A 115,343-nucleotide genomic window follows, 5' to 3' on the forward strand; every position below is an offset into this window, starting at 1 on the left:
ACTAGTGCACCATCTATCGAGGTTAATAGGAGTTTTAATCCTTTTAAGGAAGAACAAAGCTCTAGGGCTGGTACATCTTCAACTAAACAAGTAACATTTAAGAAAGAATCTGCATCTAATTGGGAAAGTTTATATATTGGTTTGGAGTCTGGAAGTGAGAATGAACCGTCTGATTTTAGCGAAGTACAGTTTGAAAGTGAAGAAACAACAGCTTCAATGTTCGACAATGAGAACGACGTGGAGCAAGTGCACACAACCTATCAACTGCATAACAAATATATCGTAAGCACTATTAAATCTGGAATGTTGGTTTTAGATCAGCATCGTGCACATCAACGTGTTTTGTACGAAGACTTTCTGAAGAATATGACGATAAAGGAAACCGTAAGTCAGCAATTGTTATTTCCGTTGCAATTACATTTTTCGGTACAGGAGATACAAATACTAACTCAATTAAAAGAAGATCTGGAACATACAGGTTTTGTGTTTTCCAACGTTACAGAAGAGTCGGTAGAGATAACAGGAGTGCCTGTTAGCGTTCCCGAGAGTGAAGTTTCTATTATTTTGGAGCAACTAATAAGTGACGTTGAAAATGAAGTGCCCGATGCCCATTTTAGCGCCATGGATTTATTAGCAAAATCTATGGCCAAAAGTTTAGCCATAAAAACGGGACAAAGTTTACAAAAAGATGAACAAGAACATTTGGTAAATAAGCTCTTTGCTTGTAAAGAACCCAATGTGTCACCTACTAACAAGACAACATTCATTACTATGAGTGTAGATGAGTTAGATAAAAGATTTATTTAGAATATGATGCGAATTTCAGAAACCGTTAAACACCTTTTGATTATTAATGTAATCATGTTTGTTGGTACTGTAGCTATTGGAGAAGGGCGATTGTTTTACGAATGGTTCGCCATGTATTTTCCACAGAATGAAGCTTTTCAACCTTGGCAGATTATAACGCACATGTTTATGCATGGTGGTGTAATGCACTTGTTTTTTAATATGTTTGGTCTTTGGATGTTTGGAACACCTGTAGAACAAGTGTTAGGTTCTAAGCGATTTTTATTTATCTATTTCTCCGCGGGATTGGTTGCAGTAGCTTTTCAGTTGGGGTCGTATTATTTTCAGTACTTGCCAACCTTCGACTCATTATTGGCAACTGGATTAGATGGTGCCGAAATAAAGCAAATGCTATTCACAAACGAGATTATTCCCGGAACTACTCAAGCTCAGGTGTCTCTTTTACAAAATATATTTCCAATTTTTAATGCTTCTATGGTTGGTGCCTCTGGGTGTTTAATGGGAATTATGGCGGCCTTTGGTATGATGAACCCTAATGCTGAATTGATGATGGTTTTCTTGCCAATACCTATAAAAGCAAAATACTTTATACCTGGAATTATTTTAATCGATTTAATTTCAGGAATTAGAGGGCAGTCTATATTTGGGTACGGAAATGTAGCTCATTTTGCTCATGTTGGGGGAGCCGTAATCGGATTCTTAGTTATGTGGTATTGGAAAAAGAAACAATTTAACAGTAATCGTTGGTATTAATGACAACACTTGGTCAGGACATAAAAGATAAGCTAAACCGGCTTAATGTATTGGAGAAAATCATTGCGGTTAACGTTGTGATTTTTATAATTGAGTCTTTATTGAGGCTCAATTTACGTTGGTTTGTGTTACCTAGTGGCTTTTCCGATTTTTTATCTAAACCTTGGAGCATTGTTACCTACGCTTTTTTACATGGCGATATATTCCACATTTTGTTTAATATGTTATGGCTTTATTTTATTGCCCGTATAGTATTGAACCTTTATAGTCCTAAAATGGCAATGAATATTTACTTTCTTGGCGCTATTTGTGGCGGACTACTATTCATGTTGGGATATCAATTGTTTCCTGGTTTTTTTGGAGGAAAATCGACTTTGGTAGGTGCCTCGGCGGCTGTTCGTGCCTTATTGATTTTTATTTGTGCCTACATGCCCAATCAAGAGGTACGTCTTATCACTTTTAATATAAAGCTGTGGTATATTGCTGTAGCGATTGTAGTAATAGATTTTTTAGGTCTTTTTGGCGGTAATGCAGGAGGGCACTTAGCGCATTTAGGAGGTGTTTTGTTGGGTTATATCTATGCTAAGCAGTTAACCAAGGGTAATGATATAGGCAAGGGTTTTGAACGTACTATGGATACTTTTACAAGTATTTTTAAACCGTCTAAGAAAAGTCCGTTAAAAACGGTCCATAAAAAGAAAAGTAAGGTAGGCGGTTATTCGAAAACAGAATTTAGCGAGTTTAATAACCAAAAAAAGATTGATGTTATCTTAGATAAAATTAGCAAAAGTGGTTATGACAGTCTTACTGCCGAGGAAAAGGATTTTCTTTTTAGAGCGGGTAAGTAGACGGTTTTAGAAACTTCGGTCAATAGTCAAGTGGTCTTCTAATAATATGAAAGGATTAAGTTTTTTTAATAAGATTATTTATTTCGTTAATGTTATTGCCGCTTTAGCGCTTCTTTTTTCTTTTATTCTTCCTTATTTGCCCCCTAAGACTTTTGCTGTTTTATCGGTGCTTAACTTGGGTGTTTCGCTTCTCATTATTCTTAACATAATTTTTGCTCTATATTGGTTGGTACGATTAAAAAGGCAGTTCTTACTCTCATTTTTAATTTTATTTATAGGCTATGTAGCTTATGGTTCGCTGTATAAGTTCTCTTCTTCCAAAGCGATTGATAACGAAGGGAATTTTAAGGTGATGAACTACAATGTGAGACTTTTCAATGTATACGACTGGATTAAAGAGGATGGCCTAGAAACCAAAATAATAGATTTTATAAAGACCGAAGCACCCGATGTGTTGAGTGTTCAGGAATATCACCCACACGAAAACGTAGACTTATCATTTTTTAAATACAAATTCGAAAAGTTGTCTGGTAAAAGAACGAAATACGGACAAGCTATTTTCTCTAAGTTTCCCATAGTGAATTCGGGTTCTATAGAGTTCCCAAATACAGGTAATAATGCCATATTCGCCGACATTAAAAAAGGGACAGATACAATACGTGTGTATAATATTCATCTAGAATCTTTGCGTATTAATACCAATGTTGATAGTTTAAAAAAGGAAAATTCTGAACGCTTGTTAAAACGCATAGGTTCGACTTTTAAAATGCAGCAGTTCCAAATGGAGTTGTTCTTAATGCATAAAAACCAATGCAAACACAAGATGGTGGTTTGTGGTGATTTTAACAATACAGCGTTTTCTTATGTATACCGAAAAATAAAGGGTGACTTAATTGATACTTATTTAAAGGCGGGTACTGGCTTTGGAAAAACCCACGATTTTAAGTATTTCCCGATGCGGATAGATTTTATTTTTGCAGACGAGGCGTTTCAAGTTAATGGTTTTAAGGCATTCGATAAGCATTATTCTGATCACTTTCCAATAATGGCGACTTTAAGTTTAGAAGATTGATTACATAAAGGAGCAATCTACAACATCTGCTATAATATGAATGGTCAAGCCCAAACCAATCAGTCGGGTTTTCTTGGGGATTAGCAATATTAAATAAATCCCAATAGCATAGTAAGTGTGCAAGGGATGAAAGTTAATACTACACCTATTTGGGTTAAAAATGGGGTCTGCTAACAAGTGGTCTAAATCTATTAGCAAACCCAAAATCATAATTATATATGCTGTTTTCCATTGAGCTTTAAACCATATTAAGGCAACAAAAAGCGGTAATAAAAAGTGACAACCGTAATGTAAGATAGGCTGTAGCATTATAAAGACAAAGTTTGTGATTCTAAATAGTTAATGGCATTAGGACCTTCGTTAAAAAGTAAATCTAATATACTTAGGTTGCCAATAAACCCATGCTTGTTGCTAAAAACTTGTGTGTATTGTTCAAACTTTTGCGGCTGCTCTTTTTTTGCATTGACAAGATGTCTTAGGTCTAATTTGCCTTCAACCGTTTTTTCAAAAGTTTTGGAATTTGAAGTATTAACATCTAGTTGTAGACAACCGCAAACAACTTCAAAGCACTTCATGTTAAAATCTAATATGTATGTTTCTTCTGTGTGGAAAAGTGGATGTAATTCATCTTCGTAATATTCAAAAAAAGGGGATGTTCTGTAAGCCGATAATAAAGATTTCCAATGGTTTAACTGCCATTTTTCTTCATTAAAAATTTTGACGTCTTTGTACAAGAGTCTATTTTTTTGAGAATGAACAACGGGTACATTTAGTGTCTGTTTTCCGTTAGCCCCATAAATATAAGTCCGATTTCTATAGGTTTGTTTTACGAAATTGTCGGCCACTTCAAATACAATATTTTCCGCCTGAGACATTGCGACAAAATGCGCAATATTTGGGAAATAGGTTGGATGTATTACAATGTCCATTATTAGCGGTTGTTCCTGTTTAAGCAAAAACCTTACTTTAAGTTATTCTACGTGGCAGGAGATAAAATTAAGCATTAGCTTTTTTGCGCTTACGCCATTTGTTAAATCCAAGAGTAATTGCTAAAATAACGAGAAATGGAATGAAATATGAGGTGGCTTTACCAGTGCCGCCCACAGTAGTAAAGAATCGTTCCCATCTGGCATTAGGGAACCCATCCCAACTCATCCAAATAAATACAGGTTTACCCACTACGTGATCAAATGGCGCGAATCCCCAACCTCTTGCATCTATAGAGTTGTTTCGGTTGTCACCCATCATCCAGTAGTAGTTTTGTTTAAAGGTATATTGGTCTGTTACTTCACCGTTAATTAAAATCTGATTGCCTTTTACTTGTAATGTGTTGCGTTCGTATTCTGTTATTGCTCTTTTGTATAATGGGAGATTTTCAAGAGTAATATCTATTGTGTGACCTTTTCCGGGAATGTATAGTGGCCCAAAAAAGTCATAGTTCCAGTTGTAATCAGGATGATGAGGAAAAGTTCTTGAGTCTCGAGCTCCCTTTTCTCTCTTTATTTTTTTAATTGATTTAATATTGGAGTCGTTTTTTAGCTTATTGTAGGCTTCATCTGTGAGGTTTATTTCCATCCTTCCAGTTAAACCGAGACCATAACGACTAATAACCTGATTTAAGAATTCACTTGGATAAGCTTGTAGATATAAGTTCTCTGGGTCACCTTCTATAAGTTCTAATCTGAAGTTTTGCTGAATGAATTGGTCAACACGGTTACGCTTAATTTTGTAATATCGTGAATATTCGGTGCTTCCTAATCTTTTTATGAAGTTGTCATTGAGGTAGTTTACAGATTGCACTTCGGAAACGAACTGTAGTTTTGCTCTATCTGGTAAAACATTCTGTTTTCCATTAATATAAACGTAGCCATCTCTTATTTCTAAAGTATCCCCTGGCACACCAACACAGCGTTTTACGAGGTTGGTCTTTTTATCAATAGGTTTATAGTAATTCCTATCTGGAGTGAAATTATTCATATCCAAAAGCGTATCTGCAGGCTGATTAAACACGACAATATCGTTTCTTTCAATGTCTTCAAATCCAGGAATCCTTAGGTATGGTAACTGAAGTTTATTTAACCAAGAAGTTTCTCTTTTAGAAAAGTCATCATCAAACAAGTACGACTTCTTTTTTAGAACGGGAATCGTATCATGTACCATAGGGGCAGCTACCGTAGTCATGGGTACTCTTGCACCATAATGAAACTTACTAACAAATAAAAAGTCGCCTACCAATAACGATTTTTCTAAGGATGATGACGGAATGGTAAAAGGCTGCATAAAATATGTATGCACAATGGTTGCAGCTACTATGGCAAACAAAATAGAGCTGGTCCATTCTCCCGACGAGGATTTTGGATTAGTATCACGATTCTCGACATACTTTACATCGGCTACATAATTTAAATAGTAGATATAGAACCCTAAGGTAACAACTGCTAAAAATGTATCTATGTATTGGTTTTTACCAAAACTCCTGGCCGTTTCTACCCAAATGATAACAAACATGAATAGGTTGACAATGGGAAGAAATAAGAGTATTACCCACCACCAAGATTTAGGTCTATTAATTATTTTCGTTAAAACTACGGCGTTATAGACGGGGATAAAGGCTTCCCAGGCCTGGCGCCCCGCTTTGATATATAGTTTCCAAGTACCTAAACCATGAATTACTTGAATAACTAGAATGAATATAAACCATTGCGTTAACGTCATAACCTTAAAATTTAAATCGTTTTGTTTGTGCCTAATTTATTGGTATTGTTACACATTGCTGATAGTGTTAGCTAATATTTAACACATCTTTCATAGAAAATATACCCGTTTTACCATGAAGCCATTCTGCAGCAACTACTGCTCCAAGAGCAAAGCCTTGTCTGTTGTTTGCAACATGTTCTATGTTTATGGTGTCTACTTCGCTTGCATAATTTACAGAGTGTGTGCCAGGAACGTCCCCAATGCGTTTTGCAACGATGGGAATAGTCTTGTTATCGTTAGTTTTGTCCAACTCCCAGGCATTATAATTACTGTTGTTTTCTATAACACCTTCAGCTAAAGTAATTGCTGTACCACTAGGGGCATCTAATTTTTTTGTGTGGTGTATCTCTTCCATGGTTACATTGTACTCCTTTAAAGATCCCATCATTTTGGCCAAAGTTTTGTTAAGCTCAAAAAAGATATTGACGCCTAAGCTAAAGTTGGACGCGTAGATAAAACCACCTTTTTTTTCTTTACAAAGTTCAACAGCTTTATCATAATTGTCTAGCCAGCCTGTAGTTCCAGATACAACAGGTACACCATTGTTTAAACAGTTGGTAATATTGCCGTAAGCTGCAGAAGGTAAACTAAAATCTATGGCAACATCTGCAACAGTAATATCATAATCTTTATCGTCTTTATCGACGGTTAAAACAACTTCATGCCCACGATTAATTGCTATCTTTTCTATGGTTTGTCCCATACGTCCGTATCCTAATAAAGCAATTTTCATATCAATATTCTTTTTTAATAGTCCTTTTAAAAAGGGGTTTGTTATTGGTTAAACACCTCTAAGCGCTAAAATTTAAAATTTAATGTTAACCCAACATTGCTGTTGGCATTAAAATCGTTGAATTTATAATGTGGTGCCAAAGATAAGTTTTCATCTACATTATATTGTAATAAATGAGCATCAACATTGGCGTCTATAATATTTAGTGCGTAGAGGCCTATGGTTATTAATAATGACAGCTCCTTATTTCGTCTGTAAAACTTTTGAGCACGCTGTAGTCCATCTGTCGTAACTCTCTCTGAGATTACGTTGCCTTCCTCATCTAGATTAAGGAACTCATCATCAGAGAAACCGGCAAGGCGCCTTTTAAAGGCATCTCTGTATCTGTTGTATTGTTTGTTGTTATTGGTGTAGAAATAAACACCGGTTCCTAAGGCACCATAGACAATAGGGATTTTCCAATACTTTTTGTTGTAGGCTTGCCCTAAACCAGGTAATATGGCAGAATAGAATGCAGCTTTAGATGGCGATAATGGATTTATCGGTTCTCTTTCGATGATAGAGTCAACAACAATCTCTTTTGATATTCGTTTTCGCTTGGCTCTTTTTTCTTTTTCTTGAGAAAAGGAGGTAAAACAAAACAAAAGGGCAAGAATACTAACCGTTAAGAATTTATTTAGCACTCTGAATTAATTTTTTAATACGAATAAAGTCTTCTTCTGAGTGAAAAGGAATCGTGATTTTACCTTTTCCGTTTTTAGATACTTTAACGTCGATTTTATGTCCAAAGTATTCAGAAAACAGATTAACCCCTTTTTTGATGTATTTTGGTATGTCCTCATTCGTAGAACTACTTACAGAACTGCTTGGGTCATTGAGGTTTCTAATGAGGTTTTCGGTAGCCCTAACCGATAGTTCTTTTTCTAATACCTTTTCGTAAACATCAAGCTGTATGGTAGGGTCTTCAATGCTAATTAAGGCTCTTCCATGACCCATAGAAATAAAACCATCTCGCATTCCAGTTTGTACTATAGGGTCTAGTTTGAGTAAACGCAAATAGTTTGTTATGGTAGAGCGCTTTTTGCCTACACGTTCACTTAATTGTTCTTGGGTGAGGTTTATCTCATCTATTAAGCGTTGGTATGATAGCGCAATTTCAATAGGGTCTAAGTCTTGGCGCTGAATGTTTTCAACCAAGGCCATTTCCAAAGATTCTTGGTCGTTTGCAATTCTAACATAGGCGGGAACAGTTTCTAAACCAACCAACTTGGAGGCTCTAAAACGGCGTTCACCAGAGACCAACTGATATTTATTAAAATCTAGTTTTCTAACAGTTATGGGTTGGATAATCCCCAATTGCTTTATGGATGTTGCCAGCTCTTGTAAAGATTCTTCACTAAAATTACTTCTTGGTTGAAATGGATTGACTTCTATTAAATCTAAATCAAGTTCGATTATATTACCAATAACCTTATAGGCATCTTTATCCTGAACAGATTGAATGTTGTTTTCAGGGTCTTTTAAAAGCGCCGATAAACCTCTGCCTAGAGCCTGTTTTTTTTTCGCCTTTGCCATATTCTAGGAGTTTTTGTTAATGATTTCTCGTGCCAAACTTAAGTAATTGTTAGCACCTCTGCTACTGGCATCATATTTAATTATACTCTCGCCATAACTGGGTGCTTCACTAAGACGAATGTTTCTTTGAATAATCGTTTGAAACACCATGTCATTAAAGTGTTTTTGAACTTCTTCTACAACTTGATTAGATAAACGTAAGCGAGAATCGTACATGGTAAGCAATAACCCTTCTATGTCTAAATCTTCATTATGTATTTTTTGAACACTTTTAATGGTGTTTAATAGCTTGCCTAAACCTTCTAAAGCAAAATATTCACATTGAATAGGGATTATAACCGAATCTGCAGCTGTTAAAGCATTTAGTGTCAATAGGCCCAATGAGGGAGCACAATCTATTAGAATATAATCATAATCATCTTTGATGTCTTGCAATGCGCTTTTTAGCATGTATTCCCTAGATTCCTTATCTACAAGTTCAATTTCTATGGCTACAAGATCAATGTGCGCGGGGATTATATCTAGGTTGGGTGTTTCTGTTTCTAAAATAGCCTCTTTTGCAGGGTTAGAATGTTCTAGAAGTTGATAGGTGCCCACTTCTACAGATTCTACATCAACACCTATGCCTGAGGTAGCATTGGCCTGAGGGTCTGCATCTATCAAAAGTACTTTTTTTTCAAGAACGCCAAGCGATGCTGCTAAATTAATAGAGGTTGTTGTCTTTCCTACGCCCCCTTTTTGGTTAGCAATTGCAATGATTTTACCCATTAATTTTCAAGGTTTAAATAATGGTAAAAATACGATTATTTGTGAGGAATAAAAACCTTAATTGTTAACAGGGTTATGTATTTGAAAAATCCTTTATATGTTTTGATTTTTTGACCTTTTTAACATTTTTTTAGGTAACAAAAAAAGCTTAATTCGTACTTTTCAGAGAATAAATCTAAAAAACTATGAGAAAGACACATTTAATGTTTTACAGGCTCTGTTTTACACTAATCGCCTTATGCCTTTTTTCCAGTTCTTGGGCACAAATAAAAAAGACGGCCTCTGTAGAAGGTATTGACGAATACATGTTGGATAATGGACTAAAAGTTCTGTTGTTTCAGGATAATTCAGCACAAACCATTACGGTTAATATTACCTATAAAGTAGGATCTAGACACGAAGGTTATGGTGAAAAGGGAATGGCACATTTGCTAGAGCATATGGTGTTTAAAGGAACTCCAAACCACCCCGATATACCAAAGGAATTAACAGAACACGGTGCTAGACCCAATGGGACTACTTATTATGATAGAACCAATTATTATGAAACGTTTAATGCTACAGACGAAAATCTAGATTGGGCTTTAGATCTAGAGGCGGACCGAATGTTAAATTCTTTTATTTCAAATGAAGATTTACAATCTGAGTTTTCTGTTGTTCGTAATGAATTTGAGATAGGCGAAAATTCTTCGTCCAATGTTTTGAGGTTAAAGGTAATTAATACAGCTTATCTTTGGCATAACTATGGAATGGCAACCATAGGTAATCGTTCTGACATTGAGCGAGTTCCTATTGAAAATCTTCAGGCATTTTATAAAAAATATTACAGACCCGATAATGCAGTTTTAATGGTTACAGGTAAGTTCGAGACCGAGAAAACATTAAAGCTTATTGAGGATAAGTTTGGGAAACTAGAAAACCCTGTATCTCCTTTAAGGGATATACCAACAATTGAGCCGGCACAAGATGGAGAAAAGCGAATTACGCTTAGTCGGGTAGGAGATTTACAGTTGGTTTCAACCTTATACCATATTCCAGCTGGGTCTCATGAAGATTATGCAGCTATGTCAGTAGCAGAAGAGATATTAACCGATAATCCTTCTGGTAGATTGTACAAAGCTCTTATTGATGGAGAAAAAGCATCGAGTATGTATTCCTATGCTCCGTTTACAAAGGAGCCTTCTTTTATGTACATTAATGTAAATGTGCCTTCCGATAAATCTTTAGATGAAGCAGAAACTACAATGCTCAATCTTTTAGATGGTCTGAAAGATAACCCTGTAACCGAAGATGAGGTAAAACGCGCTAAAGCTAAGTTACTTAAGCAAAATGATCAGATTTTTAGAAACTCATCTTATCTAGGGACATATATAAGTGAGTTTATTGGTGCAGGTGATTGGCGCTTATCTTTTATTCAAAGAGATCGTATAGAAGAAATGACTGCGGAAAAAGTAAACAACGCTATTAAACGGTATTTAATTCCAACAAATAGAACGGTTGGAAAGTTTATACCGTCTAAACAGCCTATTCGTGTTGAAATTGAGCATACTTCAGGACTTGAAGAATTAGTAACTAATTATAAAGGTAAAGAGGGTTATGATACCGGTGAGGTTTTTGATGTTGCCTATGAAAATATTCAAAATAGATTAGAATCAGGCGTATTAAATAGTGTGCCAATTGAGTACGGTCTTATTGAGAAAAATAATAGAGGCGAATCAGTATCCTTATCATTTACCATAAGAAATGGAAATGTAGAAGATTTCATGAATAAAGGCAAAACAGCAACCTATGTTGCCCGCATGTTAAATAAAGGTACTACAAATAGAACTAGGCAAGATATTAAAGATAAGCTTAGTGAGATAAAATCATCGGTTAGTTTTAGTGGTTCTAATGGAAGGGTTACTGCAAAAATAAGCAGTACCAGAGAGCATCTTATGACAGCGTTAGAGCTAATGACCGATATGCTAAAAAACCCCGATTTTAATGCTGAGGAACTTAATAAACTAAAGACTCAAGATCTTGCTGGAATAGAGCAGAATAAAAGCCAGCCGCAATTTTTAGCTAGTAGAAAGTTAAGTCAGGTTAATCAAAAGTTTGAAAAAGGACATCCGTTATACAGCCCTACCATAGAAGAAGAAATTGAATATATCAATGCGGTAACTGTAGAAGATTTGAAATCTTACCATGAGGATTTTTATGGAATCTCCAATAGCGCAACCTTAGTAGCTATAGGTAATATAGATAAGGAAGCTCTAAAAGGATATTTCGAGAAAGAGTTTTCAGATTTTAGAGTGAAAAAACCATTCCAAGACATTAGCAATCCGTTTGTGAAAAATAAAATTGCAAATGAAAGTATAAAAACTCCTGATAAGAAAAATGCTATCAGTATAGGGTTATTGTCCTTTGAAGGTAGCCAAGAAGATGATGATTATGCTGCAATCCAAATTGCAACCTCTATTTTCGGTGGAGGTGTTTTAAAGTCCAGAATTACAACTAGGTTACGTCAAAATGATGGAATTAGCTATGCAGCTGGAGGTTATGCAAATATAGACGGAGATAAAAACGACAAGTCTTCTGGATTGATAGTTTATGCTATGTATGCTCCAGATAATGCCTCGAAAATTCAAAAAGGTTTTTCTGAGGAAATCGAACGTTTTATAAAAGATGGTATAACAGAGGAAGAGTTGAAAATAGCCGTTAACAGTTGGGTGCAAGGCCAAAGTGTTTCTAGGGCAAAAGACAATGAGTTGGCAAGTAAAATCAATAATAACCTATACTACAATCGCGATATGATGTTCCTTAAAGGCGTTGAGGATAAGGTGACTTCTTTAACAGTAGAAGACGTTAATAAAGTTATAAAGAAGTATTTTAAGACGTTCGATAACTGGACTGTAGTAAATGCTGGTGATTTTCAAGATGCTCCAGAGATTAGCGACGTAGAGAAAAAAATAGATTAATCCTTGTTTTATGAATACAAAAAACCCGAATATTAAATTCGGGTTTTTTATTTGTTTGTTGTTTTTGTTGTGCGCTCACTATCAGTATTTTCCTTTATGAAATCGCTATTGGTTAAATTATCGTTTACATCTCTTGTGTTAAGTATTTCAAGAGGTAAATTACAGTTAGGGCAGTTGCCTTCTTGGTTATATTTTTTTCCCGGTATACAATCTGTTAAGCAAATATAAACGAGTTCTCTTTCTATGGATTCCTCAGCTGATTCAGTTGTCGTGGGAGCACTTCGAGATTTATATAGATTGGGGATGATTAACATTATAATGGTAATCAACACAAGGAGAACAAAAGCGATAATAATTATTTTTTTCCTTTTCATCCTTGCCAACTTTTTAATCAATTAGTATTTCTAGAATCTTTATTGCGGCTTCACTAATTTTTGTTCCAGGCCCAAAAATAGCTATGGTTCCTGCATCAAAAAGAAATTGATAGTCTTGTTTTGGGATGACGCCGCCTACAACAACCATAATGTCGTCACGGCCGTATTGTTTTAATTCTTCTATAACTTGCGGAACCAGTGTTTTGTGACCAGCAGCTAAAGAAGACACACCTAAGATGTGTACGTCATTTTCAACAGCTTGTTTTGCCACCTCCTTAGGGGTCTGAAAGAGTGGAGCGATATCGACATCAAAACCTATATCTGCATAGCTGGTGGCGACCACTTTTGCGCCACGGTCATGACCATCTTGCCCCATTTTAGCAATCATTATGCGAGGGCGTCTACCGTCTTGTTCGGCAAAAATATCAGATAATTCTTGAGCTTTTTTAAATGATTCGTCGTCTTTCACAATCTTACTATAAACACCAGAGAACGTATTTGTTTGGGCTTTATAGCGTCCAAAAACTTGTTCTAGAGCATCGCTTATTTCTCCTAATGTGGCCCTTTCTCTTGCGGCTTCAATAGCTAAAGCTAATAAATTCTTATTCCCTTGCAAAAGAGAACCTTTAGAATTGTGCCACTCCTGTGCAACTTCAGTTAATTTTAAAAGTACTTTTTTTACATTTTCATTTTTCCTAGTAGCCTTAATCGTATTTAAACGCTCAATCTGTTGTGCTCTTACAATACGATTGTCTACTTCTAGAGTAGAGATAGGTGCTTCTTCTTCAAGTTTGTATTTGTTAACTCCAACAATGATGTCTTGTTCAGAATCTATTCTTGCTTGTTTTTTAGCAGCAGCCTCCTCTATTCTTGTTTTAGGAATACCCGATGTTATAGCCTTGGTCATGCCACCAAGACTTTCTATTTCCTCAATTAAAACCCAAGCCTTTTCGGCAATGGCATGTGTTAGCGATTCTATGTAATAACTCCCTGCCCAGGGATCTACAGTTTTGGTTATTTGGGTTTCTTCCTTAAGGTATATCTGTGTATTTCTTGCAATTCTAGCCGTAAAGTCTGTTGGCAGTGCAATAGCTTCGTCTAGCGCATTGGTATGCAGGCTTTGAGTACCGCCAAAAACTGCTGCGCAGGCCTCGATTGTAGTTCTGGCAACATTGTTGAAGGGGTCTTGTGCTGTTAAGCTCCATCCAGAAGTTTGACAATGAGTTCTTAGTGCTAGTGATTTGGGGTTTTTAGGATTGAATTGTTTTACGAGTTTAGCCCAAAGCATTCGAGCAGCTCGCATTTTAGCAATTTCCATGAAATGATTCATGCCTATACCCCAAAAAAACGATAGGCGAGGAGCAAAATCATCAATATCCAAACCAGCTTCGAGTCCTTTTCTCAAATATTCCAGACCATCGGCAAGCGTATATGCCAATTCAATGTCGCAAGTGGCTCCTGCCTCTTGCATATGGTATCCCGAAATACTGATACTGTTAAATTTTGGCATATGCTTACTCGTATATTCAAAAATATCAGAGATAATTTTCATTGATGGTGTAGGCGGATAGATATAAGTATTTCTCACCATAAATTCCTTAAGAATATCATTTTGAATAGTACCGGCTAGTTGATGGGTCTTAAAGCCTTGTTCTTCAGCAGCTACTATATAAAATGCCATAATTGGTAAAACAGCGCCATTCATGGTCATGGATACCGACATTTTATCTAGTGGTATTTTGTTGAAAAGTATTTTCATGTCTTCAACAGAATCGATAGCTACTCCGGCCTTTCCAACATCTCCAACAACGCGTTCATGATCACTGTCGTAACCACGATGCGTGGCTAAATCGAAAGCAACAGATAGCCCTTTTTGTCCAGCTTTAAGATTGCGTCTGTAAAAGGCATTACTTTCTTCAGCGGTTGAGAATCCCGCATACTGTCTAATAGTCCAGGGACGTCTAACATACATTGTGCTATATGGGCCGCGAAGGTAAGGCGGTATTCCTGCAACAAAATCGAGGTGCTCAAGATCTTCTATATCGTCATAGCTATAGGAGGATTTTAAGGGGATGCCCTCAGCGGTGATAAACGATTTTTCGCTTTCATTGCGAGAATCAGCTTGATCCGCGATTAACTTGATATGTTGAAGTTTTTTTCTCAATAGAATTAATTAATTGCCGTCTGTTGCTTGGACAGAATTATCAAAATTTATTTTCTGCATATCCATGTCGAATAACCTAGAGTAAAACAAATCAAAAGCAATGTATGTTGCTAAGTGTTTGTCGCTAAGCGCATTTCTATATTTAGAGCTAAGCGGGGAGCCAAAAAGTTTTGGACTCATACTATTGGTAGAAATAAGAGCGTTAAAAGTTGTTTTTAGGTTATTGTCCTTGATGTTTTTAGAGATGCATTCTATTAACGGGCTGCTATAGTTCAAGTGACTTTTAGTGTTCTCAGCATCCCATAAGGTATTGTCGTCTTTTAAAGCTTTAAAGATATTAAGAGTATGTTCGGAAATAACACTTTCGTAAGGCACTTTGCTATAAACGGCTGTCCTAATAAAAGTAGCGTAAGCCGTTGTTAAAGTAGGTTGAGCGTTTGTGTTTCTATTGTTTTTTCCGTAGAAATTTAGAATGTCTTCTTCAAAGGAATATAAAGCCTCCATATAAAGTTTTGAATTCAACCCTTCACAAGAAATAGCCTTAGGTTTATCATCATATTTGTAATCAACAGTAATAGTATTGTTGTTTTTACAGTTAAATAAAATACATGTTAGTAAAAATAAAATGAGTTTGGTTATTGATTTCATGTTTTAATCTTCGGTTTTTAATCGTTTTTGTTCTATAGTTTCAGCTAATCGTTTTTCTACTATTGGTGCTATTAAGGTTTTTCTTTTTTTTATTTTAACAAAGGGATAGATTTCTAAATACTTCTTCATTTTATCTTTTTCATCTATGTACTTGTTAGTGCCAACAAGTGTTTTTTCCGAAGTGTTAAATTGAGTCTGTTCTTTTTCTGCAGAATCTTTTATTTTTCTTTGTATGGTGCCTACCTTTAATTGTTTTAAGAAGCCATCATTAGCTTCAATATCTTTAAAAAGGGTTAAGGCTTTTTCGGCAATTTGATTAGTAAGGGACTCAATGTAATACGAACCGTCGCTAGGATTATTAACCTTATTAAAATAACTTTCGTGTTTGAGTATTAACAATTGGTTTCTTGAGGTTCTTTCGCTAAACGCATTGGGCTTGCGATAAATTAAGTCAAATGGCACATTATTAATAGTGTCAGCGCCTCCCAAAATAGCACTCATGCACTCGGTTGTAGTACGCACTAGGTTTGTATTGTGGTCGTAAATGGTTTTGTTGCGTTTTGTTGGCGTTGAAAAGATGTGGCAGTTCAAATTGGTATTATATTCGCTTGCCAAGGTTTTCCAGAGTAATCTTAGGGCTCTTAATTTTGCGATTTCAAAGAAATAATTAGATCCAATAGCAACATTAAATACGACCCGCTTCAGATTTATGTTTTCTTTTTCTAAGGCATTTAAATATTCATTGGCATGTGTCAAGGCATAAGCCAATTGTTGCACCATATTGGCTCCTGCATTTTGATATAACGAAGCGTTTATGCTGAAGGTTTTTGTTTCGTTTACAATGGATTTGAACTTTGAGAAATCATCATTCAAATTATTAAACCAATTCCCGGTTTTTGCGAGATTGCCAATAATATCGGTATGCGTTAGAATTTCAGTTTTAAAGGGGGTGTTTAGATTTTTAAAAAAATCGGGAGATAAAAATTGAGGTTCTAAATGAATATTGGAGCCTGATACATTGATGTTTTCTAATAAATCATCCACTGAAAAGTCTTCCGAAGGAATAATAAACCTAATACTTTCGGCTCCTTTTTTGAGTGCATTTGTTGCTTTTAGGTTAGATTCTTTGATATCTGAAACAAAAATGGTTTCGCAAATTTTCCATTTGGAGGCTTTTGTTGATGGAGATGCTAGAAATTTCTTGAAATCATCAGCAAGGTAAAATGGTTTAACCGAAATATCATCAGGGGAGTTCCAAACAAGGGTATCGTTGTAATCAGCTCCATTTAAATCGAACTGGATTTTTTGTTTCCATTGCTTTGCTGAAACAGCATCGAATTCATTAAACCACAGTTTACTCATTTGTTTTGACCTTTAAACTGTCTTCGTACTCTATGATAAATATTTCTTCGTTTTCACGTTTCATGTAGTATTCTTCTCGGGCAAATTTTTCAAGACCTTTCTCAGTACTCAGCTTTTTTGTTTCTTTATTGTCTTTCTCAATTTCATGCTTGTAATAAGCCTTTTCATCATTTAAATCATCAATTTCTTCGTTCAATTCGTTGTGAATTAACCATGAGTTGGCATCCCAGAATAACATCCAAACTATAAATCCTACCAAAATTAGCAGGTATTTGTTTTTTAGTGGTTTAAATAGTTTGTGTTTGAAAATGGTCATTATAGATTTTCGTTTATTATGGAACGTACTATATCTACAGCTACGTTATTGTATCTGTTGTTAGGTATGATTATATCGGCATATGCTTTCATAGGTTCTATAAACTGTTCATGCATGGGTTTCAAAGTGTTTTGATATCTGTTTAATACTTCGTTTAAATCCCTGCCTCGTTCGGCTATGTCGCGTTTTAAACGTCTTATTAAGCGTTCATCAGAATCGGCGTGTACAAATATTTTTATATCGAACATATCTCTTAATTCTGGATTGGTTAGAATTAAAATGCCCTCTACAATCATCACCTTCCTGGGGTGGGTCAAAATAGTATCACCTGTTCTGTTATGTTTTACAAAAGAATAAACAGGCTGGTGGATAGGAGCATTTTTTTTAAGAGCTTTTATGTGCTCTGTCAATAGATCAAAATCGATAGACCTAGGATGGTCAAAGTTGATGTTTGTTCGCTCCTCATAAGTTAAATGAGAGGTGTCTTTATAATAAGAATCTTGTGAGATTACACCAACTTCGCCTTCGGGTAATTCGTTTAAAATTTGATTTACAACCGTGGTTTTTCCGCATCCGGTTCCACCTGCTATTCCTATAGTTAGCATGAATTAATGGCTCTTGGTTAACATAACAAATTTAGGATTATTTATTCGATTTTGTTAGGATTAAACCAGTTTTGAAAGGAATTCTTTAATATAGATGGCGTTTTTTGACCTGCTATTGCATAGGTGCTTTACCAACCAATTCTTCTTACTTGACCTTCTTCTAAAATAATGTTTTTACCCTTTTTTGCTGTCTTAATCTTTACTTTTCCGTTCTTCTTGTAGGTGTTAATGTCTTTAGTTTCGCCAATTTTGAATTTGTTTACTATATATTTATCGCCCTCATAGGTTAGGGAAATAGAACTATTGGGTTCAACTTTAAGTAAACCATCTGAAGTTAAGACGTCTGAAGCGCTTACCGCAAATATTTTAGAAATCGTGGAATTACTAATATTAAAATTTAGTGAAGGTGTTCCTGAATTTCCCTTACCAATAATAACCTCTAGGTCTGCAATTTTAAGAGGTATGTTATTCGATGAATTAATAAACAACATCTTGTTGTTAGACATTTTTATGAAGCTGTCTGGAGATAATGAAAGCGAGTGGGGGCCAATGACAAAGGTCTTATTTTCTGCGAGTATAAAACTTATTATTTTACCGCTTGGAGAAAGGGTTAAATCAAAGTTATTAGGTTTATGGTTAGCCTTTACGACAATTTGGCCATAATTAGTAGTGTTGATTTTAGAATCGTCTTTAAGATTAAAGCCGGTTACAGTATAAGGGGAGAAAGCGATTAAAGCACCTTCTTTAATAGTAAGATTCCCGTAATCTGTTCTAAATGTTTGGTCTTTGGCAGAAATAGCACTAATCACATATTTCTTTTGATTATCAAAGTTTACGGAGCTATTACCTTTTAGTTGGATGGTTTGATTGCCTACGGTAATACTAGCGTCTTTTAATAAAGTACTTTTGAAATTTCCTTTCAATGTATCGTTTGGTACTTCTGCTATTTCTATGATACCTTTATGTTGTATTAGTTTTAACTCATTATTGTTGGGGATAATTTCTGTTTCGTTAGTTTTTAATGTTGGTTTTGGTTCAGGTATTTCTGTGTTTGTTGAAACAGTTGTGGTTGTAGTTGTCGTAGTTGTTGTTGTCGTTACTGTTGTAGAGCTATGTGGTAAATTAAAGTCTTTAACTTGGTGACTTAAAGTAGAGTTCCTATCCCCTAATATTCCAGAATACAAATATTGAGAGTCAACTCTTTTTTTTGCTCTATTATGTTCAACAAAATAGTTAGTCCATATGTGGTTTCCAAATGTAGTTCTATAAGAAACCAAGGCTTCAATAGGCTTGGATGGGTCTATTTTAGAGCCTAAAGGGATTTTCACGAAGAAGTCTCCTTTGCTTCCTGAGGTATGATTTATTTCTGTGGTATATTCGCTATCTTGGCGGTTTTTTAACCTAATTGAGAGGCCACCAACTTTTTTTATAAGTTCCTCATTCTCTTGGAGTTTATTAATAACGTAAGGCGGTAAGCCATTCCCTCCGTGTAAAATAAGTTTATAACTTGCTTTAGGGTTTTGCTTGCCTTCAACTTCAGAATATTGATCTAATATAATTGGGTCGGTAAGGTTTTCAGTTGTTCGTCTAATTATTGTCCAAATAGTATTGCCATATGTTGTAGAGGCAGATACCATTATAATTAAAGGTTTGTCAAGGGTAAAGTGCTCGCTTTTCTTCTTTACACTAAGTTGAAGATCTGCAGTGTTATAATGTTTCGTTTTAGGGTCGTAAATTACATTGTAAATGTTTCCAGAATAATATTTCCAGTTTTTTTCTCCTTCATTTTTGAGTTTTAGCGAGATGTTATTTAGGCCTTTATCGTTAGGTATTACATCATAAGGTAATAGTCTTTGTTCTACTTCAGGAGTAATTCCAGCAACAGGTATTAAAATGTGTTCTTGAGCTTTGACTAGATTAACTAGTGAAAAAGCAAGAAAGAGCAAAAAGTTGATTTTTTGATTCATGGATTTGGGGTTTAGGAGATTTTATATTTTGATTGATGATGTCTTAAAGCAAAGTTGATGCCAAAAGCTATTTTTTAATTGAGGCCACTTCTTCCTTTGTTATTTTTTTATCGTTTTTGTTGCCCCAAGAGTTGGTGATAAAGTTCATAACATCTGCAATTTCTTCATCGCTAAGCCCCATGGTAGACATGGCGCTGTTATAGGTTGTGCCATTAACAGTTATTTCGCCAGCAAGTCCATATTTAATAGCTTTGATGCTTGCTTCTCTTTTGTTTATCAGGTAATCTGATTTAGCTAGCGGGGGAAACGCATTTGGAATACCTTCTCCATTAGGCATATGGCAAGAAACACAAAAATCATTATAGACTTCTTTTCCTTTGTCAATACTTTCTTTTAAGCTGTTTTGTGCCGAGCCTAGCAAACCCAACATGCACATTAAAGTGAAAATTAAATAGGTTTTTTTCATGTAGTTTTATTTTTTTGGAACAATCTTAACAATACCCTTGTTTTCAATTCCCAAGTAGATGTAGCCGTCAGGTGCTTGGATTATATTCCTTACTCTGCCAATGTCTTCAAATAGTTTTTCGCGCTTAACTACTTGGTTGTTTTCTACAACAAGACGCTCAAGATATTTAAATTTTAACGAGCCCACAAGAATATTTTCTTTCCAGTTGGGATATTTATCCGAAGAAACTATAGCCATCCCGCTTGGTGCAATGGAAGGTGTCCAATGAAAAAAGGGTTGTTCCATACCTTCTTTTTCAGTAATATCGGTAAATGTGGTTCCGTTGTAGTTAATGCCATAAGATATTATGGGCCAGCCATAGTTTTTTCCTTTTGCAATAATATTAATTTCATCACCTCCTCTAGGACCGTGTTCGTTCACCCATATTTGTCCTGTAAATGGGTTTTTAGTCATCCCTTGAGGGTTTCTATGTCCGTAACTGAAGATGGCTTTTTTAGCATTTTTAGTGTTTACAAAGGGGTTATCTTTAGGAATACTGCCATCGTCATTTAACCTGTAAATTTTGCCACAATCTCTTGTAATATCTTGAGGGTTTACGTCTCTATTTCCGCGATCTCCAATAGAAAAGTATAAGTATCCTTCATTATCGAATTCAATTCTAGAGCCCCAATGTTGCCCTTTTTTGGTATTCGGCTCAGCTTTATATAGGACTTCTAAGTTTTTTAATGCTGTCCCAATTAATTTAGCTCGAACAAGCGCTGTATTTCCGCCATCGCCTTCTCCGGTAGCAGAAGCGAGGGTCATATATATCCATCCATTATTTTCATAATCAGGGTGTAGTTTTATATCCATAAACCCGCCTTGTCCGCGAACATAAACATCAGGGGTGTTACTTATAATGGTTTTTTTGCCGTTCTTGAAATGAATTAAATTTCCACTTTTTTCAGTAATTAATATGCTTTCGTCTGGTAAAAAAGCCATACCCCAAGGGATGCTTAAATCGGGGACGACGACTTCAGTACCGTAAAGCGTGTTTAGAGGAGATTCGGCTCCTATATCAGTTACAACTTGTTGTGCGCAAGCTGTAAGGCCTACGAATGCTATCAAAACTAAACTTATTTTTTTCATTCTCGATAGAGTTTAGATGCTTTATTGGAAAGCATATTTTAGATTAATGCCACAATAATAATTTATGGGATTTCCAGGGTAGTAATATCGTGGCTGTCTACCTCCAAAGCCTACTGCGTTTATTAAGACTTGCGAGGCATATTGTCTATCAAATATATTATTTAAACCAGTAAAAACGTTGATTTTTAGGTTTTTGTTAAGATTTTTCCTGAAGCCTATTCTATAATTCGTAATGTTATAGCTTTCGGAATAAAGACTATTACTATCTGTTATAGGGATTTGCCCAACATGTTGGAAATTAAGATTTCCATAAAACCCAAATTCGGAATTAAAATCTATTATGGCATTAAAAACTTCAGAGGGAACCCCAGTTAAATCGTTGTTAGAAAAGTTGTTTTCATTGTCAATAAATTCCTTGAACTTATAATTATTTAGCGAGAAATTTGTAGTTACGTTTAGGTTGAAATTTTGTGTAGAAATCAGGTTGTAGTTTAGGCTTGCTTCCAGTCCATCGTGTCTTGTTTTTCCGGCGTTAATTCCAATAAATTGGTCCTGAGAAGTTCTCCTAGACACCAAAAGGTTTTTAATGGCTAATCTGTAAATCGAAAAATTGAATTGTAAACGATTTTCAGCAAGGCTTCCTCGAGTTCCAATCTCAAAATCCCACCCCGTTTCAGGTTGTAAACTTGTGTTGATTTGTCCGTCTGGAAGTAGTGTTTCTTCAAGTGAAATAGGGGAGAAGCCATGACTGGTGTTTACAAAAGTGCTTATGTTTTTAGACAATTGATAGGAAACTCCAAGTTTTGGAGATAGGATATTTTTAAATTTGAAATTACCGGATTGGTCTTGATTTTCTTCTGAAACAGGAAAAAAATCCTTTAAGCGATAAGAGGTTTCATTTAAATTTAAACCAATAGAAAGCGTTGTTTTATCTGAGATTTCATGATTGGTCTCGAAAAAAACATTGTAATAACTTCTGCGTTCTTTAAAGTCTGAAAGTTGGTCACCTCCAATGCTTCCAGTTCCTGATGGAAAATCTTCATAAAGATTTTCAAAAGTTTTATGTTCATAGGTGTCCCTAAAAAGTTCACCTCCTAGAGTCCATTTTGTGAGTATTCCAAAAAGTTTGGTGTAGCCCAATAGTCTGCTTCTAAGGCCTGTGGCAAAAGTGTCTTCCTGTAGTATGTTAAAAGGTCTAGGTTCATAGGCATCCCTGAACGATGCGAAAACACTTGTTATATGTTTTGTTTCGTTGGGATATTTGTGGGTCCACGATATCCCAAAAACACCTCTGTTATAATCTTCGAACCCCATAGCGCGGTTCCACGTAAAGGCTGCAGACCGGGGGTTGTTTAAAAAATCTTCTTCATTAAGAGCACTGGGTATAAATGCCTTTAAATTTATGAGACTTGCTAATAAAAAAAGTTGGTTATTATCGTCAATAAAGTAGTTTGAGCTTAAGGTTAAAGTTTGTCTGTTGTATGTATTATTGTCTCTATAACCATTGCTTTGGGTGTTACTGTAAACGGCATTAAATCCAATTTTTTGATTGCTCAGGTTAAGGTTGGTTAAGTTTTTTATTAATCCAAAGGAGCCAATTGTGAATTCGTTGGATAGTATGGTGCCCTCAAACTTGGGTTTTTCTGGAAATAGTTCTATCGTTCCTCCTAGGCCAGCACCGTAAATACTGGATACGGCTCCTTTGTGGATTTCTAATCGTGATATGGTACCCAGTTCCAAATCCTCAATATTGGTTTCACCACTTCCGTTTGTTAAAGGGATATCGTTTAAGTAGGCCCGTATTTTTGAAGTACCGAACAAGTTTCGTGATCCAATACCACGAATGGTAATTCTATTGGTGTTCAATGCTCCGGTTTGCATAAAAACTCCAGGGGCTCTGTTAAGAGCAGATACAACGTTTATATTGTTAGATAGCTCAATATTTTTTTTAGAAATTAGACTTATGGATGATGTTGCTTTTTTTAGTGTTTTAGGAATATGGCTAGCTTCTACAATTACTTCTTCTAAAAAGGAAGGGTTTAGGCTTAACTGAATGATATAGTTTTGGTCTGCTTTAAGTTCGATTTGTTTTTCTAAGTATCCGTTTTTTTTAAAGCTATAAATTCCAGGTTCTTTAACTAGGAAAAAACCATTGCTTTCAGAAGTTGTAGTTGTGTTTGTTTTTGTGTTTGTTATCAATACAGAGCCTAAGTCTGCATTGTTGTCTAGATCAATTGTTTTACCAGTAATAGATTGTATCTGAACACCAAAACACAATTTAATATTGAGCAGAAGGAAGGCAATTGTTTTTAAGTTCAAAATAAATACGGGTAATTTAGTTTAAATTCAATTGATTAAATCTGAAGTTTTCCAGATGAATATTTTTATAAAAATAAACATTCAATTCAATAAAAAAAGTATATTTGCAGCCCGTTACGTTTTCGGGGTGTAGCGTAGCCCGGTTATCGCGCCGCGTTTGGGACGCGGAGGTCGCAGGTTCGAATCCTGCCACCCCGACTAAATAGTATTAAAAAGATATTTAGTACAAAAGACAAAAACCAGTAGATATATTTCTACTGGTTTTTTTGTTTTAGTATGTCTTGATTTAATAGCAGTAATCTTAGAGATTGCCAGATACCATAACTAAGAGAAAATATCTTAAAAAAGATTAGTCCTTTCATAAACAATTAATTTCTTAACCTTAAAAGTTTATCAAATTCCGTAAGTTTATGTTCAGTTAAAAAATTCAATAGGAACTGTATGAAGAACCTCGCGCTACATTGGAAAATATTAATAGGTATGTTATTAGGACTTGTTTTTGGGTTTGTAATGGCATCTATAAACGGGCAGGAATTTGTAATGAATTGGATAGATCCCATAGGTAAAATATTTGTTAAGCTGCTTAAACTAATCGCTGTGCCTTTAATTTTGGCGTCCTTGATAAAAGGAATTTCAGATTTAAAGGATATTTCGAAGTTTAAAAATATGGGGCTAAGAACAATAGTGGTTTATATTTTAACCACTGTAATTGCAATTACAATTGGGCTCGGTTTAGTTAATACCTTGAAACCAGGAAACGGAATTACTCCAGAAACAGTTTCCATGTTGAAAGATAAATATTCTTCAAGCGAAAAGGCGCAGACCATTTTATCTAATGCGCAACAACAAAAAGAGGCCAGACCATTACAGTTTTTAATTGACATGGTTCCAGATAATGCTGTGTACTCGATGAGTAATAATAAACTTATGTTACAGGTTATTGTTTTTGCCATACTTTTGGGAATTTGCCTCTTACTGGTTCAGGAGGAAAAAGCGAAGCCATTAAAACACTTTTTTGATTCACTAAATGAAGTAGTTTTAAAAATGGTAGACTTAATAATGCTCACTGCTCCTTATGCTGTATTTGCGCTTTTAGCAACCGTAGTAGTCTCGGCAGACGATCCCGATATCCTTTTGGCGTTACTAAAATATGCTGGGGTAGTTGTGTTAGGGTTGTTTCTAATGATTTGTTTTTATCTGGTTTTGGTATCTGTTTACGCTAAAAAATCACCTTTATGGTTTATTAGTAAAATTAGTCCGGCACAATTACTGGCGTTTTCTACAAGTAGTAGTGCTGCGGCTCTACCGGTAACCATGGAACGAGTAGAGGAACATGTTGGGGTGGATAAAGAAGTGTCTAGTTTTGTTTTACCTGTAGGAGCTACCATTAACATGGATGGAACCAGTTTATATCAGGGTGTTGCAGCGGTTTTTATAATGCAAGTTTTATGGCCCGAAGGTTTGGTTTTTAGTAACCAATTAATGATTATTCTAACGGCCTTGTTGGCATCTATAGGAAGTGCTGCCGTCCCGGGAGCAGGTATGGTTATGTTGGTTATAGTTTTAGAAGCGATAGGGTTTCCTTCAGATTTATTACCTATTGCTCTGGCGTTAATATTTGCAGTAGATAGACCTTTGGATATGTGCAGAACAACGGTTAATGTTACTGGAGATGCAACCGTATCTACCATAATAGCAAAGTCTTTAGGTAAGTTGGGCAAACCTAATATTAAGAATTGGGATGATAATTATCCTAATTCATAAACACCTGTTTTCTATGGGTCAACAGATGCTATTTGGTTTCTTAGATAAGGTAAACATTTAAAAATAAGAAAGGCGACTCTTAAAAAATGAGCCGCCTATCTTGTCGCCTAATTAAACTACAGTTTATCGTTTTACTAATTTTAAATTAGATATACCGGAACGAGTTTTTATTTTTGCTAAGTATAATCCCGATTTAAGGTTTGTGCTATCAATTAAAACTTCATCACTGTTTGGAGAAAGAATTTTAATGGACTTTCCTAGAATGTCAAATATTTCTATGCGTTCTATTCTAGTATTGTTACCAGCATTAATTGCCCAATTTTTATTTGTAGGGTTAGGGTATGCTCTAAATCTAGATAATTGATTTTCTTCTTGGCTTAACGTGTTAGATGAACTAAAATAGATGTTGTCGAAGTATACAGTGCCGTCTCCGGTAAATTTGCTTTGCACGATGTCTGCACCATCCCATGTTCCTGCAACAAGAGCAGGGAAATTTTCAAAATCACTTAAAGGTATGAAAACGCTTGTCCAGGTTCCAAGAACAAGAGGTTGATTTCCTGTTGGGCCAAACACATATCTTGGTTCTTGAGGGTTTCCACAACAAATTGACTGAACGTTGGCAAGAGAATTGTCTATTAAGTAAAACTCAAAGAAAGTACCAGAGGTGGCATAATAGTCTAAGTGTACAAACGTACTGCTTGTTGCGTCATAAGATGTCCAACCCGAGCCAAAGAATCCCAAGCCCTCTAGTTTACCAACTTTATTGCCATTCAAGTCTACTTCGCTTTGTGTTACACCACCGCCAAAGAAAGAAGCAAAGGTGAAATTGGATAAGTCTGACTCACCGCCAGAAGCTAGGCCGCTGTAGATGTAAACATCGGTTCCACTAGAGCCTATTTCTGCTGGAGCACTAGTTGGATCTGCTATACAAGGGGCACAGCTTGAGCCTCCACAATCTACACCGGTTTCATCACCATTTTGGATGCCATCACTACATGTTGGGGTAGCTGCTGAAGCTGTTACAACTATGTTATCCACTTCAAATGCACCTCCCGAACCATCTATTGGAGCGGTTGCCATATTCCAGAAAAATATTAATAGATTCCCGTTTGTGTCGAACTCACTTGGGTTAGGGGTCATGTTAAAGGTCAGCTTAGTCCATCCTCCTCCAATTGTCGCACTATTTTGGATGTTTTCATTGTTTACAACGACTACACCTCCTCCAATTTTAGAGACCTGAGTCTGAAATTGTAAATTGGTATTTGGTAAAGCAGCATCAATCTTAATATCAAAAGAAATTTCTAGAGTTCCTGAAGTCCCAAAATCGAACATGGCGTCCTCATAGAGATATTGGAAAGATCTGCCTTCTGATGTTCCATTTCCATCATCGACAATACCTGTGGCTGCCATTGATCCGGCAGGGTTCCCCACGGTGTTAGACCAAGTTAAAGTTGATTCAGATGCATAAGTTGCTCCAGTATTGTTTCTTAGTTCAGAAGGAAGGGCTGAATCGAAAGTAAGGTTCAAAAGCTGTGTCTGTGTGTAGCCAACGCTGTATACAAACAGACAGATAATAATTAGAGTAATTTTTTTTGTCATGATAATAAAAGTTTAGTTAATAATTTTTTTGAAATACACTTTTGGAGAGTGTATTTCTGGTACTTTTAAAGATATAGAGCTTCTTTGAAGAATTGGATTTTTACTACCACTACAAAAAACATACAACTTGAAATATTTTATGTTAGTACGTATATTGTTTTTGAAGGTGTTTTTTTGGTGTTTTATCGGATTCAAACTTGTGGTTTTTATATTTTATAGTCCTTATTTATCCAGTGAAGTCATACTTGTAGGGGCAATGTTGTGGTATTTCAAATTGATGTAATTTTTCTTTTTAGAAGAATTGTATTAGTTAACTTTTTTCTGTCTGTGTTTCTTGTAGATTAAGCAGGTATCTTAATAAAACTTGTCAGGAAAACTGCTGTCTTTTTTTTGTGAATGTTTTTACTGCGATTAATTTTTTATATCCGTGTTCTGTCAACTGAATAGACTTTGAGTATTATGATTTAAAAAGTAATCTCAACCTATTTAAAGAATAATATATTTTGATTCGTGATCTATCTTTTGTAGAAAAAAATGACTAGGTTTTTAACAATACTATATTTCCTCATTAGAAAAGTAATGAAGTGTAGTAGGTAAAAAAAGTACACTTACTTAAGTGTCATAAAAGAAATGTATTGTGAAGTAATTTATAGTAAGTGTGTAGTGTTTATTTTTAAAACTTTAACTGCTCATTAGTGCCCCACAGCCCCCAAAAAGCACCAACATCACCCTCGGCTCCTACTTTCCAGTTTTCATCAAAAGATGAAAAATAAAACATTGGAATATCTTCCTCAAAGCTCCATTGCTGTGATGCTATAAAATACTTCATGGCATTTTCTTTCGACGGGAATGCCCCTTGAAGTGCAGTGCCCTCACTAGGCCAACCTGTCTCTGTAATAATTACAGGTTTTCCATTTCCAGCCTTTTTTGCACGATTGTACATATCTTTCATATAGAGTAGGGCATAGTCTTGATCGCAACCTTCCCAAAAAGGGTAGCAGTTAGCAAGTATAATATCGCAGGCCTCGGTTATTTCAAGTCTATCTGTAAACTCATAATAGGCATCAACATACCCTACTGGAATCCCGTCTATTTTGGATTTCGAATAATATATGAAGTCCAATAATTCTTCCTGTGTTAAATCACCTCTGTACATCACCTCATTGCCAACAGCAGCTATATCGGCATAACCATTGTTGCACAACTGTATTAAGTTGTTTACTTCTAAGTTATTAGTTTTTTCATTCTCTCCAAGCCAAGCACCAACTAAGGTTTTTATGCCAAGTTCTTTTGCAATAACAGGAATGAGTTCGTTACCCTCGGTACACGAAAAGGTTCGTATCCATTTAGTGTAGGGTTTTATAATTTCCAGACGTCTTCTAATTTGAGCTTCAGAAAGTTGGTCGCCAGGTTTTTGCCATTGCGTGTAAGGACTAAAGCAAAGACCATACATACCCATGTTCAATGTGTCTTTGAACACTTTTTTTAACTCATCAATAGATTTATTTTGAAAGTCTATTGATGCCAAAGTGAGAAACTTTTCTGATCTTCTAGACATTACTTTTATTTATCTAATAAATTTTTTCTCTGTTCTAGTTCTTCTCTAATTCGATTTGCTTTCTCCTCGGTAACGTCATAATTACGCATAATAAGCATGGCCAATAATGTTCCTGCCATTGGAAAAAAACAAAAGAAAGCATGTAGTCCGTCGACTGCAGTTTCTTGGTCTGTTGTAGCTAAATCGGGATTAAAGCCTACAAGCGTTATAATTACACCGCTTAGAGCACCGGCAATGGCAAAACCTACTTTGACCATCCACCAGTATATGGCTCCAAAGATGCCCTCTCTTCTTAAACCAGAATTTAATTCGTCTATATCAATAACATCAGCTGTCATAGACATCATAATTGTGAATAGACTACCAATGCCAAATGAAAAGAATGGCAAGGCAAAGATATATAGCCAAGGTTTTCCTGGTACGAAAAGAAACCAAAGTAAAATATAGCCCACAATAGATATACCTTGTGAGAGTAAAAATGCATTTTTTTTACCCATTTTTTTTGACATCCAGGTTACTGTTGGTATAACAACAAATGTAGTCCCCAATGCCCCCAAACAACCAAATAAAGAAACCCAGATACCACTTGCTCCAGCATCACCATTAAAAAGTTTGTATACTATTACAAAAAAAGTTAGTGCGGCTACGGTGTTGAATGCATTAAAGATTAAGAATGTTGCAGCGCACAATTTTCTGAATTCCCTTAATTTAAAGGCTTCTACAAAAGAATAATAGTATGTTTTCTTTAAGCTGTTGCCAATATTGGTATAGTTTATAGGTTCGTAATTTTTGTTTAAAGTAGATTCGCTTTTTATAAATATTGCTGGTATTAGTGCGCATATTGTACAAGGTATGGCTACCCAAATCGCCAATTCTCGAGCAGCTACTTCAGCAGATGGAAACCAATTAGGGTCGTACATGATAATCCAAAATAAAGGAGCGATGACCCAGGCCCATTGACCAATCCATTGCGCAATAGCCATAATATTAGTTCGTTCATGGAAATCATCACTCATTTCATAACCCATAGCAACATAAGGCACACTAAAAATAGTTAGGCCTAAATAGAAAACTAACGACCATAAAAAGAAATACCAAAAATTGTATTCTAAAGTATTCTCCTTAAAAAGTTGCCACATGAAAACGTATGCAATACCCATTAGTGTGGCGCCAATGAAAACGTATTGTTTTCTTCGGCCATATTTAGATTTGGTATTATCGGAAATATAACCCATTAACGGGTCTGTGATAGCATCGAAAATTCTTGGAAAAAAGTATATTAAACTCCACATCCACCCAGAGAAACCTAAGTCTTGAACTAAAACAACCATAAAAATACCCAGAATGGCGGGAAACATTTGGTTGGCTAGCATACCAACTCCAAATGCCACTTTTTGTCCTAACGGAATTTTCTTTTTTGTTTTAATACTAGACATAGTTTTGAGAGAATATTATATTAGGTTTTTTAGAATTTTAAATTTTCGTGTTTATCCCACAGTCCCCAATAGGCTCCAACGTCGCCCTCATCACCAGTTTTCCAAGACTCATCAAACGATGAAAAATAAAATATCGGGATATTGTTTTGTTTGGTCCATTCAATAGTGTCTATGAAGTATTTCATAGCAGATTCCTCTCCAGCAATGGCACCATCAAGTCCGCCACCTTCGCTTGGCCAGCCCGTTTCGGTTATAATAATGGGCTTGCCTTGAGCAGTATCAACAATAGAACCATACATAGCCTGCATGTGGCCAAGTGCGTATTCAATGGGGCAGCCCTCCCAATAAGGATACAAATTGGCTAGCACAACATCTGTGCTTTCAACTAGAATGGGATGTCTTGAAAACTCATAGTAGGCATCCACATAGCCCACAGGAATATCCAATCCAGCTAGTGCTTCCTTGACACGATTGATGTATTCTACTAATTCCTCAAGTGTTAAATCGTTTCTGTACAAAACTTCATTTCCAACAGCGGCTACATCTACATACCCTGATTTAGCCAAATCTATCAACCCAGCAATTTCTCGCTCATTATCTTCTTTATCATCGCCTAACCATGCTCCGACCAAAGTTTTAAGTCCGTGCTTTTTTGCCATCATAGGTACGTATTCGTTACCCTCAATACAGGAGAAAGACCGAATAGCAGAAACATGTGGTTTTAAAATTTTTACGCGTTCTTCAACTTGCTCTATACTAATATCATCTCCAGGAGACTGTCCATCTTTATACATACTGAAGCAAATACCATGAAACCCATCATGGATGGTTTTTCTCCATAGCGCTTTTAAATCATCTAATGAATACTCAGTGAGGTTAATCCCAACTGTTGCTATTTGGCTGTAGTTGGCTTCGTAATATGATTTTTCTCTGTAAGACATTTTTCTTTTTTTTAATTTTGATGGTTTGTTCTATTGATTAAAATACACCGCGGCAGTTCTTTCGGGTATAAATTTTAATTCTATCCACTTCCTTGGCGCCAGCTGGCATATCTTCCAGCTTTAGTCCAGGATAATCCTCTACTTCTTTCCATTGTGCTATTGTTTTGCTAAAGAATTCTGAAGCAGTAGTATCTGTTTCATATACAATCAAATCGTAACCTTCACCCAAATCTCCTCCAAAACGGGTCACAACTTGCCATTCGCCCTCTCTTTTATAAGATGTGTTCGTATGGTCCGATTGCGGATAGTATTTTTCGTCTGTAGGCTTTATAACAACCCAAATATCCTTAGTATGGTTCTCTGGATATACTCCCATAGTTAGTATTCTACAGTCCACAGAATCTTGGTCTATTGGGGATATCACTTTTACATTTTCTATATTTCCGGTAATATTTAGTTTTTTTCCAATTGAAATTTGTTCCATTTGGCTGTTGGAGTTTACTAAATCAGATGAATAGCTTCCGTAAATCATCATCAAGATTCCAATAACACCAAACGGAATAATAAGTTTACTGTTAAGTAAGCTTTTTCCAGAACTTCCTTTTTTACTGCCAAGAATAGCAACGAGTATTAAGAAGACTCCGATTAATAGTATTAATATTTTTGCTGACATTTTTGATGTTTTTTAGTTATGAAATTTTACAGGTCATATTTTTATAATACGCCTCTTCTTTCTTCTAGTTGAGCCTTAATATCTTTAGCTCTTTCCTCAGAAAGGCTATACTTCCACATCACCCATATCGCTAGGGCAGCTGTTACAACAGGAACAACGATATCAGCGATTCTTAGTTTTGTTAAGGTCTCTACAGATTGTGTAGCTGCATCGCCCTCAAATCCAATTAATTTTAAAACCAATCCACTGGCTACTAAAGCTAATCCTTGTCCAAGCTTAACGACCCACCAATACAAGGCACCAAAAGTACCTTCCTTTCTGGGCATGCCGTTTCTAAGTTCATCCAAGTCGCAAACATCGGCAGTCATACTCATCATTAGTGTGAATAAACTTCCTAGGCCAAAAGACATAAAAGGCACAGGAATGAACATTAGCAATACATTATCGGGGTCGAATGTCCACCACTTCAATATGTAGCCAACAATTGAGATGGCTGTTGAAATTATAAAAGCATTTTTCTTGCCCCATTTATTGGCCATAGCCGATACTATTGGAATTACAAAAAAAGCAGATACCAATGCACCTATTGAACCAAACCAGGCTGGCCAAGTTCCAGTAGCACCGTAGTCTCCATTGAAAAGAAAAAACACTATGATAAAAAAGCTAAATGAAGCTACGATTTGATAACCGTTGAACACTAAAAATGTTGCCCCGCACAATTTCATAAACGGCTTGTTTTTTACGGCTTCTTTGATACTTGCTATCAAATCTCCTAGATTACTAAAAATAGTCTTGAAGGTTAATTTCTTTCTGTTTCCCATGTTAGCTGCATCAATACCTCTACAAAAGATAGCTGGTAGCACACCTAACAGCAAACAACCAATACCTACGTAAATAGCCATTTGCCGCACACCATCTGCTTGAGTATCAAAGAGGTCTGCGTTAGGGATAAGTGGCCAAAACCAAGGTACAATTACCCATGCTATTAAACCTACAGTTTGAGAAAAAGCCATTAATCTTGTACGTTCGTTATAGTCTGTAGTCATTTCAAAACCTAAGCCTACCAGAGGTGTTGCAAACATGGTGTTACCTATTAGGAAGACCATAGACATAATCAAGAAGTACCAAAAATTAAATGTAGAGGAGTTGTTCTCATCCATCTGCCATAGCATAATAAAGAATATGGCACTTAATATGGCACCTACAAAAATGTAAGGTCTTCTACGTCCGTATTTTGAACTTGTATTATCAGAAATAAACCCCATAACAGGATCTGTTATGGCATCAAAAAAGCGAGGTAAACCTCCTAGAAGTCCCGCCTGAAAGGGGTCCATTCCAAAAGCGGTGAGTAAAAAAAACATAAATACTCCAAGTGCCCCGGGAAGTAAATTTAAAACGAGGTGGCCTGCCCCAAAGGCTGCTTTCTGTCCAATAGGAACTTTATCGGCGGTGGCTGTTTTTACGTTTGGCATAATTAATTTAAAATTTTAGTTAGTTCAGTTTAGTATTATTACGGAATTACAATAGTTTGAATAGCTTGAGCATCTATTGAAAATTCTGCATTCTTGTCGTTTAGCGATAAGTTTATGGTTTTTGGGGTGTTGTATTCGTTAAATAGGACCAAGGCAATAGAACCATCTGGATTAGTTACAGCTGTAGAAAGGAGTTTTTCATCAGAGTTTTTTATGCCGATAACTTTAGCTTCGGGTCTTATGTATTTACTAAAATGTGACATAGTATAGTAAAGTGGCGTAAAGTATACTTCGTCTTTATTTGGGTCTACAATAACAGGTGCAATACACCAATTTTTAAACCAATTTGGGCCGCCATTTGTGTCTAGAACCATGTTCCAGTCTACCCAACCATCTACCCAGTTATTGAGACAGCCAATAATATCGCGTGCGTATCTGTTAACTGGTGCGTATTTTGGATGATAATGTTTGTCCTCTTCTGGTGCCCAATCCCATCCCCAATCTGTTGCTTCTTTTTTCCAATACCAGGCATCATCTTTCCAAACAGGTATTTGTGCATCAATGCAGGCTTCAGATTGTATTAGGTATTTGTCTGGAGCTTTGTGGTGAGCGTATTGTAGTTCTTCAGGAAAGACATGAAACGTGCTGGCATACCAGTGAATTGCTGTGCCATCAAAATATTTAGAGGTTTCTTCATTCTTAAATTGAGAATCTACCCATTCTTTTAAGTGTTCCCTGTTTTGGTCGTAACCTAATATTTTTAAATGTCCTTTACCGTCTCCTTCTAGTTTAGGACCTAAGTGATTTTGAACAAAATTGGTCATTTCAGCTGGGGTGAAATGCATGCTTTCCCAATTGTTGCCGTTTCCTAGCGGTTCGTTTTCAACGGTGAAACCCCAAATATCTATGCCTTCGGCTTTGTAAGCATCTGCATATTTTGAGAAGAATAAAGCCCAAGTGTCATAATATTCGGGTAGCAATTTTCCGCCAACCCATTTTTTTTTGTCCTTCATCCAGGGAGCAGCGGTCCATGGCGATGCGAATATTTTAAAGCCATCGCTAGATACCTCCATGGCTTCTTTAATAAACGGGATTAAATCATCTTTATCTTCTTCGATGGTAAAGTGCTCCAAATTTTTATCCTCTTCAACCGGTGTGTATGAATAGTTTGAAATTGAAAAATCGCAGGAATTCATGTGGGTTCTGGTCAAAGAGTAGTGTGCCCCATTTTTACTGAAATAGGCTTCGATAATACGTTTTCGGTTGTCTTTACTTAGTTTGTTTAGTAGATGTGCAGAAGCTTCTGTAAAAGCTCCACCAAAACCTGTAATTTTTTGATAGGTTTCTTCGGGGATCAGTTCAAGGGAAACTTTTTGATCATAACGATTAAACTCGGTGACATTAGATAATTGATTACCAGCAGCAGATGTTTCAAAAACTTCAATCTCTAAGGTTTTATTTTCTGAATTACAACTGATCATAATCGAGGTTATCAATAAAAAGGTTATGTGTTTTAGTTTTATCATAAATACCTATGCATATTTATTTTTTTAAGGCCTCCCATTCTTCTCTGGTTGGTGGTACTTCGACATCATTCATTAAAGCATCTTTATTACCATTATAGGTTTTGGTAATTTCGTTTCCGTTGCGAGTCAACCCTTTGAATGTGCCTTTGTCTACCTCATCCCAAAGCGCATATTTTGTTTTTCCATCTACAGTAAATAAACCAAAGTGCTTTTCGGAATTACCGGGATTATCGCCACCTTTCCAAGGTTCGTCAAATCCTTCAAAATAGAAACAAGATAAACCTGCGTCATTGGTCCAATCTCGCATATGTTTGTAATAAAGCGCTTCTTTAAATTCATCGCAGGCTTTGGAACCATTGGTGCCGTAATGGCCAGAAGAAAAACTCGCCCATCCTGTTTCTCCAATATGAATGGGCTTATTAACCCCAAGGCTTTCCATATATTTTTTCACATTTTCAGTTTGTGCCATGGCATACTCCTTTGCTCTGAGCATTGAGATTTCAATTTTTTCCATATCCGTCTTCCCTTCCAAACCTTCTTGATCTAACCAAAATTCAGGTTGATAATGGGTGTCGTGCATAGGGTAGGTGTGTACAGATAGAAAGTCGACAGCCTTGATGAGTTTATTTAGATCCTCGACGTGATATTCTTCACCGCCACCGCCCCAAGAGGCAAAATTATCGGAACTTGTAACCCATAAATTGGGAGAAAGTTTGCCTTCCTTTTTTAAATCTTGTAGATAGTTTACCCATTTAAGGATTACCCATGGTTCTACATAATAAGATGCTGCCCATTTAACCATAGCCTCATTACCTACGGCTATAACCTTTACTATATCTGGATATTGATTGGCTAATGCTACGGCTTTTTCCATTTGTGGTTTGTTGTCTTCACTCTCTTCATTATGGATAGGTTCTTTGTCTGTCCAAGCATTTTTACAATCTATCCAAGCGCCAAGCATAACATACATTTCAAATTTGGGGTCTTTTTGTTTTAATTCACTTATGGCTTTTAGTAGGTTTTCTGCTTGTGGTTTGTGTACCTTATATGTTCTAACCGTACGAATCCCCATAGCATGTAATAGTAGCATATCATCTTTTAGTTCGTCTAGGGTAGGTTCAATATTGTGGTCTGGATATCTGTAGCCGCCATAAGACATGGCAAGGTATTTTGGGTTACCTAAGATATCTTTTGCCGTAAGTTCAGTTTTCTCTGTAGCACTAGATTCAATATTTTCGTTTTTTCCTTCTTTGCAGGACCACATAACGCAGATTAAAAAAATGAATACAAACTTTTTCATGATTAATAATTTATAGTTATTTCCTCTTTTCGAGGTGGCACGTGAACATCGATTAGCAAGTCTTTTAATTCGCCATTATAGGTTTTGGTAATAGTCTTGCCATCTCTTGTTAAGTTTTTAAAAATGCCTTGGTCTACCATATCCCAAATGGCATATTTGGCTTGGCCTTTTAGGTTGATGAGTCCAAAATGGTTCTCGGACCCTAGTTCGTTGTTTGCATCTTTCCACTGTTCATCAAACGCTTCAAAGTAAAAGCAGGAGATATTATTCTTGTTGCTCCAAGCCCTCATGAGTTGAAAGTACCTTCCTGATTTGTATTCGTCTGCAGCTTTTGATCCATCTGCACCATAATGTTCATTAGAAATGGTAGCCCAACCAGTTTCTCCAATATGTACAGGCTTATTTACACCAATACTTTTCATGTAGTTTACAACACTGTCGTAATGATCTTTGGCAAAATTTAGAGCACGTTGCATACCAGATTCTATTTTATCGGCATCAGACCAATCATACTCGTGCTCTGGTACCATCCAAAAAGCGGGATTGTAGTGAGAATTGTGCATAGGGTAAGTATGCATAGAAATATAATCTACCGTTCTAATTAATTCATTTAAATCTTCGGTATGATAGCTAGGGTCACCACCTCCCCAAGACGAAAAGTCGTCTGAACTGGTTATCCATAATTCTTTTGGTAATTCTCCATTCTGTTTTAATTCTTGTAAATACTTCACCCATTTTAGTATGGTATTTGGTCGCACAAAATAACTTGTAGCCCATGTAACCATAGCTTCATTACCTACGGCTATTATTTTTACAATGTCTGGATATTGTTTCGCTAGTGCCACAGCTCTTTTGATTTCGCCTTCGTTTTGTTCGCTCTCAATGTCATGAATGGGTACCATATCCGTCCAAGCATTTTTACAATCAATCCAGGCGCCGAGCATCACGTACATTTCAAAACCAGGGATTTCTTTTTTTAATTCAGAAATAGCCCTTAGTAGGTTTGGAGCTTGTTGTAGTTGAACATTGTATGTTCTCAATATTTTTATACCCATAGCCGACAATATTTTCATGTCTTCTTTTAGCTGTGCTATGGTTGGTTGAATATCACGAGTTTTTTCACGATAACCTCCATAGGATATTGCTAAATAGTTGGGGTTTCCCAATATATCGGCAGCAGTAATTTGCTTGTTCGGTTTCGATGTATTTTTACTTTGTGGCATTAACAATAAGTTGTGTTAGTATTTTATCTAGCTTATTTTTTTATTGAAACAACAATATGGTCTATATCACCTTTTCTTTCGAAAACTGACTGGGATGTTCCTAAATCCAGAGCACCATTATTAAAAATTAGTTTCTGATTGTTTTTTAGGTTTACTGTTACCTCTTCTTTCTCACCTAGTATATAGATTATTGGAATTTGACAATGTGTAAAAGCGAGAGAGTTACTAGGCAATTTAATATGCCTATCAGCTCCATAAATATCTTTATAGTCAAAAACCGAAGGGTTTTTAATAAATTCAGAATCTCTTAACAACCCTGGGTTAAAGGATAGGATTCCTGATTTTACAGAAACTCCCAGTTCTCCAATTCTGCTAAGTATATCTTCTTTTACTTGTCCGGTCATTCCTGGTTGTTGAGCTCCTTTAGTAGCAGGTGTATGCGAGTAAGGGTCTGTTGGGAATGCCCCATAAAGTGCTGGTGGTTTGTGGGCTCCAATTCCCGCTTGAATTTCATAGTAATGCTCCAATAATCTTCCAATGGTTTCTTCGCTTTCCTTTTGATTAATGGCCTCAATACAATTTTCTTGAACAGCTAATAATAATTTAGAAACCATATGCCAGTAAATTGAGCCAAGTCCTTCAAAACCGAAGAAAGTTCCAGAACGTCCAGTGAATTCTTTATGGTTAAAGACTTCTTCGAAGGTGTGCAAGATTTGATTCTCCTCTTTGGATTTTAGGTTTGAATAGGTTTCAGGGAGGTTGTCTAAAGCATCTTTTAGACTATTGGCGTTATTGAAGTTTCCGTTAAAATGATACTTACCGTTGCAATCCTTTTCGATAATGAGATTGTTTCCATCTTCAACTAATTGTGATAGTAACGATGAAGCCTCAACAGCTTTAGAAGGAATTACGTTTTTCTTTGTAAATCGAGGTAAATCCTTATCTGGATATAATATATAACTATATTGGTCATCTCTAAAAAGAGCACTCGCTTTGAGTCCGTCTAGTAGCTCTAGCGCTTCTTTCGGCGATAAATATCCTGCGCTCAATGCGGCAACCTGTCCTTCGAGCATTTCAGATAAATACTCAATGGTTATTTCTTCATTATTACTTACAGACATAATGTTGTAGGCATGGTACATGTTGTCATGTCTTTTATTTGCCCTTATGGTATGCTCTAAATAAGTTTTCGTTATTGTAACAAACTCCAAAATATTGGAAGTTGTGATGTCTTGTTTTTCGCCAGAGAAACTGTTATCGTAAATATTTATTCTGTAATTACTGGCAGGGGAGGCTAAACCATCAAGAATTGTTTTTCTTTCTTTATTACTAATGCTTCCCTCAAGTAAGTGACTGTGTTTTATTAACGTGTCTACGGTACTGTTGAAGAATGTAGCGAGCTCTTTGGATATTTTTATATTTTCTACCTCACTTTTCTCTAAAACCTTTTCAAAAAAGTTAAAGAAACGTTGGAGGTAGCATAGCGTGACCATAGAAACACCATTTCCAACAAGGGCATTGTTTGCATCGTTCCATTCTGGTCTTTGAGTATTTAACCAAATACCACCCTCGGGAATAAAGTTGGATACTTTGGCCAATACAGTAGCTAATAATTTTTCTATTAGGTTTACATGGTATATTTGGCCGTTAGCAGCTTTTAAAAGTGCTGCGTCCGCTCCTAATGTACTACGCTCTTCATTAATTTTTGAATCAACGTCATGATTAAAGTCTATTGTGTCCTTTGAGTTTTTCAAAATATCTTCGTAAGACTTAATCGTGTAGGGTACATTGGCGTAAACGAACACATTTTCTGTAAACAGATTTTCTAGAGTTTTGGGGTAATGATTTTCTATAAACTCTAAAAATTTAAGTAGATAGATGATTTGATGATCTCCCCAATACCCTATGTAGGACCAAGGGTCGTCAGGTTCTATAACTTCCCAGTCAAAACCATCTTTAGTAACACGGTATGGGTTGTAGCCGTCAAATGTTGTAGCATTTAAAAATTTATGAATCATGCTTTCTATAAACTGAGGGTAGGCATGCGCCAAAGCCTCCCAGTTTTGAAAAATATCACGCCAGTTACCCTCGTAATCTAGAATTTTAGAACCGTCTATTTCGCTAGTAGTGTTAATAGAAAACCTGTTCCAAGGTCTACTTGGGTCGCCATGTCTTCTACTAAATTTTAAAGGTAAATACTCGTAGCATAATCGTTTAAAATCTGCATCTGTATGTGAATCTGCAAGGGTTCTTATAGTTTTTACAGTAAAAGTTTCGTTTAAGCTGTTTACTGTAGCATACTCCCTTTGGAAAACATTACTGTTGGCTTTTTCAAGATATTTCGAAAAATCATGTTTCTCTATGGTGTAATTGTCATCAAAAATGCCTCCACGCATGATATTAAAGAGAGTATTCGAAAAATGTCTAGTGTTTGTAATGGTATCAGCAGTTTTTTGTAAACCATCTGAAGATGCCGTTAACTTCACTAAATTCTCTGTTCCCAAATCAACATCAGCTTCTAGTTCATGAATTAATTGCATATTCTCTATTATATTCTTTTCCAATTCATGTACTTGAGAGACATTTTGATTGACATTAGCAACAAAACCCCAAGAGGTTTCGCTGTTTGCTTCTATTTGAATTGATTTGTTTATGAAATAAGCTCCTTTTTCTGCCTTTATATCTTCTTCGGGAGACACAGATTCGCCTGATCTAAAGTTATTTAACTGTATTGAAGAAAGGAGGTAAGTCGGGTTTTCGATTCCATAAGACCAAACAGTATTAGCTTTTAACGCTTCACTAGGTTCTGCTTTATCAACTATTATGGCACTTAAGGTTAAAAGGCCAAGTCCAGATTCAGGAAGAAGTTCTGTCCTTTTGTAGGCGTCTACGAGGTTACTACGTGTGTTTTGAAGATTAGATTCAACACCCCATGGTAGTAAATTTTGTAGACCGTCTAAAACATTCAGATTAATTGGGTTTAAGTTGTGGTTTATTAATTTGGAATGTTTTACAAAACCAAATTTATTTGAGCTCTTCCATGAATATCTAAAAGTTAACCCCAAGTCTAGGTTTATCTCTTCGAAAACAATTTTGTTTCCGTAAATATTCTTGTACAGATTTTGTTCGATATTGTAAATTCCAATTTGTCTTATACTGAAAGGTTCCCAAATTTTAAGTTGATTTTCGTGTATAACTTGGAAAATGGATTTGCTTCCAGTTATATCGGCAGACTCTGTAATCTTATCATCTGTATAGTATGGAAAGAGTGCGTATTCTGAATTTTTTCTTCCCGCAGATAGGCCACCGTTGCTAGAAATGAACATCCAATGGTTAGAGTCTGAAACAATACTCATAAAGAAGGGACGCATTTTGTCACTATTCGATATTTTATAGTATGTTTCGTTTTCGAATTGAATCAGTTCTCCTTTGGTGGTTTTCATGGTGTTTGAAACTTTAAGCGCGTCTTTAAAGATTGCAGTTGACATTTTTAGCTTGTGGTCGTTAAATATTAATAAGGCTAGCTAGTTTTAATAGCTAGCCTTATGGTATGTGTTATTCTAATACTATATCGTCGAAATAGTAAGTTCCGCTAGAAGTAATGGCGCTATCGGCTTGATCATTATCAGGTTTTATAACCAATCTGAAATATGACGAAGGTGCAGGCATGGCCGTAAAACTAAATGTTACTTCTGTCCATGTGTTCGCCTCGGAAACCGTAGCAAAAGCTCCTGGTGGATTCCCTACGTTAGGGTCATCCTGAGCGACCTCAAAACGGAAGGTAGTATTCGGTTTACTAGAATAAATTTTTATTTTAAACGTTCTGTTTGTTAAATCAGGGAAATTAGAGGCAAAGTTGTTTTGGATACCCGCAAAAAATTCTGCACCTGCATTCTTTTCAACTTTCAGAACATAATCTGATGTATTGATTCCACTTTTGTCAGGGTTTGCAACTAATTCAGAAGAAATCGTTCCGAAATTTTGGCTTGCTAAGAAAGTTTCGCATCCTTCAAAGTTAACGGGGAGTGCCGATGCTGCAACAAGTTCGCCCGAACAACCGCCACCAGAACTTCCTCCAGTGCCACCACCAGAACCTCCGTCTCCTTCAACTTTGGTGATGTCGTCTATGTAAAGAGAACCAGTGTTTGGCTTAGTTCCATCTTGATTTCCTACGTCTGGACGAATCAATATTCGGTTTACTCCAGCTGGAATGTTTTCTAATGTGAAAGTGAGTTCTACCCACTCATTGGCAGTAGTAATTGTTTGTACATTACCAACGGGTGCATTTGTTCCATCTACTTCTACTTGAAATAAAACATTGGTTGGAGCTACAGTGGAATAGAATTTTGCTTTGTAAACAGTGGTTGCTTGGTCTAAACCATCTCCGAAAACAAATCCTATGCCACCCCACCATTGGTTGCCATTGTTGTATGATGCTTCGTAGACATTAGCGCTAGTATTGATTCCGCCAGAAACTGGGTTGGCGATTAACGCCCCTCCGGTTTCGAATTCACCAACAGTAATTCCTGTTAGGTTATTTTCGAAATCTAGAACTACAGATTCTGTAGCACTACTTCCTCCTGATCCAGAACCGTATAGCATTAAATCATCAAAATAATATGTATCTGTATTATTCGCATTAAGGTCAAAGAAGATTACTATTTTATTGAATTTACCACTATCTGCAGCATCAAAAGGGAACATGAGTTCTTCCCAACCATTAGTTACTGTTGTCGTCGTGAATTTCTCTGTATTATTACTTGGCATGCCAATCTCTTCCAGTTTAATTCTAACTTCTGTATTAGCTCTAGCAGACCATACTTTGATTTTTAATCCGGTGTTGGCGTTAAAGTCTAATTTTGCATCTAAATCTATCTGGTTATTGTCCCAAGGATTGTTGCCTAATTTGGTGATTTTTCCAACTTTACACGATTTATTTACATCGTTATCAAAGTCTGGGTTGTCAATCCATTCAAAATCGGCTCCATCTTCAATAATGCTAGATGTAGGGTCTGTCATGAATGTTAAATTGAAATCTGCTCCTCCCAAGGATTGCATAGCTTCGGCTTCGCAAGGGTCTGCAACTTCTCCGGCAACTTGTTCAATATCATCTATATAAAACGTTCCTGCTGCTGTTCCTGGGCCATCAACAAACAAAACCATATCATTATATGATGCATCTGAAGCTAGGGTGAATGTCAATTCTTCCCATCCAGAACCTGTGTGGTTTACATCGGCTTCAACAGGGTCTGCAGTACCATCTTCGAACTTCAATTTAATTGGTAATGCTTGATCTGAGTAAAGTTTGAATTTTATGCCTTTGTCTGTTGTGAAATCAACCGGTGTGTCTAAATTGAAAAACGCGTTTTCCCAATTAGCGCCTACATTTACTATTTTTCCCACTTTACTGGCCTCAGAATTAATACCTGATAATTCTGGATTATCAACAACTTCAAAAGATACATTGCCAACAATTTTAGCGGCATAATCAATACCGTTACAATCAAAATCTATAGGTACTTCTAAATTAGTCTGTAAACAAGGAATGTCTGTTGTATCTATTTGTGATATTCCATCTATATAAAATTTACCAGAAGTAGTTCCTGGGCCATCGACGAACATAGTAAATCTAGAATAACTTGAAGCAGAATCGAAGGTGAAGTATATTTCTTCCCAACCAGTACCACCGTGACTTGCTGTAGTTTCTACAGGTGCGCCAGTACCTTCTTCTAATTTTAGTAATACATCAATGGGTGTATTAGACCAAAAAAGTACTTTTATCGTTTTCTTTTCTGTTAAATTGATAGGTGCTCCTAAATCAAAAAAGAACCCTTCAAAAGCAGCACCACTATTCGTGATTTCCCCAACTTTTGATGCGCTAGTATTTGCTCCAGATGGATCTGGGTTATCTACTACGGCAAAAGCTGCTCCATTGAATGTAGAAGCCTCATATTTAGTGTTTTCACCATCAAAAGAAATTGGTAGTGTGGCCACCTCTGGTATTAAAATAGTGATTTCGTCTTCAAAAGTATCTGAGGCCCCAGCTATATTATTTGCAACTAGACTTACGGTATATGTGCCGTTTTCATAAACTTTAACGGGGTCTATTAGTGTGGAGTTACTACCATCTCCAAATGCCCATTTATAGGTATTGGCATTTTCTGATATATTTATAAATGTAACTGTTCCCGTATCTATGTCTATAGTGTAGGTAAAACCTGCTAAAACTCTAGGTAGAACAGTCTCATCGTCTTCACATCCTAAAAAGGATAAGGTCAATATCAATATTGATATATATTTAAATGTTTTCATTAATTGTTTCATTGTCTTTTTTTATTTTGAGTTAGTTACTTCTATTGTATACACGCACATAATCTACCAACATGGTTTGTGGGAATACGGTTTCAGCATTGGGTGAACCAGGTAATTCTCCACCAACAGCTACGTTAAGTATGATGTAGAATGGACCATTATTGAATACCCATTCCCCTTGGTCATCGGTTTCTTCAGAAACATCCTCTGGCGTTATTTGGTTATAAAGTACATCGTCTACATAAAAATTGATATAATCTGGTCCCCATTCTATACCGAATACGTGAAATCCGGTATCAAACCTGTCATTTTCCAATTCATAAGATTTGCTTATGGATTCCCCTGCTGAATATCCCGGCCCGTGAACGGTTCCGAATATTTTAGAGGGTTCGTCTCCTAAATACTCCATGATATCTATTTCTCCTATTTGAGGCCAAATTTGTGTACCATTGGCATCATCTCCCAAGAGCCAAAATGCTGGCCAAATACCTTTGCCATAGGGTAATCTAATACGAGCCTCGTAACGTCCATAAGTTTGTTCAAACTTACCTTTAGTCAGTAGTCTTGCTGAGGTATAAGCAGCTCCTTCAAACTGTTCTTGTTTGGCTGTAATAATGAGTACACCATTTTGTACTGTTACATTTTCGGTACGGTCGGTGTAATATTGTAGTTCATTATTTCCCCAGCCATTGGTGCCTGTACCAATATCATAACCCCATATTTCAGAATTAGGAGCACCATCAGTATTAAATTCATCTGCCATCACCAAATTTGTAAAACTGGCGACGGTCTGTGTGTCGTCTGTTTCACAGCTGGATAGCATAAAAAGGAAAGCCATCACGAAAGTGGTGAAAAGCACCTGTTTTGTTATTGCTTTGTATATGTGTTTTATATTCATTGTTACGTTTTATTAAGTTTTATGTTGTCTAGCTACTCTGAATAGAAGTAAATGTTATCTAATATGAAGTCAGGTCCTCCGGCTAATATTATAGCTCCTAGGTTGTTCTTTTGGGAGGTAAGATCTCCACTTAAAGGAATATCAATAGACGACCAAGAACCCGGTGTTAGTCCGTCTGCAGTAAATCTAAAGTCTTTATCGTCTCCATCAGGTGCACCTGTAAAGACATTAGTTTCTATTTCACCATTACCGCCCACGTCTCTTATTTGGAATTCTACACTGGTATCTGCAGATTGTGAGTAAATATCAACGTGCATGTGGCTTAATGTCGAAGCATTTACTGTATTGTTAAAAATAATTCCCGTGAAATTGTTATTAGAGTAGATTAACACATTATTACCATTTAAATCAGCAATTGAAGTCTGAGTCGTCGAACCTCCAAAACCAGGATTGAAATTAATAGCCGTTTCTGATGTGTAGGCATCACTAAATACGGATTTAACAGCAGCAGCTGGTCGGTTTGGTGTTGGGGAAGCTGGTAAATCACCACTAGATGTCACCTCAAAAGAACCATTAGCTTCAACACCGGCCAAACTTGCTGTTACCTTTGCCGTTCCTTGATTAAGAATGGTAATAATGCCTTTTTCATCTACCGAGGCAACACTAGGGTTTGATGAGGTAAATGAAAAATACGATGGAGTTGTAAATACGGTTACATTGCTCCCATTAACATTTGATGTTTGAGCTAATCCAACGCCTAAGTCAACGTTGCTACCGTTAAATGACTGCTGCACAATATCCTGTCCAAATAAGATACTAGGTTGTTGTTGTGCTATGGTTCCTAATTTTTCAAACTTGAGCTCATCAATCCAGAACGTCCAAGCTATCTCATTGCCGTTAGGCCCATCTGCAAAAGGATCAAACCCCCCTGCGGAAAACAAGAACATCCCAGTTTCTTGAATTAATTTTGAAGCATCTGGTATTGGAATTATATATTTCTTCCATCCAGATGTCATTTGAACAACCGTTGTAACTGCATAAGAGGGGTCACTTTCTGGACGGTCAAAATCAGTTCCAAATCCAACTTCTACAGTTCCAGATGTAGTTCCTAATGCCCAAAATGTAAGTGCGTCATATCCAGTAAGGTTTCTTCCTGCTCCACGGTCTTCAAAAATCCCACCTATAAAGTTTCCGTCTGGGTCGTTAGAGGCAGGTACATCAATTCTAATAGATGATCTTCCTTCGTAAGCCACATTGGTGTCTACACCAAAACCCTCTGTATTAGCACCTGACTTAGGATCAAAAGATCTGAAAAATTGATCTGTAAGTCCAACGGGGTCATCTATGTAGATTTCTGCTGTATTTGGGAAAGTAGCAAATACGGCTTCATCTGAAAGTTCTCTTTCGCAACTAATGAGAAGCGTAAACATGCATCCTAAAAAGAATGTCAATTTTGTATATGTAAGTTTTATATTTTTCATCGTAGTCTTATTTTATTTGCCAATATTGATGTGTACATATGTTCTGATTTCCCATTCGTTTCCATTATCAAAACCAACTGGACTTAGTGTTGGTTCTGCAGGAAATGTATTTGGTGGTACTGCTGTTGGCGAATATCTTGGCGAGAATTGATCTAAAGATCTCCATATGCCTCTAATACCTATTTTAGTATCTGGAAGAATAAACCAATCTGGTTTACCGATTGATGTCGAAATGTCAACCATATTTTGTACAGGGAAAGTTAAGTTGAAATCTCTGTGGTAATCGAAAGGTCCCCAATCGTTGATTTTAACTTGATATTCAAACTTCCATTTGTTGTAAATCATTTTGATATCTGCTCCAAAACGTTCGATAGTTCTATCACTGTCTCCATTAGCTTGAGCGTTACCTCCATAGAAATTACCAATGATTCCCAGGTTTGGACTTACTTTTGAAACCACTCTTGAGCTTATTTCCCATAAGTCTCTAGCTGGTGCTGAATTAGGGAAAGCAAAAAATGTACGATTTGCTAGGAACCCAATATGTGCATCTTGTGCCGTTGGTAGATGTCTGTAAACAAAACCTAGGTTAAATGCGAACTTGGCATCTTCGGCTCTGTCATTATCCCATTGATAGAACCAGGAACCTGGAGTAGGGTCGTAGGTTAATAATAATTCTCCTGCGGTGGTTTCTCTGTTGCCTCTTACAGCAAAAGGATCATCGATAAAGTTTCTTAATCTTCCAGGATCACTTACGTCATTGGGAATGGGCGCAACTAAAGGCTTTTGCCACAAAAAGTTAGGAGCTATCTGCCAATCGCCAGTTGTAAATGTGAATCCTGATAAGATGTTGGTTTGGTTACCGCTACCTGTATCCTTTAATTTCCAACCAGTGAATGTTCTGGTGGCATCGGCGCCACCATTAGCTACTAACCCCATGTATGCAGCTTGAGCATAGAAATTAAAAGCACCACCTTCGTATGTAAATTTAGCTTTACCACCCCAATTGTCATCAGAGTTTATTTTGTCTTCATAAACTACATAATTTCCTGGGCCGCCGGTTACATCTTGAAAAGAACTACCGTTAAGAGGGTTTCCTCCCCAGATACCACCTAATGAGATACCAAATTTTCCAAATTCACGCTCTAGTACTATTGTAGCTCTTTCGGTTGGCCATGGAGGAATAACACCACTTCGTACTTGGTTAGCATCTAAAAATCGCCGTCCGTTAGCGTCAAATTCTAGACTTGTATCTAAATCTCTGTGGTATATACCGGTAATATCCCAATGGTGAAGATTTGTTCTGTACTTCATCAAAAATGTTGGGTTTGCTCCCCACCACAATTGAGGTCCAAAAGCGGCTTTAAGACCTTTAAGAGAACCTTTGCCGTTAACTTCCATACCTAAAATTTCACCATTGTATATATCTAGATTAGGACCATAGTTTGCCTCAGGATAGAGTCCGAAAAAATCGCCTTCGTATCCCCAGTGGTAATGCCCAGTTCTATAAAAACCTTTTATGTCTGCGATTTTCGTGTCCCATTCGAATTCAGCATTATATACTCGAACTCTATTGTTATCTGTAATAACAACTTCTTCTCCTTCGGAATTTTGTACAGTTATTGGTCTTCCTACATTCTCGTAGAAAATCTCATTGATAGGGTTTTGTGCAACATTCCCTAGTATATTAAAGTTAACTTCTGCTCGCATTTTGGAAGTTGGTTTTCCTTCAACACCAACGTAGTAAGATTGCATATGGTCGAAACCTAGTTGGTTAGGAAAGGTTTCTTCGTCAGGATTTGCTGTTTCAGGAGTTGTTAGTAGAGAACCACCTGTATTAAAAGTTGTGAATTCAGCTCTTAATCTACTCAGTTTTATTTTTGCCCCATCCATGGCATCAAGGGCTGCTTTGTCTCCTCTTGCTCTTAAAACAGCATCAGTAATATTTATGTTTTTAAAGTAATTTTGAATAAACTCTAAATTAACCCCTTCTCCGTAGGGATTGATAGCATGCGCATCTTTTAGGGTGTAGTAAGATGCTCTAGGGTAAAGGTCATATAGTCCTCGGCTATCAGTTGGTCCTTTGGCACATATACCGAACCATTCTTCATTCATGTTATTGGAACCATTTTTAGTATCGTGGTAATATCCACCATTGCTCCAAGATGCACCAGTCTCATGAGAATCGGCATTTTCTCTATCGTCAAAGCCTAGTTTCCACCAACCATCACTGAACTGAAATGTAAATCCTCCAATAGAATTTCCTACTTTTCCTAGTCCAGCAGCATTTTCGTAAATCTCTTTCCAATTTAGTAAGTTGTAGTGAGCCTGCCAATATTGGTCTTCTTTATCTGCTAGAGCGTTGTAAGCATCTGCGCCAAACTCAGTAAACATAACTGGGATTCCTAATTTGTCTTTTACCACTTGAAAGAAATCGCCAAAAGACTCACCTCTATAGGTGTTTGCCCCATAGACATCAATATCTTTGCATTCTTCCGCAATTATATCAATGAATAGCACATCACCGTTACATATAGCAACTGGGTGATTGGGGTCCATTGCTTTCATTTTTTTTGCGACTTCGTTCATTAGGCGATACATTGGTCTTCCTCTTTTTTCACCTACTGCTCTTTTTTGTTCTTCGCCTTCAGGGAAATCTTCAGTTTCAGCACCTTGCCAGAATAAACCATAGTTATTTTCGTTACCCATCATGTACATTAGTATACCCGGAACATCCTTGTATTGTTTAACTAGGTCTATCATTGCGGAGACTAAATGTTCTTGTGTTTTTTGGTCTGAGTAGATTGTAACTGGTGTCCAAACACCATCTAGGGTTAGGCCATATCTTCCAAAAGAATGATTTAATAAGGTGTAAATACCATACTTTTCATAGATATATCTAACCCACTTAGGAGGAACTCCCACATATTGCCTGATTACATTGACGTTCATATTCTTGAGAAGTCCCATTTCTGTATCTAATCCTGCCTTTATTACATCGTCAGATTGTTTGTAGAAATTGGCGTTAGTAACGTCTGTACCTATGGGAACGTAATCCCAGTTCATACCGTTGATCATGAAGTCTTTGCCATTCACAACTAATTTAGAACCTTCTTCATTGTGAATGATTTCAACTTTATCTGACTGAGCAAATAAAATTGATGTCATAAAGAAAAAGGTCACTACTAGAAATTTGTTTTTCATATTCAGTATAGTTTTAGTTCAGATAAAATTAAGATTACATATTGTGAAATCTATATTTTTACCCACTACAAAAAGTATACATCTTAAAAAAACACGGTAATTTTTGATTAAATCGTAATTATACCCTGAAAACACTAATACTTTGGAAGTTTCTTTAGTTAAGTATTTTTGTAGGATTTTTTCGTAATGTTGTGGTAATGTATAGGTGTTTTGTCTAGTTGTGCAGGCTTATATTTCCAAAATATAGTTTGTTAGGCTTTCTTCGTGGGGTAAATTCATTTTTTTTCTTAGCCTGTAGCGTTTAACTTCTACGCTTCTTGGTGAAATATTCAATAACGGAGCAATTTCCTTAGAAGATAGATTTAATCTTAAATAAGCACATAATCTAAGATCGTTTGGAGTTAGTTCTGGGTGTATTTGTTTTACTTTTTTCAGAAAGTCTTTGTCAGCATTATTAAACGCTTCTTCAAATACTTTCCAATCATCTCTGTTGTTAAGATTCTGGTCAATTATCTTTACAATTCTTTTGACTTTATCGTTGTTTTCTATGTTGAGTAGTTCTAGTTTGATGCTATTTAAGAAGTCATTTTTCTTAATTAAGCTCATAGTTGATATGCCCAGTTCTCTGTTCTTACCCTCTATATCTTGTCTCAACTTCTCGTTTCTAAAGCGCATTAGCTGTTGTTTATTCTCAAGTTCCTTAAGCTCTATTTCTCTCTCAGATCTTAGAATTATACGTTCGCGTTGTTTCCGGTAATACCTCTTATAGATGTTGTGGATTATTATTGAGATGAGTAATAAAGCCAAAACGTATAACGCTATGGATAAATTACTCAAGTACCAAGGTCGCGCAATTGAGAATTTAAATACACCAATATTTTCAGTAAGGGTACTACCGTTTTTTGCTCTTACTTTGAATTGGTAAGATCCGTATGGTAGGTTTTTAAAAGAGGCTTTTGGGTTTAAGGACCAAGAACTCCAGTTTTTGTAAAAACCCTCTAATTTATATTGATAGTAGGTCTCTTGATATTTATTAAACTCAGGAACACTGTAGTGAAACTCTAGATTGTTCAGTTTGTTTTTAAAATTACCAATCTCATTTTTATTATGTTCTAAGCTAACTTTATTTTCTTGGTCTGTGATTTTTACTTCATCAATGGAGATGGTGTGCGCTGTTTCTTTTACTTTATCTAAATCTAATATGGTATAACCATCAGAAGTACCTATTAAAAAACTTTTGTTAAATAAGTGCGATATGTTCTCAGATCCTGTTAGGCCACGGGGAAGCTTTTCAGAAAAGGAAATTGAATTTAGCTTTGGTTTTGCCGATAAGCCACTAGAGGTAATGTAGTTAAGTTTGTTTTTAGAAAAGCCCCATAAAATATTGTTTTCTTGGTCTGCAATTAATTTTCCGGAAGTGAACTCTTGTTTCTTAAAGATTTGACTGAATAACGAGTCTTTTACAAAGCTATTTTGTTTTTTGTAGAATTGGTATACACCGTCTTTATTAGTGTATAAAATCTTGTTGTTGTATTTAACCAAACTCGAATAAATACCTTTTTTAACGGATAAGTCCTGGTTAATCTCTATGATTTCTTTAAAGTCCTTATCCGTTTTTAATTTAAATACTCCCTTATACTCGTGATTTACAAATATGTATCCATTATATACTTCCAAGAACTTACTGGAAATATTAAAACCTTTAATTTTATTTTTTAATTCCCATGTGTCTCCAATGCGTTCAATAATACTTAGGCCGTTGTAATTGCCTTGCAGCAAAAGATTCTGTTTGTTTGGTAATTCTACAATGTTCCATGTGCCATCTACATCAATCCTCTTTTTTATTTTGCCATTTTCAATAATAAAGGTTCCTAAATTATGTCCACAAAAAAGAGATCCTTTTAAATTACGAAGAGACCACACGGGACCTTCAGTTCCTTCTACGAATTTGAATTCATTAGAATCCGTTTTTTTGTAAAATAGCCCCTGGTTTGTTCCTAGGTACAAATAATTGCCTTGGATTGCTGATGCATATGTTGTTCCTATTTTTCCGGCTTGATCATGGAAAAACTGGAATGGTGATTCGAGATTTATGCAATTTATTCCATTTTCGAGAGCTAGCCATATGTTATTTTCGGCGTCCTCAAAAATATCATGTATTGAGTTGCTCAATAACCCTTTTGAGGAGTTGATAGAATAATCAACCGCTCCTTGTTTATTTATGTGATAAATACCGTTAGACCGAGTTCCTATTAAATAGCCTTTAGATGTTTTTTCTCCTCTGTAAGAGCTTAACATACTTAAGTCTTTGTTTGCAGGAATATCCCATTTTGTTAAATTTTGGTCTGGAGTTAATTGATAAATCCCGTTTTCCTCAGTTAGTAAAAGTGTATTTTTCCCCTCTTTAAAAATATTAACCAGATAGTTGTTTTTGATAATATCATGGTCACTTACCAACTGTTGTTTTCCTTGTTCGATTTTGTAAAGGCCTTGTTTAACCTTTTGGAAATAGACTGTCTTGTCTATTTTGAACATTTTATAAATTCTATTTTCGGAATCTAGCTTAGTATGTGTTTTATTTTCACTATTGTAGATGTAAATGCGTTTTAATGACTGGAAAAGTATATAATTGTCAATATTAATTATGTTCCAGAATTCTTCATCCTCTAAAAAATTAATATCAAGTTCTTTTGACAAAGAATAATAGGTGAGTTTTCCATTATCGGTTTTTTTCCAAAAGCCAAATTCTTGATAAGCGCCAGAATAAATTAGGTCGTCTATAACTTTTAAGGACCTCATTTTTCCACTAGGTGAGTTATAAAGTGTCCACTTTTCACCATTGAATTCTAAGAGTCCAACATTATTGGCTACATAAATGTGTTTATCTGAAGTTTGGTCGATGCACCAATTTTGATTATCGGCTCCATAAATTTCTGGAGAATAGGATTGAATAGGTGGTAATTCTTGAGCAATCGAAAAAAAACTTACTAGCGCGTAAATAGTAAATATTGAATGCCTCATAACAATTAATTTAATAGCACACTACACTAGTGTAGTGTTTACAATATACTCAAATTTATTATTATCAGTGTATTTGTATGATACTTTGTATGGGTTACTGTGTGAAATTTCTAGTTGCAATAATTAATTTCAAAGTGCTTAAAATTGCAAACTTTAAATAAAACTTAATAGAGAATAATCATCTAATCTACTTTTGTATAGTTTTCAGCATAAATATAATTCCCCAAACTATCTACCATGATTTGGGTAAAGCTATCTTCTGTTACAACGGCATTAAAAGACCATTTGTTACTGGTTTCTATTATTTTATTAACGGGTTTTGAGCCATAGTCCAATACCTCAGTGAATATGCCATCTTTAAGTGTGTAATCACCTACACCAAACCAATCTAAAGAATCAAAAGTTCTTAATTTACTCCACATAACTTTGTGTTTGGAAAACATTTTTCTTTGTTTACGCTCATCAGATGGCCATATGGTATCTGCTTTACCCTCTCTATAGTTGATGTAGCTTTCAATTTCCCATACACCTTCTAATGTGTATTCATTTTCATTTTCATTTGTCTCAGGTAAAGTATTGGATGTTTTGTCTTTTGAATTACAGCTTGCCAAAATTAAAAACGCTGTTAACAGGAGGTGTGCATAGTTTTTCATGTCTTAAAAGTTTAGTGAGTTACTCTTAAATTTACAAAAAAAAATGCATTTGTGAGTTTAGATAGATTTTAAATATCCAATCATAGTAAGTGTTAATAACTTCTATGTAAGTTTTCTGTTAAAAACTCTACTTTTGTTTCACTAAATTAATATTAGAATTATGTCTGAAATAATAGAAAGAGTTAAATGTCTCATCATAGGTTCTGGGCCTGCGGGTTATACCGCTGCTATTTATGCTGCAAGAGCTAATATGAAACCGGTTTTGTATCAAGGTACTCAGCCAGGCGGACAGTTAACAACTACAAATGAAGTAGAAAATTTTCCAGGATATCCAGAAGGCGTAACTGGGCCAGAAATGATGATGCAATTACAGGCACAAGCGCAACGTTTTGAGACTGATGTGAGAGATGGTTGGGTAACCAAGGTAGATTTTTCAGGTGATGTGCATAAGGTTTGGGTAAATGATGTTAAGGAAATCCACGCCGATACTGTAATCATATCTACAGGAGCTTCGGCAAAATACTTAGGTTTAGAGTCCGAACAGAAATACTTAAAATTAGGAGGAGGAGTTTCGGCATGTGCAGTATGTGATGGTTTCTTTTACAGAAATCAAGAAGTAGTAATTGTTGGTGCTGGAGATTCTGCTTGTGAGGAAGCACATTATCTGTCTAAACTTTGTAAAAAAGTAACCATGATTGTGAGGCGAGATGAGTTTAGAGCTTCCAAAATTATGGAGGCCAGAGTAAGAAACACCGAGAATATTGAAATTTTACATAATACAGAAACCGATGAGGTTTTAGGGGATGGACAAGTGGTTACTGGTGTTCGTGTGTTCAATAATAAAACAGGTGAAAAGCATGACATTACTGCCACCGGGTTTTTTGTAGCTATTGGTCACAAACCTAACACAGATATCTTTAAAGATTATTTAGATTTAGATGAAACAGGTTACATAATCAACGTGCCTGGCTCTTCTAAGACTAATATTGAGGGGGTTTTTGTGTCTGGTGATGCTGCTGATCATGTTTACAGACAAGCTGTAACTGCTGCTGGAACAGGATGTATGGCTGCTCTAGATGCAGAACGTTATTTAGCTGCTAAAGATGCTTCTTTTGAAGTGTCTACATCTACCTATAATTAGAGAAACGAGTAAGAGAAAAGCCAAAGTTTTTAGTAGCTTTGGCTTTTAATTATTATGAAAATGTGTTTTCTTTGGAAACTATTTTCAAATCGGGATGTGGCCCTTCGACTTCGCTCAGGATAAACTGCACCACAGTTACATTTGAGTTTAGTAAAAAACCACTAAGCACTATTTGGGCTTATTAATAATTTATTCAAATCGGGATGTGGCGCAGTCCGGTTAGCGTACACGGCTGGGGGCCGTGTGGTCGCAGGTTCAAATCCTGTCATCCCGACTAAATATAAAAGTGATGTTTTGCATCACTTTTTTAATTTTACAAAGTATCTTAGCACAATAACCTCAACTAACTCAGTTCATGGCATTATATCCGTTAAAATTTTCACCTCTTTTTAAATACAGAATATGGGGTGGAGTGAAGTTGAAAACTCACCTAAACAAAGATTACCTTGAAGAAAATATTGGGGAGTCTTGGGAGGTTTCCGATGTTAAAGGAGATGAAACTACGGTTTTAAATGGCGCATTGTCGGGAAAAACACTAAGAGCACTTATAGCCGAGTACAAAGGAGATTTTGTTGGAGAAAGTGTTTATGAAAAGTTTGGCAATGAGTTTCCTTTGTTGATAAAATTCATTGATGCAAAAACACCATTGTCAATTCAAGTACACCCAAGTAATGAAATTGCTAAAGTACGGCATAATGCCTTTGGTAAAAACGAAATGTGGTATGTTATGCAGGCTGATGATGAAGCAGAACTTATTATTGGGTTTGAAAATGATATTACCAAGGAAGATTATCAAGAACATTTAATAAATAGTTCGGTTTTAGAAGTAATGCATCGTGAAAAAGTGCGTTCTGGCGATACGTTTTATATTCCAACAGGAAGAGTTCATGCGATAGGGGCAGGCGTTTTATTGGCTGAGATACAACAAACATCGGATGTTACTTATAGGATTTATGATTATGACAGAGTAGATGCTAAAACAGGCAAAAAAAGAGATTTGCATAACGATTTGGCTATAGATGTACTAGATTTTCAAGCCCAAGAAAGCTACAAAGCAGATTATGAGCTTGAGGTCAATAAATTCAATACCTTAGTACATTCCCCATACTTTAAGACGAATATTGTTCAGCTAAAAGGGCATGTAGAAAAAGACTATAGTAAATTGGACTCTTTTGTAATTTTTATGTGTGTAGAGGGTAATGCTGAGGTTGTCTATCTTGAAGAAACTTATACACTTGATTATGGAGAAACCATTTTATTACCCGCTTGTTTGGATGCTGTGGTAATTAAATCGAACAGTGCGAAATTATTAGAGGTTTATTATTAATTAATAAATTTACAAAAAGTAAAAGGTCTTCAAACTTGAAGACCTTTTTTTGGTTGATTAATATTTTGCCGATAGCGAGGAAATCTTTGAGTAAAAGATTACTGTTTACTACCTCTTTTTGATACTGCCAGAAACATTGTTGCTTTTATTCACTGTTTCTGGATCACCATAATATTTTATATCCCCGCCGCTAGAGGCTTTTGCGATTAGTTCTTTGGAGGTATTTACAGTAATGTCAGCACCACTAGAAGCTCTTACGTTACTTGTTTCGGCCTCCAGATTACCAGATTTTATATCACTTCCGCTTGTCGCTTCAGCGACAAGGTTTTTGGTTTTCCCCGACAGCTTTAAATCGCTACCACTGGTTGATTTACAATTTAAGTGAGATGTGTTTACTTGTAGTGTCATGTCACTGCCACTCGTTGTTTTAATTGTTAATTCGTCCGCAGTAATGGTATTGGTGGAATGTATATCGCTACCACTGGTGGAAATGATGTTAGAAATGTCTTTAAAGCTAACATGTACCTTTTTGGCAGAATATCTTGAAATACTCTGTTTGGTATGGATTTTTAAAACACCATTTTCAATTTCGGTAAGAATGATATCGTGCAGGTTTTCGTCGGCTTCAACAGCGATACTTTCCTCATTGCTTTGAGTTAAGTATACATTTAAGCCTTCGGTAGCTTTAATTGTGCTAAAAGTTCCAGAAACATCTCTTTCCTCGGTAATTACGTTTCCATTTCCTTTTACACCGTTGCTAATGTTAATGTCAAAATTACACGATACTAAGAAAAGGCTTAATATGGCGGCAATAATAATTTTGATTAGAGTTGTCATGATTATTCGTTTTTTGATTGTGATTTGATGTTTTTGTTTTTTTACTTCTTCAAATGTCTTTTAAATAAATGTCCTTTTTTAAATTAAGCGTATGAATTGTCGGTTTTTAATGATGAATTGTTAATCGTCTCTGGTTTTGATTTTCACACCATCAGAATTTATATCTACCTGTACTTCTTCGCTTTCGCTTTTAACACCATTGTTGTCTACTTTAATGCTTAACACTTCACTTTTTATTTGTATACCTTCATCGTTGATTTTTATTCCAGAGGTGTTATCGTGAACATCAACGTCAACATCAAAAGAATCTTCTGTTGGGCAATCCAAGCAAACGGTGTCATCTTCAATAATTTTCAGGAATAGATTTGTTTGTTTTCCAGGAACAATGTTGTTTCTGTTCTTGTAGTAATTTAAGAACGATTTGGTATTGTTATTAAAGTTTACAATGGTGCCTTCAGGTAAATATAAAATGGCGGTTACATCCTGGTCACTTGTTTTGTTTTCAACTGGAGTTGACAAGAAAGTGTCAAGTAATAAAGTGCCATTAACCAAACGATAACCATAATTGATATTCTTGGCACGTTCAGAAGCTATTTCGTAACTGCTTCCATCAGCACTTTTTCTTATATGAATCGCGCCAACAGAATCTGTTGTAGACCGTACAGTAATTCTAACATCAGAATTATAAATGGTTCGTTCCCCGTTTTCGTTAGTAGCAATTTTAAAATTTCTTCTATTACGGTAATACCCATCCATAATATCATTATTTACCATTTTTACTTTGAGCGTGTCTTGAGCTTTAATATTTAGTTCATGCTTTTCTGTGTAAAACTCGTCATGGCTATGCTCGCTAATTTCACGAACTCCAAAAACCGTAAGACCTATAATTGATATTAACCAAACACCCAAAAGTGTAAATTTCGCAGGGTTACCAATAGACTTAGAGTTGTTGATTAAGATTTTTATACCCAAATAGAAAAGGAAGAAGAACGGTATTCCTACGGCAAATAACGTGAATAGAGATACCAACCATATTGGAGAATCTCCAGAATTAAACATATAGACATTCTCTGTCCATGGAATGTCAACAAAGTCTATAACACCAACCGATAGAAGGGAAACTGCTAAGGAAATAATAGTTATTGCTCCTATAAATATTAATAATACGCCAATGAGCTTGGCAAATATTTTAAAGAAGAACATAAAAATCTCACCTATAGTCTCGAAAAAAGCACTAGAAGAAGATTTTGCCTTTTTAGTATGCTTTTTAAAATCTACATTTTTTGCAGCTTCTGAGGCACTTTTAGCAGCTCCGGAAACGGTATCGGACACATTTTTTGCAACATCAGTAACGGTTTCAGTAACATTGTCGAGCCCATCCTTGATTTTTTTTTCAATATTACTAATGTTTACAGGCTCCCCCGTCATCATTATTTTTTCAGCTGTCGTCTTGGCCTCAGGAACTAAAATCCATAAAAGGATATAGAGTAACACACCTGTTCCAGCGGCACTAAACAAGATGACCCAAGCTAAACGTACCCAAATGGCATCTATGCCAAAGTAATGCCCTAGACCAGAAGATACACCACCAACATAAGAGTTGTCGGTATCTCTAAAAAGTTTTTTTGTAGGAGCATGCGTTCTTTTTTGAGATGATGATGCTTGAGGTTCATCTTCAAATATCTCATCGTCAACTAGGTAATCCTCGGGTTGTCCCATAATGGCAATTACCTCGTCTACCTCTTTAATACGTATAACTTCTTTATGGTTTTGTACACGCTCGTTAAAAAGTTCAGCAATTCTAGCTTCAATATCAGCTATAATTTCAGAGCGTCCTTGAGAGTCTGTAAATGAACGTTTTATAGCCTCAAGATAGCGTTGTAATTTAAGGTAAGCATCTTCATCAATGTGGAAAAAGATACCTGCTAAATTTATGTTGACTGTTTTATTCATTTTTTTGTTGTTTTTTGGCTTGTTACTATGTTAACGGCGTTTTGTAGTTCGCTCCAAGTAGTATTTAATTCTTGTAAAAAAAGTTTTCCGGTTTCTGTTAAACCATAATATTTTCTTGGTGGTCCAGAGGTTGATTCTTCCCATCTGTAATTCAAGAGTCCAGCGTTTTTTAGTCGCGTTAGTAGCGGGTAAATTGTTCCTTCAACTACTAGCAACTTGGCGTCTTTTAAAGTGCTTAAGATTTCTGCAACGTAAGCATCGTCATCTTTCAAGACAGAAAGTATGCAGAACTCCAAAACTCCTTTACGCATTTGTGCTTTTGTGTTTTCTATCTTCATAGTATCATTTCGTTTAATATTTTAAGACTGTTCATTTTTTGATTGATTTGATTGATGATTGATTATTTTGATGAAATTGATTTTTGTTTTATGGCGCCTGCCTAACGCGGATCAGGCATTACTTTAAAAAATTTATGGTTAACGGATATCTATAATATTCTCCATCTCTGGCCTTTAAGCTCGCGATTACAATAAATATCAGCTCAAATATAAAAGCTAAAATGGCAAAGGCTCCCAAAGCACCACCTATATAAAGTAGGGGGGAAGGTTTACCTAAGTTAATATGAAAATCCTGGAATCCATGAAAATCTATAAAGTCTATACCGTGAAATACTTTAAAAATAAAAAACGGAATAGTTAAGGTGCCTATAATAACGGCATATAGCAAAATGCTGATCTGAAAGTTTATGGCTTGCTTACCATGATAATCAACAAACTCAGATTTATCTTTATTGGTTACCCAAAGAATGATGGGGCCAATAAAGTTTCCAAACGGGATAATAAACCTACTAAAGGTCGATAAGTGAATAAAGGTTGCAATGTTTTTTTGATGATTATTTAACATGATTTTTTTGATTGATATAAAAACATATAATAGTTTCTTATGCAAATATATGTCTAAAATAAGGTACTTTGTTACGCATAGTACTTAAAATTAACATAATTTTAACATTTAAAGTTGTTTTTTTATTTCATAAATTAGACAAGAATTAAAGTTTTAAATATGAAGTTAACTCCCAGTAAACTAAATACTTTCAGTATGTTTAAGCTGCCCGCTGCCTATTTATGCGGAGTAAGAGTAAAGGAGCTAAATGCAAAAAAGTGTATGGTTTCTGTGAAACACCGTTGGATCAATCAGAATCCATTTAAATCTATGTTTTGGGCTGTTCAGGGTATGGCTGCAGAACTTTCTACTGCTGCTATAATGATTGGTAAAATTCAGGACTCTGGAAAAAGCATCTCTATGCTGGTGGTTTCAAATGAAGCCAAGTACACCAAAAAAGCCACGGGAAGAATCAATTTTACCTGCGCTCAAGGAGAGCTCATTGATAAAATCCTTAATAAGGCTATCGAAACAGGTGAAGGACAAACCATTTGGTTAGAATCTGTTGGGGTGAATGAAGAAGGAATTGCCGTTTCTATCTTTAGATTTGAGTGGAGTGTGAAATTGAAAAACAGATAGTTATGGCAATGTATTTTAAGAGATATTGGGATGAAGATAGGGAAGATGAATTTGGAAACTGGGGAAAGTCAGTTTGGTTCTTTGAAGTTGAGAAATCTGGTTTTATTTCTAAGCAAATTGAAAAATACAAAAATGGTAAAATATTAAAATATGACCAGCAGAATAAAGAGGATGAATTTGGGATGCTAGGAGATCAGCAATTAGATGTTAGCGAGTTTTTAGACTTTGAGATATCAAAGGAAGAATTTGAAATTGTCTGGGATGATTGAAATAATTGGATTTGCGTTGTAACAAAATATTAATCATATCAACTTATAAACGAATCAAACAAAAAACAAAAAATGACAGCACACGAAATTGATTATACTATCTACGGTGAAGAGATGCAATACGTAGAAATAGAACTAGACCCTCAAGAAGCCGTAATTGCAGAGGCAGGAAGTTTTATGATGATGGATGAAGGCATTAAAATGGAAACCATTTTTGGCGATGGTTCTCAAAAAGATACGGGATTCTTAGGCAAGATTTTAGGAGCCGGTAAACGCATCTTAACTGGGGAGAGTCTATTTATGACTGCTTTTTACAATGAAATCATTGGTAAGAGAAAAGTCTCTTTTGCTTCGCCATATCCTGGAAAAATTGTTCCCATAGATTTAACGCAGTTCGGAGGGAAGTTTGTTTGCCAGAAAGATGCATTTTTATGTGCAGCCAAAGGCGTAAGTGTAGGTATAGAGTTCTCGAAAAAATTAGGACGCGGATTTTTTGGAGGTGAAGGGTTTATTATGCAGAAATTAGAAGGTGATGGTATGGCCTTTGTGCATGCCGGAGGTACAATGGCTAAAAAGGAATTAATGGCCGGAGAGACTTTAAAAGTCGATACGGGATGTATTGTTGGTTTTGACCATACAGTAGATTATGATATCGAGTTTGTAGGTGGTATAAAGAATACCATTTTTGGAGGTGAAGGTTTGTTCTTTGCCACACTTCAAGGGCCTGGAACAGTTTACATACAATCCTTGCCCTTTAGCAGATTAGCTGGAAGAGTCTTGGCCTCGGCACCGCAAGGCGGAGGTAAAAACAAAGGTGAAGGAAGTATTCTTGGTGGAATAGGGGATTTACTAGATGGAGATAACAGATTTTAAATGTTAAATTTAGGCCAAATAAGATTTTTGATTGTAAATTTCACTAAATTTACCTCTAGAATATTTAAATCGAAGCCTATAAAATAAATCTACTTTTTAATTTAAAACCAAAACCTTAATATAATATGGCGAGAGCAATGTTAGAGTATACCAAGACTGTACTTAATAAAGTTAGTTTTGATGCTACGTTGTTTTGCAAAGAAGTACAAAAAGCAGTGTCCAGACTACTGCCCTACGAGATTGAAGAGCTTAAAATTTATATCATGTCTCTAGTACAGCAAAACCCTGAATTAAATCAATGTTTAATTTATTTAAAACCATAAAAGAAAAGCGACCCTGAGGTCGCTTTTTTTATGCTTTTATTTGTTTGGTAACGGACTTATAATTTTTACATCTTGAAATGCAATAGCTCCTCTAATAATTCCTGAAATAACATCTTGTAAGGCTTCTATTATCTGCATTTTAAGTTCACTTTTATGGTAAATAATGCTGACTTCTCTTGCTGGTGATGGCTCTTTGAAGTAATGTAGGTTTTCTTTTTCTTTTTCTCTTACATCTATGGTGTGTAAATATGGAAGAAGCGTCATACCTAAACCTTCATTAGAAAGTTTAATCAAGGTTTCAATACTTCCGCTTTCCAATTGAAATTTATCGTCTACATGGTTTTTAAAAACTTTACACAGGTTTATTACTCCATCTCTAAAACAATGGCCATCCTCAAGGAGTAAAATGTCGTCAATTTCTAAATCAGATGCGTCTATTTTGCCATGTCCGTGTAGTTTGTGGTTTTTTGGGATATAGCTAACAAAAGGTTCAAAATAAAGTACCCGTTCTTTAATGTTATCATCTTCTAAAGGCGTAGCAGCAATGGCAGCATCTAAATGTCCATCTTTAATACGTGCCATAATCTCTTCTGTGGTTAACTCTTCTATTTTGAGTTTTACCTTAGGATGTTTTTTAATAAATGTTTTTAAAAACATTGGCAAAAGTGTAGGCATTATGGTTGGTATGATTCCAAGTTTAAATTCGCCTCCAATGAAACCCTTCTGTTGATCTACAATATCTTGGATTCTATAAGATTCGTTTACGATATTTCTAGCTTGGGTTACAATTTTTTTACCCACCTCTGTTAATTCAATAGGCTTTTTGCTTCTATCAAAAATCTGGACATCTAATTGGTCTTCTAATTTTTGAATCTGCATACTCAATGTTGGTTGGGTTACAAAACACTTTTCTGCCGCTTTGGTGAAATTTTGGTGTTCAGCTACAGCTAAAACGTAGTATAATTGTGTAATTGTCATTGTTGCTAGTTAAGGTTATAAAAGTATATAAACAATTGATAAAAACTATAATAAAGATTGTCAATTATAAATTAATTTTGGAATAGTTTATTATTATAGTTTTGTTTTTGAGATTATATAAATAACGGACGAAAATGTTAAACGTTTCGTAATAATTTACCTAGTAAGCGAATTGATTCATTTTGTCTTCATGACATGATAAGAGATGCGTTATAATAAGCCTCTTGCTTTTATCTCTAAATACTTATTTATCGTATCTATAGTTAAATTCTCTGGGGTAGTAAGTATAGAGTAGATACCATATTTTTTCAGCTCGTTGACTATCAGGCGTTTTTCGAAAGCAAATTTTTCAGCGATAACCTTATCGTAGGCTTGTTGAACGGTTTCGGCTTTATTCCTTATGAGACTATTTAGTTCGGTATTCTTAAAAAATATAACAACAAGAAGATGGCTTTTAGCAATACCTTTAAGATAGGGTAGTTGCCTGTGCAGTCCATCTAATGTTTCAAAATTGGTGTAAAGTAGTATTAAACTTCGGTGCGTAATATTTCGTTTAATATCTGCGTATAATCTTCCGTAGTCACTTTCAAAAAAATCGGTATTAACGTTATAAAGGGCTTCAAGAATTAAGTTCATTTGTGAAGTACGCCGTTCGGCAACTACACGATTTTCAACTTTTTTAGAGAAAGAAAAAATGCCAGCTTTATCCTGTTTTTTCAGTGCTACATTAGAGATTACCAAAGACGCATTAATCGCATAATCTAGAAGAGATAGTTCATTAAAAGGCATTTTCATGACACGACCTTTATCGATTACCGAATAAATTGGCTGGGATTTTTCATCTTGATATTGATTGACCATTAATTGGTTTTTCTTGGCCGTTGCTTTCCAGTTTATGGTTCTTAAATCATCACCTTGTACATATTCTTTAATTTGTTCAAATTCCATGGTATGTCCCAACCTACGCACCTTTTTAATACCATATTGGTTCAGATTATTGCTAATGGCCAATAAGTTGTATTTACGTAACTGGATAAAGCTGGGATAGGTTGGCACCATATCACCTTCATTAAAACTGAATCGCCTTGCGACGAGTCCAAACACTGAGGTTGCGTAAATGTTGAGTTTGCCGAAATGGTATTCGCCTCTTTCGGTTGGTCTTAATTCGTATTCCAGTTCATTAACGCTACTAGGTGCTAACTTTCTGTATATTTTAAAGTTTCTAACTTGAAATTGTTCTGGGATTTCATCAATAATTCTAATAAAAACTGGAAACGTGTAATAGTTCTCTATGCTTAAATGAATAGGGTTTTGGTCACCATTTGAGAGTTTTTCGGGTAATGTTCTAACACCTTTAATACCTCTTTTCGCTCTAAAAAGAATTAAAGCGTCTAAAGCTGTAAGTACCACTAAAACCAAAAGTAAAAGTTTAACTGTGTTAAACCAAACTGGAAAAATAAAACTGATTACAAACAAAATCATGATGCCAATGCAGGCATAGAAAAATCGGTTTTGTATGTAAAAGGGTTTTAGGCGTTTCACTAATATTAGTTAAAAAGTTAAAAGTTAAAAATTTATTTCCATTTCCAGTTTAGTTTGTTTTCTATTGGAATAGCAAGTTTGACAAATTCTTCCTTAAAATGATTTATATTTTTAATACCTCTTTTGGGAATAATAATAGAGGCATTTGTTGTAATATTTAAAAAGAAAGTCTCTTTGATTTCCGTCAAGGATTTTATTTCGCTAATTTTTGTTTTTGTTTCTCCTGTAAAATCTTCGGTTATAATTAAGTCTGAGGTTACTTCTAATTTTATGGGTTTAAAAAAACTGTTCTTATAGTTGTTATTTACAGATTTTATATAATGCTTTCTATACCTATATTTTGTATAGATAGGGTATAGAATAAACCAAATTATAGACAAGACTAGAAATATAATACTGAGGGTGGTTTTCCCCTTTGAATATTCCAAAAATGCGAAGACTAGGTAAATAGAAGGAATTAAAAATCTCATAATGAGTCTTCTCTTTTTTATACTTTCTGAATTGGAAGCAACAAATAGGTGATATTGAATAAAGTCGTCTTCATCTAGTGTATATTCTAACTTCATTTTGGCTTACCTAGGAATTTCAACAGCTTCAATAATCTGCTTAATAATTTGTTTTGTGGTAATACCCTCCATTTCACGTTCTGGAGTTACAATGACCCTGTGCTGTAATACTGGAATAGCGGCTTGTTTAATGTCTTCTGGCGTAACGAAATCACGTCCTCCCATGGCAGCAAAAGCCTTACTCGCTTTAAGTATAGCGATAGATGCTCTTGGCGAAGCGCCTAGATATAAAAATGGGTTGCTTCTGGTATTTACTATAATATCGGCGATATATTTTACTAAATGGGATTCAATAATGACTTGATTAACCAAGCCTTGGAATTTTGCAATTTGATCTTTTGATAGGTGAGCGGTAACCTTATCGGTCTTAGTGCCACCCTGTAATGCTTGTTCTCTGTTAATTATTTCTATTTCTTCCTCAGCATTTGGATAGTCGATATCAATTTTGAACAAAAATCGGTCTAATTGAGCTTCAGGAAGTCTATATGTTCCCTCTTGTTCTACCGGGTTTTGTGTGGCTAATACTATGAAAGGTAGGTCCATAATATATTTATGACCATCTATAGTAATTTGACGTTCTTCCATTACTTCGAACAGAGCGGCTTGTGTTTTTGCTGGTGCTCTATTAATTTCATCAATAAGAATCATGTTAGAAAATATAGGGCCCTGTTTAAACTCAAATTCTGAAGATTTTACATTAAAAACAGAAGTACCCAAGATATCACTAGGCATTAAATCTGGTGTAAACTGAATTCTACTAAAGCCTATATCTAGTGATTTAGCCAAAAGCTTTGCCGATATGGTTTTTGCAACCCCAGGAACACCTTCAATTAGGGAATGCCCGTTGGCTAGAATGGAAGCAATCAATAAATCAATCATACCTTTTTGCCCAACAATCACCTTTCCTATTTCGGTTTTAATAAGCGCTATGCCGTCTTGCAGTTCGGTTAAGTCGATACGTGTTTTAAAATTTAAATTGTCACCAATTTCTGTATTTGCACCAGCAAGTGTGTCTTCAAATTCTTGTTGTTCGTTTTGAGGCTTTAAAGCGTCATCTTGTGGGTTCTCTAAATGCTCCATAATTTATTTGGTATAAAAATCTTCAATTAATCTGTTAAGCTCAAGCAAGTCTGTTTCGGTACAGTTACTTTTAGCCTTTAAATTTAAAATAAGCGTAATTAATGCTTTAATATCGTTTTTGTCTTTATTGGATTTTAGACTTAAGTTTTTTATGAATTTGTCATCCAATAATTCAGTGTTTATATAGTATGTACGTCTTAAATGTTCTAAAAAGTACGTTATTTTTTTCTCAATAATAGTATTGTGGTCTTTAGTCTCATAGTAAAGATTACCTATGGTCTTGGTAAAGGCAATTGTTGAGTTTTCTAGTGGTTTAATAACTTTAACAATTCGTTGTCGTCTTTTAGAATTAAAAATCATGAAAAGAATTAAACTTACTAACGCCAGCCACCATGCGTTTCTTAAGGCCGGTTTGCTCAAAATAAACCTTAAAGGGGAGTTGCTCAAATTCGTATTGGTCTTATTTCGAGAATCAAAATGAATAACATCATCCTGTAAATAAGACATAACAGCAGCAGCATACTTTTTATTGTTGTTTTTTAGAAGATGATAGTTTGTGAAAGCTACGGGTTGTAGGTGCAGATAAATATTGCCCTGACCATGTTCTATCTTTACGAAGTTTACCTTGTTAACAGCGTCGAATTTTTGATATCCCAAAACAGTTGTCGACAAGGAATCGAGTTTAGAAAAATAATTGTTACTAAGTCCTTTTTCTACCTTAATAGAGTCTTCTTTGAATAAGGGGTTTGCCAAACTAAATTCGGCACTTCCAATAAAATCATATGCATATTCAATTTTAGCAGAAAGGCTGTCTAAAATCATTTTTGGTGGATAATTGGAAGCAATGAATACATCGTTACCATGTGATGCAAAGTCCAATAGTTCTTGAGCAGAAATATCATCTGTTTCAGAAAACCCTTTAATAAGCATATAAGTTCCGCTTGTGTTGTATAGGCTGTCTTCCCAATTATATAAATCATCAAAATACTCATAAGGTGTGGTCTTAATAGACTTTACGTCGCTATTGGGAAATAGGTTTTTTAGTTGGTCATGAAAAATAAATGTGCCATAGGGTTTTTTATGTAACTCGTTGTAGGTTTTAGACCAGTCTATAGGTTTTGGTTTAGAGAAATCTATGGCAATTACAATAGCAAAAAGTAATACCAGAAGCCCTAAATATATTTTTAGTGTTTTATTCATGCTTCTACTGTTTTTAATAGTTTAGTAAAAGCATGTTTTGCTTTGTTAAATTCGTTTGGGTTTACATCGAACTCACCATACCAGATATAGTTGTACAGGTAAGAAGTGTATGCAAACTCTTTTTTTAAGTTATCTTGAGTTATTTCATTTTGGTAGTCGCTGTTGGTTTTTTCAACATCATATTCTATAATCTCGGCTTGCGTTAAAAGTTTTAAAAGCCATAGGTAGTAATATCTTATGGCTAAGCGGAAGTTGTTTTCGCTTTCGGCTTTTTTGATTAGTTTTTTAAAATCAACAGCATGAATATTAGTCTCAATATCGGTAACAGGAATGATATTCTTATCGGAAGATTTCCCAAAAACCCAAGCCCCTTCCTTGTTGATAACGGCCTTAAAGATGAAGAATATAACTAATAGAAAAATTATAACACCAGCTATTTTTAAAGCCATATCTGTAGCTTCTGAAGCTTGACCTTCATTTTGTAAATCGAATAAATCTTTGAAAAAGTCATTCAGCCATTGTTTAAAACGACTCCACCACCCAGAGTTTTCAACGTTTCGTTCGTAGATAAATTCTTCTTCAATATAAATATCGTTTAAATCGCTGAAGTGCCTTGGTGATATTTTGGTTGACCTATCAACCTTTAAGCTATCGTTATTAATTGCAAGATGTTCTTGGTTTTGTGCAAAACAAGTTACGCTAAGCCATAGAAAAACGATATGTAATAACAGTCTTTTACTCACCAGATCCAATTAGGTCGATATCATCTTTGGTATTAATGTTTTCTTTGCCCTCCTTTAAACCGTAATAAACGATGCCCTGGTTTAACTGAACGATGTTTCCAAGGATGGCGCCCAAAATAAATGAGATGAAAAAAACAGACATCATAATGATGGTAAATGTTAAACCAATTTCATCATTAGAGGGTTGGTCGCCGTCGTAGGTTGAAGAAAATAAACTTGCCATACCAAAAAAATACGGTATGAGGCCAACAACGTTTTGTGCTATATAGCTCATTAAATAAAAAATACCAACGCTACCAATAGCAGCCCAAAATTTGCTCGTTATTAGAGACCATGAATATCCAAAACACTCCCAGATTCCCTTTTCATCATTTAAATATTCCATAAGCGTCATGGTGTAAAACAGCATGAAGCCTCCAAATAGCAATGGAATAGCTAAGATTCCTATAATGGTAATCATTAAAATAAAAGAGCATATACCCAAAACAATAATTAATGGGATAAAGAGAAGGATACTACAGATTACAAAAACTCCAATCTTACCAAGGTTGTTCTTATAAGTAGAAATAATATCTTTCGTATCAAATCCTTTTCCCGAATTTTCGTTGTACAACTTTAAATAAATGGGCATGTAAGCATACGATACTGTTCCAGCAATTAAAGCGACAATCACGAAGAAGAATAAAAGCACTATGAACAATCCGAAATTATCATTCATAAAATTATCTATGGCAGACATATCCTGATTCCTCAATGCGCTACCAAAAATAAAATCAGTATAGAATTTTGTGAAGAAGTAACCCATTGCAAGCAGCAATAGAAGGAAAATACCATTAATGATGAAGTAGTGCTTAAAAAAATGCTTCCCATTTTGTTTTAGGAAGGCAAAAGTATCCTGAAAAAAATCACCAAATCCTCTAGACCTATATAACTGCATGTTTCTTTTTTAGTTTTTTATTTAGAATAAATGGGTAAATCAAGTAGTAGTAAGATATTATACTTAGTGTAGTTAATATAATGCCAACAGATAGCCAATTGGGCATAACGTTAGAAAACCTTGTAACATAACCTTCTAAAATACCTGCGGCAATGGTAAAAGGGAAGGTGCTAATTAATATTTTAACCCCATCTTTAACCCCTATTTTAAATGAGGTCATCCTTGAGTATGTCTTTGGGAATAATATACTTGCACCAAGAATTAACCCAGCGGCACCTTCTATGACTATGGCGAAAATTTCCATAGAACCATGAATCCAAATCCCTCTAACACTTTCCCAAAGAACCCCTTCTTGATAAAAGAAATATTGAAAAGATCCCAGCATAATACCATTGTAAAGCATAACAAGCCCTGTGCCTAAGCCGCCAAAAACGCCAAATATGAAGCACTTTATTCCAACATAAAGATTGTTTAAGGTAATTCCAAAGGCACTTCCCCAGTTACTTCCTTTTTTGTAAACAGCTACAGGGTCCCCTTTTTCAATATTCTCAAGGGTCATGTTTACATAATAGTCACCCAGAATTAATCTAACGAAAGAGTCATCAAAAGCTGCAGATAGTGCTCCTATGGCTACAAAACTGAAGAAAATAATGAAAGAGTATAATACGTATCGTCTGTATTGGTAAACAATTAGTGGGACTTCATTCTTCCAAAAGTGAACGACCCTATTAGTATCCTCGCGTTTGGTTTTATAGATTTTTTGAAACGCTTTAGCTGCTAGGTTATTAAGGTATATTATGGTTTTACTTTTGGGATAGTAAGTTTGAGCATAAGATAAGTCGTTTACCAAATGAATGTAAAGTGAAGCAAGCTCGTCTGGGTTTTTTAGGGTTTTTCCAAAAATAGCTTTTTCAAAGTTGAGCCATTTTTCCTTGTTTTGCTTAATAAAGGCAACTTCTCTCATAGAGAATCAAATCTACATAAATTTTTAATAAAGTACTTTATATCTTACAATTATTTAGGATAGATTTGTAACTTCATAACCTCATATTTTTTAATGGTAGAATTACAGATAAATACCACTCAAAACGTAAACATTAATTTTACTGCAGCCAGTATAGGTGAACGTATTTTGGCATATTTGGTTGATTGGTTAATCAAAATAGCCTATATCATTGTAGTCTATCAAATTACCTTTAATCTTTTTAAGATAGATGATGCCATAAGAGATTTAGATACGTGGTCACAAATAACAATTATTTTGGTTTTTTATCTACCGGTTATATTTTATTCTTTAATATTTGAAACCCTTTTAGATGGGCAGACTATTGGAAAGCGTATTCTAAGAATTCAAGTGGTTAAGATTGATGGCTATCAAGCCTCTTTGGCAGATTTTGTAGTGCGATGGTTTTTTAGAATTGTAGACATGAATATTATGAGTGGACTTGTTGCTATTGTAGCGATTGTTTTTAGTAACAGAAATCAGCGGTTGGGCGACATGACTGCAGGTACTTCGGTTATAGCTCTTAAAAATAAGGTGAATATTAGCCATACCATATTGGAGGATTTAAAAGAGGATTACGTACCCACCTATCCCAATGTTATTAAATTATCCGATAATGATGCCAGAATTATAAAAGAAACATTCACTAAAGCTAAAGAAAAAAGAGACTATCCTACACTTATTAAACTAAGAAAAAAGCTGATAGAAGTTGTTGAAATAAAAGAGGTGAAACAAAAGACCGATATGGAGTTTATAGATGTTATTTTAAAAGATTATAACTACTATACTCAGAACATGTAGTTCGTTTAATAAGTTCGTGGTTCTAGATTTCTGTTTTTAATCAATAATTTCAACCTTTCTTATATAAACGTTTCTCATTGGCCATTCACCATCGTCGGTTTCTACGTTGGAGATTTTATCAACGACTTCCATACCCTTTATTACTTTTCCAAAAATGGTGAAATCACCATCCAAATGATGAGCACCTTCTTTTTGTTGCACAATGAAAAACTCATAAGGTGAAGCCAGTTTATGTGGATTTTTTATTTCACTGCTAGGCATGGAAATAACGCCACGGTGATGTTTAAAACCTCTTTTGGTATCTGGAGGTAAAAGATATCTTCCTATGTGTGCTCGTTTTTTAGAAGTGTATTTATCGTCACCATTACCACCTTGAATTATGAAATTGGGCACAACCCTGTAAAACTGCGTACCATCAAAATACTTTTGTTTGGTTAGAAAAATAAAGTTGGAGCGATGAAAGCGGGTTTCTTCAAATAATAAGATATCTATGTTTCCAAAATCTGTGAAAATTCTAACCTTATTTTCTTTGTGTTCTTCGTTGTATTTTAAAAAGAACTCCATGGCACTTTTGGAGTCTAGCTTCGGAAATTCTCTTTCGGGTTCTTCTGAAACCTCCTTTTTTTTTGTCTTTTTTTCGGTTTTTGCTTGAGTGGTTTCTACTGTGGTTTTCTTTTTAGTTTGTTTATCTTCACAGTTCAAAAAAATCACAAAGAGAGCAGTAAGTAATATGTAGCGCATACCGAATGAATTTCAACGAGTTCTTACAATCAATTTCAAAAATAGAAAATATACCGCTTCCAGCCGAAGCATCACAGTTTAAAATGGTGCCACCGTTTCGGCAAGAGCTAGTAAAACGTCAAAGAGAAGCCATGAAAACGGCTAAAAGAGCTGGTGTTTTAGCTTTGTTTTATCCAGATACACAAAACTTAACTAAATTGGTTCTCATTTTAAGGAAAACCTACAATGGTGTTCATTCTGCCCAAGTAGGGTTTCCGGGAGGAAAGCTGGAGCCTCAAGATAATTCTTTACTGGATGCGGCTGTTAGGGAAACCTATGAGGAGATAGGTGTTCCTGTTGACCAAATAGAGGTGGTCAAAAAACTTACGGAAGTATACATTCCGCCTAGCAATTTTAATGTGCAACCTTTTATCGGAATCACGAGGAATAGTCCTTTTTTCGTAAAAGAGGAAGCCGAGGTTGAAGCTATTATAGAAGTAGATTTGTTACATTTTTTAGATGAAGATATCGTGATTTCAAAAAAAGTAAAAACATCGTATAATGTTGAAGTAGAGGTGCCTGCGTTTAAATTAAATGAATATGTGGTTTGGGGCGCAACGGCTATGATGCTTAGCGAAATTAAAGATATTTTTAAGCGACTTCTGTAAATTGTATATTTATTACATTTGTAGCCCTAACTAACAACGTACAATATTTCATGGGATTGTTTAAGCGAAATCCTTTCGGACATATACTTTTCTTAAAAAAGTGGCTCATTAGAATTTTAGGAGCTATGAGTCATAGACGATTTCGGGGTTTCAATGAACTTCAAATTGAGGGTTCTGAAATCATTAAGAATTTGCCAGATAAAAATGTGTTATTCATTTCAAATCACCAGACTTATTTTGCTGATGTGGTTGCTATGTTTCATGTGTTTAATGCTAGTCTAAGTGGAAGAGTTGATTCCATTAAGAATGTGGGTTATTTATGGAATCCTAAACTTAATATTTATTATGTAGCTGCAAAGGAGACCATGAAAGCTGGCTTGTTGCCCAAAATATTAGCGTATGTAGGTTCCGTAAGTATTGAGCGCACATGGAGGTCTGAAGGTAAGGATGTCAATAGACAGGTTCGAATGAGTGATATATCAAATATTGGTAAAGCTTTAGGTGATGGTTGGGTTATTACGTTTCCGCAAGGGACAACCACTCCTTTTAAACCCATTAGGAAAGGGACCGCACACATTATTAAACGCTATAAACCTGTAGTTGTACCCATTGTTATTGATGGATTTAGAAGGTCTTTTGACAAAAAGGGTTTGCGTATTAAAAAGAAGAATATTTTACAATCAATGGAAATCAAAGCGCCATTAGAAATTGATTATGATGGCGAAACTACCGAGGAAATTGTTAGTAGAATTGAATTTGCCATAGAGCAGCACCCTTCGTTCCTTAAAGTACTAACACCAAAGCAAATTAAAGAGCAAGAAGAGCTTAATAAGCTCAGGGAGTGGTAGGTTTTTTGAAACTCATTAATACACTTTAATACAATAAATAAACTTGTGTCTAATGAGTGTGTTGTTAGTTTGTTGATTTGATTTACAGATAATTATTCGTTAAATTTGCCCAAAAGAGTTGTTTTTAATATCCGTGTATTGGTTTTAAGCATCTGTTATAATATCTCCAAATCATAAGCTATGAATTGTTTTAATAATTTGAAAGTTCCTGCCATTTGTCTCATTTTTTTAATAATAGGTTTTAGTTGTTCTAATCAAACTGAAACGATTCAAAATAATGATGTTACAGAGGAAGAGGAACAGATAGAGGTAATTCTCCCCGATTTAGAAAAAGCAGCATTGAACTATTCCAATTTATGTGGTGGTTGCCATGGACAAAAGTTTGAGTCTTTTGTTGAAAGGGATTGGTTATATGGTGGCAATTTTGATGATATAGTGAACTCAATATCAAATGGTTATAAATCGAATGGGATGCCTTCTTATGAGAACGTATTTAATAGTCAAGAAATCAAAGATTTAGCAAATTATATTCTTCAAGAAATTGATGATAAAACAAAGGAAGATATTGAGAAAGAAAATCCAAATCTTTCTGGGGTTATAGAGTCCGAAAATCTTAATTTCCGACTAGACTTAATAACAGATAATCTTCCAGGTGTTCCCTGGGGAATGGTGCAATTACCTGATGGTGATTTTTTGGTTACTCAAAGAACAGGGAAGTTTTTTATGGTAACTAATGAAGGTACCGTATCCGAGATTTCTGGAGTTCCGGAAGTAGTAGCAGAAGGGCAGGGAGGACTTTTGGATGTTGTTCTGCATCCTAATTTTGAAGAAAATAATTTTATTTATCTAAGTTACTCGAGTGTAAATCCAGATAATTCAAACGAGAAAACGACTGCTGTTGCTAGGGGGCGACTTTCGGGGACTGTTTTAGAGGGTGTGGTTGAGATTTTTACCGCGAAGCCATATTTGAAAAGTACCAGTCATTATGGGTCTCGATTGGTCTTTGATAATGAAGGTTATCTTTTTGTAACTGTTGGAGATAGGAGTAATAGGGACATCTACCCCCAAGATTTAGATAACGATGTAGGAAAGGTGCATAGACTTAATGGTGATGGAACAATACCTACAGATAACCCTTTTTATAGTTTTCCTGATTACAGTAAATCTGTTTACGGTCATGGTGTAAGGAATCCACAAGGTTTAGCCAAGCACCCCGAAACTGGAGATATATGGGAAGGTGAACACGGGCCACGAGGTGGAGATGAAATTAATATTGTTAAAGCTGGAAAAAACTATGGTTGGCCCTTAATAACTTATGGTATTAATTACAATGGTACCCTTATTACTGAACAGACGGCCATGGATGGTATGGAACAGCCTATCTTTTATTGGGATCCCTCTATAGCTCCTTGTGGAATGGATTTTGTTGCTAGTAATTTTTATGGTCAATGGGAAAATGACCTATTTGTAGGGTCTTTAAAGTTTAGATATCTACATAGGTTAAAAATGGACGGAAACTCAGTAGTTGGTCATGAAGAACTGCTTAATGATATAGGTCGTGTTAGAGATGTGCAGATGGGTAAGGATGGTTATTTGTATATTTTGGTTGAAGGCCCTGGAAGGTTGATAAGACTAGTGCCTGAACAGTAATTCCAAAAGCTTAAAGTTTCTACTGTAATTTTTGTGTATTTAATGTTTCCTGTGAACTCCTTGAAAATTAATCATGACGTTTTAAAAATAAACTATCAAAAATGAGACAGCTAAAATTAATTTGGGATTTTAGAGGGCCAGATGCTTTGAGAATAGCAGAGCATCATGTTGTCCATTTAAAAGAATATATAGTTGCAGAACATTTAAAGCTGAATATTACAGGGATTGAACCTGTAAATGACTCACATGCCATTGCGTTTTTAGTTGTTGAAGAAAGTGAAATGCGAGAAGTTAGGGACGCTTTAAAGCCTCACAGGGGGCAGTTATATAATTCAAATTAGCTAAGTCTGGTTAATAACTCTTGATAACTCCACTTTAAATAGGTTTTCAATTTTTATATTTTGCGTTGTTAAAATTTAAAACGTAAATGAAGGTTTGTATAGCTGAAAAGCCTAGTGTTGCCAGAGAAATTGCTGCTGTTTTGGGTGCAAAAACCAAACATGATGGTTATTTTGAAGGTAATGGTTATGCGGTTACGTATACCTTCGGTCATTTATGTACTTTAAAGGAGCCCGTAGATTATAAGCCTTATTGGAAAAGCTGGGATTTAAACAATTTACCAATGCTACCTGAAAAATTTGAAGTTAAGGTAGTGGCTAATTCTGGCATTCAAAAACAATTTAAGATTGTTAAAAGCTTATTCGAAAAAGCTGAGGTAGTCATAAACTGTGGTGATGCTGGTCAGGAAGGGGAACTAATCCAGCGTTGGGTAATGAATGAGGCTAATTATAAAGGTGATGTAAAACGCCTTTGGATTTCTTCACTTACTACCGAAGCCATAAAAGAAGGCTTTGAAAATCTTAAATCGGCAAAAGATTATGATAATTTGTACTATGCTGGTTTTTCTAGGGCCATTGGAGATTGGTTATTAGGCATTAATGCCACCAGATTATATACTGTTAAGCATGGTGGGTACAAACAAGTGCTTTCGGTTGGTAGGGTGCAAACACCCACTTTAGCTATGGTGGTAGATAGGTTTAGGGAAATAGAAAACTTTAGACCAACACCATTTTGGGAGCTTCAAACCAAATATCGTGATACGCTTTTCAGTTATGAGGAAGGTCGTTTTTTTAAAAAAGAAAATGGGCAAATTTTAGCAGATAAGGTAAAAGAAAGTGATTTTGAAATAGTTTCTATCACAAAAAAGAAAGGTAAGGAGTATGCACCCAAGCTATTCGATTTAACAGGACTACAAGTATACTGTAATACCAAGTTTGGATTTTCTGCCGACGAAACACTTAAGATTGTTCAAAGTTTATATGAGCAAAAAGTAGTGACTTACCCAAGAGTAGATACCACATTTTTACCAAGTGATATTTATCCAAAGGTTGAAGGGATATTAAAAAAGTTGACTAATTATGTAACCTTAGTGCAACCACTTTTAGGTAAAACCATTAAAAAATCAACAAAAGTTTTTAATGATAAAAAAGTAACTGACCACCACGCAATTATCCCAACCGGTATGCAAAACCGTTTACAACCTGCCCAGCAGCAAGTGTACGATATTATCGTTAGGCGTTTTATAGCGGTATTTTACGCCGATTGTTCTGTTGCGAATACCCATGTTATTGGAAAAGCTGCAGAGGTAACCTTTAAGACAAACGGAAAAGAAATATTGGATAAAGGTTGGCGTATCGTTTTTGAGTCTCCAAATACTAAAGAAAAAGAACCCAATCTTTTGCCTAATTTTCAGGAAGGCGAAAAAGGGGCTCACGAACCTTCTTTTTTAGAAAAGGAAACTAAACCTCCAAACCAATTTACCGAGGCCTCTTTGTTACGTGCCATGGAAACAGCAGGGAAGCAAGTGGAAGACGAGGAAATGCGAGATTTAATGAAAGAAAACGGGATAGGAAGGCCATCTACTCGAGCTAATATTATTGAAACGCTTTTTAAAAGAAAATATATAAAGAGAAATAAAAAGCAGGTACTGCCAACAGATACAGGAATTCAGTTAATAGATACTATCCAAAATAGTTTATTGAAATCGGCCGAATTAACAGGGCGCTGGGAAAAGCAACTAAAGGATATTGAAAAAGGCGATTTTAGTGCAGGTGCCTTTATAAATAATATGAAACGTATGGTTGATGCCTTGATCTATGAAGTAAGAAGTGAAACAAGACGTGCGAATATTTCTTTTGAGGCTAATACGAAAAAAAACAAAGATAAAATCAAGGCAAAAAAGCATGCTGGAATTACTTCAGAAACTTGTCCCAAATGCAAAAAGGGGTCTATAATTAAAGGGAAGACAGCTTATGGGTGTAGTTCCTATAAATCTGGGTGTGATTTTAAAATGCCTTTTAAAGTTCATGATAAAAAGATATCGGAAAAGCAATTTCTAAGAATACTTCAAAAAGGTTCAACTGTTAATTTAAAGGGGTTTAAAATTGATTCCGGAACTGTAGAGGGGCTTTTGCGGTTCGGTGAAGACTTCAAACTAAAATTGGAGCCAAAACAAACCGTTTTACAATCTGAGCCTGAAGAATTGTTGTGTCCTAAGTGTAAAAAAGGAAAGATAATTAAAGGTAGTACAGCTTATGGTTGTAGTAGTTATAAGGAGGGATGCGATTTTAGAGTGTCTTTTAAAGTGGTAAAAGAAAAGATTAACGGAGATGTGCTAACTAAACAACTGGTTTATAACATCTTAATCGATAATTTTTGACTCAGACATCTTTATATTGATAACTTACTTTTTTTAGCCCAAAAAATCTAATTATACAATGAACAATAATTTTATATTAAATTTTACTCCAACGGGTATGATTCCTACTAAGGAAATGACTGAGCATGTACCTCTATCTGTAGAAGAAATTGTTGAGGATGTGCATAGGGCAAATGAGATAGGTATAACTATGGTTCATCTTCATGCTCGTGATGAAGTTGGCGTACCTACTTATAAACAAGACATTTATTCTAAAATAGTAGAGGGTATAAGAAAATATGCCCCAGAATTAGTATTGTGCATATCTCTCAGTGGAAGGAATTTTGGAGAACTAGAAAAACGTAGCGAACCATTGATGATGGAAGGCGTTTTAAAACCGGATATGGGAAGTCTTACGTTAAGTTCTTTGAATTTCAATAGAACAGCAAGTGTGAATAGTCCTGATATGGTTCAAAGCCTTGCCCGAATTATGAAAGAGAAAGGTGTCGTTCCTGAGCTTGAAGCTTTTGATATTGGTATGATAAATTATGCTAAATACCTAGAAAGAAAGGGGCTTCTGGAACCTCCATACTATTTTAATCTACTATTTGGTAACATAGCATGTTCTCAAGCAAATTTATTGCACGCAGGAGTTATGATTAATGATTTACCTAAAGAATCATATTGGAGTTTAGCAGGTATCGGTAACGAGCAACTTAAAATGAATTCTTTATCCTTGGCATTTGGTGGAGGTGTTAGAGTTGGTTTAGAGGATAATATTTGGTTTGATACTAATAGAACAAGATTAGCAACAAACTCTGAGTTATTAGAGAGAGTTCATTTTATTGCGGAAGCTAATGGAAGAGATTTAATGACTGCTAAAGAATTCCGAGAACACTTGAACTTAGCTCCAGGAAATGGTCTTTACGGCAGAATAAATTCATAAAACATTCATTTTGGAAGAAGATAAAGTATTAAATGTTTTAGGCTACTTGCCTATGAGTTTGAATATATTATTGGAAATTGTAGAGGAGTCAATAGGAATAAGCTCTTTCAATATTTATAAAAATATAGCTGTAGATGATAAAGAAAATGCTTTTTCTCCTCATTCTAACTGGAATATAAATTTTTACGATTCTCTTAAGCCCAATTTTGACAAGGATGAATTATTTGTTATTTCAGTTGTAGGTGTAAAGTCCAAAGAGCATGTTTATAAATGGTTCAAGGCGAGTACTAATGTGTGCGATAGCAAGTTTATCAATCTAATACATCCCAAAGCGTTTGTGTCTAAGTCTGTAAATTTGAATTACGGTTTACAAGTAGAACCTCAAAGTACTATAGCTGCATGCTCATCTGTAGGTTTTGGAGTAAATGTTAAACGAAATTCTAGTATTGGGCATCACTGTGAAATAGGTGATTTTGTGACTATAAATCCTGGTGCCACCATTAGTAGTTATGTGCAAATTGGTCGAAATACAATGATTGGCTCGGGTGTATCCATTAAAGATAATGTTAAGATTGGTGATAACTGTATAATTGGTGTAGGAAGTGTAGTCGTTAAAGATATACCAAGCAATTCGATTGCTTATGGAAATCCGTGCATAGTACATAAAAATAATGAAAAACAAAAGAGGGGTGGTTAAAAACTTTATCATCTACAAGCCCTATGGTGTTCTAAGCCAGTTCAGAAGTAACGATTCAAAACAACAATCAAAGCAATTTTTAGGGAGTTTAGGAGATTTTCCAAAAGAAACTATGGCTATTGGGAGGTTAGATGAAAAGTCTGAGGGTTTATTATTGCTAACTACCGATGGGAAATTAAGTGATTTTATAAATAGTAAAAAAATAGAAAAGGAATATTACGCTCAGTTAGATGGTGATATAACTTTTGAAGCTATTTCTAAATTAGTAACAGGTGTTCAAATTGGTTTGAACGGTAAAAAGTATAAAACTAAGCCCTGTAAAGTTTTTAAGCTAGAGGAAGTTCCCGATTTACCTAAGCGTTCTAAAAAAATAAGGGATGATAGGCACGGACCAACGAGTTGGATTTCTGTTACTTTGAATGAAGGTAAGTTTAGGCAGGTACGTAAAATGACTTCTGCTGTTGGCTTTCCTACTCTAAGATTGATACGCGTTAGAGTTGGTAAAATTCAACTTGGTAAAATGGAAGTAGGAGCTGTTATAGAAGTTCCAGAAATAGATGTTTAACTACAAATAGGCTCATTAAAATAGGTCTAGATTAGTATCCTTTTATTATTTAAACTTCTAATTTTTTTAATTCGTTATAGTTTCTGTTCAATCGTTTCAACAGAAGACCGTAAATAAGCTTGTAGAAGAGCCAGATTACAAGAGTAAATATTGCTGTGACTAGTGTAATGATTACAACTAGTAAAATCAATCCGGTATTATCAGCTTTTTCAATGAGTTTTATGGCGTTAGGATCGTTTTGAAACGTATAATAAATACCTATTATCATTGAGGCACCAACCATAATAAGGTTATAAAGCACGTAGTATTTAATTACTTTTCGTGTTCTTATTATATTTTCCATGAGCCTTCTCGCGCTGTCGGTTACTGAAATCGATTTATAAGATTTATATAGTAGGTATATAAAAAGAAGAATGATGCCATAGCTGAAAATAGTAAGTATCATCATGGTGCTGTCGGAGTAGACAGAGTCCAGACGTTCTCTATAACTGTCTGATGTGAAATAAGGGATTGAGTTGACCAAAATCCAGAAGAAAAGTTCTGCGATACTAATGTAGAAAAGCAGCTTAACAATAGAGGAAGATTTCTTGTGTAACATGGGCAAAATATCTTTAGCAGATAGTTTATCATGTTGTTTCTCCTTATTCCAATCTTTCTTTAATAAATCTAATCCATCCATAGTTCTACGGATTTAAAATGGTTCTTAACTTGTTCTTAATTCTGTTCATCTTCACTCGTGCATTTACTTCGCTAATACCCATAGTTTCACTAATCTCTCTGTAGTCTTTGTCTTCTAAATACAAGAAAACAAGAGCTTTTTCAATGTCGTTTAATTGGTGTACGGCTTTATAAAGTACTTTAAGCTGCTGTTCTTCGGTATCATCATAATCCTCAGATTTCATTTTAAAAGCTACACCATCATAATCTTGCGTACTAATGGTTCTCTTCGATTTTCTGTATAAAGTAATAGCTGTATTTAAACCAACTCTATACATCCAGGTGCTAAATTTGGAGTCGCCTCTAAATTTAGGGTACGCTTTCCATAACTGAATAGTTATCTCCTGGAACAAATCGTTATGCGCATCATAATTATTAGTATACAAGCGACAAACCTTGTGTATAATGTTCTGATGCTTCTCAAGAAGTTCAACAAAATTCTGTTCTGATTCGTTTTTCAATGTGATGGTTTGGTTACAATGATAAGTAGCCAAATATTTTAAAATGTTACAACAAATCTTAAAAATAATATTTTAAAACTCAATTTGTCTACTTCAAATTCGAAGTTTTAGGCCTTCGGGTTATAAAGGGGCTCAACGAAAAGTCGATAATCCACAAAGATAAAACTAAGACTGCTGAGTACTAGGCACACTCAAATAAAACCCAATTCATCCCTAAGATTTTACAGTTCGGTATCTAAAAATTTAAGGATTTTAAATGAGTATGCATTTTTGCCTTGTCAATCAATAATAACGAACAGAAAAGATAAATCATGAAACAGTTAATAGTTATCTTAATCACTTTGTTAAGTATACATTTAAGTGCGCAGACCTCAATTACAGGAAGTGTTTTAAATACAAAAAACGAACCTATTATAGGGGCCAATGTTTATTTAGAAGGTACTTATGATGGTTGTACCTCTAATGATACAGGAGCCTTTACATTCGAAACTACCGAGACAGGTACTCATACTTTGGTGGTTTCATACCTTTCTTATGAAACCTACACAATGGTTGGGGACTTATCATATATGAAAGATTTGACCATCATACTAAAGGATGATGTTAATACGCTTGATGCTGTTGTGCTTTCAGTTGGAACTTTTGCGGCAGGAGACAACAGTAAGGTAAATGTGCTAAAACCCCTAGATGTTGTTACAACAGCAAGTGCATTGGGAGACTTTGTTGGTGCTTTACAAACGCTACCAGGAACATCAACCGTATCGGAAGATGGAAGATTATTTGTTAGAGGTGGTGATGCCAACGAAACTCAAATATTTATCGACGGGATTAGAGTTTTTACACCATATACGCCCACAACCAATAATACGCCAACACGAGGACGGTATTCGCCTTTTTTATTCGATGGTATTACGTTTTCTACGGGTGGTTACTCAGCCGAATATGGACAGGCCCTATCTAGTGTTTTGTTGTTGAATACCATTGATGAACCAGATCAAGAAAAAACAGATATTGGAATTATGAGTGTTGGGGCAACATTGGGAAATACCCAAAAATGGAAAAAAAGTTCATTAAGTGTTAATGCATCTTACATTAATCTAACACCTTATTTAGAGTTGTATCCCGATAGAAACGCATGGGAAAAACCTTTTGAAACAGTTTCTGGGGAGGCTGTGTTTAGGCAAAAAGCAAATAATGGATTATTCAAATTATATGGTGCTTTCGATGCTACAAATTTTCAATTAACTCAAGAAGATATTAATCACCCAAACGGGGTAGGCTTCAAATTAAATAATGATAATGTATACGTTAATGGTTCTTATTCTGGAAAATTAAATAGTACTTGGAATGTGTTTGGGGGTTTGAGTTTTACGCATGCTAATAACCGCATTCAGTTTGATGCCAATAATGTTGATGATACAGAAAACTCCTTACATGCTAAAGTTAAGTTTAAAAATAGAATCAATAACAGGTTTAAGCTCTATTTTGGAGCAGAGTATTTTGCAACCAATTTTAAGGAAAAGTTCCAAAATGAGACAATTAACACACCTAGTTATGGTTTTGAAAATAATATAGCGGCTGCTTTTATAGAGGCTGATATTTTTACGTCGAAAGAACTTGCTTTTAAAACTGGCTTAAGAGCAGAGTATAGCGATATTTTTAATGATTTTACTGTAGCGCCCCGATTATCATTAGGATATAAAACGTCCAATAAAAGCCAGTTGTCTTTGGCTTATGGAAACTTTTATCAGAACCCTTCCAGCAATATTCTAAAGTTTGAACAAGATTTAAAACCTCAAAACACATCACATTATATAGTGAACTATCAATACAATGATGATGGACGCATTTTTCGAGCGGAAGCATATCTCAAAAAGTACAATAACCTAGTTAAGTTCGATACACAGTTTGCATCTTTCGATAGTAGTTTTAATAATTCTGGAAATGGGCACGCTAGCGGCATTGATTTCTTTTGGAGAGATAGTAGAACAATAAAGAATTTTGATTACTGGGCAAGTTACTCTTTTCTGGATACGAAGCGAAATTATAACAATTATCCTGTCGAGGCTCAACCTAATTTTGCCAATACACACAATTTGTCTTTAGTAGGTAAGTATTTCATAACCGATTGGAAAAGTCAAGTTGGTTTTAGCTATGGATTTGCATCGGGGAGAACATTTACAAATCCTAATATACCAGGATTTTTAAATGAAAAAACAAAGTCGTTTAACAGTTTGAGCTTGAATTGGGCTTATCTTGTATCTCCGCAAAAAATACTGTATGCCTCGGTTAATAATGTACTGGGTTTTAAGAACATTAACGGGTATCAGTATTCGAATACTCCAGATTTAAATGGAGATTTTAACAGGCGAGCATTAAGACCAGCGGCAGATCAATTCTTTTTCATAGGTTTCTTTTGGACAATTAGTGAAGACAAGAAGAGTAATCAATTGGATAATTTGTAATTATTTGTAGAGAAAAAACACATGTTTTTATCTGCAAATAATTAATTATATTGCTGTTGATTAATAATTTTAATAAATCATATTTGTGGGACAGGTCATAACATTCGGAGAGGTTTTAATGCGTATTTCACCTCGTGGCAAAAAGAAGTTCATTCAATCTAACGTGGTTGAGTTTTTTTTTGGTGGAACAGAATTAAATGTTGGTATTTCTATTGCAAACTTTGGCGGAAAGGTTAAGCATATTAGTGTGGTTTCTGATGATTTTATTGGTGATACGGCTATTTCCTATATCAACAAGTTTGGGGTTAGTACATCTTCTATTGGCAGAACGAAAAGACCTTTAGGTGTTTATTTTTTTGAAGTTGGAGCAGTTATGAGACCCAGTACGATATCTTATAACCGGTCTCATTCATCGTTTTCAGAAATAAAACCAGAAATGGTGAACTGGCAAAAAGCATTGGCAAAGGGAGAGTGGATGCATTGGACGGGTATTACGCCGGCATTATCTAAAAATGCATTCGATATACTAAAGGCGGGTTTAACTTTAGCAAGGGAAAAAGGCATGACCGTTTCTGCAGATCCAACTTACAGAAGTGGTTTATGGAAATATGGTAAAGACCCCAAACAGGCATTAATTGAATTGTTAGAGCTTTCTACGGTCTTTATTGGGGGTATAAATGAAATGAACGAGGTTCTAGGTACTAATTATTCATACTCTAACGAAGATTTTATTGAAGCCTCCAAGCAATTAATGCAAAAGTTTCCATCTATAGAGAAGGTGTTCGATAAGATACGCACTTCTTTAAACTCCTCATGGCATAAAATAAGAGCCAGAATGTGGAATGGGGAACATTTTCAGGAAACAGAAGATTTAGATATTACTCATATAGTGGATCGTATTGGTACAGGTGATGCTTTTGCTGCAGGGTTGATTTATGGGCTTAGACGTTTTGACGATTTTAAAGCGATGAAATTCGCAAGTGCTGCTTGTGCTTTAAAACATACTTACGAGGGAGATGTTAACTTAACCACGGTAAACGAGGTTATGGGTATTTTAGACGGAAATACTTCAGGAAGATTTAATAGGTAAATTATTAAACTTTTGTCTTCGTTTTATTTTAGTTCCCGAAGTTTCAGCAAACTTTTTTTATCATTCTTGTTCGCAACTATAAAAGAGGTGAAATTCACTTATTATTCATGTTTTAGTTCGGTTAAAATAATCCACTAGTATTAAAAAAAACTTTTTCTATTCATTAAAATACTACCTTTTTAATGGAAAACACTTTGCTTAAGGTGTTGCTTTACAGTGTTTAAGGTCGGTTATTCATGATTTTGGTCATAGTTTAATACTATGTTTAATCATAACTTTAAGATATAAATTTTAGAGTCATGAAACCAAAAAAGAATCCAAACTTAGAAATTGGCCGCAATAGCAGCTTGTATTTTGCTATTGGGTTAAACTTGATGTTACTTTTTTCGTGGCAGATGTTAGAATTCAAGACTTACGAAAAAGATGTAGTATCTATTGACGTTTTAGAAATGGAGAATGAATTGGAAGAAGAAATTCCAATTGTTGATCAAATAGCAACACCTCCGCCACCACCACCGCCTCCAGCTGTAATTCAGGAGAATTTACAGATTGTAGAGGATGTAGAAGATGTTGAAGAAACCATAATCGAAAGTACTGAAACAAGTCAGGACGATGCCATAGCCGATGTTGTGGTAGAAGTTAGCGATGTTGAGGTTGTTGAAATTGAAGAGGAGGTAGAGGTAGCATTCGCTGTTATTGAGGATGTTCCTGTTTATCCAGGCTGTGAAGGGTTGTCTAAAGTTAAAACTAAGGCTTGTTTTCAAAAGAAAATACAAGAACATGTTATAAACCACTTTACTTACCCGCAATCTGCTTTAGATATGGGTATTCAAGGTCGAGTTTCAGTTTTGTTTGTAATAAACTCCAAAGGCTATGTTTCAGGAATTAGATCCAGAGGGCCTGATAGGGTCTTAGAAAAAGAGGCAGAACGCATTATTGGTCTTTTACCAAAGATGAAACCTGGCAAACAAAGAGGTAAACCTGTTAAAGTATCTTATGCAGTGCCTATCTTCTTCAAGTATCAGGAAGGTTAGGGGTGTAAATCGTACTTTATATCAATGTGGGGAAGCCAAGAGATTACAAATCTCTTGGCTTTTTTTGATGATTTACGGTTCATCTCACAAAAACAACAATTCGGTAATTCAATTTTTAAATATGTTGACTTTTGGGAGATATTTGTTTCACAATTAAAAACAAAATAATATGCAAAATCTAGCAACAATTTTTTCTTTGATAGTTCTTAGTGTGTTTCAGGCAATGTATTCTCAAAGTGAAGAACAGAATACAATTACTGTTACGATCACAAATTTCGATACCAATCAAGGAAACGCAGTAATTGGTTTATACAATTCAGAGGGTGATTTTCTGGTAAAAAGTTATAAGAGCATACACACAAACATAACAAACCATAGTTGTAAAGTGGTATTTGAAAACATTCCCGATGGTGTTTACGCTATATCCATGTTCCACGATGAAAATGACAATAAAATACTAGACAAAGGCTCTTGGGGAATACCTAAAGAAGATTATGGTTGTTCTAATAACGCTAAGGGCTTTATGGGGCCACCAAAATGGAAGGATGCTAAATTCGAGGTAAAAGGAAAATCAATAAATCAACATATAAAACTTTAAAAATCAATCAAAAATGAAAAATGTAATCATTATGGCCGTGTTGCTTATTACAGGGCTCGGACAATCTCAAAGTAATTATGAAAAAGGAATGAACAAGGCTTTCGAGCTTTGGGGGCAAGGTAACCCAACAGAAGCTGCAAATTTATTCGAGAGAATAGCCAATGTAGAGCAGGATAATTGGTTGCCATCCTATTACGTGGCCCAAATTAATGTAATTTATAGTTTTGGAGAAAAGGATAAAGATAAGTTAACGTCGAAGTTGAAAAAAGCTCAGGATTTCATTAACGACGCCACTGCTATTTCTAAAAACAATCCTGAAATCATGGTGTTACAGGCCTTGTTGTATACGGCTTGGGTAGCGCACGATGGTGCAACTTATGGCATGACTATGTCGCCAAAAGTAACCGAGATTTATGCTAAGGCAAAAGCCATTAATCCTAATAACCCAAGAGTGGTGTATTGTGAAACAGAGTGGAATATGGGGGCGGCCAAATTTTTTGGACAGGACACAGCACCGTTTTGTAAAGATTTAGAAAAAGCCTTAGAACTTTTTGCTAATTTTAAAGCTGAAACTCAATTTCATCCTAGTTGGGGAAAAGATCGCGTTGAATCGTTATTGAATTCTTGCGGACAATAACGGAAACAAATTTTAATACTTAAAATAACGAAATGAAACACCTAGTTAAAAATATAATAATCTGTTTTATAATTGGAATAACCGTGTTTTTAGCTGGGAGCTTCCTTTCTGATGGGTTTGATAATAAAAGTACCGAAGAATTATTGCTAAGCTTTGTGCTTTATCAACTTTACTCGTTCGTTATCGGGTTTTCCAACATGTATTTTTTCGATTATATGAATAATCGCTTTTGGAAGAAAAATGAAACCGTAAAGCGTATTTTAATAGGAGTTTTTGGTGCAACTTTAATTACTCTAGCGTGTTTGTTTGTTATGAATTTGCTGGTCGCTGTAAGTTTAAGAGGTTGGTCTGTTCAGCAGTTTTTATCAAATCAATCATTTGGTAATTATGAATTTGGTCTATGGGTTACGCTCATTGCTTTATTAATATTCCATGCTATTTATTTTTATAATAGATATCAACAAAACAGAATAAAAGAGCAAAAGGTAATTGCTGGTACCGCTAGTGCTAAATTCGATGCTTTAAAGAATCAGCTAGACCCACATTTTCTGTTTAACAGTCTAAATGTTTTAACTAGCTTAATTGATGAGAATCCAGATAAAGCACAAGATTTTACAACTTCGTTGTCTAAAGTATATCGTTATGTTTTGGAGCAAAAAAATAAGGAATTAGTTTCTGTAGATGAAGAACTGCAGTTTGCCAAAACTTACATGTCTTTGTTAAAAATGCGATTTGAAGACAGTATTGTTTTTAACATGCCAGAAAAGGCTATCAATCCAGAAAGCAAGGTGGTGCCTTTGTCGCTTCAGTTATTGTTAGAGAATGCAGTTAAGCATAATATGGTTACCTCTAGTAAACCATTGCACATAAAGATTTTAGAAGAAGATGGGTATTTAATAGTTCAGAATAACCTACAGCCCAAGCAAATAGTGAAAAAGAGTAGCGGTGTCGGCCTAAGTAATATTATGCAGCGCTACGACTTATTAACCACAAGAAAAATAGATATCAATAAAGAATCAACTAAGTTTTCGGTAGCTATACCGATACTTACAAAACAAATATCGGTTATGAGACCAAAATCATCAAATGAAATAGACGACAGTTATTTGCGTGCTCGAAATCACGTAGAAGAGCTTAAAGGCTTTTATTATAGCCTAGTATCATACATTTTTGTAATTCCTTTTTTAGCTTTTATCAATTATAAGACCTATTGGAACTTCCAATGGTTTTGGTTTCCCATGTTAGGTTGGGGAATAGGGTTGGTGTTTCAGGCCTTCAGAGTTTTTGTAAACGATGGTGCCTTTGGAAGAAACTGGGAAAAACGAAAAATTGAACAGTTCATGCGAGATGAGGAATCATCATCTCGATGGAATTAAAAAAAACAACTTATGAGACGATTAGAAGAAACAAATACAGAGGATAGATTTAGAAAGGAAGATGCTTATTTAAGAGCTCAAAAAAGAATAAAGGAGCTTAAAGGTTTTTATGCCCATGCTTTTTGGTACGTGGCCGTTAATATTTTTATTTTCGTGACTATCGGTGCGAATTCAAACTGGAACGTTTGGCACTTTGGTACCTTTGCGACACCTATATTTTGGGGTATTGGCTTAGCTTTTCATGCCCTTGGTGTTTTTGGAAAGAATTTATTTTTCAGTAAATCTTGGGAAGAGAGACAAATCAAGAAGTTTCTCGAAGAAGATGAAAGGAGATTGAATTGACCATGGCATCCAAAGAGGATATAAACAAGTATTCCAAAGCTAAAGAGCGGGTTAAACATGTTAAAATGTTTTATTTGCATTTGGTGGGGTATTTTATAGTTGTAGTACTTTTGTTGTACAATGTTTATATTTTAGGAGAAAACAACCCATACAAAGATTTCTTTCTATGGTTTAATTCCATCATAATTATAGCTTGGACGGTTTTTATCATATTGCATGGTAGGTGGGTGTTTAAAGGCAAAACATTTTTCTCTAAATCATGGGAAGACAAGAAAGCTCGTGAATTTTTGGAAAAACAAAAAGATAAAGACGATAATACAAAAATTTGGGAATAACATGAGAGTCATAATTATAGAAGATGAAAAACCATCGGCAAGACGTTTGCAACGTATGCTCGAAAAGTTAAATATTCAAGCCGAGACGATGCTACATTCTGTAGAGGAATCTTTGTCTTGGTTTCAGGAGAACGAACATCCCGATTTAATTTTTTTAGATATTCAGTTAAGTGATGGATTGTCCTTCGAAATTTTTGAGGCCATAACCATTAAATCGGCTATAATTTTTACCACTGCCTACGATGAATACGCACTTCAGGCCTTTAAGCTCAATAGTATCGACTATTTACTTAAGCCTATTGATTCTGAAGATTTAAAAACCGCAGTCGATAAGTATAAGGAGCGTTCTCCAGAAAAACAGGCTGTGACTTTAGATTTTTCGGATATTAAGAAGCTATTGGTCAATCCTATAGATAGGGAATATAAGAAGCGATTTTCTGTAAAAGTCGGGCAGCATTTAAAACTCATAAATGTTGACGATATTGAGTGTTTTTACAGTGAAAACAAAGGCACTTATTTACATACTGCTGAAGGTAGAAATTATCTTTTGGATAAAACTTTAGACCAACTCGAGGACGAGCTGGAACCTCGCTCATTCTTTAGGATAAACCGAAAATTCTATGTGAATATCAATGCCATTAGGGATATGGTAAGTTACACCAATTCAAGGTTGCAAATTAAATTGAACTCTTACAAAGAGCAAGATGTTATTGTGGCGAGAGAACGTGTAAAAGATTTTAAATCTTGGTTGGAATAAGTTAAGAAAGCCCCTCGTAAATCAATGTCGCTGTTTTTTCACTAGCACCTTTACCTCCAAGCGCTTTTTCGAGTTCGTAATAATCTTCAAAAAGCTTTTTTCGATTTTGGGTGTCCAGAATCTTTTCTAATTCTAACTTTAAGTTTTTCTTGTTGAAATTATTTTGAATGAGTTCAGTGACAACTTCCCTGTCCATTATGAGGTTTACAAGTGAAATAAACTTAAGTGTAATAATGCGTTTAGCAATATGATAGGAGATGGCACTGCCTTTGTAACAAACCACTTGAGGTACTTTAAACAAAGCGGTTTCTAGAGTTGCTGTCCCCGATGTTACCAAGGCTGCATGCGATACACTCAATAAATCATAGGTTTTGTTTGGTATAAACTTAACATGGTCTGTTGTAATGAACTGCTCATAAAAACTGTAGTCTTGGCTTGGAGCGCCACCAATAACAAACTGATACGTTGGGAAATCATCCACTAAACTTAACATGACCGAAAGCATTTTCGTTATTTCCTGTTTTCGGCTTCCTGGTAACAATGCTATAATGGGTTTATCGCTTAAGTTGTGTGTTTTTCGGAATTCGTAATCATCAACTTGTACTCTATCAGAAATGGCATCAATTAAAGGATGGCCAACAAATTCGGTATGATAACCGTATTTTTTATAAAATGGTTTAACAAAGGGAAGGATAACGAACATAGCATCTATATCGCGCTTAATAGCTTTGACCCTGCTGGCTCTAGATGCCCAAACTTGAGGTGAAATATAGTAATTGGTTCTAAAGCCCTCGGCTTTTGCCCATTTTGCAATACGTAAATTAAAACCAGAATTATCGATAAAAATAACAACATCTGGCTCGAATGCCTTGATGTCATCCTTGCAAAAAGAAATGAGTTTAAATATTTTTCTGAGGTTCATAATCACTTCAGAAAATCCCATAAACGCACGTTCTTTGTAATGTTTAACAAGGGTGCCGCCAGTGGATTCCATGAGGTCGCCTCCCCAAAAACGAATGTCGGCATGAACGTCTTGGCGATATAAAGCCTTCATAAGGTTAGAGCCATGTAGGTCTCCGGAAGCTTCTCCTGCAAGTATATAATATTTCACGTAATGCTAAGTGTTTTTGGTTTTAGGGTTTACTTCTCGTTTAAGAAATGAATTGGCTATTAAAAATTGAATTTGATAAGGCATTAATCAAATCGATAGTATTTAGAACAATTTAAAAACAAAAGTAAAAACTGCAATAAAAACAGTGATTAATAGTACGCCTCTAGCTCTATAATCTTGCTTTTTCTTTATAAAAATAAAAAAGGCTATTAAATTTAAAACAGCACCCAAACTAATTAGTTTTCCTAAAAAACCCTCATCGGCTGCAGCTTTAATTACGGTTGTAAAATCATCGCCGTTTCCCAGTAAGGAAGCTGTTGCTATCAAGCCAATAGCATTGGCTACCAAACCAACAAAAATACCAATAAAAATGTCCTTTTTCATATATTAATTAGGATCGTTAAAGTTCCAATTGTTAATTGTTTTTATTGCTGAATACGCTGTTAAATCGAATTGGGTGGGAACCACAGAAATATATCCGTTTTCTAGGGCGTATTCATCGGTGTCTTTACCGCCATCGAGATTTACGAATTTACCACTGAGCCAATAGTAATCCTTACCCGTAGGGTTTACACGTTTATCAAAAGCTTCCACCCAGTTTCCTCGTGCTTGTCTGCAAACCTTTATGCCTTTGATATCCTTTTCAGGGATATTCGGAATGTTAACATTAAGTACGGTGTCTTTGGGTAGTTTGTTATTTAAGACCTCTTTAGTGATCCTCTTAACAAAGGCTTCCGAAGCCTGAAAATCAGCATCCCAAGAATAATCTAGCAGAGAAAAACCAATAGCAGGAATCCCTTCTATACCGGCCTCTACAGCTGCGCTCATTGTGCCCGAATAAATAACATTGATTGAGGCATTAGAGCCGTGGTTAATACCAGATACACACAGGTCTGGTTTTCTGTCCAATAGTTCCCTAATGGCCAGTTTTACGCAGTCTGCTGGGGTTCCAGAACATCGGTATTCCGTTTGTGGGCCATTATCGATGGTAACCTTATTAACATAAAGAGTAGCATCTACAGTAATGGCGTGCCCCATACCACTTTGCGGACTGTCTGGTGCAACTACGACAACATTACCAATAGTATTCATTATGTTTATTAAAGTTCTAATGCCCGGGGCGTTGATGCCGTCGTCGTTAGTCACTAGAATAAGGGGTTTTTCTGTCATGACCTGAGTGATAAAAACACCGCTAAAATACATAATTTCACAAGGAAACCCTTGTTTTCTCTCCTTTAACAAAAAATTAGGGGGTATTTGCCGATGTTGGCATAGTTTTTTCTTTATTTTAGTGAATTATTACTATTTTTAATAGGACGCCAAAAAAACTATTGATGAGAAAAATTATGAAAAGGAATTATAAAGTTCTATCATTACTGCTGCTCTTAGCCTTTGCCTCGTGCAGTTTTACCACAAAAACATTCGATAACCCAGATAAGGATAAATTACTCGTTCAAATAATAACTTTTGTTTTGGAGCGTGGTCATTTTGATCCTATAGCTATGGATGATTCTTTTTCTGAAAATCTGTTTCAGAATTATATAGATGTAATGGATCCGTTAAAGCGCTATTTCTACGAATCGGATATTAAGGATTTTGAAAAATACAAGTACACGTTAGATGATCAACTAAAGGCAACCGATGTTACTTTTTTCAATATCACATACGATAGACTTGAAAAACGCATTGAAGAAGCTAAAGAAATTTACAGAGAAGTATTTTCTAAACCATTCGATTATACTATCGATGAAACTGTAGATACAGATTACGATAAGCACAGTTTTGCCAAGAACAAAAAAGAGCTCAAAGACCGTTGGAGAAAGCATATGAAATTCGGTACCTTGTCTAATTACGATGACATCAAAATAGAGGAAAAGCAAAAGAAAGAAAAGGACCCTTCTTATGTGATGAAAAGTGATGAGGAAATTGAAAAACAAGCAAGGGAAGCGGCTTTTGAGTCTATAGAAAGTATCTACAGTGATGTTATTGATGATTTAAAAAGAGAGGATAGATTTGGAATCTACATAAACACCATAGTTGAAGAGTTTGATCCTCACACCTACTATTTAGCTCCAAGAAACAAAGAGGCTTTCGATATGGATATGTCTGGGAAGTTAGAAGGTATTGGTGCCAGACTTCAGAAACGAATGGATTACATTAAAATTGTGGAATTGATTTCTGGAGGGCCAGCATGGAGAAGTAAGGAGCTTGAAGTAGAAGATGTTATTCTTAAGGTGAAGCAGGAGGATGAAGAATTCCCAATCGATATTGTTGGTATGCGCATTAATGATGCTATCAAATACATAAAAGGGCCTAAAGGCACAAAAGTAACCTTGACCATAAAAAAAGTAGACGGTACTATCAAAGACGTTACCATTGTTAGGGATGTTGTGGAGTTGGGTGAAACCTACGCTAAATCATCGGTGGTAGAAAAAGATGGGAAGACATTTGGGATTATTAATCTACCGAAATTTTATGTCGATTTTAATGACTACAAGAACATAAACGCAGCGCAAGATGTAAAAAGAGAAATTGAGCGTTTAAAAGAAGAGGGCATGGAAGGTCTTATCCTCGATTTAAGAAACAACGGAGGAGGTTCTCTGCCAACCGTAGTTGATATGGCTGGTTTATTCATCAAAGATGGACCTATTGTTCAGGTGCGTTCTACGGGTGCCAATAAGGAAGTTTTAAAAGATAGAGACCAGTCCATAACATGGGATGGACCTTTGGTGATTTTGGTTAACGAAATCTCGGCATCAGCATCCGAAATTATGGCCGCAGCCATGCAAGATTATAAAAGAGCTATTGTTATAGGCGGTGAACAGACTTACGGAAAAGGGACCGTTCAAAGTGTTTATAACTTAAACGAGTTGGTGAGAAGCAGTACTAACGGAGATTTAGGAGCCTTAGCCTTCACCATTCAAAAGTATTACAGAATTAATGGTGGCTCTGTACAGTTAGAAGGTGTGAAAAGCGACGTGAAAGTGCCTGGTCGTTTCAGTTTTATTGAAGTGGGAGAGAAGGAAAAAGACAATCCGCTACCTTACGATGAGATTACTGCTGCAGAGTACACACCATGGGAGTATTATTTCGATTACGATGCAACTATCAAGAAAAGTAAGGCACGTATGAGCCAAAACGAACAGTTAAAACTTATCGAGGAAAATGCAAAATGGGTAAAAAGTAAGATTGATGAAGCTAAAACGGTTTCCTTGAATTATAATACTTTTAAAAAGGAGCAGGAATTGGAAAAAGAAGAAGGTAAGCGTTTTGATGCCATTTCTAAATATACCACCAATTTAAGTTTTAGGTCTCATGCCTACGAAAAAAATCTGTTTACTCAAGACACAACCGATTTACAAGAAAAGCGTGAGCGTTGGCATGAAAGTTTAGCAAAGGATGTTTATGTCGAAGAAGCCGTAAATGTATTAGAAGATTTAAAAACTTCTTACCCAATAGATAAAGTTGCATCCACAAAAGAAAAAATGAAAAAATAGTTGGTTTATGTCTAAGCCAAACTCATTGAGATATTTAGCGCTCCAAAAGTTTAAAAAAAACTTTTGGGGCGTTTTCAGTTTTTACTTTCTGATTTTGGTAGGTTTTATTTCTGTATTTGCCTATGTGATTGCGCCAGATAGTTCCAGGCACGCTAACCAAATGCATTTGTCCATTCATTCTAAAAAGCCAGGGTTTACGGTAACTATGTTAACCATACCTTCGGGGTTGGAGGAATCGCAAAGTTCATTTAATAAGTTTTTCTTTGGAAGGAAGAATGCCGACACCGAAGTACCTATTTCCAATTATACAGTTAAAAATAACACGTTATTATACACCGAATACGCGGCCGATGGCCTTAAAGGTCTAGATAAGGTAGTAGCGCTCTATAGGTTTCCCGGTGAAAACGTAAACGACTTTGTAGAGGAGAAAACCTTCCTTTTTGGAACCGATAAATATGGTCGGGATTTGTTAAGTAGGGTGTTGGTTGGTGCTAGGATTTCATTCTTTATTGGATTTGTAGCTGTGTTTATTTCCTTGTTAATAGGTATTTTAATGGGGAGTCTTGCTGGTTATTTTGGTGGTAAGGTAGACGCCATAATCATGTGGCTTATAAACGTAACTTGGTCCATCCCAACATTGTTATTGGTTATAGCCATAACATTAGCCCTAGGCAAAGGATTTTGGCAAGTATTTATTGCTGTTGGCTTAACCATGTGGGTTGAGGTTGCTAGGGTAGTCCGCGGACAAATAATAAGCACTAAAGAAATGCAATACGTTACCGCTGCAAGAGCATTAGGGTTTGGAGATTTTAGAATCATTACTAAGCATATTCTCCCCAACATTATGGCGCCGGTAATTGTAATATCGGCAGCGAATTTTGCTGCAGCTATTTTGATAGAAAGCGGACTCAGTTTTTTGGGTATTGGTGCCCAACCACCCATGGCCAGTTGGGGCGCCATGATTAAAGATCACTACAATTATATCATTCTTGGGAAACCGTATTTAGCCATTATTCCTGGGCTTTGTATTATGAGTTTAGTTATGGCTTTTATGCTTATTGGTAATGCCCTTCGGGATGCGCTGGATGTTAAAAGCTAACACCATTCCTGCGAAAGCAGGAATGTGTTAAACTTAATGGAGGTTTTGGCTTATGATTTTCCTGATTTTAGGACACGCCTTTTGCTCTCGTCTTTTTAGAGGGGAAACTCAAATTCTATTGTAAGGTGACTTTTTTTCTCCTAGCGGGGAGGATGAACGAACTTAAGCAGATGGTTCAAGGTTTGCGATTCAATAATTTCCGAAGTCACGTCTTTGGGTTTACAGCGTTTTATAATAAACTAAAGTGCTATTTTAGTTTTAGGGAAAACCCTATTGTAGCTATGCCTGTTTTTTGTTCCACATTAGGGTGGTAGTAGTAATTAAGTGCTAAATTTATATTGTTCTTTGGGCCGAGTTCCACACCTACAGAGGCGGGAATGTGATAAAAGAGTCCTGTTTTTTTAATGGATAGCTTTGCGGAAATTGTTTTAAAGCTCCCATAAGAAGCTCCTATACCAATTTCGAAATAAGGAGCAAACCATTTGAGAGGGGCTTTTATTCTTGTTTTGCCACCAATTAATAAGGTTGTCATTGTGGCTGTTTCAATAGGGCCATCTTGTATAAGGTCATCAGAATTAGATTTAATAGCCATAAGAGAAAAGTACGGCCTAATGTCTATAAACTTATTTAATATGTGCTTGTATTCTAATTGAATATTTCCACCATGGTTATATTCCTCGCCTTCATAGGGTTGGCTAAATGCATACCCGATGTTGATACTGAAATTATTTTGTTTGTTAGGTGATTCGTCTTGAGCTTGGCTAAAGTTGGTAAAGATTAAAAGCAGGAGAGGTATAAAATATTTCATTAAAAAAATAAGAGGTTAGTTGTTTATGAACTCAGTGATAGTTTCAATTAGTCCCTCCACCAAAGGCAGTTTTGGATTGCTATAGGTTTGTAAATTTTGGATTCTATCTATTTTGGCAGGTTTTAAAATATGGTTCATGTCTTCAAAAATATGTTTTCTCGCCTTTTTATTGGCGTTTGCTAAGGCGTGGGCATGCGATGTGTCTACTTGAATATCGGTAGTGCCTTGAATAATTAGAATATCTTTATCTAGTTTAGAAATTTCATCCTGCGGATTGTATTTAAACCACGAGATTAAATAAGGTTGAACGCTAGGTCTAAAAATGGCATGTAACATGGGCGGGACCTCAGTTACGTTTTCACCGTTTTCTATTTTTTTAATAATAGCTATGGTTTGTTCTAATAGCATAGGTGCTTGCGCTTTTATTTGGTCTTGAATAACCGTGCCCGCTGAAACACTAACTCCAGCAACAGAAATAAATTTATCTACAGCTTCTTTTTGGGAAGCAATCATACCAATCAAGGAGCCTTCACTATGGCCTATAACAGTGATGCTAGAAAACCGAGCGTCTTTTTTTAGTAGGTCAATCCATGCCTTAACATCGTCTACATAATGCTCAAAGCGTAAATCACTTTCTTTTAATCCTGCGTTTTTGCTTTTAGCTATACCTCGTTTGTCAAACCTAAGGGAAGCAATGCCATTATCAAACAAGCCTTCGGCTAGCATTTTTAAGGAATTATTGCTCATCATGGGGTTGTTGCCATTTCTATCGGTAGGGCCAGAACCAGCAATAATTAATGCCACGGGAACTTTGGTGGTGCTATGTGGCGCCATGAGAGAACCTTCAATATTGCCTGTTTTTGTTTCAAGGGTAATAGGTGCTTCGGTGGTTTGCGCGAAAGCAAAGCTATTAAATATAAGTAGTGTAAGTAGTAGTGTTTTGGGTTTCATTTTTGTTTTTTCAAGTTTGTTGGCAAACGTTTTTTATTTCTTTAATTTACTCCATATTTCAATTTGTACTTTATTTCCTAAGTACAGTTCCTCATATTTCTTTTTTACTCCATCGAATTCGTCAGAAATTAATTTACAAAGGTTAGAAGTCAAGATTGTATTAATTGACAAAACAGTCATTGATTCCTCTAGTGTTGACTTTTTGTTTTTATAAATATAATTGTACTGTCTATCACTAATATGTTCTCCATGAGCATGGTTTGAATATAAATTCCACATGTCATTGATTCGGTTTGAGTCGATTCCACTTTTTATTAATATATCTTTAGTAGAATTGAGTTTAGCATGTCTTGGATTTAAGTATTCTTTTTGTTGTTTTTCAGTTGCATTTTGGAATACTTGATAGCTTTTTATCTTATCACCAAGAACTGAAATGTCACTTTGAATTTTTTTCTTTTTAACCTCGTTTTTTTTGAAAACAACCGGGAATTTATTTTGTTTTTGAAGACCATGTAATTTGTAAATGTCATATCTGAAATCCTTTTCTGTTTTTTCTAATTTATCAAAGAAGAGGTAGTACATGATAGAAAATGACTCTATTTGCATTCTGGTCAAAGCAAATACCGAAAACAAGTCTGTAATCTCTATTTGTTTATTAATTAAAAAAAACCGATTGCCCTCTAACAGTTTTTTAATACTTTGATTTGCTATGCTATAACGAAAAAATTTGTTTTCAATTTCTGCATGGTGATATTCAATTTGTACTTTATTATCGAAAAGGCCTTGTGTCAGGGTAAAAAGAGAATTTGTTAGAATATCAAAATGCTTCAAACGAGATTTGATATTATCTGTTTTAAAAGCTCGATAAATTTCTAATAAATATGGTATTCTCTCTTTCATCAAATGTTTACCGACATGTTTATACGTAAACCAATTACCTCTTTAGATCTCCATATTGGTCGGATATACCTAATAATCATGATGACGTTTGGATATAGTCAGCTTCTTCAAATGTATCAATTATTTCTTACTTTTCGCGTAGTAAAACCCTAAAACGAACTATTATAAATCTCCAAGATAATCTCAGAAGCATTTTTAGCGCTTTCTCCAGAAATGATGGGGGCTTTTCCGGTAAGGATAGCATCGACAAAATCGTTAATTAAAAACTCGTGGTTGGTGGTGTCTTCAACCGTAGCAGTAGCGGCGCCGGTGTGGGTGTTGCCGTCTTGAGATTGTGTTGTTGGATTTTCTAATCCTTCCATATCCCAATGGGTAATCACATCGTTTTCAAGAATTAAGTAGCCTTTACTGGTGTAGATTTCCATTTTGGCAGGGAAGCCAGGTTTGGTGGCGGTAGAGGCGGTAATGGTACTGATCATGCCATTGTCATGGGTGCAAATAGCAACACCGTGGTCTTCGACTTCAATATCGTGGACAAATGTGCCAAGCTTGCTTACAATTTTAAAAGGTTTGCCAAAATACCAATAGTATAAATCTATGTAGTGGGAGGCCTGCTGCACAAAAGGGCCGCCGCCATCAATGGCTTTAGTGCCTCGATAAGGTGCAGCATTGTAGTAGCTATCGTCTCGGTAGTTTTTAACCGATAAATCCACAGAGAAAATTCTACCTAATGTGTTGTTTTCTATAAGTGCTTTCACTACGGGATTGTCTGAACTATAACGACGTTGATAAGCTACACCTAAAAGCACTTGGTTTTCTTTACAGATGTTAATCATGTTATCCATAGCCGCAATAGTGACATCTAGGGGTTTTTCACAAAAGATGTGCTTTCCTAATTTGGCCGCTTCAATAGCAGTTTCGTGATGCAGTCCTGGAGGTGTGCAAATTATAACGGCATCAAAGTCTGTGGTAACCTCGTTTAAGGATGCAAAGGCAGGTAGGTTTGGTTGTTTTGTAGGAGCTTTTAAACGTTTGGAAACAGCAGCTACAATTTCGGCATTAGCGATGTTTTGAATAGCAGAAACATAGGTGTTGGCAATGTTGCCCGAACCTATGATTACGAATTTAATTTTGCCTTGCATACTTTTTTGTGTTGCTTAATTGGTAGGATTGTTTTCTTGGTTCATGTCGTTGTTTAAACCATCTATAAACTCTAACAGCTCGTCCTTACCTATGCTCTTAGAAGATGAGGTGATAAAATAGGTGGGCATGTCCTCCCACGTTTCCAATAGAATGGATTTGTAAGCTTCCACATGGTTTTCTATAGCTTTGGGTTTTAATTTGTCGGCTTTTGTAAAAATAATGCAAAACGGAATACCGTTTTCGCCCAGCCAAGTCATAAACTCTAAATCTATGGGTTGGGGTTTATGTCTAATATCAACTAGAACAAAGCCGCAAACCAATTGCTGGCGCTTGTTAAAATATTGCGTAATAAACTTTTGAAATACCTTTTTTGAGGATTTTGAGACCCTGGCATAACCATAACCGGGCAAATCAACCAAGTGCCAATTCTTGTTGATTAGAAAATGGTTAATGAGTTGGGTTTTTCCTGGTTTCCCCGAAGTTTTTGCCAAACTCTTTCTGCCTGTGAGCATATTTATAAGTGAGGACTTACCAACATTACTTCTGCCAATAAAAGCGTATTCGGGTAACATGCTTTTAGGGCATTTAGCAACATCAGAATTACTTACTACAAATTCGGCGGACTTAATTTTCATTGCTTTGTCATTCCTGCCTTTCGACTACGCTCAAGATAAACTGCGGCGGGAATCTCTTTTTTATGGGTTTACAGTTTTGTTTTTCGGACTTCTGTTTTATAACCCTCTCTCGGTAAGCCACTTTTCCATGATAACATTGAACTCATCGGGGTGTTCCATCATAGCGGCATGTCCGCATTTGTCAATCCAAAATAAATTAGAGTCTGGTAACAGTTCATGGAATTCTTCGGCGACCTCTGGCGGTGTTACATTATCATTTTTTCCCCAAATAATGCAAGTTGGTGTATGCATTTTGGGTAAATCTTTGGCCATGTTGTGTCTAATGGCACTTTTGGCAATGGCTAATGTTTTTACCAATTTGTTACGGTCGTTTACAGTTTCGTAAACATCGTCGACAATTTCTTTGGTAGCCACTTCTGGGTCGTAAAATACCTCTTGAGCCTTCTTTTTGATGACTTCGTAATCACTGCGTTTAGTATATCCGCCACCCATGGCACTTTCGTAAAGCCCTGAACTTCCGGTTATTATAAGTGCTTTTACTTTTTCAGAATATAGTTTAGTATGATATAAGCCTATGTGTCCGCCGAGTGAATTACCCAATAAGATTACCTTGTTGAAACCTTTAAAATTAATGAAATCATAGAGGTATTTGGCAAAGCTTTTTACGTTGGTCTTGAGTAGAGACATGGTGTAAATAGGAAGTTCGGGTATAATTACTTGATACCCTTTTTGGCTAAAATGATTTATAACAGCATCGAAATTACTTAAACCGCCCATAAGTCCATGTAGAACAATGATTGGCGTGCCTTCTCCTGCTTCAATATAACTGTAATCGCCTTCTTTTCTTAACCTGTGCGTCATTAAATAGTTAGTCGTTTGCTAAAAAACAAATATAGTTATTTCATTCATATTTCTACAATCATATTCTCTTAGCTGAAAGATTTCTTAAAAACGGAAATGTTGATAACAATTTGGGACGACTCTGTCTCATGGTAATGTTTTGATTATTAGTGTTTACTGATGTTTTAAGGTCTCGATATGTGTCTGTGAATGCATTTAATCGAAAAATTATTAACAAAGTGGTATAAAGTGGTAAAATGTGGTAAATTTTTCAATATATTTGGATTTCATAAGAGGGAAACCTAACAACCAACGTTTGAGCTTTTTAACAGGAACATATGAATGTAAAGTGGATGCCAAAGGCAGGTTAATGATGCCGGCGCCACTTAAAAAACAAATGGCTGCATTACTAGCTGATGGTTTTGTGTTGCGTCGTTCGGTGTTTCAAAAATGTTTGGAGTTGTATCCCGTTGCAGAGTGGCAGGTGTTGATGCAGAAGATGAATAAGCTCAATAGATTCAAGAAAAAGAATAATGATTTTATAAGAAGGTTTACAGCGGGGGTGAAGATGGTAGAGGTCGATGTGAACGGTCGCTTATTAATTCCTAAAGACTTAACGGTATTTGCCAATATCTCGAAAAACATCGTGGTGGCTTCGGCTATCAATATTATTGAGATTTGGGACAAAGACCTGTACGAGCAAGCGATTGATGATGCTGCGCTCGACTTTGCCGACTTGGCAGAAGAGGTTATGGGGCAAGACGATGACGATGGAATATCATAATCCGGTACTGCTAAAAGAAACGGTTGACGGTTTAAATATTAAGCCGGATGGTGTTTATGTGGATGTGACTTTTGGAGGGGGTGGTCATAGTAAAGAAATATTAAACAGGCTTGGTGAAAACGGAAAGTTGTTCGCTTTTGATCAAGATGAAGACGCTCTTAAAAATACGATTGATGACTCAAGGTTTGCATTGATAAATGAAAATTTTAGGTATGTAAAACGCTTTTTACGCTTGCATGGCGTCAGGCAAGTGGATGGGGTGTTGGCCGATTTTGGTGTGTCCTCTCATCAGTTTGATGTTCCGGAACGTGGTTTTTCTACGCGTTTTGAGGCTAAGCTGGATATGCGTATGAATCAACAGAGCGATTTGTCTGCTTATCACGTGATGAATGAGTATGAGGAAGAGCAGTTGGGACAGGTTTTTGCTCAATATGGTGAATTACGACCAGCACCTGCTATGGCAAGGTTGATTGTTGCTCATAGGCAAAATGAACCAATTGAAACCAGCGAGCAATTGAAAGTCGTGCTTCGAAAGTTTTTACCGCCAAGGCACGAGAATAAAGTCTTAGCAAAAATTTATCAGGCTATTAGAATTGAGGTGAATCAAGAAATAGAAGTGCTTAAAGAGTTTTTGTTGCAAATGCCAGAGCTCTTGGTGCAAGGAGGTAGGTTGAGTTTTATCTCTTATCACTCCTTAGAGGATCGATTGGTAAAACGTTTTATAAGAAACGGCATGTTTGAAGGGGAGCCAGAGCGTGATATGTTCGGGAATTTTGAGGTGCCACTGAAAAAAGTAAACGGACTTATAGTGCCTTCGGAAGAAGAGATAAGTGTCAACAATAGGGCGAGAAGTGCAAAGCTCAGAATAGCGGAGAAGTTATAGATGAAAAAGCGGATATATAGCATATTAAAAGGTACGTTTTTGGTAAGTGATGATTCGTTTAAGAATTGGAGGTTCATCCTTTTTATTTCGGCTTTGTCAATAATCATGATAGCAAGTTCGCATAGCGCAGATAAAAAAGTATATGAAATCGCAAGATTAAAAAATGAAGTGAAAGAAATTCGGTCCATATTTTTAGAGGGGCGCACCAGATTGATGCGGCGCAAAATGGAATCGAATGTCATTAACATAATGAAAGAAAAAGGAATATCGCCATCGGTGATTCCACCAAAAAAAATAAAAGTAAAATCACAAAACTAAACAGGGGCATTGGCAGTTAACGAGAAAAGCATATTAAACCGACTCTACTTTATATCTGGCTGTATGTTTGTCTTCGGGCTTGCCGTAGTCTTCAAGCTTCTGAGTATCCAGTTTTTAGAGGGTGATAAATATAAAGCGCTAGCTGAAAAACGTGTTGTGAAAGACGTTGTGATTCCGGCTAACAGAGGTAATGTGTATTCGGTTAACGGTAATTTGTTAGCAACCTCTATTCCTAAGTATGATATTAGAATTGACGCCTTAACATCTTCAGAAAAGAATTTTAAGGAAAACTTAAAACCGTTGGCTGATTCGTTGTCAAAATTCACTGGAAAATCTTCAGGGTATTATCAAAAAGAATTGAGAAAAGCACGTGCTAATAAAAATAGGTACTACTTACTGGCAAGAGACATTGGCTATTTGGATTATGTGAGAATGCGACAGTTTCCGTTGTTGAGGCTTGGAGCTTTTAAGGGTGGGTTGATTGTTGAGCAAAATGAACAGCGAGAGCGCCCCATGGGAGGAATTGCGCAAAGAACCATAGGGTATGAGCGTTTTGATGATAAAGGAAATGTTACGCGTCCTGGAATTGATGGTGCCTTTGGAGTGAAGTATTTGCGAGGGCTAAATGGTAAAAGGAAGATGCAGCGTATTGGCAAAGGACAATGGAAACCGTTAAGTGATGCTAATGAAATTGAGCCTAAAGATGGCTATGATATTTATACAACCATAGATGTTAATATACAAGATATAGCGCATCATGCACTTTTAAAACAGTTAGAAACTTATAAAGCTGAGCACGGGTGCGTGGTTGTTATGGAGGTTGAGACCGGTGAGATAAGAGCGATTTCAAATTTAGGAAGAACCAGTAAAGGAACCTATTACGAAAAGCTGAATTATGCGGTTGGGGAATCGCATGAGCCAGGTTCAACATTCAAATTGATGGCGATTGCTGCTGCGCTTGAGGATAAGGTGATCGATACCAGTGACGTCGTAGATACCGAGAAAGGTGTTTTGACTTTTTATGGTAAAAAGGTTAGGGATTCTAAATGGGGTGGTTACGGTAAAATTTCAATTTCTGAAGCTTTTGAAGTGTCTTCCAATACTGGCGTAGTGAAGGCTGTTTATAATGCTTACAAGAATAAGCCCGAGAAGTTTGTGGATAGGTTATATGCTATGAATTTGAACGATACGCTTCAAATTCCAATTATAGGTGAGGGGAAACCAGTAATTCCTGATCCGAGAATTAAAAATGGAAAGTGGAGCGGAATTGCTTTGCAGTGGATGTCTTACGGGTATAATGTGAGGTTAACACCCTTACAATCGCTAACATTTTACAATGCCATAGCTAATGGTGGCGAAATGGTAAGGCCAAGGTTTTTAAAAGAGGTTAAAGAGTTTGGCAAAACTATAGAGTCTTTCGATAAGGAGGTTATTAATAAGCAGGTTTGTTCAAAAGAAACGGTTAGCAAATTGCAGAAGCTACTTAAAAATGTAGTGGATAAAAAGCATGGTACAGGTCATAGGTTATATTCAGAAAATTTCTCAATGGCTGGGAAAACCGGAACCGCTCAAACTGAATATTGGATGCAGGATTGGGCTGAAAACAAGCGCTACGTGTCTTCCTTTACAGGATATTTTCCTGCTGAAAACCCAAAATATTCTTGTGTAGTTGTTATTCATAAACCCGATACCAGTGTTGGGTATTACGGGGCAGATGTGTCTGGGCCTGTTTTCAAAAGAATCGCACAGAAGATTTATACCGATACCCCTATGATAGATGCTGTCGAAACTTTGGAAATCAAAAAAGCTTCTGTAGAAAAGGAGTATGAAGGTTACTACGATTTAGCTCAAAAACACAAAACCATTATGCCAAATGTGGTGGGGCTTCCTGCTATGGATGCACTTGCCCTGTTAGAGAATATGGATGTGAATTTAAATGTGAGGCTTCAGGGTAGCGGTACGGTAAAAAAGCAATCAATCAACAAAAATATCAAGCTAAGTGATAATCAAACTATCGTGTTAATAGCATCGTGAAAGTACTAAAAGACATATTGTACAAGGTTTCTATAAATGCAGTTGTTGGCGATACAAGTGTGTCCATAAACGCTGTTCATTTTGATTCTAGGCAGATTGCTGAGAATGACTTGTTTGTTGCAATTAGCGGAACCGTTGTAGATGGTCATGACTATATAGGAAAGGCGATTGAGCAAGGCGCTTCTGTTATTCTTTGCGAGACCATGCCTAGGGTTTTGGAGGAAGGTGTGACTTATGTTGAGGTTGATAATTCCAATAAAGCATTGGCAGTTTTAGCTTCTAATTATTATGGGTCTCCTTCTGAAAATTTAAGGTTGGTGGGTGTTACAGGGACTAATGGGAAAACCACTGTGGCAAGCCTGTTGTATCAGTTATTCAAAAATGCGGGCTACAAGGTTGGTTTATTGTCTACGGTTAAAATCTTGGTTGATAATAAGGAATATAAGGCTACACATACAACACCAGATTCTTTGACTATCAATAAATATTTGAAGGACATGAACGCCGAAGGTGTGGAGTTCTGTTTTATGGAAGTGAGTTCTCATGGTATTCACCAATGTAGAACTGAGGGCTTGGTTTTTGAAGGTGGCATTTTTACAAATCTATCTCACGACCACTTAGATTATCATAAAACGTTTGCGGAATACAGGGATGTGAAAAAGGCTTTTTTTGATGGGCTTCCAAAAGGGGCGTTTGCTTTAACAAATGCCGATGACAAGAATGGTGCTATCATGTTGCAAAACACCAAGGCCAAAAAATATACATATGCTTTAAAGAGTTATGCGGATTATAAGGTTCAAATTTTAGAGAACCAATTGGGTGGCTTGCTTTTAAAGGTTGATGATAATGAGGTTTGGACAAGGCTAATTGGGAATTTCAACGCTTATAATGTATTGGCAATTTATGCTACTGCGGAATTATTAGGCCTTGAGAAATTTGAAATATTAAGGTTGGTATCTGAATTGGAGAGTGTAAGTGGGCGTTTTCAGTATTTGATTTCAGATGAAAAAATCACGGCTATAGTCGATTATGCCCATACGCCAGATGCGCTTAAAAATGTGTTACAAACCATCAATAGTATTAGGACTAAAAATGAAGAGTTGATTACGGTTGTTGGTTGTGGTGGCGACCGTGATAAAACCAAGCGTCCTAAAATGGGACATATCGCCACAGAACTAAGTACTAAAGTAATTTTTACTAGTGATAATCCGCGAAGCGAAGACCCTGAAGAAATCTTAAGAGATATAGAAAAAGGGGTTGAGCCACAAAATTTTAAAAAATCATTGACCATTTCAGATAGAGCGCAGGCTATTAAAACGGCCTGTCAGTTGGCGCAACCTAATGATATCATTTTGATAGCAGGTAAAGGACACGAAACCTATCAAGAAATTAAAGGGGAACGTTTTGATTTTGACGATTTTAAAACAGTACAGGAATATTTAAAACAATTGCAAAAATAAAACAGTCACCCTGAGCGCAGTCGAAGGGCAAAACAATATGTTATACTACCTATTTGAATATTTAGAAAAACAATTTCAGTTTCCGGGAGCTACGCTATTTGGGTTTATAACCTTTAGAGCGGCTTTAGCCATGATATTGTCTTTGCTTATTTCAACCATATATGGTAAAAGAATCATACGTTTTCTTCAAAGAAAGCAAATGGGTGAGACCATTCGTGATTTAGGTTTGGCTGGTCAAGCTGAAAAGGCTGGTACACCTACTATGGGGGGAATCATCATCATTCTAGCTACGCTTATTCCGGTCTTGTTGCTGTCTAAATTAGAGAATATTTACATCATTCTTTTGATTGTTACGACATTGTGGATGGGGGTTATAGGATTCTTGGATGATTATATTAAAAAGTTTAAAAACAATAAGGAAGGGCTAAAAGGAAGGTTTAAGGTTATTGGGCAGGTTGGCTTAGGGTTGATTGTGGGTTTAACTATGTACTTCCATCAAGATGTTGTTATCAAAGAGAAGTTGCCAATTGCTGAGCAGCAACAAATAAGAGAAGCTAATCCGGATGCTAAAGAATCGGCGTTCTTTATGCCAGAAGCCAAATCAACAAAAACGACCATTCCTTTTGTAAAGAAAAATGAGTTTGATTATGCTGATTTAATTACCTGGATTCATCCAGATTTATCCAAGTATACTTGGATAATATTTATTATAGCAGCCATTTTTATTATTACCGCCGTTTCAAATGGCGCCAATCTCACCGATGGAATTGATGGTTTGGCAGCAGGAACGTCCGCAATCATTGTGCTTACTTTAGGAATTTTCGCTTGGGTTTCTGGTAATATCATTTTCTCAGATTACCTAAACATTATGTATATACCGAAAGTTGAAGAAATAACAATTTATATAGCGGCTTTTGTAGGAGCCTTAATTGGGTTTTTGTGGTACAACACTTTTCCAGCGCAAGTGTTTATGGGAGATACGGGAAGTTTAACTATTGGGGGAATTATAGCTGTTATTGCTATAGCAGTTAGAAAGGAGTGGTTAATTCCGGTGTTATGCGGCATCTTTTTAGCAGAAAATTTATCGGTTGTCATGCAAGTGAGCTGGTTTAAATACACCAAAAAGAAATATGGCGAAGGACGAAGAATTTTCAAAATGTCGCCATTGCATCACCATTATCAGAAGTTAGGGTATCATGAAAGTAAGATTTCAACACGCTTTTGGATTATAGGAATATTGCTAGCCATACTCTCGATAGTAACATTGAAGATTAGATAATGAAAAAGCTAGTAGTGCTAGGCGGAGGAGAAAGTGGTGTAGGTACGGCACTTTTAGCAAAGGAAAAAGGATATAAAGTATTTGTTTCCGATAAGGGGCCAATTAAAGAAAAATATAAAGAGGTTCTTATACATAATGAGATTGAATGGGAAGATCAAACGCATTCTGAAGATAAAATTCTAGATGCTGATGTTGTGATGAAAAGCCCTGGAATCCCTGATAAAGTTGCTTTGATAAAGAAAATTAGGGCTAAGGGAATTACCGTGGTTTCAGAAATTGAATTTGCTTCTATGTTTACCAGTGCAACTGTAGTTGGGATTACTGGTAGTAACGGTAAAACCACAACGGCAAGTTTAACGCATCACATTTTAAAACAGGAAATAGAAGTAGGTCTTGCAGGTAATATTGGTGACAGTTTTGCAAAACAGGTTTTGGAAGAGAATCATCCAAACTATGTCCTAGAGATAAGTAGTTTTCAGTTAGATGATATCATCGATTTTAAACCGCATATCGCTGTTATTACTAACATCACTCCAGATCATTTGGATCGATATGATTATCAGTTTGAAAATTATATCAAGTCCAAATTCAGAATTGCAGAAAATCAAACCAAGGATGATTATTTGATTTATGATGCCGATGATGAGGTTGTTGTTAATCACTTAAAAAATCACCCGGTTCAATCTACATTATTGCCATTTTCATTAGAAAAAGTGATTGAAAACGGAGCCTATTTAGATAAGGATAATATAAAACTAACAATAGATAAGAAACAATTTATTATGCCAACAGCAAATTTAACATTAGAGGGAAAGCACAACGTAAAAAATGCAATGGCTGCGTCAACTGTAGCGCATTTGCTTAAAATAAGAAAGCAAACTATTAGAGAGAGTTTAGAAAACTTTCAAGGTGTAGAACATCGTTTAGAGCACGTGTTGAAAATAAATAAGGTACAGTACATAAATGATTCTAAGGCAACCAATGTGAATGCTACATATTTTGCTTTAGAGAGCATGGATGCGCCAACGGTTTGGATTGTTGGTGGCGTTGATAAAGGAAATAATTATGAAGAGTTATTTCCGTTTGTAAACGAAAAAGTAAAAGCCATAATCTGCTTGGGTGTTGATAATGAAAAGCTGATGAGTACGTTTGGAAATATGGTGGACGTAATCATTGAAACGCAGTATATGAGCGAAGCTGTGAAGATAGCTTACAAGGTGGCTGATTCAGGAGATAACGTATTATTGTCTCCAGCATGTGCAAGTTTCGATTTGTTTGAAAATTATGAAGACCGAGGACGTCAATTTAAAAACGCCGTACGTAATTTATAAGTAAGTGCAAACACTGTTTAAAAACATAAAAGGGGACCGTTTAATTTGGGCAATTGTGGCGTTGTTGGCTATATTATCATTTTTGCCCGTGTATAGTGCTGCCAGTAATTTGGCATATAAAGGCGGCGAGAGCAATACCTTTGCTTTCTTTGTGAAGCACTTTATGCACTTGTTTTTAGGGTTTGCTATTATGTACGGTGTACACAAAATTCCGTATAGGTATTTTAGAGGGCTTTCTTTGGTTATGATTCCGGTGGTCTTGGTGCTATTGGGGGTAACTATGATGCAAGGAACAGTAATTGAAGGAGCAAATGCAAGTAGATGGATACGAATTCCGTTTGTTGGGATGTCTTTCCAAACATCAACTCTAGCTTCAGTTGTTTTGATGGTTTATGTGGCAAGGTATATGTCTAAAGTGAAGGACAAGGCAATCACTTTTAAAGAATCTATACTACCGCTTTGGTTACCAGTGTTTTTAGTTCTGGGGCTAATATTGCCATCTAACTTTTCTACGGCGGCTATTATTTTCCTAATGGTGATTGTCTTGACTTTTCTAGGAGGTTACCCATTAAGATATTTGGCCTTAATTATTGGTTCAGGGTTGATCATGTTAACCATGTTTGTTTTGGTGGCAAGGGCTTTTCCGGAAGCTATGCCCAATAGGGTGGATACTTGGATGAGCAGGTTAGAAAATTTTTCCAACGGTGAAGACACTGAAGCCGATTACCAAATTGAAAAAGCTAAAATAGCTATTGCTTCAGGAGGAATTAATGGCGTAGGACCTGGAAAGAGTATTCAAAAGAACTTTTTGCCGCAATCATCGTCAGATTTCATATTCGCTATCATTATAGAAGAGTACGGTTTATTAGGTGGAATCATTATTATGGTTTTATACATGTGGTTATTGTTTAGGATTGTAATCGCTGCACAAAAATCGGAAACCGTTTTTGGTAAGTTGTTGGTGTTGGGAGTTGGTATACCTATCGTTTTTCAGGCGTTGATTAATATGGCTGTTGCGGTGGAGTTATTTCCGGTGACAGGTCAAACTTTACCATTAATCAGTAGTGGTGGAACATCCATTTGGATGACTTGTCTAGCCATTGGAATTATATTAAGTGTGAGTGCTAAAAGAGAAGAAATAAAACAAAAAGAAAATATAGAGGAGAATCCGTTAGAAATTTTAAGTGAAACTATTTAAAAATTAACTGTCATTCCTGCGGAGGCAGGAATCCAAAAAATGAAATAAGAGGTATTATTGAATCGTAAATCAGGACATAGAATCATATTATCAGGAGGTGGAACAGGAGGTCATATCTATCCTGCCATTGCCATTGCTAATGAGTTAAAATCTCGTTATCCTGATGCTGAGTTTTTGTTTGTAGGGGCAAATGACAGAATGGAGATGGAGAAGGTGCCTCAGGCAGGATATGAGATTAAAGGGCTTTGGATTTCCGGGATTCAGCGCAAGTTAACACTAAAGAATTTGTCCTTTCCGTTTAAAGTAATTAGTAGCCTTTGGAAAGCTCGTAAAATCATAAAATCTTTTAAGCCAGATGTTGCAATTGGAACGGGTGGTTTTGCGAGTGGGCCATTGTTATATGTCGCTGCTTCTAAAAATATACCAAGTCTCATTCAAGAGCAGAATTCGTATCCAGGGATAACCAATAAATTATTAGCTAAAAAGGCTAAAAAGATATGTGTTGCTTATGATAATTTGGAGCGTTTTTTTCCAAGTAATAAGACTATAAAAACTGGTAATCCGGTGCGCCAGGATTTGCTGGATGTGGATAGTAAAACTGTAGATGCAAAAAACCATTTCAATTTAAAACATGGGAAATATACCCTATTGGTTTTAGGGGGTAGTTTGGGGGCTAGAAGAATAAACGAACTAATTGAAAAAGAATTGGACTTTTTCGATACGCAGAATATTCAGATTATATGGCAGTGCGGTAAGTTATATTATCAGCAATACAAGATTTACAACAATACGAAAAATGTGCAGGTTTATGAGTTCTTGAATGATATGGCAAGTGCCTATGCAGCTGCCGACGTTGTGATATCTAGAGCTGGTGCTAGCTCAGTTTCAGAGTTGTGTATTGTGGGGAAGCCGGTGATTTTTATCCCTTCGCCCAATGTTGCTGAGGACCATCAAACTAAAAATGCTATGGCTATCGTGGATAAAGATGCTGCGATGATTATCAAGGAAGAGGATTTAGAAGTTGATTTTGAAAATAAGTTTTCCCAATTATTGGCGTCTTCTGAAAAGCAAAAGGAGCTAGGTGAAAACATTAAAAAATTGGCTTTGGTTAATGCAACAAAAGAGATTGTAGACGAAGTTGAAAAACTGTTGAGGAATTAAATGAATTTAAAAAATATAAATAACATCTATTTTATCGGAATTGGAGGTATAGGGATGAGTGCCCTTGCAAGATATTTTAAAGCCAATAAAAAGCTGGTGGTGGGTTATGACAAAACGCCTACTGAAATTACTGATGCTTTGATGGGTTTAGGAATAGATGTTCATTTTGATGATGCTGTCGAAAATATTCCGGTTGCCTTTTTAAAACCCGAAGACACCTTGGTGGTCTATACCCCTGCCATACCAAAAAGTCATTATGAGTTGAACTATTTTAAAAATAATCAGTTTAGAGTGTTGAAACGCTCACAGGTTTTAGGGTTAATTACCGAAAACACATTTTGTCTAGCTGTTGCTGGAACACATGGAAAAACTACAACGTCAAGTATTTTGGGACATCTGCTTTATGAATGTGATGTTGAGGTAACAGCATTTTTGGGTGGTGTGACAGAGAATTATAATTCCAACTTAATTCTAAACGGCAGCAAGGTGTCCGTTGTCGAGGCAGATGAATTTGATAGGTCCTTTTTAACCTTGTCACCTAATTTAGCCTGCATAACCTCTATGGATGCGGATCACCTAGATATTTATGGGGAAGCCGAAGCTCTCAAAGAATCCTTTGTAGAATTCACAAAGCGAATTAAACCCAAAGGGAAATTATTTGTAAAAAACGGTTTGCCTGTTAAGGGAATTACCTATGGCATTGAAGATGATTCCGATTATTCGGTTCAGAATATAAAAATAGAAAACGGTACTTATGTTTTTGATGTTAAAACACCAAAAACAGTACTTGAAAATATACAATTTAACCTGCCCGGTAGACATAATTTGTCGAATGCATTAATAGCCTTGGCGATGGCTGTGGAATATGGTTGCCCTTACCAACAGCTCGCCAATGCTTTAGCATCTTTTAAAGGGGTTAAACGCAGATTTACATATCACATTAAAACGAATGATTTGGTGTTTATTGATGATTACGCTCATCATCCCGAGGAAATAAATGCGGTACATCAAGCGGTTAGGGAAATGTATCCTGATAAACAGGTTTTAGCCATTTTTCAACCACATTTGTTCAGTAGAACACTAGACTTTGCAGATGAATTTGCTAAAAGTTTGTCGCAATTTGATGAAGTGATTTTATTGGATATTTATCCAGCAAGAGAATTGCCCATTGAAGGGGTGACATCAGATTGGTTAATGGGTAAAGTAGATAATAAAAATAAGCAGTTGGTAAGCAAGGAAAGTTTGCTTGATAAAGTACTGAAAAGCAAGGCTCAAATAATATTAACTATAGGGGCTGGTGACATAGGTGAAGAAGTTCAAAAAATTAAAAAAGGATTAAGCGTTGCGAGTTAATTGGAACTACATAAAAATGATTGTTTTGTTGGGGCTTATAGTCTTCCTGTATGCCTTCGCATCCCACAAAAATGCCCATAGAGAAATATCTCAACCAAACGTTGAATTTGTTGGTGAAAACAACCTTTATATCACCAATGAAAATGTTAGTAAATTGTTAATACAAAATTATAGGGGTGCTAAAAATGTGCCGAAAGAAACTTTAGCTTTGAATGAATTAGAGAATGCCCTGAAATCTAATCCATTAGTGAAATCTGCAGAGGTATATGTGGCTGTAAATGGTGAACTTAACGCCAAGGTTGAACAGAAAACACCAATTGCAAGAGTGAGTACAAATGCGTCATATTACATTGATGATGAAGGTTTGTATATGCCGCTGTCAAGTAATTATTCGGCTAGAGTGCCACTTGTTACTGGTTATGTTGAGAAAAATAATTTGACAAACATCTTTACGGTGGCTCACAAAATCCAGAGAGATGACTTTTTAAAAAAGCATGTGATTGAGATACATCAAAACATCAATAAAGTCATTTATCTAAAACTCAGGCAATGCAAGTTTGTGGTGCAATTGGGAGATGTAAAATTATTAGATAAAAAAATAAATAATCTCAAAGCGTTTTATAAGAAGAGCTTAAAGGAGAATACGCTAAACGATTATAAAAAAGTCAATTTACAATTTGACAACCAAGTAGTGTGTAGTAAAAAGTAAACTTTGGAAGTAAACTATGGAACATAATTTAGCAGTAGGATTAGACATAGGAACCACCAAGATTGTGGCCATGATAGGTCGTAAAAACGATTATGGCAAACTTGAAATTTTAGGTATAGGAAAATCTAAAAGTTTAGGGGTGCATCGTGGGGTGGTTAACAATATTACACAAACTATTCAGTCCATTCAGCAGGCAGTTCAAGAGGCGGAAGTTGCCGCAGATATTAAAATTGAAGATGTTACTGTTGGTATTGCTGGTCAGCACATTCGTAGTTTACAACATAGCGATTATATCACAAGGCCAAACTCTGAAACTGTAATTGATGAAGATGACATAGATAGGCTGATTAATCAAGTTCATAAATTGGTGATGTTGCCAGGTGAAGAGATTATTCATGTGTTACCGCAAGAATATAAAGTTGACGGACAGGCCGAAATAAAAGAACCGATTGGCATGTATGGAGGAAGGTTGGAAGCTAACTTCCATGTGGTTGTAGGTCAAGTGTCTTCTATTAGAAATATAGGAAGGTGTGTTCAAAGTGCTGGATTAAATCTTGAAGGCATTACACTGGAACCGTTGGCATCTGCCAATGCTGTTTTAAGCCAAGAAGAAAAAGAAGCCGGAGTGGCATTGATTGATATCGGTGGTGGAACCACAGATTTAGCCATTTTTAGAGATGGTATCATTCGTCATACTGCCGTAATACCTTTCGGCGGAAATGTCATTACAGAAGATATTAAAGAAGGCTGCTCTATTATTGAAAAGCAAGCCGAACTTTTAAAAATAAAATTTGGATCAGCTTGGCCAGGAGAAAACAAGGATAACGAGATTGTTTCCATCCCTGGTTTAAGAGGAAGAGAACCAAAAGAGATTACTCTTAAGAACTTGTCTAAAATAATTCATGCCCGTGTGGTTGAAATTATTGAGCAGGTATATGTAGAGATTAAAAACTATGGCCACGAAGAGCAAAAGAAAAAGCTTATTGCTGGAATAGTGTTAACAGGTGGTGGTAGCCAATTAAAGCACTTAAAGCAGTTGGTAGAATACATCACTGGAATGGATACCAGAATAGGATATCCAAACGAGCATTTAGCAGGGGATAGTGATGAGGATATCACAAGCCCGTTATTTGCTACAGCAGTAGGATTAGTGTTAGATGGTTTGCAACGCCAGGACAGAAAGAAAGTAGAAGCGAAAGTTATTGAGCAAGAAAGATCCGATGCTGAAAACCAACAAGAGGATGTTGTTGAAGAACCAAGAAGAGAACGTAAGTCGTTTCTAGATAAATTAACGGAAAGAGTTAAGGATTTTCTAGATAACGCAGAGTGATAAAATATTTCATTGAATAAAAACTAAGTACAAAACCCCAGAAAAATAGAATTTATGAGCAGCAACAAAGAATTCGAAAGTATAACATTTGATCTCCCTAAGAATCAGTCAAATGTAATCAAGGTTATCGGCGTTGGTGGTGGTGGTAGTAATGCCATTAACCACATGTTCCAACAAGGTATAAAAGGCGTAGACTTCTATATCTGTAATACCGATGCCCAAGCATTACAAAACAGCGGTGTGCCTAATAAAATTCAGTTAGGCCTTAATTTAACTGAAGGATTAGGTGCAGGAGCAAACCCAGACATTGGGGAGCAATCTGCTGTAGAAAGCTTTGAAGAGATTTCTAGAATGTTAGATTCTAATACAAAAATGGTATTTATTACAGCCGGAATGGGAGGGGGAACTGGTACTGGAGCTGCGCCAATAATAGCCAAAATGGCTAAAGACCTTGATATTTTAACGGTAGGTATTGTAACCATGCCTTTTCAATTTGAAGGTAGAATGCGTTTAGAGCAATCTCAAAAGGGGATAGAAAAATTAAGAGAGGTTGTCGATTCTCTAATTGTAATAAATAATAACAAACTTCGTGAGGTTTATGGAAACCTTGGTTTTAAAGCTGGTTTCTCAAAAGCCGATGAAGTTTTATCTACAGCTGCTCGCGGAATTGCCGAGGTAATTACACATCACTATACGCAAAATATTGATTTAAGAGATGCCAAAACGGTATTGAGCAATAGTGGAACGGCCATAATGGGGTCTTCTGTAGCCTCAGGTCAAAACAGAGCTCAAGATGCCATTAGAAAGGCGTTGGATTCTCCGTTATTAAACGATAATAAAATTACTGGGGCTAAAAATGTATTGTTGCTTATCGTTTCTGGTATGCAGGAAATCACTATCGATGAGATTGGTGAAATCAATGAGCATATCCAGGATGAAGCAGGTCACGGTGCTAATATCATTATGGGTGTTGGTGAAGATGAGTCTTTAGAGGAATCTATCGCAGTAACTATTATAGCCACAGGTTTCAATATAGAACAACAAGATGAGATCTCTAACACGGAGACCAAAAAGGTTATCCATGAGTTGAAATCTGAAGACCAGGATTTAAACACGGAAGAAAAAGAACCAGTAATAATTGCACCAGTTATTGAACTGGAAAAGAAAGAAGAACCTCCCGTTGTGCGTCATACTCTAGATTTTGATGTAGAAGAGGAGGAGGTTTCTGCTGTTAAAAATGAAGTAATCACAGAAGAGCCATCTAAAGCTGCAGATAATTTAGATTTAATACCAACCTCAGAAATCATAAAGAATATGAATGTGGTTTATGAGGAGGTTAAAGCCAATGTAGAAGAAGATGAAGACTTCATAATAAAACCGGTAACCAAAATGGCTACTGATGTTGATGATATAAAAGATATTGAAGTTATTGCAGATACTATTGAAGAGGAGCAGCAAATCACATTGACATTCGATTTACCGCTTTCTAATAGTGTTGAAGAGGTTAAGGAAGACAATGCCCAAGAGGATGTTATTTCTTATGACTTAAACGAAGACATAAAAGATATCCCAGTTAATGATTACACAGAGCTAATTACTGTTACTGAAACTAATGAAGAAGGTGATGTAAGGTATGTGTTGGATGACTATACTGAGGTGGAATCTTCTATGAATAAAAAGCAGTCTTCTGAGGTGATGGAAGAAGTTGAAAATGATATTGTTTTCGAAAGGAAAGTGGTTCATGAAAATGTTGTTGAAGAAGAAGTTGCCGAAGAAATTGACCCAATGAATAGTCCAATTTCAGAATTATTAAAGGAAAGAGCAGAAGAGCGCAGACGTAAGATGAAAGATTTTAACTATAAGTTCAATAATGCAAAAATTGATGATATAGAGAAGGTTCCTGCTTATAAGCGTCAAGGTGTAGATATTAGTAATGACAAACCTTCTGAGAATGATATTTCCAGAACTAGTGTGGGATTAGACGATAATGATGATATTCAATTAAGAAGTAATAATTCATTTCTACATGATAATGTAGATTAAGACTAATTCAAATAGTTATTAAACCCGAAAGGCTTTGCTAAGCTTTTCGGGTTTTTTAATTTCAAAAGATAAGGTTCTTTCTTATCTTCGCATTCCATTAA

Annotated in this window: 102 protein-coding genes and 2 tRNA genes (1 of these 104 only partly in view); 47 read left to right on the forward strand and 57 right to left on the reverse strand. The window is 35.8% G+C overall.

Translation table 11 applies throughout. The features are described from left to right. The 4 genes in view from mutL to M0214_RS09165 are tightly spaced (at most 46 nt apart) and all read left to right on the forward strand, a layout consistent with a single transcriptional unit that may run on beyond the window. Nucleotides 1-807, forward strand: the final stretch of a protein-coding gene (mutL, locus tag M0214_RS09150; RefSeq protein ID WP_248722265.1) for a DNA mismatch repair endonuclease MutL. Its footprint begins 1,059 nt before the window's first position; only the last 807 of its 1,866 coding nucleotides appear in the window; its start codon lies beyond the left edge, outside the window; its stop codon occupies nt 805-807. Nucleotides 808-810: 3 nt separating this feature from the next. Beyond that, the gene (locus M0214_RS09155; RefSeq protein WP_248722266.1) at nt 811-1,560 is read left to right on the forward strand and encodes a rhomboid family intramembrane serine protease; all 750 of its coding nucleotides are present in this window, start codon (nt 811-813) and stop codon (nt 1,558-1,560) included. After that, nucleotides 1,560-2,408 (forward strand): rhomboid family intramembrane serine protease, encoded by an 849-nt coding sequence (locus tag M0214_RS09160; RefSeq protein ID WP_248722267.1) that lies wholly within the window; start codon nt 1,560-1,562, stop codon nt 2,406-2,408. The genes M0214_RS09155 and M0214_RS09160 overlap by 1 nt, the downstream gene beginning before the upstream one ends. A gap of 46 nt (nt 2,409-2,454) precedes the next feature. After that, the gene (locus M0214_RS09165; protein WP_248722268.1) at nt 2,455-3,480 is read left to right on the forward strand and encodes an endonuclease/exonuclease/phosphatase family protein; all 1,026 of its coding nucleotides are present in this window, start codon (nt 2,455-2,457) and stop codon (nt 3,478-3,480) included. Here M0214_RS09165 and M0214_RS09170 read toward each other — a convergent pair whose 3' ends face one another. The 7 genes from M0214_RS09170 to M0214_RS09200 form a co-directional block, all read right to left on the reverse strand. Then, nucleotides 3,481-3,789 carry a DUF6122 family protein gene (locus tag M0214_RS09170; protein WP_248722269.1) on the reverse strand — a complete coding sequence of 103 codons (309 nt, stop codon included), beginning with the start codon at nt 3,787-3,789 and terminating at the stop codon, nt 3,481-3,483. Beyond that, nucleotides 3,789-4,409 carry a WbqC family protein gene (locus M0214_RS09175; protein WP_248722270.1) on the reverse strand — a complete coding sequence of 207 codons (621 nt, stop codon included), beginning with the start codon at nt 4,407-4,409 and terminating at the stop codon, nt 3,789-3,791. Before M0214_RS09175 ends, M0214_RS09170 begins: the two co-directional genes overlap by 1 nt. A 67-nt stretch (nt 4,410-4,476) precedes the next feature. After that, nucleotides 4,477-6,195: a signal peptidase I gene (gene lepB / locus M0214_RS09180; protein ID WP_248722271.1), complete on the reverse strand. Its 1,719-nt coding sequence runs from the start codon at nt 6,193-6,195 to the stop codon at nt 4,477-4,479. Between the two features lie 67 nt (nt 6,196-6,262). Further along, entirely contained in the window at nt 6,263-6,970 is a 708-nt protein-coding gene (gene dapB, locus M0214_RS09185) for a 4-hydroxy-tetrahydrodipicolinate reductase (protein WP_248722272.1), read from the reverse strand. A 65-nt stretch (nt 6,971-7,035) separates the two neighbouring features. Next, nucleotides 7,036-7,653: a DUF5683 domain-containing protein gene (locus M0214_RS09190; protein ID WP_248722273.1), complete on the reverse strand. Its 618-nt coding sequence runs from the start codon at nt 7,651-7,653 to the stop codon at nt 7,036-7,038. Then, entirely contained in the window at nt 7,643-8,545 is a 903-nt protein-coding gene (locus M0214_RS09195; RefSeq protein ID WP_248722274.1) for a ParB/RepB/Spo0J family partition protein, read from the reverse strand. The genes M0214_RS09190 and M0214_RS09195 overlap by 11 nt, the downstream gene beginning before the upstream one ends. Before the next feature lie 3 nt (nt 8,546-8,548). Continuing rightward, entirely contained in the window at nt 8,549-9,313 is a 765-nt protein-coding gene (locus M0214_RS09200) for a ParA family protein (RefSeq protein ID WP_248722275.1), read from the reverse strand. Between the two features lie 185 nt (nt 9,314-9,498). Between M0214_RS09200 and M0214_RS09205 the strand changes: the two genes are divergently transcribed. Then, nucleotides 9,499-12,270: a pitrilysin family protein gene (locus M0214_RS09205; protein ID WP_248722276.1), complete on the forward strand. Its 2,772-nt coding sequence runs from the start codon at nt 9,499-9,501 to the stop codon at nt 12,268-12,270. 47 nt (nt 12,271-12,317) lie between these two features. On the opposite strand, the gene M0214_RS09210 is transcribed toward M0214_RS09205, so the two are convergent. The 10 genes from M0214_RS09210 to M0214_RS09255 form a co-directional block, all read right to left on the reverse strand. Next, complete coding sequence (locus M0214_RS09210; RefSeq protein WP_248722277.1) at nt 12,318-12,644, reverse strand: hypothetical protein; 327 nt, start codon at nt 12,642-12,644, stop codon at nt 12,318-12,320. A 13-nt stretch (nt 12,645-12,657) separates the two neighbouring features. Beyond that, nucleotides 12,658-14,808 (reverse strand): methylmalonyl-CoA mutase, encoded by a 2,151-nt coding sequence (gene scpA / locus M0214_RS09215; RefSeq protein WP_371873475.1) that lies wholly within the window; start codon nt 14,806-14,808, stop codon nt 12,658-12,660. Between the two features lie 9 nt (nt 14,809-14,817). After that, nucleotides 14,818-15,456 carry a hypothetical protein gene (locus M0214_RS09220; protein ID WP_248722278.1) on the reverse strand — a complete coding sequence of 213 codons (639 nt, stop codon included), beginning with the start codon at nt 15,454-15,456 and terminating at the stop codon, nt 14,818-14,820. Between the two features lie 3 nt (nt 15,457-15,459). Continuing rightward, entirely contained in the window at nt 15,460-16,818 is a 1,359-nt protein-coding gene (locus M0214_RS09225) for a methylmalonyl-CoA mutase subunit beta (protein ID WP_248722279.1), read from the reverse strand. Further along, nucleotides 16,811-17,134, reverse strand: a complete 324-nt coding sequence (locus tag M0214_RS09230; protein WP_248722280.1) for a septum formation initiator family protein — start codon at nt 17,132-17,134, stop codon at nt 16,811-16,813. The genes M0214_RS09225 and M0214_RS09230 overlap by 8 nt, the downstream gene beginning before the upstream one ends. After that, the gene (udk, locus tag M0214_RS09235) at nt 17,134-17,739 is read right to left on the reverse strand and encodes a uridine kinase (protein WP_248722281.1); all 606 of its coding nucleotides are present in this window, start codon (nt 17,737-17,739) and stop codon (nt 17,134-17,136) included. Before udk ends, M0214_RS09230 begins: the two co-directional genes overlap by 1 nt. A 128-nt stretch (nt 17,740-17,867) precedes the next feature. Further along, a complete protein-coding gene (locus tag M0214_RS09240) occupies nt 17,868-19,706 on the reverse strand; it encodes a hypothetical protein (protein ID WP_248722282.1) in 1,839 nt (612 codons plus the stop codon). 67 nt (nt 19,707-19,773) lie between these two features. Next, nucleotides 19,774-20,172: a cytochrome c gene (locus M0214_RS09245; RefSeq protein ID WP_248722283.1), complete on the reverse strand. Its 399-nt coding sequence runs from the start codon at nt 20,170-20,172 to the stop codon at nt 19,774-19,776. Nucleotides 20,173-20,178: 6 nt separating this feature from the next. After that, the gene (locus M0214_RS09250) at nt 20,179-21,300 is read right to left on the reverse strand and encodes a PQQ-dependent sugar dehydrogenase (protein ID WP_248722284.1); all 1,122 of its coding nucleotides are present in this window, start codon (nt 21,298-21,300) and stop codon (nt 20,179-20,181) included. A 21-nt stretch (nt 21,301-21,321) separates the two neighbouring features. Further along, on the reverse strand, nt 21,322-23,619 hold the full coding sequence (locus M0214_RS09255) for a TonB-dependent receptor domain-containing protein (protein ID WP_248722285.1): 2,298 nt from the start codon (nt 23,617-23,619) through the stop codon (nt 21,322-21,324). 123 nt (nt 23,620-23,742) lie between these two features. Here M0214_RS09255 and M0214_RS09260 point away from each other — a divergent pair. After that, nucleotides 23,743-23,817, forward strand: a tRNA-Pro gene (locus M0214_RS09260). A gap of 243 nt (nt 23,818-24,060) precedes the next feature. Beyond that, a complete protein-coding gene (locus M0214_RS09265; protein ID WP_248722286.1) occupies nt 24,061-25,383 on the forward strand; it encodes a dicarboxylate/amino acid:cation symporter in 1,323 nt (440 codons plus the stop codon). 123 nt (nt 25,384-25,506) lie between these two features. On the opposite strand, the gene M0214_RS09270 is transcribed toward M0214_RS09265, so the two are convergent. From M0214_RS09270 to M0214_RS09345, 16 genes are all read right to left on the reverse strand, one after another. Beyond that, nucleotides 25,507-26,982: a T9SS type A sorting domain-containing protein gene (locus tag M0214_RS09270; protein ID WP_248722287.1), complete on the reverse strand. Its 1,476-nt coding sequence runs from the start codon at nt 26,980-26,982 to the stop codon at nt 25,507-25,509. 673 nt (nt 26,983-27,655) lie between these two features. Next, nucleotides 27,656-28,540, reverse strand: a complete 885-nt coding sequence (locus M0214_RS09275; protein ID WP_248722288.1) for a glycosyl hydrolase family 17 protein — start codon at nt 28,538-28,540, stop codon at nt 27,656-27,658. 5 nt (nt 28,541-28,545) lie between these two features. Next, a complete protein-coding gene (locus M0214_RS09280) occupies nt 28,546-29,976 on the reverse strand; it encodes an MFS transporter (protein ID WP_248722289.1) in 1,431 nt (476 codons plus the stop codon). A gap of 29 nt (nt 29,977-30,005) precedes the next feature. Beyond that, nucleotides 30,006-30,917, reverse strand: coding sequence for a glycosyl hydrolase family 17 protein (locus M0214_RS09285; RefSeq protein WP_248722290.1), 912 nt, complete (start codon nt 30,915-30,917; stop codon nt 30,006-30,008). Nucleotides 30,918-30,954: 37 nt separating this feature from the next. Next, a complete protein-coding gene (locus tag M0214_RS09290) occupies nt 30,955-31,590 on the reverse strand; it encodes a hypothetical protein (RefSeq protein ID WP_248722291.1) in 636 nt (211 codons plus the stop codon). A gap of 41 nt (nt 31,591-31,631) precedes the next feature. Further along, nucleotides 31,632-33,062, reverse strand: a complete 1,431-nt coding sequence (locus M0214_RS09295) for an MFS transporter (RefSeq protein ID WP_248722292.1) — start codon at nt 33,060-33,062, stop codon at nt 31,632-31,634. Nucleotides 33,063-33,100: 38 nt separating this feature from the next. Next, nucleotides 33,101-34,588, reverse strand: a complete 1,488-nt coding sequence (locus tag M0214_RS09300; RefSeq protein WP_248722293.1) for a glycoside hydrolase family 30 beta sandwich domain-containing protein — start codon at nt 34,586-34,588, stop codon at nt 33,101-33,103. Between the two features lie 16 nt (nt 34,589-34,604). After that, entirely contained in the window at nt 34,605-35,888 is a 1,284-nt protein-coding gene (locus M0214_RS09305; RefSeq protein WP_248722294.1) for a glycosyl hydrolase family 17 protein, read from the reverse strand. Nucleotides 35,889-35,890: 2 nt separating this feature from the next. After that, complete coding sequence (locus M0214_RS09310; RefSeq protein WP_248722295.1) at nt 35,891-37,111, reverse strand: glycosyl hydrolase family 17; 1,221 nt, start codon at nt 37,109-37,111, stop codon at nt 35,891-35,893. Nucleotides 37,112-37,143: 32 nt separating this feature from the next. Further along, the gene (locus M0214_RS09315) at nt 37,144-40,599 is read right to left on the reverse strand and encodes a hypothetical protein (RefSeq protein ID WP_248722296.1); all 3,456 of its coding nucleotides are present in this window, start codon (nt 40,597-40,599) and stop codon (nt 37,144-37,146) included. Between the two features lie 67 nt (nt 40,600-40,666). After that, a complete protein-coding gene (locus M0214_RS09320) occupies nt 40,667-43,423 on the reverse strand; it encodes a PKD domain-containing protein (protein WP_248722297.1) in 2,757 nt (918 codons plus the stop codon). Between the two features lie 31 nt (nt 43,424-43,454). Continuing rightward, complete coding sequence (locus M0214_RS09325; protein ID WP_371873476.1) at nt 43,455-44,321, reverse strand: family 16 glycosylhydrolase; 867 nt, start codon at nt 44,319-44,321, stop codon at nt 43,455-43,457. A 32-nt stretch (nt 44,322-44,353) separates the two neighbouring features. Beyond that, a complete protein-coding gene (locus M0214_RS09330; protein ID WP_248722298.1) occupies nt 44,354-45,802 on the reverse strand; it encodes an Ig-like domain-containing protein in 1,449 nt (482 codons plus the stop codon). 12 nt (nt 45,803-45,814) lie between these two features. Beyond that, a complete protein-coding gene (locus M0214_RS09335) occupies nt 45,815-49,003 on the reverse strand; it encodes a glycoside hydrolase family 2 TIM barrel-domain containing protein (protein ID WP_248722299.1) in 3,189 nt (1,062 codons plus the stop codon). A 228-nt stretch (nt 49,004-49,231) separates the two neighbouring features. Then, nucleotides 49,232-52,024, reverse strand: coding sequence for a triple tyrosine motif-containing protein (locus tag M0214_RS09340; RefSeq protein WP_248722300.1), 2,793 nt, complete (start codon nt 52,022-52,024; stop codon nt 49,232-49,234). A gap of 182 nt (nt 52,025-52,206) precedes the next feature. Continuing rightward, the gene (locus M0214_RS09345) at nt 52,207-52,677 is read right to left on the reverse strand and encodes a hypothetical protein (protein ID WP_248722301.1); all 471 of its coding nucleotides are present in this window, start codon (nt 52,675-52,677) and stop codon (nt 52,207-52,209) included. A gap of 160 nt (nt 52,678-52,837) precedes the next feature. Between M0214_RS09345 and trxB the strand changes: the two genes are divergently transcribed. The 3 genes from trxB (at nt 52,838) to M0214_RS09360 (ending at nt 55,145) form a co-directional block, all read left to right on the forward strand. Continuing rightward, entirely contained in the window at nt 52,838-53,818 is a 981-nt protein-coding gene (gene trxB, locus M0214_RS09350) for a thioredoxin-disulfide reductase (protein ID WP_248722302.1), read from the forward strand. Nucleotides 53,819-54,017: 199 nt separating this feature from the next. Further along, a tRNA-Pro gene (locus M0214_RS09355) sits at nt 54,018-54,092 on the forward strand. A gap of 81 nt (nt 54,093-54,173) precedes the next feature. Next, the gene (locus tag M0214_RS09360) at nt 54,174-55,145 is read left to right on the forward strand and encodes a type I phosphomannose isomerase catalytic subunit (RefSeq protein WP_248722303.1); all 972 of its coding nucleotides are present in this window, start codon (nt 54,174-54,176) and stop codon (nt 55,143-55,145) included. A 108-nt stretch (nt 55,146-55,253) separates the two neighbouring features. Here the strand turns inward: M0214_RS09360 and M0214_RS09365 are convergent, their stop codons facing one another. From M0214_RS09365 to M0214_RS09380, 4 genes are all read right to left on the reverse strand, one after another. Continuing rightward, a complete protein-coding gene (locus M0214_RS09365; protein ID WP_248722304.1) occupies nt 55,254-55,982 on the reverse strand; it encodes a head GIN domain-containing protein in 729 nt (242 codons plus the stop codon). A 120-nt stretch (nt 55,983-56,102) separates the two neighbouring features. Next, nucleotides 56,103-57,935: a PspC domain-containing protein gene (locus M0214_RS09370; protein WP_248722305.1), complete on the reverse strand. Its 1,833-nt coding sequence runs from the start codon at nt 57,933-57,935 to the stop codon at nt 56,103-56,105. Continuing rightward, the gene (locus M0214_RS09375) at nt 57,932-58,273 is read right to left on the reverse strand and encodes a PadR family transcriptional regulator (protein ID WP_248722306.1); all 342 of its coding nucleotides are present in this window, start codon (nt 58,271-58,273) and stop codon (nt 57,932-57,934) included. The genes M0214_RS09370 and M0214_RS09375 overlap by 4 nt, the downstream gene beginning before the upstream one ends. A 118-nt stretch (nt 58,274-58,391) precedes the next feature. Next, nucleotides 58,392-58,838 (reverse strand): DUF4870 domain-containing protein, encoded by a 447-nt coding sequence (locus M0214_RS09380; protein ID WP_248722307.1) that lies wholly within the window; start codon nt 58,836-58,838, stop codon nt 58,392-58,394. A gap of 159 nt (nt 58,839-58,997) precedes the next feature. Here M0214_RS09380 and M0214_RS09385 point away from each other — a divergent pair, with 159 nt between their 5' ends. The 4 genes from M0214_RS09385 to M0214_RS09400 all read left to right on the forward strand — a co-directional run bounded on the left by M0214_RS09385 (nt 58,998) and on the right by M0214_RS09400 (nt 60,921). After that, nucleotides 58,998-59,456 carry a DUF4442 domain-containing protein gene (locus tag M0214_RS09385; protein ID WP_248722308.1) on the forward strand — a complete coding sequence of 153 codons (459 nt, stop codon included), beginning with the start codon at nt 58,998-59,000 and terminating at the stop codon, nt 59,454-59,456. A 2-nt stretch (nt 59,457-59,458) separates the two neighbouring features. Further along, nucleotides 59,459-59,725 carry a hypothetical protein gene (locus tag M0214_RS09390; RefSeq protein WP_248722309.1) on the forward strand — a complete coding sequence of 89 codons (267 nt, stop codon included), beginning with the start codon at nt 59,459-59,461 and terminating at the stop codon, nt 59,723-59,725. A gap of 72 nt (nt 59,726-59,797) precedes the next feature. Continuing rightward, complete coding sequence (locus M0214_RS09395) at nt 59,798-60,598, forward strand: TIGR00266 family protein (RefSeq protein WP_248722310.1); 801 nt, start codon at nt 59,798-59,800, stop codon at nt 60,596-60,598. Between the two features lie 125 nt (nt 60,599-60,723). Continuing rightward, nucleotides 60,724-60,921, forward strand: coding sequence for a hypothetical protein (locus tag M0214_RS09400; RefSeq protein WP_248722311.1), 198 nt, complete (start codon nt 60,724-60,726; stop codon nt 60,919-60,921). Nucleotides 60,922-60,957: 36 nt separating this feature from the next. On the opposite strand, the gene M0214_RS09405 is transcribed toward M0214_RS09400, so the two are convergent. The 8 genes from M0214_RS09405 to M0214_RS09440 form a co-directional block, all read right to left on the reverse strand. Beyond that, complete coding sequence (locus M0214_RS09405; RefSeq protein WP_248722312.1) at nt 60,958-61,899, reverse strand: hydrogen peroxide-inducible genes activator; 942 nt, start codon at nt 61,897-61,899, stop codon at nt 60,958-60,960. Nucleotides 61,900-62,109: 210 nt separating this feature from the next. Continuing rightward, nucleotides 62,110-63,441, reverse strand: coding sequence for a DUF58 domain-containing protein (locus tag M0214_RS09410; RefSeq protein ID WP_371873477.1), 1,332 nt, complete (start codon nt 63,439-63,441; stop codon nt 62,110-62,112). Between the two features lie 32 nt (nt 63,442-63,473). Then, nucleotides 63,474-64,007, reverse strand: coding sequence for a YcxB family protein (locus tag M0214_RS09415; RefSeq protein WP_248722313.1), 534 nt, complete (start codon nt 64,005-64,007; stop codon nt 63,474-63,476). A gap of 6 nt (nt 64,008-64,013) precedes the next feature. After that, on the reverse strand, nt 64,014-65,087 hold the full coding sequence (locus M0214_RS09420) for a MoxR family ATPase (protein ID WP_248722314.1): 1,074 nt from the start codon (nt 65,085-65,087) through the stop codon (nt 64,014-64,016). Between the two features lie 3 nt (nt 65,088-65,090). After that, nucleotides 65,091-66,287 carry a DUF4350 domain-containing protein gene (locus M0214_RS09425; protein ID WP_248722315.1) on the reverse strand — a complete coding sequence of 399 codons (1,197 nt, stop codon included), beginning with the start codon at nt 66,285-66,287 and terminating at the stop codon, nt 65,091-65,093. Further along, a complete protein-coding gene (locus M0214_RS09430; RefSeq protein WP_248722316.1) occupies nt 66,284-67,030 on the reverse strand; it encodes a DUF4129 domain-containing protein in 747 nt (248 codons plus the stop codon). The genes M0214_RS09425 and M0214_RS09430 overlap by 4 nt, the downstream gene beginning before the upstream one ends. After that, nucleotides 67,023-67,967, reverse strand: a complete 945-nt coding sequence (locus M0214_RS09435; RefSeq protein WP_248722317.1) for a hypothetical protein — start codon at nt 67,965-67,967, stop codon at nt 67,023-67,025. Before M0214_RS09435 ends, M0214_RS09430 begins: the two co-directional genes overlap by 8 nt. Next, complete coding sequence (locus M0214_RS09440; RefSeq protein WP_248722318.1) at nt 67,954-68,931, reverse strand: stage II sporulation protein M; 978 nt, start codon at nt 68,929-68,931, stop codon at nt 67,954-67,956. The genes M0214_RS09435 and M0214_RS09440 overlap by 14 nt, the downstream gene beginning before the upstream one ends. 93 nt (nt 68,932-69,024) lie before the next feature. Here M0214_RS09440 and M0214_RS09445 point away from each other — a divergent pair, with 93 nt between their 5' ends. After that, nucleotides 69,025-69,771, forward strand: a complete 747-nt coding sequence (locus M0214_RS09445; protein WP_248722319.1) for an RDD family protein — start codon at nt 69,025-69,027, stop codon at nt 69,769-69,771. A gap of 36 nt (nt 69,772-69,807) precedes the next feature. Here M0214_RS09445 and M0214_RS09450 read toward each other — a convergent pair whose 3' ends face one another. Then, nucleotides 69,808-70,512, reverse strand: a complete 705-nt coding sequence (locus tag M0214_RS09450) for a peptidylprolyl isomerase (RefSeq protein WP_248722320.1) — start codon at nt 70,510-70,512, stop codon at nt 69,808-69,810. Between the two features lie 5 nt (nt 70,513-70,517). On the opposite strand from M0214_RS09450, the gene M0214_RS09455 reads away from it, so the two are divergent. From M0214_RS09455 to M0214_RS09490, 8 genes are all read left to right on the forward strand, one after another. After that, nucleotides 70,518-71,159: a CoA pyrophosphatase gene (locus tag M0214_RS09455; RefSeq protein WP_248722321.1), complete on the forward strand. Its 642-nt coding sequence runs from the start codon at nt 70,518-70,520 to the stop codon at nt 71,157-71,159. A 50-nt stretch (nt 71,160-71,209) separates the two neighbouring features. Continuing rightward, the gene (locus M0214_RS09460) at nt 71,210-72,007 is read left to right on the forward strand and encodes a 1-acyl-sn-glycerol-3-phosphate acyltransferase (RefSeq protein ID WP_248722322.1); all 798 of its coding nucleotides are present in this window, start codon (nt 71,210-71,212) and stop codon (nt 72,005-72,007) included. 180 nt (nt 72,008-72,187) lie between these two features. Continuing rightward, complete coding sequence (locus M0214_RS09465; protein ID WP_248722323.1) at nt 72,188-73,657, forward strand: PQQ-dependent sugar dehydrogenase; 1,470 nt, start codon at nt 72,188-72,190, stop codon at nt 73,655-73,657. Between the two features lie 101 nt (nt 73,658-73,758). Beyond that, nucleotides 73,759-73,998 carry a hypothetical protein gene (locus tag M0214_RS09470; RefSeq protein WP_248722324.1) on the forward strand — a complete coding sequence of 80 codons (240 nt, stop codon included), beginning with the start codon at nt 73,759-73,761 and terminating at the stop codon, nt 73,996-73,998. Between the two features lie 86 nt (nt 73,999-74,084). After that, nucleotides 74,085-76,376 (forward strand): DNA topoisomerase 3, encoded by a 2,292-nt coding sequence (locus tag M0214_RS09475; RefSeq protein ID WP_248722325.1) that lies wholly within the window; start codon nt 74,085-74,087, stop codon nt 76,374-76,376. A gap of 58 nt (nt 76,377-76,434) precedes the next feature. Next, a complete protein-coding gene (locus tag M0214_RS09480) occupies nt 76,435-77,301 on the forward strand; it encodes a 3-keto-5-aminohexanoate cleavage protein (protein ID WP_256467923.1) in 867 nt (288 codons plus the stop codon). Between the two features lie 10 nt (nt 77,302-77,311). Next, nucleotides 77,312-77,998, forward strand: a complete 687-nt coding sequence (locus M0214_RS09485; protein WP_248722327.1) for an acetyltransferase — start codon at nt 77,312-77,314, stop codon at nt 77,996-77,998. Continuing rightward, nucleotides 77,973-78,563: a pseudouridine synthase gene (locus M0214_RS09490; RefSeq protein ID WP_248722328.1), complete on the forward strand. Its 591-nt coding sequence runs from the start codon at nt 77,973-77,975 to the stop codon at nt 78,561-78,563. The genes M0214_RS09485 and M0214_RS09490 overlap by 26 nt, the downstream gene beginning before the upstream one ends. Before the next feature lie 49 nt (nt 78,564-78,612). On the opposite strand, the gene M0214_RS09495 is transcribed toward M0214_RS09490, so the two are convergent. Together M0214_RS09495 and M0214_RS09500 are read right to left on the reverse strand one after the other, a co-directional pair. Further along, nucleotides 78,613-79,242: a hypothetical protein gene (locus tag M0214_RS09495; protein ID WP_248722329.1), complete on the reverse strand. Its 630-nt coding sequence runs from the start codon at nt 79,240-79,242 to the stop codon at nt 78,613-78,615. Between the two features lie 4 nt (nt 79,243-79,246). Next, nucleotides 79,247-79,741, reverse strand: coding sequence for an RNA polymerase sigma factor (locus tag M0214_RS09500; RefSeq protein WP_248722330.1), 495 nt, complete (start codon nt 79,739-79,741; stop codon nt 79,247-79,249). Nucleotides 79,742-80,052: 311 nt separating this feature from the next. Between M0214_RS09500 and M0214_RS09505 the strand changes: the two genes are divergently transcribed. The 9 genes from M0214_RS09505 (at nt 80,053) to M0214_RS09545 (ending at nt 88,375) form a co-directional block, all read left to right on the forward strand. Next, nucleotides 80,053-82,206 (forward strand): TonB-dependent receptor domain-containing protein, encoded by a 2,154-nt coding sequence (locus tag M0214_RS09505; protein WP_248722331.1) that lies wholly within the window; start codon nt 80,053-80,055, stop codon nt 82,204-82,206. Between the two features lie 85 nt (nt 82,207-82,291). Next, on the forward strand, nt 82,292-83,296 hold the full coding sequence (locus M0214_RS09510) for a sugar kinase (protein WP_248722332.1): 1,005 nt from the start codon (nt 82,292-82,294) through the stop codon (nt 83,294-83,296). 299 nt (nt 83,297-83,595) lie between these two features. Then, nucleotides 83,596-84,330, forward strand: coding sequence for an energy transducer TonB (locus M0214_RS09515; RefSeq protein WP_248722333.1), 735 nt, complete (start codon nt 83,596-83,598; stop codon nt 84,328-84,330). A 169-nt stretch (nt 84,331-84,499) separates the two neighbouring features. Next, nucleotides 84,500-84,928, forward strand: a complete 429-nt coding sequence (locus M0214_RS09520) for a DUF2141 domain-containing protein (protein WP_248722334.1) — start codon at nt 84,500-84,502, stop codon at nt 84,926-84,928. 13 nt (nt 84,929-84,941) lie between these two features. Continuing rightward, nucleotides 84,942-85,565 (forward strand): M48 family metallopeptidase, encoded by a 624-nt coding sequence (locus M0214_RS09525; protein WP_248722335.1) that lies wholly within the window; start codon nt 84,942-84,944, stop codon nt 85,563-85,565. Between the two features lie 32 nt (nt 85,566-85,597). Next, entirely contained in the window at nt 85,598-86,941 is a 1,344-nt protein-coding gene (locus M0214_RS09530; protein WP_248722336.1) for a histidine kinase, read from the forward strand. A gap of 12 nt (nt 86,942-86,953) precedes the next feature. Continuing rightward, a complete protein-coding gene (locus M0214_RS09535; RefSeq protein WP_248722337.1) occupies nt 86,954-87,283 on the forward strand; it encodes a 2TM domain-containing protein in 330 nt (109 codons plus the stop codon). Nucleotides 87,284-87,285: 2 nt separating this feature from the next. Next, nucleotides 87,286-87,618 (forward strand): 2TM domain-containing protein, encoded by a 333-nt coding sequence (locus tag M0214_RS09540; protein WP_248722338.1) that lies wholly within the window; start codon nt 87,286-87,288, stop codon nt 87,616-87,618. Nucleotide 87,619: 1 nt separating this feature from the next. Then, entirely contained in the window at nt 87,620-88,375 is a 756-nt protein-coding gene (locus M0214_RS09545) for a LytTR family DNA-binding domain-containing protein (RefSeq protein WP_248722339.1), read from the forward strand. 1 nt (nt 88,376) lies between these two features. Here M0214_RS09545 and lpxB read toward each other — a convergent pair whose 3' ends face one another. The 3 genes from lpxB to surE form a co-directional block, all read right to left on the reverse strand. Then, the gene (gene lpxB, locus M0214_RS09550) at nt 88,377-89,486 is read right to left on the reverse strand and encodes a lipid-A-disaccharide synthase (RefSeq protein ID WP_248722340.1); all 1,110 of its coding nucleotides are present in this window, start codon (nt 89,484-89,486) and stop codon (nt 88,377-88,379) included. A gap of 102 nt (nt 89,487-89,588) precedes the next feature. Next, nucleotides 89,589-89,870 (reverse strand): hypothetical protein, encoded by a 282-nt coding sequence (locus tag M0214_RS09555; RefSeq protein ID WP_248722341.1) that lies wholly within the window; start codon nt 89,868-89,870, stop codon nt 89,589-89,591. A 3-nt stretch (nt 89,871-89,873) separates the two neighbouring features. Continuing rightward, complete coding sequence (gene surE / locus M0214_RS09560; protein ID WP_248722342.1) at nt 89,874-90,656, reverse strand: 5'/3'-nucleotidase SurE; 783 nt, start codon at nt 90,654-90,656, stop codon at nt 89,874-89,876. Nucleotides 90,657-90,832: 176 nt separating this feature from the next. On the opposite strand from surE, the gene M0214_RS09565 reads away from it, so the two are divergent. Then, nucleotides 90,833-92,983: a carboxy terminal-processing peptidase gene (locus M0214_RS09565; protein WP_248722343.1), complete on the forward strand. Its 2,151-nt coding sequence runs from the start codon at nt 90,833-90,835 to the stop codon at nt 92,981-92,983. Between the two features lie 7 nt (nt 92,984-92,990). Continuing rightward, a complete protein-coding gene (locus M0214_RS09570; protein WP_248722344.1) occupies nt 92,991-94,082 on the forward strand; it encodes an ABC transporter permease in 1,092 nt (363 codons plus the stop codon). 247 nt (nt 94,083-94,329) lie between these two features. Here M0214_RS09570 and M0214_RS09575 read toward each other — a convergent pair whose 3' ends face one another. From M0214_RS09575 to M0214_RS09600, 6 genes are all read right to left on the reverse strand, one after another. Beyond that, entirely contained in the window at nt 94,330-94,890 is a 561-nt protein-coding gene (locus M0214_RS09575; RefSeq protein ID WP_248722345.1) for an outer membrane beta-barrel protein, read from the reverse strand. Nucleotides 94,891-94,905: 15 nt separating this feature from the next. Then, complete coding sequence (locus M0214_RS09580) at nt 94,906-95,841, reverse strand: alpha/beta hydrolase (protein ID WP_248722346.1); 936 nt, start codon at nt 95,839-95,841, stop codon at nt 94,906-94,908. Between the two features lie 33 nt (nt 95,842-95,874). After that, nucleotides 95,875-96,741 (reverse strand): hypothetical protein, encoded by an 867-nt coding sequence (locus tag M0214_RS09585; protein ID WP_248722347.1) that lies wholly within the window; start codon nt 96,739-96,741, stop codon nt 95,875-95,877. 149 nt (nt 96,742-96,890) lie between these two features. Next, nucleotides 96,891-97,883 carry a Gfo/Idh/MocA family protein gene (locus M0214_RS09590; RefSeq protein WP_248722348.1) on the reverse strand — a complete coding sequence of 331 codons (993 nt, stop codon included), beginning with the start codon at nt 97,881-97,883 and terminating at the stop codon, nt 96,891-96,893. Between the two features lie 15 nt (nt 97,884-97,898). Beyond that, nucleotides 97,899-98,519, reverse strand: coding sequence for a ribosome biogenesis GTP-binding protein YihA/YsxC (yihA, locus tag M0214_RS09595; RefSeq protein WP_248722349.1), 621 nt, complete (start codon nt 98,517-98,519; stop codon nt 97,899-97,901). Nucleotides 98,520-98,615: 96 nt separating this feature from the next. Continuing rightward, nucleotides 98,616-99,380 carry an alpha/beta fold hydrolase gene (locus M0214_RS09600; RefSeq protein ID WP_248722350.1) on the reverse strand — a complete coding sequence of 255 codons (765 nt, stop codon included), beginning with the start codon at nt 99,378-99,380 and terminating at the stop codon, nt 98,616-98,618. A 295-nt stretch (nt 99,381-99,675) separates the two neighbouring features. Between M0214_RS09600 and mraZ the strand changes: the two genes are divergently transcribed. The 13 genes from mraZ (at nt 99,676) to ftsZ (ending at nt 115,242) form a co-directional block, all read left to right on the forward strand. After that, nucleotides 99,676-100,143 carry a division/cell wall cluster transcriptional repressor MraZ gene (gene mraZ / locus M0214_RS09605; protein ID WP_248722351.1) on the forward strand — a complete coding sequence of 156 codons (468 nt, stop codon included), beginning with the start codon at nt 99,676-99,678 and terminating at the stop codon, nt 100,141-100,143. Beyond that, the gene (gene rsmH / locus M0214_RS09610; protein WP_248722352.1) at nt 100,130-101,026 is read left to right on the forward strand and encodes a 16S rRNA (cytosine(1402)-N(4))-methyltransferase RsmH; all 897 of its coding nucleotides are present in this window, start codon (nt 100,130-100,132) and stop codon (nt 101,024-101,026) included. Before mraZ ends, rsmH begins: the two co-directional genes overlap by 14 nt. Further along, nucleotides 101,027-101,344 (forward strand): FtsL-like putative cell division protein, encoded by a 318-nt coding sequence (locus M0214_RS09615; RefSeq protein WP_248722353.1) that lies wholly within the window; start codon nt 101,027-101,029, stop codon nt 101,342-101,344. A gap of 63 nt (nt 101,345-101,407) precedes the next feature. Continuing rightward, on the forward strand, nt 101,408-103,378 hold the full coding sequence (locus M0214_RS09620) for a penicillin-binding protein (RefSeq protein WP_248724949.1): 1,971 nt from the start codon (nt 101,408-101,410) through the stop codon (nt 103,376-103,378). Further along, complete coding sequence (locus M0214_RS09625; protein ID WP_248722354.1) at nt 103,375-104,838, forward strand: UDP-N-acetylmuramoyl-L-alanyl-D-glutamate--2,6-diaminopimelate ligase; 1,464 nt, start codon at nt 103,375-103,377, stop codon at nt 104,836-104,838. The genes M0214_RS09620 and M0214_RS09625 overlap by 4 nt, the downstream gene beginning before the upstream one ends. 37 nt (nt 104,839-104,875) lie before the next feature. Next, on the forward strand, nt 104,876-106,117 hold the full coding sequence (gene mraY / locus M0214_RS09630) for a phospho-N-acetylmuramoyl-pentapeptide-transferase (protein ID WP_248722355.1): 1,242 nt from the start codon (nt 104,876-104,878) through the stop codon (nt 106,115-106,117). Then, nucleotides 106,117-107,448, forward strand: coding sequence for a UDP-N-acetylmuramoyl-L-alanine--D-glutamate ligase (murD, locus tag M0214_RS09635; protein WP_248722356.1), 1,332 nt, complete (start codon nt 106,117-106,119; stop codon nt 107,446-107,448). The genes mraY and murD overlap by 1 nt, the downstream gene beginning before the upstream one ends. A gap of 4 nt (nt 107,449-107,452) precedes the next feature. Then, complete coding sequence (locus tag M0214_RS09640; protein ID WP_248722357.1) at nt 107,453-108,646, forward strand: FtsW/RodA/SpoVE family cell cycle protein; 1,194 nt, start codon at nt 107,453-107,455, stop codon at nt 108,644-108,646. 57 nt (nt 108,647-108,703) lie between these two features. Further along, the gene (murG, locus tag M0214_RS09645; protein ID WP_248722358.1) at nt 108,704-109,807 is read left to right on the forward strand and encodes an undecaprenyldiphospho-muramoylpentapeptide beta-N-acetylglucosaminyltransferase; all 1,104 of its coding nucleotides are present in this window, start codon (nt 108,704-108,706) and stop codon (nt 109,805-109,807) included. Next, entirely contained in the window at nt 109,808-111,160 is a 1,353-nt protein-coding gene (gene murC / locus M0214_RS09650) for a UDP-N-acetylmuramate--L-alanine ligase (RefSeq protein ID WP_248722359.1), read from the forward strand. Nucleotides 111,161-111,176: 16 nt separating this feature from the next. Then, nucleotides 111,177-111,869, forward strand: coding sequence for a cell division protein FtsQ/DivIB (locus tag M0214_RS09655; protein WP_371873478.1), 693 nt, complete (start codon nt 111,177-111,179; stop codon nt 111,867-111,869). 16 nt (nt 111,870-111,885) lie between these two features. After that, the gene (gene ftsA, locus M0214_RS09660) at nt 111,886-113,199 is read left to right on the forward strand and encodes a cell division protein FtsA (protein ID WP_248722361.1); all 1,314 of its coding nucleotides are present in this window, start codon (nt 111,886-111,888) and stop codon (nt 113,197-113,199) included. A gap of 54 nt (nt 113,200-113,253) precedes the next feature. Then, nucleotides 113,254-115,242 carry a cell division protein FtsZ gene (ftsZ, locus tag M0214_RS09665; protein ID WP_248722362.1) on the forward strand — a complete coding sequence of 663 codons (1,989 nt, stop codon included), beginning with the start codon at nt 113,254-113,256 and terminating at the stop codon, nt 115,240-115,242. The last annotated feature ends 101 nt before the right edge of the window (nt 115,243-115,343 follow it).

Origin of the sequence: Seonamhaeicola sp. ML3, from assembly GCF_023273855.1 — a bacterium.
Taxonomy (GTDB): domain Bacteria; phylum Bacteroidota; class Bacteroidia; order Flavobacteriales; family Flavobacteriaceae; genus Seonamhaeicola.

Coding starts and splice junctions, on each gene's coding strand:
- M0214_RS09300 (WP_248722293.1), bottom strand. CDS start 34,588: ATGATAAAACTAAAACACATAACCTTTTTATTGATAACCTCGATTATG.
- M0214_RS09155 (WP_248722266.1), top strand. CDS start 811: ATGATGCGAATTTCAGAAACCGTTAAACACCTTTTGATTATTAATGTA.
- dapB (WP_248722272.1), bottom strand. CDS start 6,970: ATGAAAATTGCTTTATTAGGATACGGACGTATGGGACAAACCATAGAA.
- murC (WP_248722359.1), top strand. CDS start 109,808: ATGAATTTAAAAAATATAAATAACATCTATTTTATCGGAATTGGAGGT.
- M0214_RS09365 (WP_248722304.1), bottom strand. CDS start 55,982: ATGACAACTCTAATCAAAATTATTATTGCCGCCATATTAAGCCTTTTC.
- M0214_RS09555 (WP_248722341.1), bottom strand. CDS start 89,870: ATGAAAAAGGACATTTTTATTGGTATTTTTGTTGGTTTGGTAGCCAAT.
- M0214_RS09450 (WP_248722320.1), bottom strand. CDS start 70,512: ATGCGCTACATATTACTTACTGCTCTCTTTGTGATTTTTTTGAACTGT.
- M0214_RS09575 (WP_248722345.1), bottom strand. CDS start 94,890: ATGAAATATTTTATACCTCTCCTGCTTTTAATCTTTACCAACTTTAGC.
- M0214_RS09220 (WP_248722278.1), bottom strand. CDS start 15,456: ATGAAATCAATAACCAAACTCATTTTATTTTTACTAACATGTATTTTA.
- M0214_RS09480 (WP_256467923.1), top strand. CDS start 76,435: ATGAACAATAATTTTATATTAAATTTTACTCCAACGGGTATGATTCCT.
- M0214_RS09390 (WP_248722309.1), top strand. CDS start 59,459: ATGGCAATGTATTTTAAGAGATATTGGGATGAAGATAGGGAAGATGAA.
- M0214_RS09530 (WP_248722336.1), top strand. CDS start 85,598: ATGAAACACCTAGTTAAAAATATAATAATCTGTTTTATAATTGGAATA.
- M0214_RS09580 (WP_248722346.1), bottom strand. CDS start 95,841: ATGAAACCCAAAACACTACTACTTACACTACTTATATTTAATAGCTTT.
- M0214_RS09455 (WP_248722321.1), top strand. CDS start 70,518: ATGAATTTCAACGAGTTCTTACAATCAATTTCAAAAATAGAAAATATA.
- M0214_RS09360 (WP_248722303.1), top strand. CDS start 54,174: ATGGCATTATATCCGTTAAAATTTTCACCTCTTTTTAAATACAGAATA.
- M0214_RS09540 (WP_248722338.1), top strand. CDS start 87,286: ATGGCATCCAAAGAGGATATAAACAAGTATTCCAAAGCTAAAGAGCGG.
- M0214_RS09315 (WP_248722296.1), bottom strand. CDS start 40,599: ATGTCAACTGCAATCTTTAAAGACGCGCTTAAAGTTTCAAACACCATG.
- M0214_RS09470 (WP_248722324.1), top strand. CDS start 73,759: ATGAGACAGCTAAAATTAATTTGGGATTTTAGAGGGCCAGATGCTTTG.
- M0214_RS09425 (WP_248722315.1), bottom strand. CDS start 66,287: ATGAATAAAACACTAAAAATATATTTAGGGCTTCTGGTATTACTTTTT.
- M0214_RS09310 (WP_248722295.1), bottom strand. CDS start 37,111: ATGCCACAAAGTAAAAATACATCGAAACCGAACAAGCAAATTACTGCT.
- M0214_RS09295 (WP_248722292.1), bottom strand. CDS start 33,062: ATGCCAAACGTAAAAACAGCCACCGCCGATAAAGTTCCTATTGGACAG.
- M0214_RS09240 (WP_248722282.1), bottom strand. CDS start 19,706: ATGAATCAAAAAATCAACTTTTTGCTCTTTCTTGCTTTTTCACTAGTT.
- M0214_RS09375 (WP_248722306.1), bottom strand. CDS start 58,273: ATGAAGATAGAAAACACAAAAGCACAAATGCGTAAAGGAGTTTTGGAG.
- M0214_RS09380 (WP_248722307.1), bottom strand. CDS start 58,838: ATGTTAAATAATCATCAAAAAAACATTGCAACCTTTATTCACTTATCG.
- M0214_RS09210 (WP_248722277.1), bottom strand. CDS start 12,644: ATGAAAAGGAAAAAAATAATTATTATCGCTTTTGTTCTCCTTGTGTTG.
- M0214_RS09620 (WP_248724949.1), top strand. CDS start 101,408: ATGTTTGTCTTCGGGCTTGCCGTAGTCTTCAAGCTTCTGAGTATCCAG.
- M0214_RS09465 (WP_248722323.1), top strand. CDS start 72,188: ATGAATTGTTTTAATAATTTGAAAGTTCCTGCCATTTGTCTCATTTTT.
- ftsA (WP_248722361.1), top strand. CDS start 111,886: ATGGAACATAATTTAGCAGTAGGATTAGACATAGGAACCACCAAGATT.
- M0214_RS09495 (WP_248722329.1), bottom strand. CDS start 79,242: ATGGATGGATTAGATTTATTAAAGAAAGATTGGAATAAGGAGAAACAA.
- M0214_RS09475 (WP_248722325.1), top strand. CDS start 74,085: ATGAAGGTTTGTATAGCTGAAAAGCCTAGTGTTGCCAGAGAAATTGCT.
- M0214_RS09285 (WP_248722290.1), bottom strand. CDS start 30,917: ATGTCTTACAGAGAAAAATCATATTACGAAGCCAACTACAGCCAAATA.
- M0214_RS09340 (WP_248722300.1), bottom strand. CDS start 52,024: ATGAGGCATTCAATATTTACTATTTACGCGCTAGTAAGTTTTTTTTCG.
- M0214_RS09535 (WP_248722337.1), top strand. CDS start 86,954: ATGAGACGATTAGAAGAAACAAATACAGAGGATAGATTTAGAAAGGAA.
- M0214_RS09290 (WP_248722291.1), bottom strand. CDS start 31,590: ATGTCAGCAAAAATATTAATACTATTAATCGGAGTCTTCTTAATACTC.
- M0214_RS09335 (WP_248722299.1), bottom strand. CDS start 49,003: ATGAAAAACAAATTTCTAGTAGTGACCTTTTTCTTTATGACATCAATT.
- M0214_RS09415 (WP_248722313.1), bottom strand. CDS start 64,007: ATGAAGTTAGAATATACACTAGATGAAGACGACTTTATTCAATATCAC.
- trxB (WP_248722302.1), top strand. CDS start 52,838: ATGTCTGAAATAATAGAAAGAGTTAAATGTCTCATCATAGGTTCTGGG.
- M0214_RS09270 (WP_248722287.1), bottom strand. CDS start 26,982: ATGACAAAAAAAATTACTCTAATTATTATCTGTCTGTTTGTATACAGC.
- M0214_RS09615 (WP_248722353.1), top strand. CDS start 101,027: ATGAAAAAGCGGATATATAGCATATTAAAAGGTACGTTTTTGGTAAGT.
- M0214_RS09280 (WP_248722289.1), bottom strand. CDS start 29,976: ATGTCTAGTATTAAAACAAAAAAGAAAATTCCGTTAGGACAAAAAGTG.
- M0214_RS09525 (WP_248722335.1), top strand. CDS start 84,942: ATGAAAAATGTAATCATTATGGCCGTGTTGCTTATTACAGGGCTCGGA.
- M0214_RS09275 (WP_248722288.1), bottom strand. CDS start 28,540: ATGTCTAGAAGATCAGAAAAGTTTCTCACTTTGGCATCAATAGACTTT.
- M0214_RS09325 (WP_371873476.1), bottom strand. CDS start 44,321: ATGAATATAAAACACATATACAAAGCAATAACAAAACAGGTGCTTTTC.
- M0214_RS09565 (WP_248722343.1), top strand. CDS start 90,833: ATGAAAAGGAATTATAAAGTTCTATCATTACTGCTGCTCTTAGCCTTT.
- M0214_RS09170 (WP_248722269.1), bottom strand. CDS start 3,789: ATGCTACAGCCTATCTTACATTACGGTTGTCACTTTTTATTACCGCTT.
- M0214_RS09545 (WP_248722339.1), top strand. CDS start 87,620: ATGAGAGTCATAATTATAGAAGATGAAAAACCATCGGCAAGACGTTTG.
- M0214_RS09320 (WP_248722297.1), bottom strand. CDS start 43,423: ATGAAAACATTTAAATATATATCAATATTGATATTGACCTTATCCTTT.
- ftsZ (WP_248722362.1), top strand. CDS start 113,254: ATGAGCAGCAACAAAGAATTCGAAAGTATAACATTTGATCTCCCTAAG.
- M0214_RS09585 (WP_248722347.1), bottom strand. CDS start 96,741: ATGAAAGAGAGAATACCATATTTATTAGAAATTTATCGAGCTTTTAAA.
- rsmH (WP_248722352.1), top strand. CDS start 100,130: ATGGAATATCATAATCCGGTACTGCTAAAAGAAACGGTTGACGGTTTA.
- M0214_RS09200 (WP_248722275.1), bottom strand. CDS start 9,313: ATGGGTAAAATCATTGCAATTGCTAACCAAAAAGGGGGCGTAGGAAAG.
- M0214_RS09370 (WP_248722305.1), bottom strand. CDS start 57,935: ATGAATAAAACAGTCAACATAAATTTAGCAGGTATCTTTTTCCACATT.
- M0214_RS09395 (WP_248722310.1), top strand. CDS start 59,798: ATGACAGCACACGAAATTGATTATACTATCTACGGTGAAGAGATGCAA.
- M0214_RS09205 (WP_248722276.1), top strand. CDS start 9,499: ATGAGAAAGACACATTTAATGTTTTACAGGCTCTGTTTTACACTAATC.
- mraY (WP_248722355.1), top strand. CDS start 104,876: ATGTTATACTACCTATTTGAATATTTAGAAAAACAATTTCAGTTTCCG.
- M0214_RS09655 (WP_371873478.1), top strand. CDS start 111,177: ATGATTGTTTTGTTGGGGCTTATAGTCTTCCTGTATGCCTTCGCATCC.
- udk (WP_248722281.1), bottom strand. CDS start 17,739: ATGCTAACTATAGGAATAGCAGGTGGAACCGGATGCGGAAAAACCACG.
- M0214_RS09195 (WP_248722274.1), bottom strand. CDS start 8,545: ATGGCAAAGGCGAAAAAAAAACAGGCTCTAGGCAGAGGTTTATCGGCG.
- M0214_RS09345 (WP_248722301.1), bottom strand. CDS start 52,677: ATGAAAAACTATGCACACCTCCTGTTAACAGCGTTTTTAATTTTGGCA.
- M0214_RS09570 (WP_248722344.1), top strand. CDS start 92,991: ATGTCTAAGCCAAACTCATTGAGATATTTAGCGCTCCAAAAGTTTAAA.
- M0214_RS09305 (WP_248722294.1), bottom strand. CDS start 35,888: ATGAAAAAGTTTGTATTCATTTTTTTAATCTGCGTTATGTGGTCCTGC.
- M0214_RS09440 (WP_248722318.1), bottom strand. CDS start 68,931: ATGAGAGAAGTTGCCTTTATTAAGCAAAACAAGGAAAAATGGCTCAAC.
- M0214_RS09600 (WP_248722350.1), bottom strand. CDS start 99,380: ATGACGCACAGGTTAAGAAAAGAAGGCGATTACAGTTATATTGAAGCA.
- M0214_RS09460 (WP_248722322.1), top strand. CDS start 71,210: ATGGGATTGTTTAAGCGAAATCCTTTCGGACATATACTTTTCTTAAAA.
- M0214_RS09265 (WP_248722286.1), top strand. CDS start 24,061: ATGAAGAACCTCGCGCTACATTGGAAAATATTAATAGGTATGTTATTA.
- M0214_RS09385 (WP_248722308.1), top strand. CDS start 58,998: ATGAAGTTAACTCCCAGTAAACTAAATACTTTCAGTATGTTTAAGCTG.
- M0214_RS09490 (WP_248722328.1), top strand. CDS start 77,973: ATGAAAAACAAAAGAGGGGTGGTTAAAAACTTTATCATCTACAAGCCC.
- M0214_RS09160 (WP_248722267.1), top strand. CDS start 1,560: ATGACAACACTTGGTCAGGACATAAAAGATAAGCTAAACCGGCTTAAT.
- M0214_RS09245 (WP_248722283.1), bottom strand. CDS start 20,172: ATGAAAAAAACCTATTTAATTTTCACTTTAATGTGCATGTTGGGTTTG.
- M0214_RS09445 (WP_248722319.1), top strand. CDS start 69,025: ATGGTAGAATTACAGATAAATACCACTCAAAACGTAAACATTAATTTT.
- M0214_RS09515 (WP_248722333.1), top strand. CDS start 83,596: ATGAAACCAAAAAAGAATCCAAACTTAGAAATTGGCCGCAATAGCAGC.
- M0214_RS09400 (WP_248722311.1), top strand. CDS start 60,724: ATGGCGAGAGCAATGTTAGAGTATACCAAGACTGTACTTAATAAAGTT.
- M0214_RS09165 (WP_248722268.1), top strand. CDS start 2,455: ATGAAAGGATTAAGTTTTTTTAATAAGATTATTTATTTCGTTAATGTT.
- yihA (WP_248722349.1), bottom strand. CDS start 98,519: ATGAAAATTAAGTCCGCCGAATTTGTAGTAAGTAATTCTGATGTTGCT.
- M0214_RS09405 (WP_248722312.1), bottom strand. CDS start 61,899: ATGACAATTACACAATTATACTACGTTTTAGCTGTAGCTGAACACCAA.
- M0214_RS09590 (WP_248722348.1), bottom strand. CDS start 97,883: ATGCAAGGCAAAATTAAATTCGTAATCATAGGTTCGGGCAACATTGCC.
- surE (WP_248722342.1), bottom strand. CDS start 90,656: ATGACAGAAAAACCCCTTATTCTAGTGACTAACGACGACGGCATCAAC.
- M0214_RS09420 (WP_248722314.1), bottom strand. CDS start 65,087: ATGGAGCATTTAGAGAACCCACAAGATGACGCTTTAAAGCCTCAAAAC.
- lepB (WP_248722271.1), bottom strand. CDS start 6,195: ATGACGTTAACGCAATGGTTTATATTCATTCTAGTTATTCAAGTAATT.
- M0214_RS09225 (WP_248722279.1), bottom strand. CDS start 16,818: ATGAGTAAACTGTGGTTTAATGAATTCGATGCTGTTTCAGCAAAGCAA.
- M0214_RS09175 (WP_248722270.1), bottom strand. CDS start 4,409: ATGGACATTGTAATACATCCAACCTATTTCCCAAATATTGCGCATTTT.
- murD (WP_248722356.1), top strand. CDS start 106,117: ATGAAAAAGCTAGTAGTGCTAGGCGGAGGAGAAAGTGGTGTAGGTACG.
- M0214_RS09330 (WP_248722298.1), bottom strand. CDS start 45,802: ATGAAAAATATAAAACTTACATATACAAAATTGACATTCTTTTTAGGA.
- M0214_RS09520 (WP_248722334.1), top strand. CDS start 84,500: ATGCAAAATCTAGCAACAATTTTTTCTTTGATAGTTCTTAGTGTGTTT.
- M0214_RS09435 (WP_248722317.1), bottom strand. CDS start 67,967: ATGCAGTTATATAGGTCTAGAGGATTTGGTGATTTTTTTCAGGATACT.
- M0214_RS09230 (WP_248722280.1), bottom strand. CDS start 17,134: ATGACCATTTTCAAACACAAACTATTTAAACCACTAAAAAACAAATAC.
- M0214_RS09505 (WP_248722331.1), top strand. CDS start 80,053: ATGAAACAGTTAATAGTTATCTTAATCACTTTGTTAAGTATACATTTA.
- M0214_RS09250 (WP_248722284.1), bottom strand. CDS start 21,300: ATGAAAAAAATAAGTTTAGTTTTGATAGCATTCGTAGGCCTTACAGCT.